Source organism: Lacibacterium aquatile, assembly GCF_042683105.1.
In the GTDB taxonomy this organism is placed as follows: domain Bacteria; phylum Pseudomonadota; class Alphaproteobacteria; order Elsterales; family Elsteraceae; genus Lacibacterium; species Lacibacterium aquatile.
In genome coordinates this window covers 226,316-341,658 of record NZ_JBHUIP010000014.1, presented here as the reverse complement: position 1 = coordinate 341,658, position 115,343 = coordinate 226,316, and the positions used below count along the sequence as shown (strand labels likewise).

Below are 115,343 nucleotides of genomic sequence, written 5' to 3'. Positions count from 1 at the left end.
ACCATGACTGCCGGTGGCCTGATCGGGTCGACCATGCTGGTCTGGCGCGTCCTGCAGCCGGTTCAGGGCGCCTTCATCGCCCTCTCGCGCATGAAGCAGCTTGGCTCGTCGATCCAGCAGATCGACAATCTGATGAACCTGTCGCCCGAGCGTCTGCCCGGAACTGTTGCCGCCCCCATCGCCCGGGTGGACGGCCGCATCGCCATGGCCCGCGTCACCTTCCGCTATGGCCGCGAGACCGACCCGGTGTTGGCCAACATAAACTTCGATGTCATGCCCGGCGAGATGGTTGCCCTGATCGGCCGGTCGGGCGCGGGCAAATCGACACTGGTGAAGCTGCTGACGGGCCTCTATCAGACCCCTGTCGGGTCGGTCCGCATCGATGACCGCGACCTGCGCCAGTATGATCCGCTCGAGCTGCGCCACGTGATCGGCTATGTGCCGCAGCGCCCGCAGGTCTTCAACGGTTCGATCGCCGACAACATCCGCTTTGCGGTGCCGCTGGTCACCGACGAAGAAATCTGGGAAGCGCTGGACGCCGTGGGTGCCGCCGACGAAGTACGCGCTTTGTCCGATGGTCTCGAAACCGTCATCGATACGCGTAATATGAATGCGTTGCCCACCAGCCTCGTGGTTCGATTGTCCATCGCGCGCGCCTTTGCCAAGAAGAGCCGGATCCTGCTGCTGGACGATCCCGTCAGCACGCTCGACGACGCTTCGGAACAAATTTTCATGAACACACTGGAAAAACTGCGCGGCAAAGCCACCATCATCCTGGTGACTCACAGGCCAAGCCATATCCGCAAATGCGACAAGGTCCTGATCCTCGAAGCAGGCCTTGCCAAATATTACGGTCCTTTGAGCGGCATCAATAATGCCGTCATCCTGGAGTCGATCTGATGACTACCGCCAGCCTCGAGCAACCCACCCCCCCGGCTCCCTCGCCCGTCATCGCGGTTCAGCGCAAGCGCCGGTCGCTGGCAGCGGGAGCCGGGGACGATGACCGGATCGCAACCGGCCTCGTGCATGCGGGTGTCCTGCTGTCGCTCGTGACCGTGGTCGGCTTCTTTGCCTGGGCCTCCGTCGCGCCGGTCAACGAAGTCGCCACCACCACCGGCGAAGTCGTCCCGGCGGGCCAGGTCCAGACGGTTCAGCATCTTGAGGGCGGCATCATCGCCGAACTCTTCGTCCGGGAAGGCGAGTTGGTGGATGCCGGTCAGCCGATCGTGCGTTTCGACAGCGCCTCGGCCGAAGCCGAACGCGCCCGCCTGATGGCGCGCCTGACCGCCCTGCGTGTCCAGGTGGAGCGCCAGCGCGCCTTTGCCGAAGGCGACGCCCCGCGCTGGGCCGTCTTCGCCGAGGTCGAACCCGCGATTATCTTCGACCAGCAGCGGCTTTATAATGCGCAGATGGATGCCAAGCGCACCCAGATTGCGGTTATCGAGCAGCAGATCGCGTCGAAAACGGCCGAAATCGCCAGCATGCGGCAGACGCGCGAGACGCTGCTGACCCAGATCTCGCTGCTGAACGAGGAAAAATCGATCCGCGAGGATCTGTTCCGCCGCGAACTCAATTCGCGCCTGACCCTTCTGTCGGCGCGCCTGCAGCTGAATTCGGCCGAGACCGAGGTGAAACGCCTCAATACCGGCATGGAAAGCGCGGGCCAGGAGATCCAGGAACTCAAGAACCGGATCGTCGATACCGAAGCTCAACTGCGCAAGGAAGCGCTTGATCGCCTCAATCAGGCGTCATCGGAAATCGTCGAAGTGCAGAAGACTCTTGCGGGCCTCGATGACCGGGTGCAGCGCCTGACCGTGCTGTCTCCCGTGCGGGGGCTTGTTCAGCAGATTCCAGTTAAAACCCCCGGCGGTGTCATCGCCCCAGCCGGTATGGTTGCACAGGTTGTGCCGGTGGATGACGAGCTTATTGTGGAGGCGAAGGTATCAGCCCGCGATATCGGCTTCGTTCAGGCTGGGCAAGTCGCTCGCGTCAAGATCGGCGCTTATGACTTCACACGCTTTGGTATTGTGGAAGGTCATGTTTTGTCTATCTCGGCAACTACGTTCTTAGACGAACAAAAGAACCCTTACTATAAGGCGAAGATCAAAGTCCTTCATCCTTATGTCGGCGATGACCCCACGAAAAGACCACTCCTTCCGGGCATGACTGCTCAAGCAGACATCGCTACCGGGCAGAAAACCGTGCTCCAGTATATTTTGAAACCCATCTATGCAACGATAGATTCGGCGTTTCGGGAGCGGTAATAATTTGTTAGGATGTTTATCTTGGCAGTCCAGGTAGAACAAAACGTTCCTCTTGGTTAATAAAACGGCAGGTGTACGATGGCGGAAAACGATCCTTTCAAGACTCCCGGCGAGCAGAATCCGGAACAGGAGTCCGAAGAGGAAGGTCAGGCAACGGTTCAGCAGATGTTGGACAGCTCGTCCAACATGGACGAGGACCCGGACCCGACCAAACGTCTTGACGCCCGCGAGCGCGCGGCCCCCGAGGGGACGACGAACCGCCAGGCCAATATGGATGCCTTCGGCAATAACCATAGCGGCCTTGATGCAACCTTCGAAGGCGCCCCTCTGCCGGATGGCACCCCCCAGGTCTATACGGTCGAGCCCCTAGCGGAAACGCCCCCGATCGACACTGCTCCTGAGATTGGTGAGGTTCCGCCGCTGACCGTGCCGGAACCTGAAGCCGTTTCGCCACCCGCTGCCGAGCCTTTTGAACAGAATTTCCAGGAACCCAGCCTGCCGACTCCGGGTCCTGATCCCGTCTTCACGCTGCCCGACCTGCCCGCGCAGCCCGACGCACCTGCCCTCGTCGCCCAGGCTCTCGAAGAGCCGGAACTCGTCACGGTCAACGATGATGACCCCGACATCATCGACGAACCGGAACAGCCGCAGACCAAGGCCGATGCTCCGATTGCCACGGCGACAGCCGCCGAAGGTTACGAAGATGACGGCATTCCGCTCGATGTCACCGCGCAGATCAATGATCGCGATGGCGGCACCGAAACTCTGACCATCACGGTTGTCGGCCTGCCCGAAGGTGCCTCGCTCTCGGCTGGCACCAAGAATCCTGACGGTACCTGGACTCTGTCCCCCGCCGATCTCGATGGGCTGAAAGTCTTCCCGCCCGCGAATTCGGATGCCGACTTCACCCTCGACTTCCAGGTCACTTCGCGCGATCCCAACGGCACGACGGCCACCACCGTTGTCTCCGTGCCGGTCACGGTCGATGCGGTTGCCGATGCTCCAAACCTGACGGCTCAGGCTGCCCATGGTTCGGAAGACAGTGCCATTGCGCTCGATATCGCCAGCACCCTGAAGGACATCGACGGTTCGGAAACCCTGAGCCTGACCGTCACGATTCCCGACGGTTTCAACCTGTCGGCCGGTGTGCATAACCCGGACGGCACCTGGAGTCTGACTCCGGCCCAGCTCGTCGGTCTGACGGTCACGCCGCCCGCCGACTGGAGCGGCACGGTCGACATCAAGATCACCGCGACTGCGACCGAACATCCGACGGACAAGGAAATCCGCCTCGACAATAACGTCGCGACAACCACGACCACGGTCACGCTGACGGTCGATCCGCAGTCCGACACCCCGACCCTGACCGTCAAGGATTCGCAGGGTTACGAAGATCTCGACCAGGGCAGCATTCCGCTCAATATCGGCGTGGCCGGTGGTGAGGCTGATGAAACCGCCTGGGTTGTCATCTCGAATATTCCGGGCGGCGTCACCCTCAATCACGGCACCGTGATGCCTGATGGCAGCGTGAAGGTGTCTGCTGGCGATCTCGCCGATCTGAAGATCGTCGGTCTGCCCGCGAATTCCGATGCCGACTTCAATCTGACCGTCACGCCCTACAGCCAGGACGGCAATGCCGCTCCGCTCGCCGGCAAGGCACAGCAGGTCCATGTCACCATTGATGCGGTTGCCGACGCCCCGACTCTGTCTGCAGGCAACGTCACTGGCGACGAAGACAGCGCCATCGCGCTCGATATCAAGAGCGCGCTGACCGATACCGATGGTTCGGAAAGCCTCTCGATCACCATCACCGGCGTGCCGGATGGCGCCAGCCTGTCGGCAGGTACCAAGAACCCCGATGGTTCCTGGACCTTGACCCCGGCACAGCTCTCGGGCCTGACCGTCACCCCGCCGGAGAATTTCTCCGGCGACATCAAACTCGACATCACCGCCACCTCGACCGAAGGGGCGACTGGTTCGAACGAACTGACGCTTGCCAACAACACGGCCACCACCTCGACCTCGATCACCATCCACGTGGATCCGGTGTCGGATGCAGGCACGGTTACGGTCGGCAATGCCCAGGGTTATGAAGATCTCGACCAGGGCACCATCGCCCTCGACATCAAGGTCACCGGCGGTGAAACGGACGAGACAGCCTGGGTCGTCATTTCGGATATTCCCAATGGCGTCACGCTGAATCACGGCACCCCGGTTGCTGGCGGCATCAAGGTTTCGGCTGAAGATCTGGCTGATCTTAAGATCATCGGCCTGCCCGCGAATTCCGATACCGATTTCAACCTGACTGTCACGCCCTACAGCCAGGACGGCAATGCCGCTCCGATCGCTGGCAAGGCCGAACAGGTCCATGTAACCATCGACGCGGTTGCCGATGCCCCGACTCTGTCTGCAGGCAACTCGACCGGCGACGAAGACAGCGCCATCGCCCTCGACATCAAGAGCGCCCTGACCGACACCGATGGTTCGGAAAGCCTCTCGATCACCATCACCGGCGTGCCGGATGGCGCCAGCCTGTCGGCAGGCACCAAGAACCCCGATGGTTCCTGGACCCTGACCCCGGCGCAGCTCTCTGGCCTGACCGTCACCCCGCCGGAGAATTTCTCGGGCGACATCAAACTCGACATCACGGCCACCTCGACCGAAGGCGCGACAGGTTCGAACGAACTGACGCTTGCCAACAACACGGCCACCACCTCGACCTCCATCACCATCCATGTGGATGCAGTGTCGGACACCCCGACCCTGTCGGTCGACAATGCCCAAGGCTATGAAGATTTGGGCAGCGGTGCCATCGGCCTGAAGATCGACCTTGGCGCCGGTGATCCGGACGAAAACGCCTGGGTTGTCATCTCGGATATCCCGAATGGCGTTAGCCTGAACGTCGGCACTCTGCAGCCGGACGGCAGCGTGAAGGTGAATGCGGCCGATGTTGCAGGCCTGAAGATCGTTGGCCTGCCCGCCAACTCCGACGTCGACTTCAATCTGACCGTCACGCCCTACAGCCAGGATGGCAAGGCCACCCCGGCCGCGGGTGAAGCACAGCAGATCCATGTCACCATTGATGCCGTCGCCGACGCGCCGACCATCAAAGTCACGGGCGGCACCGGCACCGAAGACCAGCCGATCGACCTCAATATCTCGAACGCGCTGACCGATACCGACGGTTCGGAAACCCTCGGCCCGGTGGTTGTTACCGGCGTTCCCGAAGGCGCGACCTTGTCGTCGGGTACCTATAATCCGCAGGACAAGACCTGGACTGTCGCCCAGAGCGATCTGCCGGGCCTGAAGCTCAATCCGCCGAACGACTTCAATGGCACCATCGACCTGAAGTTCACGGTCACCTCGACCGAAGGCGCGACGGGTTCGCAGGAAATCACGATGGCCAATAATACGGCCAGCACCTCGACCTCGCTGACCGTCAAGATCATGCCGGATGCCGATGGCGGTAGCTTCACCGTCAACCACGGCACCGTGAATGTGAACGAAGACCTAGGTGCTGCCAGCAAGGGCGCAGGTCAGTCCGGCACCACGGGCGGTTATGCCAATGTAGCCGGCGACGAAGCAGCCTCGGGCGCCGTCGATATCTCGATGAATGTCTCGGCCGACAAGGGCAATGAAAGCGCCTTCGTCGTCGTGACCAATGTTCCAGCAGGCGTCAGCTTCAATCACACCGGCACCGCTTGGGGCGGCGGCATTAAGTTCACGGCTGCCGAAGCCGCCGATCTGAAGATCACGGGCCTGCCCGCGAATTCGGATGACGACTTCACGCTGAAGGTCGATGCCTATACCCAGGACAGCAACTCCCTGGGCACCGACTACAATAAGTTTGACAGCGGCGAGATCAAGGTCGGCGTCGATGCCGTTGCCGACGTGCCGAACCTTGGGACGAAGAACGCCAGCGTCAATGAAGATCCGACGGCCAACAGCGGCCGCTTCCAGGTCACCCTGGGCGCCTCGGTGCAGGATAATTCGGAAAGCCTGACCGTTCAGATCACCGGCGTGCCGGATGGCTTCAAGGTCTATAATTCGAACTCGGGCACCGGTCAGTGGACTCTGGTCGATGCGGAGACCGGCACCTGGGAACGCACCGTTCCGGCAGGCTCCAGCGCCGCAGCCGTGGGCTCGGTCTGGCTCGATCCGCCCCAGAACTACAACGGCAAATTCTCGATCGGCGTCAAGGCGACAGCGACCGAAGCCGGTGGCAACGACACCGATCTTTCGGACAATGTGTCGACCCGCAGCGGCACCCTGAATGTCGAAGTGAAGCCCCAGGCCGATACTGGCGCCCTGACCCTGACCTACACCGCGCCCGAACTGCGCGAAGATATGGGTAAGGCCTCCAACGGCTATGACGACGCCAATGTCACCGGCGGCATGGCCGATGGTATCGGCGCAGGCGGTCAGGCAGCAGTCGACTTCCCGATCAATGTCTCGACCAGCGTTGCGGGCGAAGTTCCCTTCGTCCTGATCTCGAACGTGCCGGATGGCGTAGTTCTGAGCCCGACGGGCGTCTGGACCACCATCAATGGCGTGCCCGGCTTCAAGTTCACCGCTGAACAGGCCGCCGACCTGCAGATCACGGGGCTGCCCGCGAACTCGGATGCTGATTTCACGCTGCAGATCCGCTCCGGCGCTGTCGATGCCAAGGACGGCATGTCGCACACCGGCCTCGGCCCGGTGCAGAATGTCACCATCAAGGTCGACGCCGTCGCCGACGTCCCGACCCTGGTGGTCAAGGATGTGTCCACCAATGAAGATAGCGGCGCCATCGATATCAGTGGCGCGATCAAGGCCGATCTGACCGACAAGGATGGTTCGGAAACCCTGTCCGTCACCATCGACGGCGTGCCGGACGGCTATCATCTGGAAATCGGCGGTCGCACCGTGACCCCGAATGCCGATGGCAGCTATACCCTGTCGCAGGGCGATCTCGCCAGCATCGGCGGCGGAACGAAGCTGACCCTCGTCGGCGACAATTCCAAGGTCAACTGGAGCGGTGACTTCGATATCTCGGTCAAGGCAACCTCGACCGAAGGTAATTCGAACGAGACCCACAAGTCCGACAATACCGCGACCCGTTCGGACAGCTTCACCGTCCATGTGGACTCGGTGGCTGACGCGCCGACCCTCACCCTGCCGACGCAGGTGGTGGGCGACGAAGACACCAAAATCCACCTCGATATCGGTGGCATGCTGAGCGACAAGGACGGTTCGGAATATCTGACCATCGATCTGGGCGGCATGCCGGCTGGCACCAAGCTCTATTACACCGACGAGAATGGTGTGGAGCATGAGGCCGTTGGCGTCACCAAGGGCGACAAGGTCTATTTCGACGACGTGCCCTTCAAGTCCGGTCATACCGACATCTCGGTCCTGCCGCCGCCCAACAGCGACGAAGAATTCACTGTCGATGTGACGCTGACCTCGAACGAAACGCCGAACAGCCCGCTCAACAACACCGCCAACGACAAGGCGTCGGTGTCGGGCAAGATCCAGGTGAAGGTCGACGCGGTTGCCGATCAGGTCGCCTTCGAGATCAAGGGCGTCAGCGAGCATGAAGCCAAGATCGATGCCGATAGCGGCAGCGTTGCGCTTAATATCGAAGCCAAACTGACCGACACGGACGGCTCGGAAACCATCACCTCGATCGTGATCGGCCGCGTGCCGGAGGGCATGCAGCTCTCCGCCGGTACCCTGACCGGCGTCGAAGTCATCGACGGCAAGGTCTATACGACCTGGACAATGACCCCGGACGAGGCAAAGACCGTCAAGCTGGAAGGGGTTCCGACCCACTTCTCGAGCCCGCATGACGGCCAGATCCCGCTGACCGTTTCGGCGGTCACGCTGGAAGACGACAATAAGGACACCGCCACCACGACGATCGACTTCATCGTCGACATCAAGCCGAGCGTGGATAACTTCAACGCCAGCGGCGGCGGTACCGGCAACGAAGACACGGATATTCCGCTGACCATCAATCCGGGCCTCGTCGACAACGACGGGTCTGAAAAAATCGTCGGTACCGTTTATCTGAACGGCGTGCCGGACGGTGCGATCCTGAAGGTCAACGGCACGGAGATCCATCCGAACAGCGATGGTTGGTACGCCATCGATGCCAAGGATGTCGGTCATATCACGGTGCGTCCGCCCCAGGACAGCAACGAAGACTTCAATCTCGATCTGAAGCTGACCGTTGCCGAAACCTACAAGGATGGCTCCGTCGTCCCGGGCCAGAGCAAGGAAGTCACGGTTCCCGGCGGCATTAAGGTCGATGTCATCGGCGTTGCTGACGAACCGACCGTGGTTGCAGCCGACTCCAGTGGCAACGAAGGCGAAGCCATCCAGCTCGACCTCGACGGCAAGCTGGGCGAAGTCGGCGCCGGTGCGGACGGATCGGAATCGATCCATTACATCATCGGCGGCATGCCGGACCTGCTTAACGAAGGCGACACCAGCCACGACTTCCTGTCGCTGGCCGATGGAGCCCCTGCAAGCGCCGTGCTGTTCAACAACGGCGACGGCACCTGGACCGTGTCCAAGGAAGCCCTGCCCTACGTGCAGTACACCACCTACAGCGTAGCCGACGGCACGACCGAGGTTGCCCATCTCACCATCACCCCGGTGGTGGTCGAGAATGATGCGAACCTTGCCCAGGGCGATGCGTCGGTCGGCGTGCTGATCGGCAATCCGGTTCCCTACGACGTCTCCGTCAAGGCAGGCACAGGCCCCGGCACCGGCGGTCCGGGCAACGAGCCCCCGACCGAAGATCCGATCGGCTACAACCTGACCGACATCAAGGCCGGCACGGAAGATCATCCGACCACCGCGTCGCTGACGCTGGTCGGCACCCCGAACGGCGACGAGCATGTCTCGGTGGTTCTGACCGTGGCTCCGGGAACCAAGATTACCGGCGTGCCGGGTGTGTCCGAGGTCTATTACCTGGGCAACAACAAGTTCGCCGTGCACCTCAACGACCCGAACAACGGCGTCGACGCGATCAACATCTACCCGCCGGCCGACTTCGCGGGCGACCTGCCGGTCCAGGCCAATACGGTCACGACCTATGGCAATGGCCAATCCTCGGTCTATAAGGGTGATACGACGGGCGTGCCCTTCACCCCCGATGCCGATGCCCCCAGTGTTGGTGGCGCCGGTGGTTCCGGGACCGAAGACACCAAGATCCATCTGGATCTGTCGGCCAGCGTTACCGATACCGACGGTTCGGAACATATTTCGGCAGTCTATCTGTCGAATATCCCCGAAGGTTCGACGGTCTATGTCAATGGCGTGGCGGTTCAGCCGGGCTCCGATGGTAAGATCGCGATCAACCCGGCCGACATCGGCAAGGTCGATCTGCTGCCGCCGGATGATTTCTCCGGCAAGCTGAGCCTGACCCTGACGGCGGTTTCGGAAGATCAGGTAACGGCAGGCGGCAAGGTCCATACCGACCATGCCTCCAGCAGCACCACGATCAACGTCAATGTGAAGGCCGAAGCCGACGTTCCGACGCTCGATGCACCGAGCGTGATCAACGGCTCCGAAGACAGCGGGCTTGCCATCGGCGGCGCGCTTGGCATCGGCGGCAAGCTCAACGACACCGACGGGTCGGAAGTGCTTTCCTATTCGATCAAGGTCGAAGCCAGCGATTGGCCGGAAGGCGCGTACTTCTCGACCGGCAGCGACGGCGGCCTGGTCACCGAAGGCGGCATCACCTATCACGTCTGGACCTTCTCGCCCGGTCAGATGGCCTCTGCCGAACTGAAGTTCACCGGCAACTACCAGGGCTTCAACGGCGACATCCCGCTGCAGGTCACGGCCAACAGCATCGAAAAGAGCAACGCCAGCGCTGCCCACAGCCCGACCCAGACGGTCGTGCTGCATGTGGAAGCCGTGGCCGATGCTTACACGGTCGAGCTGAAGGATCAGGCAGGCAACGTCGCAACTGGCACCACGGTGAACGAGGACTCTGCAGCCAGCTTCTCGGTCTCGCCGACCATCGACAGCCATCAGCAGTACAAGACCGAAGGTTTCAGCTTCGACGTCACGGGCGTTCCGGCCGGTGCCAAGGTCTTCTACATCGATGCATCGGGTAAGCAGCATGAGCTGACCGGCACCACGGCAGCCGACGGTACCCTGGTCTTCACCGGCCTCAAGGCCGATCAGACCAATCTGCAGGTGCTGCCGCCCGCGAACAGCGACGACGATTTCCAGGTGACGGTCACGACCCACGCGACCGAAGCCAACGGCGACAAGGCGAGCACCGTCAATCACTTCGATGTGACCGTGAACGCCGTTGCCGATGCTCCGGTGATGAGCGCCAGCACGGTGGCCGGTGACGAGGATGGCAAGATCGCCCTCGACATCAATGCCAGCTTTGCCGACAAGGACGGCTCCGAGACGCAGCAGTTGCGCATCGGTTCGATCCCGGCCGGTTCGAAGATCTGGGTCGGCGGCATCGAGATGGCGATCGATAATGGGACGGTCACGATCCCGGCGGATCAGATCGGCAATATCCAGTTCCAGGCGCCGGAGAATTTCCACGGCCAGATCCGTCTGAGCGTGGAAGGCACTTCGACCGAAAACGCGAATGGCTCCACGGCCAGCTCCTCGACCACGCTCACCATCAATGTCGCTTCGGTGAACGACGATCCGACCGGTGCTGATAAGTCTATCAGCATGAGCGAGGATGGTTCGCGTACCTTCAATGCCTCCGACTTTGGCTTCGCCGATGTGGATACCGGCGACACGATGGCCGGTGTGCGTATCGACAGCCTGCCCGATCACGGTCAGCTGATGCTCAATGGTGCCGCAATCACCGCAGGTACCGTCGTGTCGGCTGCCGATATCGGCAAGCTGGTCTTTACGCCGGGTGCAGACGAAAATGGCGTGGGTTATGCCTCCTTCGCCTTCTCGGTCCAGGACAACCACGGCGCCTTCTCCAAATCACCGAACACCATCAGCTTCGATGTGGCGGCGGTGAATGACGCTCCGGTGATTGCTGCCGGTGCACCGGGTGAAGGGACGCTGGAAGTCAGCGGTGCCAGCGCGACCTATCAGGTTGCTGTTGCCCCGGCCGTGTCGGTCAGCGATATCGACAGCCCCTATCTCTCCAACGCCAACATCACCATCGGTAATGGCTTTACCGAAGGCGACAAGCTGGAGATCGGTGGCTACACGATCGGTGCTGATGGTTCGATCGGCGATACCGGCATCAAGATCGTGGGCGGCGGCTTCGACCCCGTCACCCACAGCCTGAAGCTGGAAGGCGATGCGAGCCCCGACGTCTATGAAGACGTGCTGTCCTCGATCCATCTGACCCCGGCGGGTGCGGGCAACCGCGCCATCAACTTCGAGGTCAGCGACGGCGAGCTCTCCGGTTCGGCTACCACCAATGTCGCGATCTCGTCGGATGTCTTCGGCACCGACACCGGCGACGGTGTCACGATGGTCGGCGGCTTCTACGATGCGCTGAGCGGTAACGACACGGTTGTCGGCACCGGTGGTAACGACATCATCCTGGGCGGCGACGGTAACGATCTGCTGATGGGCGGTGCCGGGAACGACACGCTGGTTGGCGGCAACGGCGACGATACGCTTATCGGTGGGCCGGGCAACGACCACGCCATCGGCGGTGCCGGGAACGATGTCTTCATCTACGCCAAGGGTGACGGCAACGACACCTTCGACGGTGGTGTCGGCGACAATATGCTGTTCCTCCAGGATGTCGGCGCGCCCGGCGACTGGACGGTCTATGTGGACGGTCAGGCCGTCGATATGACAGGTGCGGACAGCTTGAGCTTCCAGGAAGCGGTCTCCGGCGCGGTCGTCTTCAGCGACGGTTCGGAAATGCAGTTCCACGACATCCAGAAGATCGAGTGGACTTGATAGCACTGGCTAGAAAAGCCCCCGTCCTTGCCCTCCTTCTGGGGGGCTTGGCGGGGGTTTTTTCTTTGGCGACAGCGAGTTGGGCTCAGGCGCCTTCTCAAGCGACGGGGAAAAAGGCGAGCCAGAAGGAAAGCTTGGAAATCCTCTCCTTCCGGCCCCCTCTCCGGGCGCCGAATGTGACAGGCCCCGAGCAGCCTGTGGGCATGCAACCCAAGGAATGGCCCTGGACGTCAATCGGGAAGATCAATATCGACAGTGTGGGCCATTGCACGGGCGCCCTGATCGAATCAGATCTCATCCTGACAGCGCGACATTGCCTTGATAATCCGCGCACCAAACGTCTGGTCACCCCCCGGCAGGTGTTTTTCCTGGCGGGTTACGCGCGGGGCGAATTTGCCGAGCGAATTGCCATCGATCATTTCGAATTATCGACCCTGCCCGACCCAACAGCCGACTACGCCCACAATGATGATTGGGCATTGCTGAGATTAAGCCGGAAAAGCAAACTTACGCCGATCCCTCTGGCGCTTTTGGATATGGAAACCATTCAGCGTTATGCGGTCGAAGGCGTTCGTTTTTTCCGGATCGGCTATCCCCGGGAACGCCCCCACATGATGCGGGTACAGCCGGGTTGCCAGATCGCTGGAACGACCAGCGACTGGCGGGCTGTCATGTTCGATTGCAATGTCATGACCGGAGAGTCAGGTGGTCCGGTCCTGATGGAATGCGGTGGCCATTGGCGGCTTGTCGCCATGACAACCCAGTATCTCTCTCTGAATCGTCAGGCAATGTCTTTTGGCATTATTCCTAATGTCGCTGAACTTGGTGTCGCTAGCCAGGCGGCCGTCTGCCCCACGGAATAATACCTCCGTCATCCAGGGGCGTTATCCGTTCTCTCCAGCAGATTTCGGAGGATGGAAAGATCCTCGGGTCAAGCCCGAGGATGACGATATCATGGTCGATCAGGATTAAGGCCGATCAGGCCGCCACCTCGTCCGGGATCACGGCGGTGCATTCGATCTCGACACGGGCTTCGGCTTCGATGAGGGCGGAAACCTCGACAGCTGTCATGACGGGGAAATGTTTCCCCATCACGGCGCGATAGACGGCGCCAAGCTCCTTCAGACCCGCCAGATATTCGGTGCGGTCGACCACATACCAGGTCATGCGGGCGATATGTTCGGGGCGGCCGCCAGCTTCAGCCAGCACGGCCACGATGTTGCGCAGGGCCTGTTCGGCCTGCCCCGCGAAGTCCTTGACCTGGAAGCTCTCGTTCGCGTCCCAGCCGATCTGGCCGCCGATGAAAACCAGCGTGCCGCGGGCGGCGATGCCGTTGGAATAGCCGCGCGGCTTTTTCCAGGTCGGGGGCTGAAGGAACTGCATCGATTCTCTACCTCGTAACGGAAATCTAAGACGCCACGCTCTCGGCGGGTGCCCATTGCTGGATGTGCTGTTTAAGATCGTCCGGCCAGGGCCGGGATTTCATTGTGGTGAGATCGACCAGAACCAGACTTGCTTCCGCACTCACGCTCGGAAGTTGGCCCTTGATCGCCGCCAGCACGGCGATATCAACCGACCGATCCGACAGTCGTTTCACCGACAGGCCGAATTCCACCTCGTCGCCCAGCCGCAAGGGGCTGTGGAACTTGAGGTTTATCTTGGCCGTCGGGACGCCCAGCCCCGCCTCCAAATGCATGCGCTTATAGGGCCAGCCCATATGGCCGAACCAATCCTCCTGCACCTCGTGAATCAGGGTCACGAGTTGGGGATAGAAGGCGATGCCCGCCGCATCGCAATGGGCGAAGCGAATGGTCTTGTGACTGTGAAAGATCGGAACGCTCATGGCTCAGACCCCTAGATACCGTGTCCAGACCTCCCGGTCCTGCGACAGTAACGCCGAAGATCCGGTCCAGGCGACACGCCCACGTTCCAAAATTGTATGACCATCGGCCAGCGGCAGCAGTTTCTCGACATATTTATCGATCACCAGGATCGACTGACCCGCAGACTTCAAGGTGGCAAGGCAGCGCCAGATCTCCTCACGGATCAGGGGCGCCAAGCCTTCGGTTGCCTCGTCCAAGATCAGCAGGTGCGGATTGGTCATCAGGGCGCGGCCGATGGCCAGCATCTGCTGCTCGCCGCCCGACAGCTGGTTTCCCATGTTGGAGAGGCGCTGGCCCAGGCGCGGCAGGAAGGCGATGACCTTGTCGAAAGTCCAGGGATCTTGGCTACCTGCCCGGTTCCCGGCGAAGGCGGTCAGGTTCTCGCGCACCGACAGGTTCGGGAAAATCTGACGACCTTCCGGCACGACGGCGAGGCCCTGGCGCGCGATGGCTTCGGGTGTGAGGCCCGCGATCTCCTTGCCCGCAAAGCGGATCGAACCGCCGCGCACAGGCAGCAGGCCGGTCAGACATTTGATCGTCGTGGTCTTGCCCATGCCGTTCCGTCCCAGCAAGGCAGCGACATTCCCCTGGGCCAGCGCCAGATCGATACCGAACAGGACTTCGGCCGAGCCGTAACCAGCGTGGAGATCGGATATTTCCAGCAAGGCGCTCATATCGCCTCCTCGCCCAGATAGGCGCGCTTCACATCATCGTCGTTGCGGATCGCATCGGGCAAACCGCTGGCGATCACCTTACCCGCCACCAGCACCGATATCCGGTCCGACAGGCGGAAGACCGCCGCCATGTCATGTTCGACCAGCAGGAGGCTGTAGCGCCCTTTTAGGGCCTGCAACTGTTCGGTCAGCCGCTCGGATTCCGAGGGGCCGAGGCCTGCCATCGGCTCGTCCAGCAGCAGCAGGCGGGGTGCCGTGGCCAGCGCCATCGCGATCTCCACCAGCCGCTGTTCGCCATGGGACAGATCGCCGGTGATGCGGTCACCCAGGGCAGCCATATCGAGGCTCGCCAGGATCGCGGCGGCTTCGTCGGTCAGCGCCTTTTCAGATTGTACCGGCTGCCAGAAACGGAAGCTGGAGCCAGAGCGTGCCTGGACCGCCAGCGCAACGGCATCCCGCACCCGCCAGGTCTTATAGAGGTTCGTGATCTGGAAAGAGCGCACGATGCCGCGACCGACCCGCCGATGAATCGGCAGGCCCGTGATCGCTTGCCCATCGAAATGGATCGCCCCGGCGCTGGGCTTCAGCGACCCAGCGATCTGGGAGAGCAGCGTGGTCTTGCCTGCGCCATTGGGGCCGATCAGCCCGTGGATCTCGCCTGCCGCCACCTCAAGCCAGCAATCGTCGGTCGCGGTGATGCCGCCGAAGCGCTTGACGAGGCCTTCGACCTTCAGGATCGCGCTCATGCCTGCACCCTCTTCAGCATGCCGAGCGCACCGGAGATGCCCTGCCTTGCCACCAACACTACGGTCAGCAGAACGGCGGCAAGGCCGACCTGCCAATAGAGGGTGAATTCAGCGAACGCTTCCTCGATCCCCAGCACGGCGAGCGCGCCCCAGAAGCCGCCCCAGCGCGCGCCGACGCCGCCCAAGATCACCATGATCAGCAGATGGCCTGACTGGTGCCAGGACAGGAGGCTGGGCGAGACGAAGCCATTCAGGTTCGCCAGCAGCATCCCTGCGAGCCCGGCCAAAGCGCCGCCGATGGCAAAACACGCCAGCTGATAGCGGAAGACCGGCACGCCGATGGCGCCAGTGCGGCCTTCGTTATCGCGGATTGCCTGGATGACCCGGCCGAACCGCGCATGCTCGACCCGGAACAGGAACCAGAAGGCCAGCGCCACCAACACCGCAACGGTGAAATAGAGGCTAAGCGGATCTTTCAAGTTCAAGGGACCAAGGCTGCCCCGCAGCGGCAGCGTCAAACCATCGTCCCCGCCATAGGCACGCAGGGAAACCGCGAGGTAATAGACCATCTGGGCAAAGGCCAGGGTGATCATGATGAAATAGACGCCGCGCGTGCGCAGGCTGATCGCCCCGACAATCGCGGCGGCAATCCCGGCGACCGCAACCGCGACTAGCAGCATGACGATCAGGTTGGTCTGGCCCGAAGCGACCAGGATCCCGGCGGCATAGGCCCCGATCCCGAAGAACGCCGCCTGTCCGAAGCAGACCATGCCGCCATAGCCGACGACAAAATTCAGACTGGCCGCCGCCAGGGCGAAGATCAGCACCCGGGTCAGGAAGTTCAGATAAAAGTCGCCGCCCAGCGCCAGGGCGCCAAAGGGCAGCACGGCCAGCAGGAGCAGGGGTAGATAGCGTGTCATCCCCCTACCCTCGCGCCGGGAAAAGGCCACGTGGCTTCACGACCAGGATCGCCGCCATCAGCACATAGATCAGGATCGAAGCGATGGCCGGGCCAACCGAGCTGGCAATCTCGCGGCTAGCGATCTGGCGCAGCAGCAGCGGCAGCAGCGCACGCCCGGCGGTATCGATGACCCCCACCAGCAGCGCGCCCACCAGGGCGCCCCGGATGGAGCCGATGCCGCCGATGACAATCACGACGAAGGCCAGGATCAGGATGCTCTCGCCCATGCCGACCTGCACGGCGAGCAGCGGACCGAGCAGACCGCCCGCCAGCGCGCAGAGAGCGGCGCCGATGCCGAAGACGGCGGTAAACAGCGTGCCGATCTTGACGCCCATCACCCGCGCCATATCGGGATTGCTGGCCCCGGCGCGCACATGGGCGCCCAGCCTTGTATGGACCACCAGCACATAGAGCAACACGGCGACGGCAACGCCCGCACCGATGATCAGCAGGCGATAAGCCGGATAATTGAAGCCTGGGAAAATCTCGACCGGCCCGTTGAGCGACTCAGGCAGGGAGATGGACAACGGGGTGCGGCCCCAGAGCATCGAGACGATCTCGTTCGCCAGCAGCACCAGCGCGAAGGTCGCCAGCACCTGGGAGAGATGATCCCGTCGATAGAGTTTTCGTAAGAGCACGACCTCCAGCGCCATACCGACGGCGGCTGTAACCGGGATCGCCAGGGCAAGACCGCCCCAGAAACTGCCGGTCCAGGTAACAAAGGTCGCGGTGAAATAGGCCCCGACCATATAGAGCGAGCCATGGGCGAGGTTGATCATGTCCATGATGCCGAACACGAGCGTCAGCCCGGCGGCCAGCAGGAACAGCATCAACCCGAACTGCACCCCGTTCAGCACCTGGGCGAGAATCAGCGTCGAAGGCAAGGTCTGGATCTTTCACAAACCGAAGGGAAAGCGCCCCGCCCGTAGCCGGGCGGGGCAGGCAGATCAGCCAGCGGAGGCCATCTTGCAGTTCACCGCATAGGCGTCCTTATGGTCCTTGAAGATCGGACCGACCAGCTTGTTGGTCAGCTTGCCGTCGGCACCCTTCACCACTTCACGCAGGTAGTAGTCCTGGATCGGGTAATGGTTGGTGTTGAAGGCCATCTTGCCACGCACCGAGTCGAACTTGGCGGCTTCCAGAGCCTTCTGAACGGCGGCCTTATCCTTCAGATCCGGCACACTCTGGATGGCCGAGCCGATCAGCAGGGCAGCATCATACCCCTGGCTGGCATAGAGGCTGGGCTTGCGGTTGTAGGCCTTCTGGAATTCCTCGACGAACTTCTTGTTCTGCGCATTGTCGAGTTCGAGGGCCCAATGGGTCGAGTTCATGATGCCGGTTTCGGTACCCGACAGGCCGCGCAGCACGTCCTCGTCCGCCGAGAAGCCCGGAACGAAGAGCGGCAGGGTCTTCAGCAAACCGGCCGAGCCATACTGCTTGATGAAGCTGATGCCCATGCCGCCCGGCAGGAACATGAAGACGGCGTCGGCGCCCGAAGCCTGGATCTGGGCGATTTCGGCGGCATAATCGAGCTGACCGAGCTGGGTATAGATCTCGTCGACAACCTGGCCCTTGTAGAAGCGCTTGAAGCCGTTGAGCGAATCCTTGCCCGCCGGATAGTTCGGGGCGAGCAACGCGACCTTCTTCACGCCCTTGGACTGGACGTGCTGGCCCATCGCCTCATGCAGATTGTCGTTCTGCCAGGCGGCATTGAAGAAATAGGGATTGCACTGGGCGCCGGCATATTCCGACGGACCGGCGTTGGTCGAGACATAGAAGGTCTTGCTGTCGAACACCGCTTGACCAACGGCCAGCATGAGGTTCGAGAAGACGATACCGGTCAGGAAGTCGACATTGTCGCGCTTCACCAGCTTTTCGACCGCCTGCTGGGTCACGTCGGGCTTCTGCTGATCGTCCGCGGTCATGAGGTCGATGGTCTTGCCGCCCAGCTTGCCACCGTTCAGCTTCACCGCCAGCTCGAAACCGTCCTTAATGTCGACGCCCAGGCCAGCGCCCGGACCCGACAGGGTGGTGACGAGGCCGATCTTCACATTCTGAGCCATTGCCGGAGCAGCCAATACCGCGAGGGCGACACCAGCCGTCAAAGTCGCTTTCATACTCATGGTTCCCTAGTCTCCCGTTGAAGCGATCCCGACCGATCTTCTAGACGCCGGTCTGGTCCCGCAGTTTGAAGCGTTGCAGTTTTCCTGTCTCTGTTTTTGGCAGCACATCGCGAAATTCGATGGCGCGGGGATATTTATAGGGGGCAATCGTCGCCTTCACATGCTCCTGAAGCGTCTTGACGAGGGCCTCGCTCGCAGCTTCCCCGGACTTCAGGACCACGAAGGCTTTCACGATCTGGCCGCGCTCGCCATCTGCGACGCCGATCACGGCGCATTCGCTGACCGCAGGATGGCCCAGCAGCACATTCTCCACCTCGATGCCTGCGATATTGTAGCCAGCCGAGACGATCATGTCGTCGGTGCGGGACTGAAAGAAGAAATAACCGTCGCTATCCTTCAGGTAGGCATCGCCGGTCAGGTTCCAGCCGTTCTTCACATAATTGCGCTGGCGATCGTCGGCGAGATACCGACAGCCGGTCGGACCACGTACGGCCAGGCGCCCCACCTCGCCCACCGGGACCTCGTTGAACTCCTGGTCGACGATCTTGGCCTCATAACCGGGGATCGGCTTGCCGGTGGCACCGGGACGAGCCTCGCCCGGCTTATGGCTGATGAAGATATGCAGCATTTCTGTCGCGCCGATGCCGTCGATCATCTCGATCCCGCTGGCTTTTTTCCAGGCGGCACGAATAGCGGCAGGTAAGGCTTCACCGGCAGAAACGCAGGCGCGTAGGCTGGAGATATCGATACCGTCGGCCGCCTGCGCCATCAGACGATAGAAGGTCGGGGCGGTGAAAGTCACCGTCGCCTTATAATCGCGGATCGCCTCCAGCAGGCTTTGGGGCGTATAGCGCTCGATCAGCACGCTTGCCGCCCCATAGCGCCAGGGAAACAGCACGAGACCGCCAAGCCCGAAGGTGAAGGCCAGCGGCGGGGTACCGATGAAGATATCGTCGGCGCGGGTTTCCAGCATCGAGCGCGGAAAACCGTCGCAGATCACCATCACATCGCGATGGAAATGCATGGTGCCCTTGGGAACACCCGTGGTGCCGGAGGTAAAGGCGATCAGCGCCAGATCCTCGGCATAGGTTTCCACCGGCGGGAGCGGCTGCTTGCCCGCGGCCTTGGCTTCCACCTCCGCGAAATTCAGCGTCTTCACGGTCGAGGTCGTAGGGGCAAGCGCCTCCATCAGTTCGGGATGGGCAAGCGCGTGGGTGACCTTGGCCTTGGCAATGACGGGGGCAAGATCGGCGGCCCGCAACAACGGCATGGTCGCGACCGCAATGGCACCGGCCTTGAGGATCCCCAGCCAGCAGGCGGCCATCAGCTTGCAGTTCGGCCCATGCAGCAGCACGCGGTTGCCCGGCACCACCCCCATATCCTCCACCAGCACGGCGGCGATGCGGGAGGAGAGATCATCCATCTGCCCGAAGGTCGTACGTCCGGCCTTGTCGATGACGGCGATGCGATCCTTGAAGGCCGGATTGCCGATCAGCTCGACGGCGGCATTCAGTTTCTCGGGATATTGGAATTCCGGGCGGTCGAGCAGGAAGACCGGCTGCTGGTCGGCAGGGGGCAGATTGTCTTTTGCGAAAGTATCGATATGTGCCGTTGCCATCCCACCCCAACCCCTAACCTAAGAGATCGCGGGCGATGATGAGCTTTTGCACTTCGCTCGCCCCTTCGTAGATCCGCAAGGACCTGATTTCCCGATAAAGCGATTCCGTAATCGCCCCATGCACCACACCCCGGCCACCCAGGATCTGCACAGCATCATCGATGACCCGCTGCGCCCCTTCGGTCGCGGTCAGCTTGGCCATCGCCGCCTCGCGCGTCGTCCGCTTCTTCTGCACATCCCGTGCCCAGGCACAGCGGTAGGTGAGCAGCGCCGCGCCATCGATAGTGGTCGCCATATCCGCGAGCTTGGCCTGGGTCAGTTGGAAATCCGCCAGCGTCTGACCGAACATTTTTCTTCCCTTGGCAAAGCTCAAAGCTTCATCCAGCGCCCGGCGTGCAAAGCCCAGGGCCGCCGCCGCGACACTTGCGCGAAAGATGTCGAGCGTGCGCATGGCGAGCTTGAAACCCTCGCCCGGTTTGCCCAGCAGATGATCGGCCGGGATGCGGCAATTCTCGAAAACCAGGCGCGCCAGCGGGTGCGGCGCCACCACATCGATCCGCTCCGCGATCTTGAGACCTCGGGCGTCGGCAGGCACCAGAAACGCGGAGATGCCACGGGTCCCCGGCGCCTCACCAGTGCGGGCGAAGACGGTATAGAAATCGGCGATACCGCCGTTGGAAATCCAGGTCTTCTCGCCGTCCAGGATATAGCTGTCGCCCTCGCGACGGGCGGCGCAACTCATCGCGGCGACGTCCGATCCGGCTTCGGGTTCGGACAGCGCAAAAGCGGCGATTGCCTCCCCAGCCGCAACCTTGGGCAGCCAAGCTTTTTTGAGAGCTTCCGAGCCTTCCAGACTGATCGCGCCGCTGCCCAATCCCTGCATGGCGAAGGCAAAGTCAGCCAGCCCATGACGATAAGCCAGCGTCTCGCGCAACACGCACAATGCCCGGCTTTCAATCTCGCCCGAGGCATCCGGGGTGGCATATTTCAGCAGGCCCGCAGCGCCCAGATCCTTCACCAGCTGGCGGCAGATATCGTCGACATTGCCATGGCCATGGGGAAGACCGGCAGTGATCGCCGTCGCCAACCCATCCGCTTCCGTCGCCAGGGCTGCGTGGCGCGGCTCGCAGAAGGGCAGATGCAGATGGGCGAAGCGATCCATGGTCAATTGCCCTCGAAGACCGGCTTCTGTTTGGCCACAAACGCATGGTAGGCGCGATGGAAATCCTGCGTCTTCATGCAGATCGCCTGGGCCTGGGCTTCGGCTTCGATGGCTTCATCGACGCCCATCGCCCATTCCTGGTGCAGCATCTTCTTGGTCATCGCATGGGCAAAGGTCGGACCGGCGGCGAGGTCTGCTGCCACGCTCGATGCCTTCTCCAGCGCGCCGCCAGCAGCGGTAAGGCTGTTATAGAAACCCCAGTCGAAGCCTTCCTTGGCCGCCATGGAACGCCCGGTATAGAGCAACTCCGACGCCCGCCCCTGGCCGATGATACGCGGCAGGATCGCGCAGGCGCCCATATCCGCCCCGGCCAGACCGACGCGGGTGAAGAGGAAAGCCGTCTTGGATTCTTCGCTGGCGTAACGCAGGTCAGACGCCATGGCGATGATCGCCCCCGCCCCGGCGCAGATACCTTCCACCGCCGCCACGATGGGCTGCGGGCAGGCGCGCATGGCCTTGACCAGATCGCCGGTCATGCGGGTGAACTCGATCAGCCCCGGCATATCGAGCTTGGTCAGCGGACCGATAATCTCATGTACATCGCCGCCCGAGCAGAAATTCCCACCCGCGCCCGAAACGACGATCACCTTGACCGTCTTGTCATAGACGAGCGCCCGGAAGAGATCGCGCAGCTCGGCGTAGCTTTCGAAGGTCAGCGGGTTCTTTTTTTCCGGGCGATTAAGGGTGATGAAGCCTAGCTTCCCCTCCACCTTCCACAGGAAATGCTGCGCCTGATAGCTGGTCAGGTCTGTCATCAGATCTCTCCTCCCGCCACGGGAACTGCCTGGCCCGTAACCGATCCCGCCCCCTCGCCCGCCAGCCACAAAACGGCGTTGGCAACATCTTCGGGCTGGATCAGACGACCTTGGGGATTATGGAAACCGGCCTTCGCCGCTTCTACATCGCGCCCGGTCTTGGCGACAATGGTATCGACTGCACGGGCGATCAGATCGGTATCGGTATAGCCGGGGCAGACGGCATTGACTGTGACACCGCTTTTGGCGACTTCCAGCGCCAGCGCCTTGGTCAACCCAACCACGGCATGTTTGGCCGCGACATAGGGCGTGACATAGGCATAGCCCTTGAGGCCCGCCGTCGAGGCAACAGTGATGATCCGGCCCCATTTGCGCTCGATCATGCCCGGCAGCACCAGACGACAACCTTCAACGGCAGCCATCAGGTTGATGTCGAACATGCGGCGCCACATGTCCGCATCGGTCTTCAGGAAGGGCGCGCTGTCGGCGGCGCCTGCGTTATTCACCAGGATATCGACAGCGCCGACCTCGCCCATCACCTCGGCATAGTCCGCCGTATTGGTGATGTCGCAGGCATAGGCCGACGCACCGATTTCCAGGGCCACTTCCTGCAACGTCGCCTGGGTGCGCCCTATGATCGAGACCTCGGCGCCTTGTTCGGCCAAAGTCCGGGCAATAGCGGCACCGATGCCGCGCCCGGCGCCGGTCACGACCGCCCGGCGGCCCTTCAGGGGAAGATCGAGCGAGCGCTTCATACCGCCCCCACCTGGGCAGCACGGGCGAGACTGGTCTCAAGCTGCCGTTTGCCGGAGATATATTGTTTTGGCCACCATTGGTCCCGAATACCCAGCTTAGCCGCCTCATGCAGCGTCCAGGCGGGATCGGCCAGATGCGGACGGGCCAAGGCGCAGAGATCGGCACGCCCCGCCATCAGGATGGAATTCACCTGATCGCCCTCCGTGATCGCGCCCACCGCCAGGGTGGCGATTCCCACTTCGTTGCGCACGCGGTCGGCAAAGGGCGTCTGATACAGGCGACCGTAGACCGGCTTCTGGTGGGCCACCACCTGACCCGAGGACACATCGATCAGATCGGCGCCTGCTTCCTTGAACAGACGCGCCAGCGCCACCGCATCATCGCCGGTATTGCCACCCGGCGCCCAATCATGGGCAGACAGACGCACGGACATCGGCTTCTCTTTCGGCCAAACCGCGCGCATCGCCTTGAAAACCTCCAGCGGATAACGGACGCGGCTCTCCAGGCTCCCGCCATATTCATCGGTGCGGGTGTTGGTCAGCGGCGACAGGAAAGCCGACAGCAGATAGCCGTGGGCGCAATGGAGCTCCAATAGGTCGAAGCCTGCTGCGGCGCCACGTTTGGCCGCCGCGACAAAATCCGCCGTCACCGCATCCATATCGGCGCGGGTCATCTCGCGCGGGGTCTGGTTGCCATCGGTATAGGGGAGCGCGGAGGGCGCGATCAGCGGCCAGTTGCCCTCGGCGAGCGGCTTGTCCATGCCCTCCCACAGGGGGCGCGTCGAGCCCTTGGGTCCTGCATGGCCCAATTGCAGGGCGATCTTGGCCGGGCTGTTGCCATGCACAAAATCGACGATCCGCGCCCAGGCTGCCTGCTGTTCGTCATTCCAGAGCCCGCAGCAACCCGGCGTGATGCGCGCCTCGGGCGAAACGCAGGTCATTTCGGTGAACAGCAGCCCCGCTCCACCCAGGGCGCGGGAGCCGAAATGCACCAGATGGAAATCGCCCGGCAGACCATTTTCCGCCGAATAGACCGCCATCGGTGACACGACAATGCGGTTCGAGACCGTCATGTCCCGCAGGGTGAAGGGTGTCATCATGGGGCTGCAGCCCGGCTGCCCGGCGAACCATTCCTCGGACTTCGCGACATAGGCCTCGTCGCGCAGGCGCAGGTTTTCGTGGCTGATCCGCTGGGATCGGGTCAGCAGGGAATAGGCGAACTGCTCGGGCGGCAGATCGGTATAGCGCGCGACATTCTCGAACCATTCGGTCGAGTTGCGGGCAGCGTTCTGGATCTTCAGAACCTCGATCGACCGCTCGGCCTCATAGGCTTTCAGGATGGCGGGGATATCGCTGGAGGTGGCGAAACGGTTTGCCAGATCGATGGCGTCTTCGAGCGCGAGCTTGGTACCCGACCCGATGGAGAAATGCGCTGTATGGGCAGCGTCGCCCATCAGCACCACCGGCGCCTGACCATTGTGATGCACCCAGGTCTTGCAGACGACGCGGTTGAACTTGATCCAGGCCGACCCGCGCAGATGCCGCGCGTTGGTCATCAGCTTTTTGCCGCCCAGGTGATCCTTGAAGAGGGTCTCGCAGAAACCGAGTGTCTGTTCGCCGTCCATCTGGTCTAGGCCCTGGGCCTGCCAGACCTCCTCCGGCGTTTCGATGATGAAGGTCGAGGTCGTATCGTCGAACTTATAGGCGTGGGCCTGGAACCAGCCCGCCTCGGTCTTCTCGAAGGCAAAGGTGAAGGCGTCGTAGATATGCTCCACGCCCAGCCAGATATAGCGGCACTTGCGGGTATCGATATCGGGCTGGAAGACATCGGCATAGCGGTTGCGGATGACCGAATTCACCCCGTCCGAGGCGATGATCAGATCGGCATCGGGATAGTCGAGGTCGCTTTTCACCTCGGTCTCGAACACCAGCTCGACACCCAGATCCTGGCAACGGTGCTGGAGGATATTCAGCAGCCGCTTGCGCCCGATGCCGCAGAAACCATGGCCGCCGGAGACAATCGCCTGCCCCTTGATGCGCACTTCCACATCATCCCAGCGCGCAAAGGCATCCAGGATCTGCTGCGCCGTTTCCGGGTCGGCTTTTTTGAGATTATCCATCGTCTGATCGGAGAAGACGACACCCCAGCCGAACGTATCGAACGGCCGGTTGCGCTCGACCACCGTGATCTGGTGCGCCGGGTTCTGCTTCTTCATCAGGAGGGCGAAATAGAGCCCCGCGGGGCCACCCCCGATACAGACGATCCGCATACCAAGCCTCTCCCCAGGCAGCCCATCTCTGCTAAACATTGACGAGCGGTTCGTTTCGGACTTCAATATTTCATACCTAAATCTTTTCGGGACGCAAGAGGCGATGGAAGGTTCCGTAACCGGACGAGGTGAAAGCAAGGATCGGCTGCGGCTCTGGCTGCGGCTGCTGGCTACCACACGCCTAATCGAAGGGGAGATCCGCTCGCGTCTGCGCAGCGATTTCGACCAGACTTTACCGCGGTTCGACGTGATGGCGCAGCTGAATGCCGCGCCCAACGGCCTCTCCATGTCCGATCTGTCGACACGCCTGATGGTGTCTAACGGCAATGTCACCGGCATCGTCGACCGGCTGGTCCAGGAAGATCTCGTCAGCCGGACCGCCGCGCCGGGGGATCGCCGCAGCCTTGTGGTTCGCCTGACCGAGGCGGGACAGAAAAGCTTCGACGCCATGGCGGTCGTACACGAAGACTGGATTTCGGAACTGACTCAGGGGCTGGATGCCGCCACCGTGCGCGAATTGGGCCAGATGCTGGCGACGCTGAAACACTCGATCGAGGATCGGTAGGGAATTTTACTCCCCTACCAGCGCCGCAAGCTGCTGCGCTACCGCAGTTCCATTGTCGGGTAGGCGACCGAAAAAGGCTGCATCGGCTGCCTCCACCACCGGAACCGTCTCCCGCACCCGGACTGCACCCAGGTCGGTCAGCAACAGCCGTTTGGCCCGGCCCTTGGTCGCTTCGCGCAGGATGAGCCCCTTGGCCTCCAGCCCCCGCACCACCTGGGACACGGTATTGGCATCGAGGCCGACGATGCGGGACAGCTCAATCTGGCTTAGTCCAGGTCCGGCCGTCAGCGACCAGCCGATGGTCGCCAGCAGCACAAACTGCGGGTGAGTCAGATCATGGGCGGCCAGGGCGTCCTCGATCTTTCGCCGCCAGACCATGCTGGCGCGCCAGAGCTGAAGACCTGGACTTTCCTCCGGCCCCTTATGCTCGCTGATCTCAAGCCAATCGCTGTCCATGGCTCTTTCTTATCACGCTCCCGGCAGGAATACCCGCAGACGATGGCCATCGGGATCGGCGGCCAGGAAGGTGCGGCCAAAATCCATATCGGTCGGTTGCTGCAGGATTGTGACCCCCTTCCCGCTCCAGTCGCGGGCCACCCCATCGACATCCCCTTCGATGAAAGCGATTTCCGAGGCTCCGGCAGGCGGCACATCCCCCAGTTCGGTCTTAAGCCACAAACCCAGCATCTGTTCGCCATCAAGCGGCATCATGGCAAAGGTTCGGGATTCCTCCACAGGCTCACGTCCCAGCAGATCGCGATAGAAGGCGACGCTTCTGGCGACATCGGAAACGAACAGAATGATAAAGGCGACACGCGGCTGGATCATGGTTGGCTCCAAGGTTAAAATCACAATACGTATTTAATATACGTATTGTGATTTTAGGGCAAGAGCGATTTCTGCAAAGGCTTGAAAGCCGAAGAACGCCCCTCTATCAGAGAACGGTAACCTTCGGACGACAGCAGTCATGAAACCGCGCGACATTATAGAATATATCGCCCTCGCCTTGATCTGGGGCTTCTCCTTCCTGGTGCTGCTGCGGGTGGTGGAGGCTTTTGGATGGGTCGGTGCCGTGACGTTCCGCTGCTTCATCGCGGGCGGAACGCTGCTTGTCGTGGCGACGGTCCTGCGGCGGAGGCTGGATTTCAAGGCGGGCTGGCGGCCCTTTCTGATCGTCGGCGCCACCACGGTTGCGGGGCAACTGATCGGGCTTTCCTATGCGACGCCGCTGATCGGCACCGCCATGGCCGCTATCTTCGTGGCGGCGATCCCGCTCTTCTCGATGGTCATCGGGCAGCTTTGGGGGCTGGAGACGATCACGGCGCAGAAGCTGGCGGGTCTGGTGCTGGGAACGGTCGGCATTCTGCTGCTGGTCGGTTTTCCGGCGGTGCCGGTGACAACCTCCTTCGTGCTGGGCTGCATCGGCTCCCTGGTCAGCGGACTGTTCGCCGCCTTCGGCAGCAACTACGCCAGCCGGTCCCTGCGCGGGGTGGGTTCCTGGGAGGTCACCATCGGCTCCTTCCTGTTCGGCGGGCTGCTGACCTTGCCGCTGCTGTTCTTCGTGCCGGTGCCGACGGTGCCACGCGCCCTCGATTATCTCTATCTGGTCGTCGCGGGCGCCGGGATGAGCGCGCTGACCTATGTGATCTATTTCCGGCTGGTCGGCGCCATCGGCGCCACCCGCACCATCAGCGTCGAATTCGCGGTGACAGTGGTAGCCGTGCTCGTCGGCGCCTTCTGGCTGGGCGAGGAATTATCGCTGATCCAGATCCTGGGCGCCGCCACGATCATCGGCGGATGTATGCTGGTGCTGGGACTGATGCCCCTACGTAGCCGCGCCGCCTGACAGCAGCTTCCGCATGAAATAGCGCGGGTGAATCGGCGCCTGGCCTTCCAGGGTACCGAAAATCTCAAAACCGCACTTCAGATAGAAGTCCCGGCCCTGGAAGGCGAAGGTATCCAGCCAGATATGGTCGCAGTTGCGGCGGCGGGCTTCGTCTTCGGCCATTGCCATGAGGCGCCGCCCGGTACCCTGCCCCCGCATCGCCTTCGGCACAATCAGCAGCGAAATGAAAAAGCTGCCACAGCGAGAATGCCCCCACAGGCCACCACTGATAGCGCCGGTCTCATCGGGAATGAAGATGGCGAAGGGCTCAGTTTCTGGCCGCCCCGACACTTCGATATTGTGACGAACGAGCACATCGCGCAGGGCTGCGACATCCGCGTCCGAAGGAGCATCGGTAACAACAAAGCCTGCTTGATCCACGCTTATGCCACCAACCTGAAATTATCCACATCGACCAGCCCGAAGTCCGTGATCTTCAGGTGCGGAATGACTGGCAACGGCAGGAAGGCTAGCGACAGGAACGGCTCGTCCAAGGGGCAACCCATGGCACGCACGGCGGCTTTGAGGCCAACCAGCCCCTGCTGGACGCCCTCGAAACTGTCAAAGCTCATAAGGCCCGCCAGCGGCAGCGGCAGTTCGGCCACCACCTTGCCATCGACCACGGCGACAAAGCCGCCCTGCAGTTCGATCAGGCGATTGACCGCCACCGCCATATCGCTGTCCGACGCGCCGACGACGCAGACATTGTGGCTGTCATGGCCGATGCTGGAGGCGAGCGCCCCACGCTTGAAGCCGAAGCCCTTCACGAAGCCACGCCCGACATTGCGGTTCTTGCCATGGCGAGCCAGCACCGCGATCTTCAGCACGTCGTTCTCGAGATCGATGTGGCGCAGCCCGTCCTTATAGGGCAGTTCCATCATCAGGAAATCGGTCACCACCTGATGGGGGATGAGGCCGATGACCGGGCCGGTCGGACCGGCGGCCGGGGTCTTGAACAGATCGGCCGTCACGGGATCGAGCTTGATGGAGCCGGTGCCGATCATCGGCAAGGGCGCGCGCCCGGCGAAACTCGCATCCGTCACCAGACGACCATCCTTCAGGACATGGCGGACAGTGCATTCGTTCAGGTCTTCGATCAGCACCAGATCGGCCCGCTTGCCCGGCGCCACCAGACCGCGATCCCGCATCCCGAAGCCTTCGGCGGCCGACAGGGTGGCGGCGCGATAGACGTCGAACGCCGGGGCGCCGGAGGCGATGGCGGTGCGGATGATATGGTCGAGGTGTCCCTCGGCCATGATCTCACGCGGGTTGCGATCATCGGTGCAGAAGGCGAGGCGTGAGGAGGTACGCGGGCCGATCACCTCGGCCAGACGCTTCACATCCTTGGTCACCGACCCGTCGCGGATCAGGACCTGCATGCCTTTACGCAGCTTCTCCCAGGCTTCCGGCACACTGGTCGTTTCGTGGCAATTGCGGATTCCACAGGAGAGATAGGCGTTCAGTTCCTTGCCCGTGACCATCGGGGCATGGCCATCGATGTGTTTGCCTTCAAAGGCCGTGAGCTTGGCCAGCACGTCCGGATCGTGATGGAAAATGCCGGGGTAATTCATGAATTCCGCAAGGCCGATGACCTTGGGGTGATTGGCCCGGGCAGCCAGAGCTTCAGCCCCCAGCGACGCGCCGGAGGTTTCGATGCCGGTAGCAGGCACGCAGCTGGAGAGCTGGACCCGCAGATCCATCGCCGTGCCCATGGCGGCTTTCAAGAAATAATCGAGGCCTTCGGTACCCAGGACATTGCAGATCTCATGGGGATCGCAGACCGCCGTGGTGGTGCCGCGCGGCAGCACGCCCCGGTCGAATTCGTAGGGGGAGACCAGGGTCGATTCCACATGCACGTGGGTATCGATAAAGCCCGGCGCGACGATAAGGTCGCTGCCGTCCATCTCCTCCACACCGCGATACTCGTCATAGGTGCCGACGATGGTTTCGCCGCAGATGGCGACATCACCCTTCTCCAGGCTGCCGGTCGCCACATCCAGAATGCGCGCACCCTTGATGACGAGATCGGCGTCGGACCGGCCAAGCCCCTGGTCGATGCGACGCTTCAAGCGTTCGGTGGCAATGCCCATGATACGTCTTCCTTATCCCAATGCCGAAGCCCCGGCGTCCCTTCGGCGGCTTGCAGAAGCTGTGCCGCCACGGCAAGAGCTATCACACCCGGCTGCTTGCCGGTAATCCCTGGCAACCCGATGGGACAGACGATCCGGGAAAGATCTTCGTCACTAAAGCCCATCCCCCGCAGTCTGCTCTGAAACCGTGCCCGTTTCGTGGCCGATCCGATCAGACCGATGAAGGGCAGGTCGGGACGCTTCAAGGCGGCGGCGGTCAGGGCAAGATCGAGCGGATGGTCATGGGTCATGATCAGAACAAAGGCGCCGGGCGCCAGCGCGGCGATGCCCGCCTCCAGCTTCTCCGTCACATGTTTGGCGACATGATCGGGAACGGAGGCCGGAAACTCTTCGGCGCGCGGGTCATACCAGTCGATGCGGCACGGCACATCGCCAAGCTTGCCCACCAGCGCCCGCGCCACATGACCCGCCCCGAATAGGCCTAAGCGCAGGGTCGCCGGACGCTGAACCTCATAGAGCAGGCTCACCTGTCCGCCGCAGCACTGGCCAAGCGTCGGCCCCAGCGGATATTTGCGTGTCACCGGCTGCACCGCATTGCCGTCCAGCAACTGGCGGGCCGTCTCGATGGCCGTGAACTCCAACTGTCCCCCGCCGATGGTCGCGAAACTGGCCTCACGCGTCACCACCATCTTGGCCCCACCCTCACGCGGGGTCGATCCCTGCACCTCGGTCACGGTGACCAGGACGAAGGGTTCCGCCTTCGCTTCCAGCATGCTGAGATGGCGGTAGAGCCCGTTCATTGGGCGGCGACCTTGGGTGCGGACATCGGCAGCTCAGCCCGCACAGCCTCCATCGCCATCAGCACCCTTTCGGGCGTTGCGGGCGCATCGAAGCGCGGCAGCAGGCCATTGGGCGCAACACTCGCAACGGCATCGCGCAGAGCCTGATAAACTGCGATCCCCAACATGAAGGGCGGCTCCCCCACTGCTTTCGAGCGATAGATCGTGTCTTCGCGGTTCGGGCGGTTCTGTACCAGTTTCACATTGAAGACAGGCGGCATGTCGCCCGCGGTCGGGATCTTATAGGTCGAGGGGGCATGGGTGCGCAGCTGACCCTTGCCGTCATAGACCAGTTCCTCGGATGTCAGCCAGCCAGCCCCCTGGATAAAGGCCCCTTCGACCTGGCCTAGATCGATGGTCGGGTTGAGGCTGTCGCCCACGTCATGCAGCAGATCGGCGCGGGTCATCTTATATTCGCCGGTCAGCGTGTCGACCAGCACCTCGGCCACCGCCGCGCCATAGGCGTAATAGTAGAAGGGCCGACCGCTGAACGTCGCCCGGTCGAACCAGATTTTTGGCGTGCGATAGTAACCGGCGGCAGACAGAGAGACGCGGTTGAAATGCGCTTTCTTGGCAAGCTCTCCAAAGCTCAAGGATTTATCGCCGCCGAAGACGCGCCCGTCTTTGAAGGTGATGGCCTCCACCGCCACGCCAAACTCCGCTGCCGCCACCCCGGCCAGCCGCCCTCGCAACTCGATCGCTGCGGCTTGAGCGGCCTTGCCATTGAGGTCGGCACCGCTGGAGGCCGCCGTCGCGGAGGTATTAGGCACCTTGTCGGTCGTGGTCGCGGTGATGCGCACCTGTTCCAGCGGTACGCCGAACTCGGTTGCAACCACCTGGGCGACCTTGATGAACAGCCCCTGCCCCATCTCGGTCCCGCCATGGTTCAGTTGGATCGAACCGTCGGTATAGATGTGGATCAGCGCGCCCGCCTGATTGAGGAAGGTGGTGGTGAAGGAGATGCCGAACTTCACCGGGGTCAGCGCGAGCCCTTTTTTCAGCACCGGCGATGAGGCGTTGAAGGCCGCGATTTCCGCCCGACGCCTGCCATAATCCGCCCAGTCGGCCAGCTCTGCGATAATCTCCGGCGCGATATTATCCTCAACCGTCTGGCCATAGGGGGTCGTGTCACGCGGCGACGAGCCATAGAGGTTGGCTTCGCGCACGGCCAGCGGATCGAGCTTCAGATGGCGGGCGATCTCGTCCAGCACCAACTCGATGGCGAACATGCCCTGGGGGCCGCCGAAGCCGCGGAAGGCGGTGTTGGAGACCGTATGAGTCTTCAGGCGGTACGACACCACCTCCACATCTTCCAGGAAATAGCAGTTGTCGGCATGGAACATCGCCCGGTCGTTGATCGCGCCCGACAGATCCGGGGAAAAGCCGCAGCGCGAGGCCAGCATGAGCTTCAGGCCCTGGATCGTCCCGGCAGCATCGAAACCGACGTCATAATCGATCAGGAAGTCATGGCGCTTGCCGGTCATCACCATGTCGTCGTCACGGTCGAGGCGCACCTTCACCGCGCGCTTCAGCGTCGTCGCGGCAAGGGCGGCGGCGGCGGCAAACAGCGATGCCTGGGTTTCCTTGCCCCCGAAGCCGCCGCCCATGCGCCGGACTTCCACCGTCACCAGGGCATCGGGAATAGCCAGCGCCCGGGCAACCAAATGCTGCACTTCGGAAGGATGCTGGGTCGAACAATGGACAAGCACCGCGCCATCTTCGCCCGGAACGGCCAGCGACACCTGACCTTCGAGATAGAAGTGATCCTGCCCGCCCAGGGCAACCCGACCTGACAGGCGCTGCGGCGCCTTTGTCAGCGCCGCTGGAGCGTCGCCGCGTTTCATGGTTTCGGTCGGCAGCAGATGAGAGTCAGCCGCTAGTGCCTGTTCGATGGTGATGAGCGCGGGCAATTCTTCTGCCTCCACCACCGCCTGTTTGGCAGCGGCGCGCGCCGTCTTCATATCAGCGGCGACCACCAGGAACAGTGCTTGTCCGGCATATTCGACGAGGCTGTCGGCAAAGATGATATCGCCCTTCAGCACCGGCCCCACGTCGTTGACGCCGGGGATATCCGCCGCTGCGAAGACGCCGACGACGCCGGGATAGGTGCGCACCGCCGCCAGATCGATGCGTGTGATCCGGGCATGGGCCCATTTGCTCTGAGCCAGATATCCGACCAGCGTGCCATGGGGCTCGGGGATATCATCCGTATAGATCGCCTGCCCCGTCACATGTTTGACGGCGCTGTCATGCAGGCGTGAGGTGCCGACGCTCATGTCATGCCACTCCCTTACGCGGATCGAGCCGGGTTCCCGCTTCACAGTTCTGCGCCAGATAGAAGCGCCACAGGCAATTTCGCGCCACGGTCAGGCGATAGTCGGCACTGGCCCGCATGTCCGTCATCGGCTGATAATCCTCGCCCAGGGCCGCCATCGCGGCCTGGATGCCCGGCGCTCCGAAAGGTTTCCCGACGAGTGCGGCCTCGGCTTTGGGCGCCCGGGCAGGCGTCCCCGCCATACCGCCATGGACGATCCGTGCTTGGCTGATCGTCTCGCCACTTACCGTCAGGCAATAGGCCGGGCAGACCGCCGAGATATCCTGATCGAACCGCTTGGAAATCTTGTAGGTCGCAAAAATCTGCCCCTCGCCGAGGCGTGGCACCGTCACCGCCTCCAAGATTTCATCCGGCCCCAGCGCTGTCTTGCGATAGGCGATGTAGAAATCTTCGAGCGGCATCGACCGTTTACCGCCCGGCCCGGCCAGATGCAGCGTGGCACCCAGGGCAATGAGGGCGGGCATGCTATCCCCGATGGGCGAGCCATTGGCGATATTGCCGCCCAGGGTTCCGGCGGCCCGCACCTGGGTCGATCCGATGCGGCGTACCAGTTCACCCAGATCCGGATGGATCTTGGCCAGCACCGGCAGCGCGTCTTGGAAGGTCACCGCAGCACCGATGGTGACACTGGTTTCGCTTTCCTCGATCCGCAGCAACTCCGGTACGCGGCCCAGGTAAATCACGGGGTCGAGGCGCCGATGCTGCTTCGTGACCCACAGGCCGACATCGGTTCCCCCAGCAAGCAGGGTTGCCTGCGGGAAACGGCGGCGCAGCACCAGTGCTTCGGTCAACGACACGGGACTCAGAAAGCTGCCATCCGCGCCCTTGATCTCAAGATCGCCCGCGTTTGCGGCCCAAGCGCCCAACTGTTCAGCGGCAGTCTGCTCATAATGCTTCTGATGATCGGGAATCGGCAGCGGAGCAGCCTTGGCAGCGGCATCCAGGATCGGGCGATAGCCGGTACAGCGGCAGAGATTGCCCGCCAATTGATCGCTGACAGCCTCCGGCGTGGCCTCGTGGCCTTCGCGATGGAAACTATAGAGCGCCATGACAAAACCCGGCGTACAGAAGCCACATTGCGCGCCGCCGCCTTCCGCCATCGCCTGCTGCACAGGGTGCAGGGCGCCGCTTACGGGATCCGCCAGATCTTCGACCGTAATCAGTTGTTTGCCGTCGAGAGAGCCGAGGAACTGGATGCAGGCATTGACCGGCTTATAGCGCACCCCGCCCCGGCCATCGGCTTCACCAACGACGACCGAACAGGCGCCGCAGTCACCTTCGGCACAGCCTTCCTTGGTGCCGCGCCGCCGCTCCTCTTCGCGCAAAAACTCAAGGACCGTGCGGTTCGGGTCATCTACCCGAACCTCGCGAACCTCACTGCCCAGAAGAAAGCGGATCGTCTCGCCCATTAGCTCGAACCCATCTTATAACTTTGACCGATTGGTCAAAGTGTGAGCCTCGTCACAAGGGTTGGCAAGCAAGAACTGTGTCAGTGCTGACGCTGGGGGGTCAACGGGCCTTCTGTCTTGGGCGAGGGCTCGCGGTCTTTGGGGTCTTCGTCCGGGACAAACGGGATATTCAGATCATCACCCCCCAGGGGAGTATCTGGCTTCCGGTCGGGTGTCGGGATGGATTTGGGGGAAATCTGGGTCATCGGTTGCCTCCTGAGATCTACCTCTGGAGACAACCGATGACCGACCGATCTGTTTCGAGGTGAGTCGAAAAAACGGCACTACTCCCGCAGCGTATCCGCCACCAGGGCATTTGCATGGCCATGCCCCATGCCGTGCTCTTCTTTCAGCCAAGCGACAAGTTCCATATGTTTCTTGCCGCTTTGCGCGCGAATCAGGGCCTTCCACTCCGCAATTGGGCGGCCGTATTTGGCCTCAATAGACGGAAAATAAGAGGCGGGGCCTTTGACTGTTTCTTTTGTCATCCCCATCAAACCAGCATCAGCACCGGATAACGGCGCCATTCCGGTTCGGCATGCCGCGCGCAGTTCTGCAGGATGAAATGCAGGACGGCCTGCTGATCGCCGAGCTTGTCCGGATTGGCGGCTTTCCAAGCGTCGAACTTCGCCTTTAGCGCTGGTTCGCTCGCCAGCATATCGGCAGCGGTATCCTCGAAGACATAGTCGGAGATGGCTTCTTTCTTCTCCAGGATCGAATTGAAAAAGCCCCAGCGGAAGAAACTGTCGTGGGCCTGGGGCTCCAGGGTTTCGACGGCATAGCGGGCATTGTCCTGGTCCAGCGACAGGATCCAGTCGCCTTTATTCAGGGTGAAGCTGCCGGTATGGGTTTCAAGCGCCACCGCGTCATGGAACATATGGCCTTCATAGGCCTGCGGCCGGGTGGTGAGGTCGCCGATGCGATAATAGCGCGCCTCCACCTGCCGGGGCGCTTCGACCCGTGTCATCACGAGGCCGTTCCATTGCAGACGCTCGACAATTTCGCGCCACTGCTGCGGAATCACATAGGCCTTGGGCGCCTGGACGATTGTCTCGGGTAGGAAATTGGTGAAGTAGGGAATGTCCTTTTCCCAGGGCTTCGTGCGGTCATAGGAAAGCCGGGTGTATGTACCCAGCACGCTGGCATGGTACCGCGCCTCATAACCCTTGAAGCGGAAAGAGGACGGGTTGGCTTCATCCATCCGCCAGGTGACCGGCCAATCCGTCTGCTTGCGCTGGGTGTCCTTGGCGGCGCGGCGCAGGCGCTGGATTTCGCCCGCGTGTTTCACCGTGAAATCGCGGGTCACATCCAGCAGCGCCCGGATCGACTCATACCGATCCTTATAGGGCTTCAGCATGTGGGTTTCGGGCATGAAGCCGATGATGTTATGCAGAGCCGTGAAGCCGGTAGAGAAGCGCGGCACTTCCAGGAAATCGGCGATACCATCGTCCGGCGTCTGCTTGACCGGGTTTACATAGGGTGTCGTCGGCCAGCCACGCGCCTCCATCCCCGCATAGACCTCCGGCAGCATCTTTGCCCGCAGGAAAGAACCGAGGCCCGCGCCCAGCTTGTCCGCCTGGGTATGGATCAGGGTCATCGTGTAGCTGTAGTCGGCGCCGTTCGACGTGTGGGTATCCACCATCACATCCGGGTCCCAGTCGGTGATCAGCTGATTGAAAAAACGCGCGTTCAGCGTGTCGCACTTAATGAAGTCGCGGTTGAGGTCGAGGTGACGGCTGTTGCCGCGAAAACCAAACTCCTCCGGCCCGACCTGATTGGGGCGGGAAGTGGTGGCGCGGTTCATCGCGCCGTCGACATTATAGACCGGCACGAACAGCAGCACCGTCTTGCCGAGCGACGCCAGCATCTCCGGCTTCATGCAGAGATCCCGCACAATGGCCATGCAGGCGTCGATGCCTTCCGGCTCGCCCGGATGGATGCCGTTGTTGTTGAAGAAGATGGGGCGGCCTGCCTGCTTGATCGCCTCGCGCTCGAAGACCCCATCCGCGCTCACGACGCCGACATGCAGCGGGAAGCCGGCGTCCGACACCGCGATCTGGCGGAACTGCAGCACCTTGGGATAGCGCTTCGCCAGCTCTTCATAGAAGGCGATGCAATCGGCCAGCAGCGTGGTCTGATTCTGATTTCCGCGTTCGTAAGGGGTGCGCAGTTCTTGGGTCATGATCTCTTCCGTCAGGGGCGGTCAACGAGCAACACGAGGCAGAGACCCTATCGCCAGGGCTCAGGTGTGACAATGGACCGAACTCGTAATACATACAGTTATCGGGAGACGACTCCGCCCCCTATCGTTTGATCACGCACATTCGATGAAATTTGAACGGGGTACCCGTGATGAAGACAGAACGCTCCGTTCAAACTTCCTCCAGCTCCAGTTTTACGGAGCTGGCGCTCACCATGGCCGTCACGGCAATGGTCTTTGGCGTAGGCGCTGGTTTTACGACCTGGGTAATGGTCGCGATCAAGATAGCGTAGGTTCCTCTCTGTGGCGTGATGAACGGATGGCCCCGGTGACGACCGGGGCCATTTCTTTTGCCGGAACCCTGTGCAACGCAACCCTGGCGCTAAGACGATCCGTCCCGCTGGACTAGCTTGAACTAGGCAGCTTACCTTGAGCAGAGAAGTTCGAGGAAACCTGCGGACATACAGTAAGCCACGCGAAGGGAAATCATGACTCTGCCTAACGTCTTCTTTGGGCTCGTTGCGCTTTCCACCCTGGTCGCTGGTGCCGCTTTCGCTGAACCCTCGTCGTTCCAGCAGTCGTGTGACCGCATCCAGCTCGATGCCAACGACACCAGCGTCTGGATCACCGCCCAATGCCGCACCATGCGGGGTGACTTCAAACGGACCTCTTATGAACTGCGGGGCATCGCCAACATCGACGGCCAGTTGCGCCAGGAGCGTAAGCGGGAAACCTCCTTCCAGCGCAGTTGCCGGGACATCTCGCTCAAATGGACCGAGAAGAACGTGCAGATCTTGGCGCTCTGCAAGACCATGTCGGGGGCCGAGCGGCGTACCTCCTTCACCCTGAATGACATCCAGAATAATGACGGTAAACTGATGGTCGCCCGCTGACCCAAAAACCCTTCGGTCGGGACCGAAGCATTCTCCGCCGCTTTTCCCCACGCCTCCTGGCACACTCCGGTCAGCCAAGGAGAAGCCCATGCCATTCGACCCCGTCCTGATCGCCGTCATCGCCGCCGTTTTTCTGCTGGCAGGTTATGTGAAGGGCGTGATCGGCCTTGGGCTGCCCACGATCTCCGTCGGGCTTCTGAGTCTTGTCATGGCCCCGGCACAGGCGGCGGCCCTGCTGATCGTCCCCTCCACCATCACGAATATTCAGCAGATGCGTCCGGCGGCGACCCTCTGGCCGCTGACAAAGCGTCTCTGGCCGATGTTGGCCGGGATCGTGGCTGGAACCTGGGCAGGCAGCGGGCTGATCGCGGGATCCACCGCACCCTGGGCGGCGGCGGCTTTAGGAGCTGCGCTGATCCTTTATGCCGGGCTGGGTCTGGCAAAAATCCAGTTCAAGGTGGCGCCGCGGCACGAAGGCTGGCTCGCCCCTCTGATCGGGGCCGTCACCGGGGTGATCACGGCGGCGACCGGGGTCTTTGTCATTCCCGCCGTCCCCTACCTCCAGGCCATCGGGATGGAAAAGGACGAACTGGTCCAGGCGCTGGGCCTGTCGTTCTTTGTCTCGACCCTGGCCCTGGGCGCGACGCTGGGCGGCAATTTTGCGGCGGAGCTTGCCTGGGGATCACTGCTGACGCTGATCCCCGCCCTGGTCGGGCAATATGCAGGGCAAGCGACGCGCGCCCGGATCGACGCCGCCGTCTTCAAACGCTGGTTTCTGTTGGGGTTACTCGCCCTGGGTGTCGTGCTGGCCAGCCGTTTCTGACGGGATCAGATAACGGATCTCCAGGATCTCCAGCTTCTGGGCGCCGCCGGGAGAGCGCAGCACCACCTCGTCGCCGACTTTCCGTTTCCAGAAAGCGCGGGCGATGGGGCAGATCCAACTGACTTTCCCCGCTTCGGCATCGGTCTCGTCGACCCCGACCAGGGTTACCGTGGCCTCTTTGTCCTCGGCATCCACATAGGTGACGGTCGCGCCGAACAGCACGAAATCGAGATGCTGCTGGCGGGCCGGATCCACCGCCTCGGCAATGGCCAGACGCTTGGTCAGGAAGCGGACGCGGCGGTCGATCTCGCGCAGGCGCTTCTTGCCGTAGATATAGTCGCCATTCTCCGAACGGTCACCATTGCCCGCCGCCCAGGAGACGACCTCCACGATCTTCGGCCGCTCCACCCGCAACAGGTGCTTCAACTCGTCCTGCAGGCGTTTGAAGCCCTGCGGCGTGATGTAGTTCTTGGTGCCGGTCGGCAGGGCGAAGGCAGGATCCTCGTCCGCCTCGTCATCCTGCATATCCGGTTCGTCGTAGTTCTCGCTCAACAGGGCTATCCCGATCTATCCGCCTGCGGCTATCCCCCCTTCCCCGCCCCGCACCGACCAGGAAGTCAGTCGTCGTTCGATCAAGGCTGCCGCCAAATACATGGCAACCCCCATGAAGGCGATGATCATCAACCCGGCGAAGACCAGCGGCACCCGGAAGGAGGAGGAGGCCGAAAGCATCAGATAGCCGATCCCCTGGTTGCTCGCCACCGTTTCCGAGATCACCGACCCGACGAACGCCAGCGTGATCGATACTTTAAGGGACGCAAAGAAATAGGGCATGGAGCGCGGCAAGCCGACCTTCATCAGGATATCCCGGCGGGTCGCGCCAAGCGACCGCAGCACGTCCTGAAGCTCGGGCTCAAGCGTTGCGATCCCGGTCGCCACATTGACGACGATGGGAAAGAAGGAGATCAGGAAGGCCGTGATGATCGCCGGCACCGTGCCGATGCCGAACCACATCACCAGCACCGGCACCAGCGCCACCTTGGGCAATGAATTGAAGCCGATCATGATCGGGTTGATCGCCCGGTAGAGCGTTGGCGACGCCCCCACCGCCACTCCAAGCGCAAGGCCGAAGACGACGGCAATCAGAAACCCCACCACTGTCGTATAGAGCGTATGGGAGGCGTTCAGCCAGATGCCGTCCCAATATTGCCAGGTCGCGACCGCAATAGCGCTGGGTGCAGGCAGGATGAATTCGGGGATCGCCAGCCCCCGGCAGAGGATCTCCCAGACGACGAACAGTCCAATCGCGGTCACCCAGGGCAGCGCCCAGCCTTTGCGCAGCTTCATCCTCATGTCAGGCGTCCTTCGCGGGCATCGCCGATCTTGGAGCGCAGTTCATGCACCAGATCGTTGAATTCGGGCGTATAGCGGTCATCCAGGCGACGGGGACGCGGCAAGGGATTCTGGCGGCTCCAGGCGATGCGGCCGGGGCGGCTGGTGATGACATGCACCGTATCGGCCAGCATGGTGGCTTCCTGCAGATCGTGGGTCACAAGGATGCAGGTGAATTTCTGCTCCAACCACAGGGCCTGCAGCGTCTCCCACAGTTCCTCGCGGGTGAAGGTATCCAGTGCCCCGAACGGCTCGTCCAGCAGCAGCAGCTCGGGTTCATGGATCAGTGCCCGGCAGATGGAGACACGCTGCTGCATGCCGCCTGACAGCTGCCAGGGGAAATGATCCTCGAACCCCTTCAGCCCGACCTTGGCAAAGAGGGCGCGGGCCCGCTCCACATAGGCAGGCTTATCCTTGCGGAAGCTCCTGCGATAAGGCTGCACCACTTCGAGCGGGAGCAGCACATTGTCGATGGCCGTCCGCCAGGGTAGAAGCGTCGCGTTCTGGAAGGCCATGCCGACGATCTTCAGCGGCCCGGTGACTTCCTTGCCCGCAACCGTGATCCCCCCGGTCGAGGGGCGACGCAGGCCGGAGACAAGCTTGAGCAAGGTGGACTTGCCGCAGCCCGACGGACCGACCACGGCGACAAAATCGCCGCGGTTGATCCGCATGGTTACATCGGTCAAGGCCAGGACGCCGGTGCCATCGTCGCCATAGGTCAGGCTGGCCTGATCGATGGCGACGAACCCGTGGCCCGGCAAAACATGGGCCGCCGGACTGCTCGTCACGGCAGCATCCGTTCAGCCGCAGGCGGCAGGAAGGAGGCGTCGAACACCTTGTCCGGCGCCGGCGGGGTCGCGAGGCCAGCCGACAGAGCCACCTGATCGATGGAACGCGCAAGGCGCCCGGCATCCACACCGCCGATGCCATTCTTCTTGGCATCCGGCGTGACGATGTTGGTCTTGATCGCAATGTCGAGACGTTCGGCTTCAAGCGCCTCGTCGATCAGCGGATCCTTCTTTTTGGTCGCGGCGATACCGGCCTTCGGATCGGCGATCATATCCTTGATCCCCTTCACCGTCGCTTTGATGAAGCCGGTGACGAGCTTGGGCTGCTCGGCCGCGAACTTCGGCGAGACGATGATGCCATTGCCATAGAAATCCATCCCGAAGTCGGAATAGCGCATGACGACAATATCTTCGGGTTTCGCACCCTTGGCCTTCAGGTCGAGGAAGGAGGAGAAGTAATGGCCGGAGATGAAATCGACCTGTTTCTGCACCAGCATCACCTCGCGCAAGGCCGGATCCATATTCTTGCGCGGCACGCCTGCCGGATCGATGCCAACCTGCTTGGCAAAGGCCGGGAAAAGCTTATAGGAGGCATCGAACACCGGAGCGCCCAGGGTCTTACCCGCCAGATCCTTGGGGGAGGTGATGCCGCTGCCCTTCAAGGCATAGACACCGAAGGGTGCGAAGTCATAGACGGACATGACCGCCTTGATCTCTTTGCCTGCATTGGCGGCATTATATTCGATCAGGGCGTTGATATCGGCAAAGCCCAGCTCGTAAGCGCCGCTGGCGACCCGGTTCACCGCACCTGCCGAGCCCTGGCCACTATCGATGGTGATGTCGATGCCTTCGGCCTTGTAATAGCCCTTGTCGGCGGCGATCAGAAAGAAGGACGTCGGCCCCTGGAATTTCCAGTCGAGCGTCAGCTTCACGGCTGTCTGCGCGAAAGCGCCACCCGCGATCAACGACAGCGCCACACCCGCCAGCAATCCCTTTATCGACATCGACCCGTCCCCCGTTTGATGAAACTTCAGTGACGGGTTAGAGCAAGGGGCGGGCCAAGAGACCGAAGAGATAGTCGTCATCCCGGGGCTTGATCCCGGGATCTCCTCCGGGAGCTTGTCCATTGCTATCAAAGATAAAGCAGAAACGCCTTTGGAGGAGATCCCGGGATCAAGTCCCGGGATGACGAGCCTAATTTGGCAAGGCGGCTTTTTAAGCCATCGCCCAAATCTTAGGCACCCTTATACGGATGCTTCTCCCGCCAATGCTTGGCGATGGCATCGCGCCGGCAGACCCAGACCCGGTCATGCTGGGCGATATGCTCCAGGAACCGGCGCAGACCCATGATGCGACCCGGCCTTCCGATCAGGCGGCAATGCAGGCCGATGGACATCATCTTCGGCGCCTCGTCCCCTTCCAGATAGAGGGCATCGAAGGCATCGCGCAGATAGGTGAAGAACTGCTCGCCGGTATTGAAGCCCTGGTTCGTCGCAAAACGCATGTCGTTGGCGTCGAGCGTATAGGGAATGATCAGATGCGGCTTGCCCGACACTTTCTCCCAATAGGGCAGATCATCGGCGTAATTGTCGGAGCTATAGAGCAGGAAATCCGCGCCCTCCTCGGCATTCACCCGCAGGGTATTGGGCGAGGCGCGGCCCGTGTACCAGCCCACCGGCTTGGCGCCCGTAAGCTTCTCGATAGCGGCCGTGGCAAGGCGGAAATGCTCGCGCTCTACCGCTTCCGGGATATGCTGATAGTCGATCCAGCGATAGCCGTGGCTTGCGACCTCATGCCCCAGGTCGACAAAGATCTTGCCCAGATCGGGATAACGTTCCAGCGCCGAGGCGACGGCATAGACGGTCAGCGGGTGCTTGAACTCCTCGAACAGCCTCAAGATCCGCCAAAGACCGGCGCGGCTGCCGTACTCGTAGATCGATTCCATATTCATGTTGCGCGCGCCGGGGATCATCGGGGCGCCGATGATTTCAGACAGGAAAGCCTCGGACGTCGGATCGCCATGCAGGACGTTGTTCTCGCCGCCCTCCTCGTAGTTCAGCACGAATTGCACGGCGACCTTGGCGCGGCCCGGCCAATCGGCAAAAGGAACATCGCGGCCATAGCCGATCATGTCGCGGGGATAGGCGCCGGGAGTGCTCATCGTGCTTGGCCTCTGATTTGCTGGGTCTCGAAGATAACAGCGCAATTGTATACAATCTTGCAAGTGCGCTTTGATCCTGACTAGCAAAACCCTGACCAATCGGTCAGACTAAAGAAAACACGTCAAACAAGGGTCGGACGGGAATGGAAGCCTATATTGCCGATTGGCTGAACATGCTGGTGCGCTGGGTGCATTTGATCACCGGCATCGCCTGGATCGGCTCGTCCTTCTATTTCGTCTGGCTGGATAATCACCTGGAGCCGCGGGAAGAAAACGACGACCCGCGCCTGCATGGGCAGCTTTGGAGCGTCCATGGCGGCGGCTTCTATAACAGCCGCAAGTTCCTGAAAGGCCCCGGCTTCATCCCCGGCACTCTGCATTGGTTCAAGTACGAAGCTTATTTCACCTGGCTGTCGGGCTTCTCGCTGCTCGCCATCGTCTATTACTGGGGCGCCTCGACCTTTCTGATCGATCCCGCGATTGCGGATCTTACACCCTGGCAGGGCATCGCCATTTCGGTAGGTAGCCTTGCTTTGGGCTATATCGCCTATGATCTGCTGTGCCGGACGAAGCTGGTCGAGAGCGGAATGGATTTCCTGGCCATCGGCGTGCCGCTGCTGATCCTGGTCGCCCTGGGCTATTCGCTGGTTTTCTCGGGCCGCGCGGCCTATCTGCATACCGGCGCCCTGATTGGCACCATCATGGTCGCCAACGTCTTCTTCGTGATCATCCCTGGCCAGAAGAAGATGGTCGCCGCGATTGCGCGGGGCGAGGAACCCGACCCCCTACCCGGCATCCGGGGCAAGCAGCGCTCGATGCACAATAACTATCTGACGCTGCCAGTGCTGTTCATCATGATCAGCAACCATTTCCCCATGACCTATGGCCATCCGCATTCCTGGGCGATTCTGGGGGCGATCATCGTCGCGGGCATGCTGATCCGCCACTTTTTCAACCTGCGCCATAAGGGCAAGATCGTGTGGCAGCTGCCGGTGGGGGGCGCGCTGATCTTCGCTGCGATCTTCGCCTATCTGATCCCGCGCGAGAATGCGGGCCTGCCGCCCCTGCCCCAGGTCGCCGCCGAACGGGCTACTTTTGAAACAATCCATGGCATCATGACTCAGCGCTGCACCGCCTGCCATGCAGCCAAGCCGACACAGGCAGGTATCGCAGGGGCACCGGCAGGTGTCCGCCTGGAGAGCGCGGCCGATATCAAGCGCTGGGCAGGCCGTATCAACGAGATGTCGGTAATCCGCCGCACCATGCCCCAGGGCAATATCACCGGCATGACAGACGAAGAACGCGCTTTGGTGAAGGCTTGGTTCGAGAGCGGTGCAAAAGCCGACTAGACCTAGAAGCAGTCGATCCGGACCAGTTGGCCGTCCTTGTGTGTGAAATATTCGGTGCAGCCGGGCGCCCCGACCATCGAGGGGCGCTTACCATATTCCGAAGCTGTCAGAAACTCCCCGGCCGACGTCCGGCCATCGCCGTTCCAATCCATCTCCCGCCAGGAATAGCCCTGCAGCACATTCAGTGCGATCACCAGACAGGAGATCGCCAGGGTGGATGCCAGGGAAAAGATCAGGATACGGTTGCGCATAACTTCTTATAGCCGCGCATCCAGACGGAAATATGGCTTAACACAAACAAAAAGCCCCGCTGTTGCCAGCGGGGCTTTCCGTGATTTCTTCGCGGCTTATTAGCGCGAGTAGAATTCGACGACCAGGTTCGGTTCCATCTGGACCGGGTACGGCACGTCGGCCAGCTTCGGAGCGCGCACGAAGCGGCCCTTCAGCGCCTTGGCATCGAACTCGATGTATTCCGGAACGTCGCGCTCACCCGAGGCAACCGATTCCAGAACGATAGCCAGCTGCTTGGAACGCGAGCGGACTTCGATCTCGTCGCCATCACGAACCTGATAGGACGGGATGTTCAGGCGCTTGCCGTTGACCAGCACGTGGCCATGGCTGACGAACTGACGGGCAGCGAACGGGGTCGGAGCCAGCTTGGTGCGATAGATAACGGCGTCGAGGCGGCGTTCCAGCAGACCGATGAGGTTCTCGCCGGTGTCGCCCTTGCGGCGCGATGCTTCGACATAGAGCTTGCGGAAAGCGCGCTCGCCGATGTTGCCGTAGTAGCCCTTGAGCTTCTGCTTGGCCTGCAGCTGAACGCCGTAGTCCGACAGCTTCTTGCGACGCTGGCCGTGCTGGCCGGGGCCGCCTTCGCGCTTGTTGACCGGCGACTTGGCACGGCCCCAGAGGTTCACGCCAAGGCGGCGATTAATTTTATACTTTGATTCTGCGCGTTTGGTCATTTGACTCTACCTTAGTTAAACGCCTTCGCGTTCCACTGCCCCCATGGCAGCCGGATAGACGGGGACTGACGTCCCGTCTCGCGGAAGAGCGCGCACTATATCGAGTGATCCTTACGAGTCAATCGAATGTGTTGGATTATCGCGGTTTCCGCTTAGCCAGCCGCTTGGTGACCAGTTCGGTCAGCATGCCGTGCATCGTCCGCACTTCTTGATCAGTCGCCTGGGTACGATAGAGCAATGCATGAATATTGCGGATCATCGCCGGGCGCATCTGAGCAACCCGCAGGAAGCCTGCTTCGTCCAGTTCCGCCACCAAACGGTCGACAAAACTCATCAGATGCTGCCGGTTCGCGATGTCGCTTTCGTTGGAGCGCAGTTCGGTCGCCGGAACCTCGACGCCATGCCGCATCCACTCGTAACCGATCAGCAGAACGGCCTGGGCTAGATTGAGGGAAGCAAACTCGGGATTGACCGGCACGGTAATCACCGCATCGACGACGGCGAGGTCATCATTGACCAGCCCCATCCGCTCCGGCCCGAACAGCACCCCGACCTGCCGACCGGCGGCGACATGGGCGCGCATCTCGATCCCTGCCTGTTCTGGCGTGATGATCCGACGCACCAGATCGCGCGGGCGGGCGCTGGTGGCATAGACGACCTGGAGGTCCGCCGTCGCCTCGGTCAAGGACCGGCAGACCTTGGCGGCCTTCAACACTTTGTCAGCCCCCGAAGCAAGCGCACTGGCCCGATCCGACGGCCATTCCGGCTTCGGATTGACGAGGCGCATACGGTCCAGGCCGAAATTCAGCATGGCGCGGGCGGCACTGCCGATATTATCGGCCAGCTGGGTTTCGACCAGGATGAACGCGGGCGAAGCCGCGGGGAAGTTTTCTTCTGTCGTCATGGCGGTCCCGTCTCTATCACGGCCTTACCCTTACGTCATCCCACCATGCGCCCTCATGCCCCCCATGCGCCTCGGGCAGGGCTCAGGCCGTCCTACTGTGGGAATCCGCAGGAGAAAATCCTTGCCCGAACGGTCAAGGTTAATTGGACCGAAGTTGAACCCTCTCTCTGGGACAAAAGCCCATGTCGATGGTCGCACTTGAAGATAAGATGAATACGGAACGCACCTTTTGGATTCTAGGTGTCGGCATTGTTGCAGCCCTTATCGTCGCGACCCAGACTGCAGCTGAAATCTTCATCGGTCCTGTCAAAGCCTATTGGAGCTATGTGGGGATCGGCATGGGGTTGAGCTTTGCGGCACTGGGCTGGTTTGGGGCGAAGTGGCGGAAGGTGCGACAGCGCCAGACGCGCCAGGACACCCAGGGTGAGTTTGTCCGGAAGGTCCTGGACGAGAAATCCTATACCCTGCTCTACCAGCCGATCTGCGATATCAATACCGGCGCGATCCTGGCCTGCGAGGCGCTGGTCCGCCTGCGCCAGGACGATGGCTCCCTGTCGTCCCCCTATCCGTTGCTGTCCGCTGCCGCCGTTTCCGAGATGGGCCCCACGGTCGGCTGCGCGATCCTCGATCAGCTCGCCGTGGACTGGCGCCATCACCGCCTGCAACTGCCGGTGACGCTGAATCTGTCGGTACGCGAACTTCGCAATTCGCGCCTGACGGCCCGTCTGATCGCCCATCGCGGTCTGCCACTGAATATCGAAGTGACGGAGAATGCGTTCCTGGATGACGCCGGTGTCGTGGAGCGGCTGCGTATGCTGCGGGCGCTGGGCTACAAGATCTATCTCGACGATTTCGGCACCGGTTTTTCCTCGATGACCCATCTGGCAGAGATGCCCATCGATGCCGTGAAGCTGGACCGCACGCTAGTACACCGCCTGCCGGAATCGTCCAAACATCGGAGCATCAGCCGCGCCATCGTCCATATGGCTCAAGGGCTGGGACTGCGCACTGTGGCCGAGGGTGTCGAGACCATGGCTGAGCTTGCCGAACTGAAAGCCATCGGTTGCGACACGGTCCAGGGTTATCTCTATGCCCACCCGATGGAAGCACGCGAGTTGGCGCATCGGGTCGAGCTAGGCCTGCCCCTCCTGGCAGCCTGATTCCCCCTTGCAGAAATGCGAATGCCCGGCCCGCGTGCCGGGCATTTTTCTTTTGCGGCGAAGCCGCTAGGCTGCCCCGGTCTTCTAACCGGAAGGATCCACCTGTGCCCGCCTACCAGACCCTGCCGCGCCTGCCCTTTGCCACCGCCCCCTCGCCCATTGAAGCTCTGCCGCGCCTCAGCGCCGCCCTGGGTGGTCCGCAGATCTTCGTAAAGCGTGACGACACCGTCGGCCCGGCGGGCGGCGGTAACAAGGCCCGCAAGCTCGAATTCCTGCTGGCCGACGCCAAAGCCAAGGGCGCCGATGTGATCTTGACCTGCGGCGCCCTGCAATCGAACCACGCGCGCCTGACAGCCGCCTGTGCCGCCAAGGTCGGAATCGACTGCGTTCTGGTCCTGCAGGATGCTGTCGACTGGCGGGAGCCGAACTACCGCGCCTCTGGCAATATGCTGCTCGATCCGCTGCTCGGCGCCAAAGTGATCGTGATCGATAACAGCGAGGATCTCCTGGCCCGCCTCGCCCTTGAGGCCGACAAACTGGCCACCGCAGGTCGCAAGCCCTATGCGATTCCGGTCGGCGGATCCAATGCCCTGGGCAGCCTGGGCTACGTCGAATGCGCGCGGGAGATCGCGGAGAGCGGCGAAACCTTCGATCGCATCGTGCTCGCCACCGGTTCGGGCGGGACGCAGGCAGGATTGCTGTTGGGCGCCGCGACCTTTGGCATCGCCGCCCCGATCCTGGGGATCAGCGTATCAAAATCGACCGAGAAGCAGGTAACCCTCGTCAGCGGCCTAATCGAGGCAGCGCGAGTCGCCCAACCCGATCTGGGCGAGGTTCCGGTCGGCAAAATCCTGGTCGACGACCGCCATTATCTGCCCGGCTATGGCATTCCTAACGAAGCCGTGCGCGAGGCTTTGAGCCTCTGTGCACGGCTGGAAGGGCTACTGCTGGACCCCGTCTATACCGGCAAGGGCATGGTCGGCCTGATCGCAGGCATCCGTGAGGGCAGCATCGGCAAGGACGAGCGCGTGCTGTTTCTGCATACCGGCGGCAGTGCGGGGCTTTACGCCTATTCGGAGTGGCTCAGTAAACCCCCGTCATCCCGGATTTGAATTCGGGGTTTCCAATCTTTTTTTGGGTCGTCACCCCGGGACTTGACCCCGGGGTCTCCTCCGGGCGCATTTCCACGCTGTCTCAGTAAACATTGGACAAGCCCTCGGAGGAGATCCCTTGGTCAAGCCACGGGATGACGAGTTCTCTTGGGAAACCTAGACCTTCCGCGCCAGCACCATCAGCGAACCGCCGAAGGGAAGGCCGCATCCCGTTTTCAGGATTGCGGTCTCCGCTCGGGTGGCCGCCCGAAAACTTGCCTCGACTAGGGGCGGTAGGCGCGCAACATCGCTGCCTGCATCCTTGGGCGATAACAGCCGCTTAGCAGCCATCAGGGGGAAAAGCGCGCTGTTCCAGTAACTGGCCCGCTGAACGCGGAAGCCATGAGCCGCCAGCAGCTTGCGCACGCCGCCCTCATAATAGCGGCGGGCGTTATGGACCCGGTGATCATGGGCGCTGAGCATCCATTGATAGGCGGGCAGGTTCATCAGCAGGGCACCGCCTGGTTTCAACACACGGGCGAATTCATCCAGCGCCGTTCCCTCTTCCACCGCCACATGGCACAGCACATCGCTGGAGGTGACGATATCGAAGCTTGCGGGCGCAAAGGGCATACCGTTGACGCTGCCGCAATAGATCTCGGCCCCTGATTTCTGACGGGCGATCACAGCCGCGCCGGGATCATACTCCAGCCCGACGCAGGAAATATCGGGGCGCGTGTCCGCCAACCGTTTCAGCCACCCCCCGGTGCCGCATCCGGCATCCAGGAGCTTCAGGGGACCATCGGGCAGGAACGCCTGCTGATTGTCGCGCAGAGCCTGGAACCACCAGAACTCATCTTCCCAGGCCGCCATTTTGGCGTATTCGTTGGCTTCCACGCAGCTCCCTTTCACTCCGGGGAGGCTCTTAGGCGGCCCCTACCCGTCAGAGACTGATTTTGTCTCGCATAAGCTTGTAGCACAGCACGTCGAGCAACGCATTGAACGAGGCGTCGATGACGTTCGGCGAGACACCCACCGTGGTCCAGCGCTCGCCCTTGCCGTTCTGGCTTTCGATCATGACGCGGGTGACGGCCTTGGTGCCGTCCTGGGGGGTCAGGATGCGGACCTTATAGTCGGTCAGATGAATGTCTTTGAGCGACGGATAGAAGGGCACTAGAGCCTTGCGCAGACCTTCGTCCAGCGCATTCACAGGGCCATTGCCGTCAGCCACGGTCATCTGCTGTTCACCCTTCACGGTCAGACGCACGGTGGCTTCGGACAGGGTGATCAGCTTGCCGAGCGCGTTCCAGCGCCGCTCATCGATGACGCGGAAGGAATTGATCGTGAAATAATCCGGCACCTCGCCCAGCAGGCGGCGGGCCAGCAGCTCGAAGCTTGCCTCCGCACCATCATAGGCAAAGCCGTCGAACTCGCGCTCTTTGACCAGATTCACCAGCTCGCCGATGCGCTTGTCATCGGCCGGAATGACGATCCCCACGTCCCGGCAGCGCGAGAGGATGTTGGAACGTCCGGCCTGATCGGACACCAGGATCTTGCGCTGATTGCCGACCTTTTCCGGCTCGATATGCTCGTAGGTCTTGGGGTCTTTTTCGATCGCCGAGACATGCAACCCGCCCTTATGGGCGAAGGCATTCTCGCCCACATAGGCCGCATAGCGGTTGGGGGCACGATTGATCCGCTCGTCCAGCAGGCGGGAGATGGAGACGAGGTGCGTCAGCCCCTCCTCCGACACGCCGGTCTCGAAGCCCATCTTCAGCATCAGGGACGGCAGCAGCGCGACAAGATTTGCGTTCCCGCAGCGCTCGCCCAGACCATTCAAGGTCCCCTGTACGAGACGAACGCCAGAGCGCACAGCCGCAAGGCTGTTGGCCACCGCATTCTCGGTATCATTATGGGTATGGATGCCCAGACGCTCGCCGGGGATCACTTTGGCCACCGCCGCCACGATCCGCTCCACCTCGTCCGGCAAGGTCCCGCCATTGGTATCGCAGAGAGTCAGCCAACGCGCACCGGCTTCATAGGCGGCCTTCACACAATCGAGCGCATAGGTTGGATTTGCCTTGTAGCCATCGAAGAAATGCTCGGCATCCAGCTGCGCCTCGCGGCCCTTGGCTTTGAGATGCGCGATGCTATCGGCAATCATTTCGATATTGTCGGCGCGCGGAATGCCCAGCGCCACATCGACCTGAAAGTCCCAGGTCTTGCCGACGATGCAGACCGCAGGGGCCTCGCAATTGATCAGGGCGGACAGGCCGGGGTCGTTTTCCGGGCTGCGGCCGGGGCGCCGGGTCATGCCGAAGGCAGTCCAGGTCGCGCGTTTCAGTTTGGGCGGGTCGGCGAAGACGGCATCGTCGGTCGGATTGGCGCCGGGCCAGCCGCCCTCGACATAATCAATGCCGAGACGATCCAGGGCCTCGCTAATCGCAATCTTGTCGGCCGCCGAGAAATCCACGCCCTGGGTCTGCGCTCCGTCGCGCAAGGTGGTGTCGTAGAGATATACCCGGTCGGCCATGATCGCCTTCTACTTCCTTCCGATAAGACTTTTTCTTGTTGGAAGGATCCTTATAGCCCGCCCGTTGAGCAAGAGGGCATGAGCTTCCCTCGTGGCTGCCTTGAGGGAAGCTTCATCTGTGAGGCCGCCCATTCCACGAACCGGCATCATTCGGACAAAAGCCGTCATCCCGGCCGAAGAGCCGGGATCCCTTTTCGGTCCCAAGAGATCCCGCATCAAGTGCGGGATGACGATTCTTCTTAAAATCGCGAAAACTAATCTGGCATCAGGCCTTGCGCCAGGTCGTGCCGCTCGGGCCGTCTTCCAGCACGATGCCTTCGTCCGTCAGTTGCTTCCGGATCTCGTCGGCGCGGGCGAAGTTCTTGTCCTTGCGGGCCTGGATCCGGTCGGCGATCAGCCCTTCGATCCGCTCGGCATCACTATCGCTCTGACCACGGCGCAGCCAGGCTTCCGGCTCCTGCTGCAGCAGCCCCAGCAGATTGCCTGCCGACAGGATCTGCCCCTTCAGCATCGACTGTTCGAACCCATCGTCCGCCTTGTTGAGCTCGGTCACCATGGCGTGAAGAACGCTCAAGGCCAAGGGGGTGTTCAGGTCGTCAGAGAGCGCCGCGATAAAAGCTTCGGGCGGCGGAACCTCCAGTTCCTCGATCTCCTCGACCCGGCGCAGCGCCAGATAGAAGCGGTCGAGAATCGTGACGGCTTCCTGCAGCCCCTCCTCGGTCCAATCGAGCGGCTGACGGTAATGCGCCGTCATCAGCACAAGACGGATCGCCTCGCCCGGTGCGCGCTCCAGCAGGTCGCGGACGGTGAAGAAGTTGCCGACGGACTTCGACATCTTCTCGCCTTCGACCTGCAGCATGCCGTTGTGCAGCCAGTAGCGGGCAAGCGGCTCGCCCTTATGGGTGCATTTGCTCTGGGCCAGCTCGTTCTCATGGTGCGGGAAGATCAGATCATTGCCACCGCCATGGATATCGATGGTCGGACCCAGATGCTTCTGGATCATGGCCGAGCATTCGATATGCCAGCCCGGACGGCCATAGCCCCAGGGGCTGTCCCAGCCCGGCATATCCGGAGTCGACGGCTTCCAGAGCACGAAGTCGGCGGGATCCTTTTTATAGGGCGCGACATCGATACGGGCACCCGCGATCAGATCGTCGCGGCTGTGACCCGACAGTTTGCCGTAGTCGTCCATCGCAGCGACATGGAACAGCACATGGCCTTCGGCCTCATAGGCATAACCACCGGCAATCAAGGCCGCCGCCATGGCGATGATCTCGCCAATATGGTCGGTCACGCGCGGCATGATGTCGGGCGGCAGAACACCAAGCGCGCCGATATCATCGAGATACTGCTTCTCGGTTTCCGCCGTCAGTTCGCGGATCGAAACCCCAAGTTCCTTGGCGCGACGATTGATCTTGTCGTCCACGTCCGTGATGTTGCGGACATAGGTGACCTTGTCGAACTGGGTGCGCAGGAAGCGCGCCAGCACGTCGAACACCACGGCGGGACGTGCATTGCCGATATGGGCGCGGTCATACACCGTCGGTCCACAGACATAGAGGCTCACCTGCCCCGGTACCAGCGGGACGAATTCTTCTTTTTTGCGGGCGAGCGTATTGTGGAACTGCAACGGCACAGGTACGGCTTTCTTGACAGAGGACCTGAAAACGGTCTGGGGTTAGCCCCGAAATTATAGTCGGGTCGGCATTTTGACCAGACAATGCGCCGCGTCAAGCAAAGGGCTTCGTTATGTCCGCCTTTATCCTCGATCCACGCCTCGATGCCGACACGACCCTCCTCGGCCGCATGGGTATCTGCCGGGTGCTGCTGATGAATGACGCCCGTTATCCCTGGCTGATCCTGGTGCCGGAGCGCAATGGGCTGGCCGACCTGATCGACCTGACGCCCGAGGATGAAGCCGCAGTCTGGAAGAGCGTGCGGGCGGTGTCCGAAGCACTGAAATCCATCACCTCTCCCGTGAAGCTGAATGTCGGCGCGCTGGGCAATGTCGTCCGGCAACTTCATATCCATATCCTGGCCCGCTATGAAAGCGACGAAGCCTGGCCTGGACCTGTCTGGGGCAAGGGTACAGCCCGCCCCTATGAAGAAGCCGCCCGCGATGCCCTGATCGCCGCCTTGCGAAAAGCCCTGCCGGAGTTGATCCGATGAGCGACCATAAGATCACCGACGTTGCCGCCTTGGAGGCAATCTACGGGCTGCCGCGCGCGGCCTCGCTGACCAAGGAAGTGGATCGGCTGCTGCCGGTCTACCGCCGTTTCGTCGAAGCCGCGCCTTTCTGCGCGCTGGCCACTTCCGGCCCCGAAGGGTTGGATGTCTCGCCGCGCGGGGATGCCACTGGCTTCATCACGGTCGAAGATGACAAGACGCTCTATCTGCCCGACCGTGCAGGCAATAACCGCGTCGACAGCCTGCGCAACGTCATTCGCGATCCGCGTATCGCCCTGCTGTTTCTCATTCCCGGCATTGGCGAGACTTTCCGGATCAATGGCACAGCCGAAGTGCTGGTCGACCCGGCCTTGCTGGAGCGGTTTGCCGTCGAGGGTAAAAAGCCGCGCTCGGTGCTGAAGATCACCATCGAGACCGTCTTTTTCCAATGTTCGCGCGCCATCGTGCGCTCCGACCTGTGGAATCCGGAGAAGCATGTGGCCCGTGGCGACCTGCCCTCCGCCGGGCAGATCTTACAGGCTGTTTCCAAGGAAGCCTTTGATGGCGCCGCCTATGACGAAGCTTTGCCTAAGCGTGTTGCGGAAACCCTGTACTAAAGCATACAGGTAGCAATATCCTCTTAACGGTCGGCGCCTATACTTCGGCACCAGCCCAAACGGCAACAAGGCGGCAAGAATGGCCGAGGTCAAAAATTGGATGGAGCTTAACCGCGCCATCGTTAAATTGATTCGCGATCAATATGGGATCGACGAAGCGAAACTGACCCGTACTGCTGTCCTGGAATCCGATCTCGGCCTCAATTTGGAGCAGGTCGAGCAGATCCTCGAAATGATCACCGAGACCTTCGAAGTGAAGTTCCCCGACGGCACTCTCGACGAGGTGCTGCGTCTGGAGGAGCTTTGCCTGCTATCCAGCTGGATGCGCGGCCTCTATAAGCAGCCGCCTTTTGTGTCGGAAGGTTTCGCCGCCTCCTGCCGCTCGATCAATCCGGGCGCGACGGCGGCTTGATTCTTTAAGAATAAAACTCGTCATCCCAGGGCTTGACCCTGGGATCTAGCGTGGCCACACCGCGTCGAGATAGCGGCGGAAGGAGATCCCCGGATCAAGTCCGGGGATGACGTAACCTTTAAGGCAGGACTCAAGCAGCGAAGCGTTAGGCCAACGCAAAGAGGCTAACCTCAAGCCGCGAAGCGGTAGGCCAACACCAAGAGCCTAAACCGAGAAATACTTCGCCTGCGGATGCAGTAGCACAATCGCGCTGGTCGACTGCTCGGGGTGGAGCTGATCGCCTTCGGATAGAGCCAGGCCAATCTGGTCGGCGCCCAGCAGCTTCAATAGCTGCTTCTGGTCGGCGAGATTCGGGCAAGCAGGATAGCCGAAGGAGTAACGGCTGCCGCGATAGCCCTGCTTCAGCATCTGCTCCATCTCACGCGCGTCCTCAGCCGCAAAGCCAAGCTCGGCGCGGATACGCTTATGGACATATTCCGCCATCGCCTCGGCCAACTCGACGCCGATACCGTGGAGATAGAGATAATCCTGGTAGCGGTTTTCAGCGAACCAGTCGCGCGCCACTTCCGAAACGCGCTGCCCCATGGTGACGACCTGAAGGCCGATCACATCACGCTCGCCGTCCGTCACATCTCGGAAGAAGTCAGCGATGCAGAGGCCACCATCCTGCGCCTGACGCGGCAGGGTGAAACGGGCGCATTCGGTCACCCCATCTTCTTCGAAGAGGATCACGTCATTGCCGGTCGCGGCACACTTCCAATAGCCATAGACGGCCTGCGGCAGCAGGATGTCGTCTTTCTCACAAAGGTCCAGCATGCGCTTCAGGATCGGCTTCACCTCGGCCTGGGCCCAGGCTTTGTATTCGTCCAGCGACTTACCCATCTTCCGGAAGCCCCACTGGAATTGGTAGAGCATCGTCTCGTTCAGATAGGGTACCAGGGTCTTCACCGGCACACGGGCCAGCACGCGCGGCCCCCAGAAGGGCGGCACCGGCACGGTGACATCGCGCGATAGCTCGGCACGACGGGTACGAATTTCCTCGGCATCCACCGGACGCCGCTCGGCATTCGCCGCCTGCCCCAGCACGCGCTTTGTATTGGTCGGGCGTCCCGCACGTTTGGTGTTGGCTTCTTCGACATGGGCGTCAAAGGAATTGCCAACCACCTTGTCCATCAGCGATAGCCCATCGAAGGCATCGCGGGCATAGGCGACCCGGCTGCCGCCATAAGCAACGATGCAGTCTTCCTCGACGAACTTGCGGGTCAGCGCCGCGCCGCCCAGCAGCACGGGAATATCGACACCCTCGCGCTTCAGCTCTTCCAGGTTTTCGCGCATGATCACGGTCGATTTGACCAGCAGGCCCGACATGCCGATGGCGTCGGCCTTATGTTCCTTGGCGGCGGCCAGGATATTGGCAATCGGCTGCTTGATACCGAGGTTGACGACCCGATAGCCATTGTTGGTCAGGATGATATCGACAAGATTCTTGCCGATGTCATGGACATCGCCCTTCACCGTGGCGAGCACGATGGTGCCCTTCTCCTGCCCCTCGACCTTCTCCATGAAAGGTTCGAGATAAGCAACTGCGGCTTTCATCGTTTCGGCGGACTGCAGAACAAACGGCAGCTGCATCTTGCCTGCACCAAACAGCTCGCCCACGACCTTCATTCCGCCCAGCAGAAACTCGTTGATGATCGTCAGAGGCGGATGATCCTTCATCGCCTCTTCCAGATCTGCTTCCAGCCCCTGGCGGTCGCCATCGACGATACGTTCCTTCAGGCGCTCGTCCACCGCTTCCGGACGCACCTTGGCGACCTTGGCCTTTGCTGTGCGGCCTTCGAACAGCGCGATAAAGGCATGCAGCGGATCATAACCGTCTGCACGACGATCGAAGATCAGGTCTTCGGCGGTCTTCACTTCCTCGGCAGGAATCTGATGCAGCGGCATGATCTTGGAGACATGCACAATGGCGCCGGTGAGTCCGCGCTTCATCGCATGGTCGAGATAGACCGAATTCAGCACATGGCGGGCAGCGGCATTCAGACCGAAAGAGATATTGGAAAGACCCAGGATGATCTGGCATTCCGGCATTTCCTTCGAAATGCGTTCGATGGCTTCCAGCGTCCAGAGACCAAGTTTGCGGTCATCCTCGTTGCCGGTGCAGATCGTGAAGGTCAGCGGATCGAACATCAGATCCGACGGGTCGAGCCCATGGGTATTCACGGCATAATCATAGAGCCGCTTGGCGATACGCAGCTTGCTGTCGGTATCCTTGGCCATGCCCTCTTCGTCGATGGTGAGCGCGACGACGGCAGCGCCGAACTTCTTGGCCAGCTTAAGGCGCTTGTCAGCGGGTTCCTCGCCATCCTCGAAGTTGATCGAGTTGAGGATTGCCTTACCGCCGTAGAGCTTCAGAGAGGCTTCGAGCACCGGATATTCGGTCGAATCCATCACCAGCGGGGCATTGATGCTGCCGCGCATCCGGGTGATGACTTCGCTCATATCCGAAATTTCGTTACGGCCGACGAAGGCGGTGCAAACGTCGAGCGTATGGCTGCCCTCGCGCACCTGCTCACGCCCCATATCGACGCAGGCATCCCAGTCGCCGGCATCCTGCAGCTCGCGGAACTTCTTCGAGCCGTTGGCATTGCAGCGCTCACCGATGGAAAGATAGGCATTCTCCTGGCGCAGCGGCACCTGGCTGTAGAGCGAGGCGACAGAGGGGATCCAGACCGGCGAGCGCTTGATCGGCGCCGGGCGGATCTTGCCTTCGGGTGCCAGTTCACGCAGCAGCTCGTCCAGCGCACGGATATGGGCGGGCGTCGTGCCGCAGCAACCGCCGATGATGTTAAGGCCGTCCTCATTGATGAAACGCTTGATCCAAGCCTGAAGCTCGCCGGGGGTCAGCGGATAATGGGTCTTGCCATCCACCAGTTCGGGCAGGCCAGCGTTCGGCTGCACGGAGATCAGACCCGGCCAGTTTTCGCCGATCCACTTCACATGTTCAGCCATTTCCTGCGGCCCGGTCGCGCAATTGAGGCCCAGGCCATCGACATCCATCGCCTTCATGATGGTGGCAGCCGCTGCAATATCGGTACCGACCAGCATGGTGCCGGTCGTTTCCACCGTCACCTGGACGAAGATCGGCAGATTTACCCCTGCCTCAGACCGCGCAAGCTTTGCGCCGTTGATAGCGGCTTTGATCTGCAGCACGTCCTGGGTCGTTTCAATCAGGAAGCCGTCGATACCGCCTGCGACCAGACCACGGCACTGGATCGCAAAGCTCTCCTCCAGGGCATCATATCCGATATGGCCAAGGCTCGGCAGGCGGGTGCCGGGACCGAAGGCGCCGATCACGAAACGCTGACGACCGTCGGCAGCAAAACTGTCGATGGCATCGCGCGCATGCTGGGCGGCCAACTGATTGATTTCGAATGCCCGATCCTGCAGGCCGAACTCGCTCAAGGTGATGGGCGATCCACCAAAGCTGTTGGTCTGGACCAGATCCGAACCTGCCGCCAGATAGTTCGAATGGATCTCGCGCACAATGTCCGGACGGCTGATGTTGAGCACGTCCGTGCAGTTTTCCTGCCCGAGGTAGTCGCGTTCAATGTCGAGGTCCATGCCCTGGACAAGGCTGCCGGTGCCGCCGTCACACAGCAGAACGTTGGACTTCAAGGCATCGAGCAGTTTGGACATTCGGAAATACTCTTAAGCGGCAGCGTGAGCGGGGGCAGGACGGATACCAAGGCGGCGGCAGATCGCCAAGGTCAGTTCGGCACGATTGAGCGTGTAAAAGTGGAAATCATCGATCCCATATGCCCGCAGCTTCTGCACCTGCTCGACCGCGACCGACGCCGCGACGAGCTTGCGGGTTTCCGGATCGCTGTCGAGACCTTCGAAAGTCTCAGCCAGCCAACCCGGCACGGAGGTGCCGCAGGCACCGGAGAATTTCACGACCTGCGCGAAATTGGTAACCGGCAGAATGCCCGGCACGATCGGAACCTCGATCCCCGCCTTGCGCGCCCGCTCAATGAACCGGGCAAACACGTCGGTATCGAAGAAATACTGGCTTATGGCGCGGGTCGCCCCGGCATCGATCTTGCGCTTGAGATAATCGAGATCGGCATCCAGCGAGGTCGCTTCGGGATGCCCTTCTGGGTAACAGCCGACCGAAATCTCGAAATCGCCTATGTCTCTGAGGCCCCGCACCAGGTCGGTCGAAGAGGCATAGCCGCCGGGATGGGGCTGATATTTCTCAGCGCCGGCAGGCGGATCACCCCGCAACGCAACGATGTGGCGAATACCCGCGTCCCAATAATCCTGCGCCACCTCTGCAATCTCGGCCTTATTCGCACCGACGCAGGTCAGGTGAGCGGCCGGAGCCAGAGCGGTTTCCTGGCGGATGCGGCGCACGGTCGAATGAGTCCGCTCGCGCGTCGTACCGCCTGCACCATAGGTTACGGACACAAAGCTCGGATTCAGCGGCGCCAGCTTCTGAACCGTGGTCCAGAGCGTTGCCTCCATCTCCTCGGTCTTCGGAGGGAAGAATTCGAAGGAGATCTTGGGGACCGGGTTCGATGCGGGAGTAGGGGTTGTCATGGAACGGTCCTTACCTTAAGCCGCATCGCGGCGCGTTGCTGCGGGTGCGGGACGAGCCGCCGCCCAGATGGTCACAGTCAGTCGCCCCCCGGTCAGATGAACGGCTTCACCGGGGATCAGTCCGGCTGAGCGGCACCATTCGGCAACTTCGGCCTCCGAGAAGCCGAGGCGGCGGTGAGCGTGCTGCTCTCGCAGTTCCTCAAGATCATGGGGCGCGAAATCAACGACCAGCAGGCGTCCACCAGGGCGCAGGGTGCGGGTCGCCTCAATGATCGCCAAGGCCGGATTGTCCAGGTAATGCAGCACCTGATGGAGGGTGACCGCATCAAAACTCTCAGTCGCCAGCGGCAATTGATAGAGATCAGCCTGCCGGACCGAGCAGTTCTTCAGGCCTGCGCGCTCCAGATTGGCTCGTGCCACCGCCAACATCTCCCGGGACAGATCAATGCCGACCCCCCGTTCCACATGGGGACCGATCACTTCCAGAAGGCGACCGGTACCAGTGCCGATATCGAGATAGTCTCGGATGCTGTCGATACCGACTTTTTGCAGAATCGCCTGCTCAACGATTGAATCATCCACATGGAGGGACCGGATGCGTCCCCAATCGCTGGCGGCGCTATCGAAATAGCGTGCGGCCGACTCGGCTCGGGAGGTTCGGATAGCGCCCAGACGAGTGCGGTCCAGCCCCAGCACTGGGTCATCCACTGTCAGTTGTTCGACCAGCCAGCGCGCCGTCTCCGCCCCCTCGCCTTGCTGAGCGAGACGAAAGAAAGCCCAGGTCCCCTCGCGGAAGCGCTCGAGCAATCCCGCATCGCAAAGAAGTTTAAGGTGGCGCGACACGCGTGGCTGACTCTGCCCCAGGATCTGGGTCAAATCACTGACAGTCAGTTCTGATTCAGCGCATAGCGCCAGCAACCTCAACCTCGTGGGCTCAGCCGCCGCTCGCAATCTTTCCAATACGTGATCCATCCGGGCCTCCATAAACATATATAAAGATATCTTTATGCTTAATGTCGAGCGAGAAATTGCATAAAATTATGCTGCACTTCAGCAACAGTGTTGCCCTCTGCACGTATTGCATGGCGCACCGACTCGCATTTCCCTAAGTCGTATGGTACGAGCTTTAATCGGGTGGTTGGTTACAAGCTGGCGATGTCGCGATAGGCCGCTTCTGACTACTGCTGGGGAAAAGAATTCAGGATGTGTTCGATGTCGCTGTCTAGGTCGTTGAAGTCACTGAGCCGGAGCCTCCTGGTGGGGTCGGCCGTTCTCCTGGGGGCCTGCGCCAGCGATCCGGCATCCAATGATCCCATCGAAGGGGTCAACCGGGGTGTGTTTGCCGTCAACAAAGCGGTCGATACCGTTGTTGTTCGCCCCGTCGCCTGGACTTATCGGGAGGTTATGCCTGACCCGTTCAAGGATCGCCTGCGCGATTTCCTGAACAACCTGAAGACCCCCGTCGTGCTGGCCAATGACCTGATGCAGGGCAATATGGACCGCGCTGGCGTCACGTTCGAGCGCTTCTGGATCAATTCGATCCTGGGCCTTGGTGGTCTTATCGATATTGCATCGTCGATCGGTATTCCGCGCCATTCTGAAGATTTTGGCCAGACGCTTGCAAGCTGGGGCGTCGGTGAAGGCCCCTATCTGGTCTTGCCGCTGCTGGGCCCGTCCAATCCGCGCGATGCAGTCGGCCTTGTTGTCGATTACGCCCTGGATCCGCTGACTTGGATTCTGCCTGCCGGCAACAATCAGGAGTTGGGTTATGCTCGACTGGGTACTGACATCATCGATACCCGTAGCCGCCTGATCAAAGTTACCGACGACCTCGAAAAGAACTCTGTCGACTATTATGCGACGATGCGCAGCCTTTATCGCCAGCGTCGTGCCGCCGAGATTTCGAACGGCAAGGCGCCCATGCCGACCGGTATGGAACGCGGCCCTGCATATCCCGGTCAGAAGACTGACGAATAGATCTTTTTAAAGAGCGCACAATGAATCTTATCTCGCGACGCCAAGCCTTGAGCTTGGCCCTAGGGATTTCCGTCGCGGCAACTTTGCCGACGGCTGCATTTGCTGCAGACATTAGCAGCGAATCCAAGGCCTTTGTCGAACACCTTGGACGTGAATGCATCGGCACGATCACTAATCAGGGTATTCCCGAGGCTGAAAGACGGGCGAAGTTCCGTGAATTACTGCTGGCTGGCTTCGATGTCCCAGCCATTGGACGCTTCGTTCTGGGCCGTTATTGGCGCTTGGCAACAGATGCTCAGAAGCAGGAATTTCTGAAGCTCTTCGAAAGCATGATCCTCAAGACCTATGCTGACCGTTTCCGTGATTATGGTGGCGAGCAGTTCAACGTCGTCGGCTCGCGTTCGGAGGGCGATGACCATGCCATGGTTCAAAGCCGCATCATCCGCCCTGCCGGCGGTGAGCCGATCAATATCGAGTGGCGCGTTCTGAAGCCCAAGGGCACGCTAAAAATTGTCGATGTGATCGTCGAAGGCGTCAGCATGTCCTCGACCCAGCAGGAAGACTATGCGTCGGCCATCCAGCGTGGCGGCGGCGACCTGGAACCCTTCCTGGTGGAATTGCGTCAGCGCTACGGCGGCTGAACCCATCTCTACTTAAGATTGACGCAAGCGGCGCCGTCAGCCATAACGGCGCCGCCGTCTTAAGATGGGCCTGTAGTTCAGTGGTTAGAACGCGCCGCTCATAACGGTGTTGTCGTCGGTTCGAATCCGGCCGGGCCCACCACTCCCTTGACCGCCGCCGCCCTATCGTCCGCCTGCGACGTCCAGAACTGCACCGCTGGTGTAGGACGCAGCGTCGCTGAGAAGCCAGATGATGGCTTCGGCGATTTCGTTGGCTTCTCCCGGACGCCCCATCGGGGTACCGGCCCCTACCCTATGCGCCCGATCCGGCTGACCCCCGCTGGCGTGAATGTCCGTGACGGTCACGCCAGGACGGATCGAGTTCACGCGCACGCCTTCCTGCCCTAGTTCCTTTGAAAGGCCTATAGCAAGGGTGTCCACAGCAGCCTTCGAGCCCGCATAGTCGACATATTCGAACGGCGATCCCAATCGCGCCGCCACAGACGACACAAGCACGATGGAGCCGCCCTTGCCGCCTCGGCTGACTGCCATCCGCCTTGCGGCCTCCCGCGCGCAGAGATAGGCACCGACGCTGTTTACCTCGAACATCCGGCGTAGGCGTTCGGCAGACATATCCATCAGGGTCGCCGGTGATGCAACTATCCCAGCGTTAACAACCACACCATCCAATTGTCCCAGGGCTTGTTGACAGCCATCAAAGACCGCCAGGACGTCCCGCTCCTGAGCGACATCTCCTTGCAGGGAGACCGCATTGGCACCGCGGGATTTCACCAATGCCACGACCTCCCCGGCCGCCGCCTGGTTACCGACGTAGTTCACGCCAACCGACCAGCCACGTTCCGCCGCCAACAGAGCAGTGGCCCGTCCAATACCGCGACTAGCACCCGTGATCAGAATCGTCTTCGACATCATCGCTCCCACATAAAAAACGGGCGCCACCTGGGCGCCCGTTTCATGATCGGATTAAACCGCTCCATCAGTTATAGAAACGGCTGGCACCAAGAACAATCAGATACGCGGACTGCAGGATTTCCTTGGAGATCTGCAACAGCTTGCTGTCGACCTCGGGCACCACCACGATCTCGTCCCCAGCACGGATATCGTCAGCGTTCAGCAATACCTCGCCGTTCAGACGCCGGATCATCACAGCCCCCTCATCCGCACGATCCGTATAGCCACCAGCCATCTTCACATAGTCCGAGAGACGCAATCCCTGCTGGAAAACGACTGTCTGGGGTATCAGGACTTCGCCCGTGACCAGGATCGTCTGGGCACGTTCAGGAATAACGATGACATCCCCATCTTCCATTCGAACATCCAGGAGAGCTTTGTCAGTCGGTCGTACAACGATACGACCATCGGGCTCAACCCGACGTGCGCGGCTGATGAATTCACCAACAAGCTTTGCTTCGCTCGCACGGATCTGCGCCACCCCGTCCGTAGAAGAAGAGGCAGTGAAGAGCTGGCGCTCCAGACGATCCAGGGAGTCGTTAATCGAACGGCGTTGCTGTTCTGCGGCGCTGCGACGACGAATGTAAAGCGCACTTAGATCTGCGATGTTGGGATCGACCGACACGTAATTCAGAACCTGGCTCAAAGTTGCGGAACGATCCGCGACCAGGATGGAGGGTCCCAGGCGGCTGCCCTCAACACGGACGGTTACCTGAGTCGGCGCCGTATCGGCCGTGAAAGCGACCTTGTCCTGGTCTCTCAATTCGAAAGCGGCGAACTCATTTAGGGTCATATAGCGTGAGAAGGGTTGCATATTGCGGCTGCCGGAGACGGCGACATGGGTCACCTGGGGCAGTGGGCGCGCATAGTCGAGCAGATCGAGCCCGCGGAACATTTCCGGCGGCTGCTCGAACAGGAAGTTATTGCGTACAGCGCCTTCAGCCTGCACCAACGGACGCTGACGACCTACGACAATCCGGTCGCCCTCCTCGAAATTGAAGGTCGGCAATTGCCCGTTCAGAAGGAAATCGTAAAGATCCGCCGTGGCTATAACCTTCTTGCCCCGGAAGACCGTGATATCACGGAAACTGCCTCGCGTGATGTCGATACCTCCTGCGCGCAGGAGGTAGTCCAGGACGCTGTCATTCCCGCCACCGTTATAGCGGCCCGGCTGCCGAACAAAGCCCGCGACGAAGACTCCCATACGATATTGCCCCTGGACAACACCATAGATCTTCACCTTGCCCGTATAGGCTGTCTGTACCTGACGGTCGAGGAAGCCTTGCAGTTGCCCCGCCCGCAGCCCCGCAGCCTTCACCGGGCCGATGTTGGGTAGAAACATGTTACCCGATTGATCCACCACCGAGGTGAACTGCTGCTCGGATTCCCCACCCCATAACACCAGAGAAACCGTATCTCCTGGGCCGATCAAATAGTTCGGATTGGAGTTGATCCCCTCAGACGCCATACGGCCCAGGAAAAGATTGGCCCCAAACGGGATCGGTTCTCCACGCAGGAACTCTGAGCCGTTTCGCAAAGCAGAGGGCGCTGACGGAGTGAAGCTCTCGCTCTCCTGCTGGGGCTGAAAACCAGACGCGGGCCGGCGTTGCTGAGGAGCGAATTGCTGGACAGGCGGTGCAGTGCCCAGCGGCGGAGGTGCACTAAGTACCTGATCTCGCTGCCCGGCCACAGGTTCCGAGCTGTTCGGCGGAACGACCACCTGCCGGTTCTGGACACCGAGGGTTTCGAGCCACTGCTGAGCAGAGGCAGGCACCGAAACGGTGACAGCCGTCAGAAGGGCAAGTAAGGGCAGAGCTTTGGCGTTCATCGTCCGAACCATCAGATAAAGTGATCCCTAATACCGACGACCACCAGGGATCCAATGGCATAGATCATCAGAGAAGCAACAAGAACCGTGACTATGATCAGCAGGCGGCGCGGATAGAGCGCCTCTTCGGCCACCTGCGCGCGCACGATCGAAACCAGATAGGAATGCTGACGCATGGCTTCAGCACGGGCGCTTTCGGCAGCCTCGAGTGCAAATCCATACCGCTTTTCGGCGAAACTGCGGGAAATCTCCAGTCGCTCGAACTCTCCAACGATCTGCGCCAGCTTGTCCTGCTCTCCCCCCACGCGCGTCGATTCCCGATCGATCTGATCGCGAAGAGCTGCAGCCTGGGTGCGCAGGGCAAACATGCGGGGATTATCGGGACGCAGGAAAGCTGCATTGGCCCGCATATCTGCTTCGACCTTGGCCAGATCAGCACGCATACGGCCGACAATATCCATAACCGCTTTACTGGATTCGGTCGTATCGAGCGTGCGCTGCTCCTCGCGATATCGCGTCAGAGCGAGGCGTGCTTCGGTAAGCTGCTTTTCCGCCAGCGCAATCTCCGCCCCCGCCAAGGCGCGATAATCAGCCGTGACGCGCTGGGAGAACTTATTCACCAGCCCCTCACTCAAGCTCACAAGCGTATCGGCGATCTGCTTGGCGGTCTCAGGATGGAACGCCTGAACCTTGAGCGTAATGATGCCGGAAATATTGTCGACACTGACTTCAAGACGGCGGCGATAATATTCCAACATCTGTTCTTGCGATGCATTCTTGCGCAAACGTACCCAGAAGTCCGCCGAGGGGTCCTGATAGATTTTGCGCAGGTCATGTTTCGCGTCGACCGCTTTCATGGCATCGAGCGAGCTGAGGTAATCGACCACACCGATTGTATCGCTGATGACAGCCTGGATGCTCACTTTAGCAGGTGAGGATTCCCCACCACCGCCCCCGAGGGTCCTGACTGCAAATCGGGTTTCGGAGACATAAATGTCCGATGCGACAAGGGTATAATAGAACGCACATAGAATCGTCGGCAGGAACACCAACAGAAAGGCAAACCAGACCTTTGGCTTGAGAAGAAACGACGTTTCCTTCTTGCCTGCCACAGCTGCCCCATCGCTATTCGTTAAAGCCATCTCTCTATCAATCCAGTGCAGGCATATCAGTTCACAGCCAACGGACGACTGCGCATCAGGGCCGGGATAAGCGCCCAGCCTGCGTCCTGCTGACAGACAACGTAAGTTACATCAGCAGTCGTCGTCCGGCCCGATATTTCACGGCAGGCACGACCACTGGCCGCAAAATACTCTCGCTCCAGGCGCAGCAGTGTCGGTGCGGGCTGGGCCGGGTCATTGACCTGCGCGACGGCCCCCGGCGATGCTTTGGCGGCGAAACCCGTCAATTGCTCGGCAAAATCCCGACCCGGTAATGCCGAAGGGGCAACGGCCATCAGGACAGGCGGCAAGGGAGGTTGCGGAGCAGCCACATTTTGTGCCGCGACCGGCGCGCTGGCAGCAGGTGGCAGAACCACGGCGGGCAGGCTTGTACTAGGCGGCGGCGGCAGCATCGTTACGCCGTCCACCGGCAAGGCCACGACATTCCCCGTTGAAGCCGGTACAGGGGCAGCGGCCTGCACCGCTGGAGCAGGCGCAACAGGCAGAGGCACGGGGGCCGGAGCCGGGACCGGCAGCGGTGGAATCTCAACAACCTGCACCGGCGGGCTGACAGGCGCTGGTGGCGGCACATCGGTAACGGTGGCGGCGAGCGATTGCCCCACGGTTCCAGCCTGCATGGGAACGGGGGCGACGGCGGCAACCGGAGGCGGCGGCATGGATGCCGTCTCGACCGCTGTTGCCTGCGCAGGAGCAGAAGGGGGAAGAGTTGCAACAGCCACTGGAGCTGCAGGTGCCGGCGCTTGTGAAGTAGCCGCAGCCGGAGCTTGCACAGGCGCAGCTGCCACAGGGGGGCGTGCGCGCTCAGTGCCAGGAGATAAGGTTGCGGCGGTCGTGGTCGCGGGGGCGACACCGCCGGAAACACGGACAGCCCCATCAGCGGTCGGCGCCATCGGTGCCGTCCCGATCTGAGGAGCATGATTGCTGTTCTTGCCTTCGGACACAGGCCGATCGGCACACGCCGTCAAGGCCAGTCCGATGACAAGCGTCGCCATCAGTCTTGTGCGCGTCACGTTTATCTTTCCCTGTCCGAGCTAAATGTCCTGCCGGTTGGTTTTCCTAGCCTCTAATCCCGCCCCCGGCAAGCAAGAAACGCCCCTCGGAGACTTAAGGATAAGCTCTAGCGACCATACACCCGCCAGCGCTTATAGATCTGTGCCGGCATTCCTTCGACGAGCCGAAGAATATCGTGATTGTCTTCCAGCATCCAACTGATCTCCAGGAAAACTGTACCGCGGGCCCGGGCCCGCTCCTGGGCGTCCACTAATAGCGCCGATATTGCCATCGCACCGATGCGCGTGCCTCTGAAGGCGCGCCGAACGCCGATCATCGGCAACCGCCCCCCCTGTCCGCCAGCCTTCAGGCGACGCAGCATACGCAACCAACCGAACGGAAAAAGCTTGCCTTTCAACCCGGCGACAGCATCGTGGACGTCGGGGATCTGGGCAACAACTGCAATCGGTTCGCCATCCCAGCAAGCCACCCGAACCCAGTTTCCGCCGACAACAGGACCGACCACCAAGGGCTTCATCAAGGCACCGATGAACCGGGCTTCCTCCACACCGACGGGCGTCGCATGCCAATTATCTGCCCAGGCATCGTTATAGATCGCGTTGACGATCTTCATCCCGGTCTCATATCCCCAGCTTTCCATGGAATGAAGGCTGAGGCGCGCGCTTTCGGACCAGCGTTCGGCCAGTTTGCTATAACGCGGTCCGAGTTGATCGCTGGCCAGCGGATGACGGTGGGCGAGGATATCTTTTACCCTCGAAAATCCTGCAGCCTCGATGTGGCGGCCATACCAGGGCTGGGCATGATTGGTCTTCGTCTGGGGCGGGGTATCGAACCCTTCCACCAGTAATCCGACTTCATTATTGATCGAAAAGCTGAAAGGCCCCTCGATGCGGGTCAAACCACGCTCGCGGCCCCAGGCAGCCACACGCTCCAGCAGGGCCGCGAACAGTGCTGGATCATCGATGCCTTCGATAAAGCCGAAGAAGACAGTCCGGGTGCCATATTTAGCCTGATGCGCCAGATCATGGATCGCGACCACACGGCCAACGGCCCGGTTCCCGTCGAAGGCGACAAAGGGCTGCACCGCATTCTGGCGAATGAAGGGGTTGTTCGCCGGGGAGAAAAGCTGACGCATCTCATAGTCGAGAGGCGCCCGCCAGTTACGGTCACCTCCTTGCGACACGCTGGCGGCATCGATAAAGGCACGAAAATCCTGGCTCGTCCTGACCGACCGAATATCGTAATTCGTCAATTGTCGTCGCCGAGCACCATGCCTAAGCGAGCGGCCAGTTCCTTTACTGTGTTACCCGCGGCCTGGACGGCGGCCCAGCTTTCGGTAAGGGCCTCCAGTGTCTGGTCGATCTGCGCGTCAGTATGGGCACACGACAGGAAGAAACGGAGGCGCGCCGATTTCTCGGGCACGGCAGGGTAGAGGATCGGCTGAACGTTTATCCCACGCTCATAGAGCTCGGCAGCAAGTCGGGCAGCTTTGATGGAACTGCCGGTGATGATCGGCACGATGGCCGCACCGACAGACGGACCGACATCGAACCCGCGCGCGGCGGCACCATCCCGGAAACGCGCGCTCTGCTTATTGAGCTGCGACACCCGCCAGGGCTCGGCCTTCATCATTTCGAGCGAACCGAGCGCCGCCCCAGCTACTGGCGGCGACATCCCGACCGAATAGACAAAACCGGGAGCGGAAAACTTCAGATATTCGATCAGCGCGGCCGATCCGCAGATATAGCCACCGCAGCCGGACAGGGTCTTGGACAGCGTTCCCATCCAGATATCGATATCGCCCGGCGCAATACCCTGAGCCTCAAAGATGCCATGACCCGTCTCACCGAGAACACCCAAGGAATGGGCCTCGTCCACCATCAGCCAGGCGCCCCAGCGGTTCTTGACCTCGACAAAGCGGGCCAGATCCGGCAGATCGCCGTCCATGCTGTAATGCCCTTCGAGCAGGATCACCGCCTTTTCGTGGGCGCGACGTTCGGCCTTCAGAATCTTCTCCAGCGCTTCCCAGTCATTATGCGGGAAGGCGATACGGCGGCTGCCCGAAAGCTGCGCCCCCTGCACCGCGCTGTTGTGGATCAGCGCATCATGCAGCACCAGATCTTTTGGCCCAAACATATGGCCGATGACCGACACATTGGTGGCATGGCCGGAGACCATCACAACGCAATCTTCAGCCTCATAGATCCCCGCAATTGCCGTTTCCAGCTCGCGGTGGATCGTCTTTTCACCCGACACGACGCGGCTGGCCGAAGCCGAAGTACCATATTGATCGACCGCCGCCTTGGTGCGCTCGGCCACATGCGGATGTCCGGCAAGGTCGAGGTAGTTATAGGACGAGAAATTGATGTATTCGCGGTTGCCGATCAGTGCCGTGGCACCCGAAGCGCCCTGGTGCACCCGGAAGAAGGGGTTGGGGATACCAAGCGTATCCGCCATCACCTTCTGCTGCTTCATCTGGCGATAGCCGGGCAGTTCCTCGAAACGCGGCATCGGCACCATGACATCCGCATCGGCCAGCCGTCCGCCACTGGCGCCTCCATCGCGCCCCTGACGGCGAGACGAAAGGTCCTTCAACAGTTTATCTTTGGCGGCCGACAGGCCGAACAGGCGATTTGAGCTCATCAGGCTAACAGGCGCTTTACCGAATCCGATTTCGCTTCCAGCGCACTGGAGAGCGCCGACATGTCGAGGTTACTCGAACCCTCTTCGTAACGCGAGAGTTGCAGCAGATCCCCATCCCCGGCAGGCGCCTCATCCCCGGTCAGCGACCCCACCAGTTTATCGGCCATACCCGACAAGGTGGTACCGTCGGAGAGCGAGAGCACCGGCAGTTCGACGCCGAAGCGGGCTTCAACCGCCATGCGCAGCTCAACCGCCATCAGACTGTCCATGCCAAGGTCGGCGATGGGCTTGTGATGATCGAGCTTATCGGCCGGAAGCCGCATGATCTGCGCCACTTCCTCGCCCAGCAGGCCCGCGACCAGATCGCGGGCCGCGGCCCGGCTGAGGCCCTTGATCGCCGCGCGGATATCGATGGGACCAGCCTCGGCACCTTCACGCGCAGCGGCCTTGCCCCCAAGCCCCGCATAGGTCGGGCGGCTGAAAAGCGGCAGCATCTGGCGCGCCTGACGGGCATCGAGTTCGACAACAGCGCGCTCCGCCGTGCCTTCGACCAGCAGGCGTTCGAGAGCATCGAGAGCCTCGGAGGAACCGAGCGCACGATGGCCCAAGCGCTTGCCCAGACTGTCCTGAACCTCGCGATGGCGGGCAAGATAACCGACATCATCGATTGCGCCCCAGGCCACGGCCAGACCGGCTTTGCCTTCGGAGCGACGACGGCGGATCAGCGCCTCAAGGTAAAGGTTCGCAGCCACATAGTTCGACTGGCCAGGATTCCCGATATAGGTCGTCGCCGAGGAATAGACGACGAAGAGATCAAGCGGCAGATCATGGGTCGTCTTGTCCAGATGGTCGGCACCGGCAATCTTCGGCGCCATGACCCGGCGGAAACGCTCGGCATCCTGACCGGACATCAGGCCGTCATCCAGCACCATCGCCGTATGTAGAACGCCCTTGAGCGTCCCCCTGGCCTTGATGCGGCCGATCATCGCCGTGGTCGCGGCGGCATCGGTCAGATCAACAGATTCGACGATGACTTCGGCCCCCAGGGCCTGCAGTTCGGCGACTGCCGCTTTCGCAGCATCCGAGGCCGCACCGGAACGACCACTCAGCACCAGTTTACGGGCGCCGCGCTCCACCAGTCGACGGGCCGTGGCAAGGCCGAAGCCGCCAAGACCACCGGCAACCAGATAGATGCCATCGGACGATAGGGCCAGCTTGGCGGCGGGCTTCGCCGACGGAACCGCGACGCCGTGATAGGTCAAGACGATCTTGCCGATATGGCCCGACTGCTGCATCAGGCGGAAGGCGGCCACGGCTTCATCATGGACAAAAGCACGATACGGCAGCGGCTTGAAAGCCCCGTCTTCGAACAGCGTCACCATCTCGCGGAACAGCTTGCGGGAGAAGGCAGGCTTCACCGACAGCAGCTGATCGGCATCGATGCCATAGAAGGTGATGTTGTTGCGGAAGGGACGCAGACCCAGGCGCGAGTTCTGATAGAAATCGCGCTTGCCAAGTTCCAGGAACCGACCGAAGGGCTTCACAACACCCAGCGAGCGCTCCATCGCCTCACCTGCCAGCGAGTTGAGGACAACGTCCACCCCTTCGCCATCGGTCAGGGCCAGAACATCGTCGGCAAAGGCAAGGCTGCGTGAGTCGAGGATATAATCCGCGCCCAGCATCTTCAGGAAGTCGCGCTTCTCGTGGCTACCAGCCGTCGCGAAGACGATCGCGCCAACAGACTTGGCGTATTGGATCGCCGCGATACCGACACCGCCGGCGGCGCCATGGATCAGCACTCGCTCGCCTTCAGCCAACTGCCCCAGATGGCCCAGGGCGTAATAGGCTGTGAAGAAGGCCGACGGAATGGTCGCCGCCGCTTCAAAACTCAGCTCGCCCGGTATCGGCGCACAGGCCACGGTGGAGGTTGTCAGATGGCTGGCAAAGCAGCCCGACGCAAAGGCCATAACGCGGTCGCCGATGGCGAAGTCGCCGACGCCCTCGCCCACGGCCGAAACGATACCGGCGCATTCCATGCCCAGGGTCGGACCGGCGAAACCGGCCAGCAGAGCCTCTTCCGGCAGCACGCCCATCGCCCACATGACATCGCGGAAGTTAAGACCAGCCGCCTTCACTTCAATCTCGATCTCACCCTTGCCCGGCGCCTTACGCACAACGGGACGATAGCTGAGACGATCCAGCGAACCGTTTTGGTCGATATCGAGCTTCAGCGCGACCTTAGTGCTCGCATCAGCTTCGAGAGCGATCGCCGGTTTTGCCTTATGCAGACGCAGGACGGAGCGGCCAGCCTCGGACAGCAGGATTTCCGTCTCGCCGTCCGGATGCACGATCTCTTCTGCCAGACGGGCGAAATCGGCTTCGCCCGGCGCGAGGTCAACCATGCGGATATCAAGGTGCGGATATTCATTGACCGCCACGCGGCCAAGCCCCCAGAGCGGCGCCTGCGCGGCACGCACGACCTGCCCTTGAGCGCCCATGGTGACGAACCAGAGGCGCGGCCCTTTGTCGTCCATCGCCTGGATCAACGGCAATGCGGTCAGGCAGCGCAACTCCTGCACAGCCATCGGATCGGCTTCATCGGCCATCAGTCCGGCCAGATGCACCATCTCGGCAATCTTGGTGCCTTCGGCAGCCAGGGCATCAAGCAACGCCTGCCCTTCTGCCACATTCGACAGCGGCACGATCAGACGGTCAGCAGCCACCCGGCGGAAAGCCGGGCCAACTTCGACAATCATCGCAGCACGGCCGCGCGCCTTTAGCGCCTCGCCTAGAGCGACTGCGGTTTCCATGCCTTGGGCATCGGTCAGCAGAACGGCCAACCCGTCGGTCTGACCGGCATCTTCGGTCTTCGCGATGGGCAGGAGTTCCGGGTTGGCGGCAGTCAACAGCACGCCGCCGCCATCCATCGCGATAGCCTGCAGATTGCCATAACCGGCGGCATCCAACGTCGTCGTCCATTCGGCAGCCGTTAGGGCCAGACCGACCGGCAAGGAGACGTCAGCGGTCTGTTGCCACCAATGGGCGTCGAGACCGCGAACCAGATCCAGGAACCGGCTGGGCTCGGGTTCGGCCAGCAACAGCGTGCCGTTCTCCGCCAGCAGCTGACGCAGAATGACGGGCGCATCGCCCGCGCCACGCTCCGCCAGAACAGCAGCGCCCAGGATCAGATCGAACCGCTCGCCCGCCAGACTCTGATCAAGCAGAGCCTTAGCCGGATCCAGCAGCACACAACGGGGCGCATAGGCACCGCTCAAGGCAGCTTCGGCTCGGTCAACGGCATCCTGATTGGCATCCGAAACCGTCAGTTCGACGGAGCGGCTGCCAATGGCTGCCAGAAGGCGGCGGGTCAGTGCGCCATCACCGGCACCGATTTCCAGAACCCGCAGCGGACGACCTTCGGGCCACTGCGCCAGGATATGAGCGAAGGTCGTTGCCACGCCATCGATCAGCGGACGGCGCGTCGCGCCACCGGCGGCCAGATGCGCCGTCAGGGCAGCAGATGCCTTGGGCGCGCCTTGCTCGGAATCGGCCAGAACGGCGGTCAGATGGTTCGCAGCCCGGCCAGCCAGCAGGATCTCGGGCAAGGCATCGGGATAATCGCCGATCAGCATGCGCCAGAGATCGTCGGACGGCGGCAGGCTGCTTTCATCGGCCAACTGCCAGCCTGGTGCGTTTTCGCTCGCCAGACCTTCGTCCTGAGCAATACGCAGCAGACGGTGCAGCAGCGGCAGCGACTTTGCGGAAACGACACCGGAATTCACCAGACCCATCGGCAGCAGAGCGCCTTCCGGGGCAAGCTTCACCAGCGTCTCATACGCTATCGCGGCGCTATAGGCATCAAGCAGCAGCTGAACGGCATTCGGCTCGTCATCATTCCCGATCAACCCTGCGTTGCTCAAAACGGTACGCAGGTCAGCCAGATCCAGCTTTGCAGCCTGGGTCAATAGCCCCCCGGTCGCCTTCGGAACAGCACGATACTGGAAGAACTTCTCGTTCAGGCTGGTTGTGCGGGCCAGATGGGCACGGCGGAAGCGAACCTCGACCGCACGGGCCAGCAGATTGCCGGATGCATCCAGCAGCTCGAAATCAGCCGCAGCCGACTTGCCGCTGAGATGGGTCAGCGTCAGGCGGCAATAGCGTGTCTCGCCCGTCCCGAACACCTGCAGACGACCGATGCGAGCGGGGAGATACGTCCGACCACCACCCGTCGCAGTTCCCTTGGCCAGCAAGGCGAACAGCGCCTGGAACGCACCGTCGAGCACCGACGGATGCAGCAGCCAACGGCTGTCTTCGCCCCCGGCTGACGCCGGAACCGGGGCAATGGTCGCCAAAGCCTCGGTCGACGAGGTCAGCGTGACGCCTTCGACAAGACGGAAAGCCGGACCATAGGGCAGCCCGAGCTGATCGGCGAGTTCATAGAGTTCCTTGCCGGAAACCTTGGCTCCTTTTGCGCTCGGCACTTCGGCGGCAGGAGCCTGAGCGGCAAGACGGCCCACATGGGCGACACCGTGCAGCGTGATCCCTTCGCGGGACAGACGCGGCCGGGAATAGATCTCGACCTTCTGGGCCTCGGCATGCCAGCGCACTTCAAGGCTGCGCGCGCGGCCTTCATCCAGGGTCAGCGGGCGCATGATCTCGAGATCGCGCAGATCGATTCCCACGCCATCGCCAAAAGCGGTCTTCGCGGTCGCCAACGCCAGCTCGACATAACCCGCTGCCGGGAAGACGACACCGGTATCGACCCGATGATCGTCCAGCCAGGGCTGCAGATCGGTGTCGAGCGTATTGATGTAGACCGGCTCGGAGCCCTTCTGCCAACCGAGCAGCGGATGGACCTCGGAAGCCTCGAGCAGATCGGTGCCTTCGATTGTCCGCTCGAACCAATGGCGCTGACGCTGCCAGGGATACAGCGGCAGGGCGCAGCGCTGATAGGCACCGGCGTAGAGCCCGTCGATATCGAGGGGAGCACCGGCGACGTGGGCGCCGGTCAGCACCGTATCGAAAGGCGCAGCATCCTGGTTGCGGCGATGGAGCGTGATCAGCACGGTGCCCGGCTGGCCCGCTTCGCGCAGGCAGTCGCGCACATAGGACTGCAGTACCGGGGTAGGCCCAATCTCGACGAACACCAGATGACCGCCGCCGATCAGGGCGTCGCTCGCCTGACTGAAAAGCACCGGCTGGCGGATATTCTTCCACCAGTAGTCGGCATCCAACTGCTCGCCCTCAATCAGACCGCCCGTGACAGTCGAAGAGAACGGCAGACGGGTCGCCGAAGGCTTCAGTGACTTGAGATCACCCAGCAGCCCGGCTTTGGTCGGCTCCATGGCAGCGCTATGGAAGGCGTAATCGATGTCCAGCAGGCGGAAGACCCAACGGTTCTGGGCCGCCCATTCCCCAAGCGCCTCCAATGCCTCGGTATCGCCCGAGATAGTGACAGCACGCGGGCTATTGACCGCAGCGATCTCCAGTTTACCCTTGAAAGGCTCGATCGCGGCCTGCGCTTCGGCGAGCGGCAGGCTAAGCGCGGCCATGCGGCCCTGCCCCTGGGTTTCCTGCTGGCGGCGCGACCGGTGATAAATCACCTGAACAGCCTGTTCCAGGGTGAGTGCACCGGCGATGTGAGCGGCCGCGACCTCGCCGACCGAATGACCGCTGGTCGCCTGGGGAACCACACCGCGCGCAGCCAAGGCCGCGCAGATACCGAGCTGAACCGCAAACAACAGCGGCTGAGCAATATCGGTCCGAACCAGATCGGCTTCGAGCGTATCGGAGAAAAGCTTCTCCACGACCGACCAGCCGGTCAGCGGTGAAAGCAGCGCGTCTACCTCTTCGATCTTGGCGCGGAAATCCTCGTCGCCCTTGAAGCTATCGCGCCCCATGCCCGCCCATTGCGAGCCATTGCCGGAGAAGACGAATGCCAGCTTGGGCGCCGGGCCGACAGTCTTGCCGGACACGGCAGCGCCGGACGGCAGCCCGTCAACGAAGGCATCGAGCTGCGCCAGCATCGCACCGGCGCTGGTGCCATTGGCGACCAGACGATGGTCGAAATGATCGCGATTGATCGCAGCCGAATAGACAAGGTCACGCACCGCGCCGTCATCATCACCAAGGTCGATCAGACGGTCGCGATACTGCACGGCGGCGGCCTGCAAAGCCTCCGGCGAACGGGCGGACAGCAGCAGCGGCGGCAGACGATTGGCCTGAGCCTGTTCGCTGGCGGCGACGGCGGGACCACGGGAAATCACCACATGGGCGTTGGTGCCGCCAAAGCCGAAGGAATTGACGCCGATGAGACTGTCTTCATCGATGTCGACCGGACGCAGGTCGGTGACGACCCCCAATTTCCAACCGTCAAAGTCAATGGCGGGGTTCGGCTCGTTGAAATGCAGCGATGCCGGAATAGCCTGATGCTCCAGCACCAGCATCGATTTGATCAGACCGGCCATGCCGGAGGCGGGCTCGAGATGGCCGATGTTCGTCTTGACCGACCCGATGGGCAGCACATCGTCGCGCTTGCTCGACAGAGCTTCAGCGATCGCCCCGGTTTCAATCGGATCACCAGCGGACGTACCGGTGCCGTGAGCTTCGAAATAGGCCAGCTTGTTGGGATCGATACCGTTATCGCCATAGACCTGCTTTAGCAGGGCCGCCTGCGCATCGCGCGACGGCAGCGACATGCCGGTGGTACGGCCATCGGAATTGACGCCAGTCGCATGGATGACAGCGCGGATCGTATCGCCGTCGCGGACCGCATCCTCAAGTAGCTTCAACATGACGACACCGCCACCCTCGGCGCGCACATACCCGTCGCCCGAAGCGTCGAAGGCATGGCAGCGGCCGCGCGGGCTCAGCATCTTGGCCCGGCTGAAACCGATGAAAGGGAACGGGGTCAGAAGAATATTCACGCCGCCGCAGATGGCCATCGACACCCGGCCATGGCGCAGTGCCTCGCAGGCTTCATGCAACGCAACGAGCGAGGACGAGCAGGCGGTATCCACCGCAAAGCTCGGCCCATGCAGATCGAAGATATAAGAGATACGATTAGCAACCGTCGAAAGCTGGTTGCCGATCATGAAATATTGATCGCTGTTGGCAGGATCGCCCAGGCGAAGGTTGGAATATTCCAGGCCGGACACGCCGACATAGACGCCGGCATCCTTACCCGCCAGACGGGCAAGCGTCATGCCGCTGTCGTCAACAGCTTCCTGCACCAGCTCGAGCAGCAGACGTTGCTGGGGATCCATCTGCAGCGCTTCGCGCGGCGACACACCGAAGAAACCGGCATCGAACCGATCGACTTCAGACAATACACCCGCAGCAAAAGTATAGCTTTTGCCGACTTCAGACTGCCTGGGATGATAGAAAAGCCCTTTGGCCCAGCGATCATCGCCGATCTCGGTCACGGCATCACGACCATGACTCAGCAGGTCCCAGAACGCCTCCAGGTTATCGGCACCCGGAAAGCGGCACGAGGCGCCAATGACAGCAATCGGGCGAAGCGTTTTATCCATACCGACCCTGTAAACAACCCATCTCTATAGGACATCTGTTCCGTTCTCACGTCGCCCTGCAGGACGCTCCGGCGGAAACTTCATATCCTAAGCCTGACACAGGAACATCGACCCAAAGATTAACTCTTTGCAATGTTCACCTCAACGAACGAACAACCATACTTTGGCGTTCTACCCGTTGCGAGACACCGCTTATAGGGGATCAATCCGCTATCGTCAACGTAACGACAATTCACGATTGAGTCGTCTGACAGCGGATATTGATCTTTCTTCCCGCGAATGACTCGCGCGAAGAAAACTCGCTTCACTTTCTTAAAGCCAGAACTATACCGGCCGACACCATTACCGCTGAAGCAAAGACGGCAAGGCCCAGGGGCTCGCCCAAGACACCCCATCCCGCGATGGCACTGAAGGGAGGAATAGCCGCAGTAAACAAGGCCGTCCGCGCCGACCCGAGATAGTGCAGAGCTTGCCCATACAACCAGACCGCCAGCCCCGCATTAAGCCCGCCCTGCACCGTCATTTGCAAAAGAACGGTTTCGAGTCCGGGAATGGGATGCCGCCACAAGGCAACGGGGGCGCATATCAATAGTCCGACCACGACCGTCGACAGGGCTAGATCCACCGGCGTCATCTGCCAACGCTTCGCCAGCACGGCGCAGACCGCCCAGACCGCCCCGGTCAGAATGAAGAGACCGATGCCGGTAATCCCGCCTTCGATGCGTCCCAGCATCAGGCCACCGATTCCGGCCAGCAGAAAAGTGACCCCGACTATGCGGCTCCGAGGCCAGGGTTCGCGGGTTAACAGCAAGGTTACCGCAATGAGGCTTGCGGGCAGCACCGCGCCCCCCAATCCGGCAGCCCCTATCGAAAATCCGGCATAGAGCAGAAAGGCATAAATCGGCCCACCCAGCAGCCCGACTGCAAGCATGTGCCTGGGGCGGGCTTTTACTTCCCTGCCACGCCTCCCCAGAAACCAGAGGACCAGCACGACCGGCAGCGCCCCTAAGAACCGGAGGGCAGACAAGGTGATCGGCTCGACCGCCGCCGAAGGAGCCAATCGCGCCACAGCAAAAGTCAGCGCCGAAATGACCGGCACCCCAAGGCCAAAAAGCAGCCCAATCCTGAAAGTGCTGGTGTTTGCCATCGACATATCCTTGCTTTTGGCAAGCATATGCCCTTCTGCCCTAGCCGTCCAGCGAACGTTCCGCCAGGAATTCACGGGTCCGGCGCACGGCTTCAGCCAGCCCAACCCGCTCGATCACCACACCGGGCGGGAAGGCGCCTTTGAATTGACTGGGTAGGGGTTCGAGCAGCACGAAGACACCATGGTCGGTAGCGCGCCTCACCAGACGGCCAAAAGCCTGCTTCAGCTTCAAGCGAACCAGACGCTGATCCCAGCCCCAGCCGCCAAAGGCGTTTCGTCTCGCCTTATGCAGGATGGTCGGACGCGGCCAGGGCAGACGATCGAAGACGATCAGACGCAGCGAGCGCCCCGGCACGTCCACGCCGTCGCGCACAGCATCGGTGCCCAACAGACAGGCGTCCTCTTCGCCCCGGAACACATCGATCAGCGACGAAGTCTCCATGGCATCCACATGCTGGGCATAGAGCGGCAGACCGCGATCCTCAAGATCGGCGGAGATACGCCCATGCACACCTTTCAGGCGGCTGATGGCCGTGAAAAGCCCCAAAGCCCCACCGCCCGACGCTAGGAACAGCGCGCGATAGGCAGCCGACACCTGGGCGATATCCTCGCGCCGTACATCATCGACGACAAAGACTCTGGTCTGCGCGGCATAATCATAAGGGCTTGCCACCTGGGCGCGGACAGCTTCGAGCGACAGATAGGGTAGACCGAGCCGCCGCTCCGCCGCCTTCCAATCCGCCTCGCCATCGCCGGACCTATCCGTCAAGGTCGCCGACGTAACCACCAGCCCATGGGCAGAAGACGCAACCGCCTTGGCAAACGGCTTGGACGGGTCGAGCCAATGGCGATGCATGCCGACATCGACATCCTGTCCGCCTTCCCGGTCCAGGCCGAACCAGTCGACAAAATCCTTGTCTTCCTCGCCGTTCAGCGCCGAGAGCATGGATATCCAGCCGGTCAGAGGAATGACGAGACGGCGCTCCAGCGAGCGCACGGCCCCTTCAATACGGCGGCGGACATCGCGATCCAGGTCTTCGGCCTCTTCCCCTAGACGGTCGGCAAGGCGTTTGATCAGCCGGTCAGCCGGGGTCTTGAGCGCTTCCAACGCAGCCTTGGCGTCGAGGGCCGCCTGCTGCATCTCCGGGATCGTCGGCCGCACATCGGCTTCCAGACTATAGAGGGCATCGCCCTGCCCCGTCTGCCGAGCCAGCACCTGCTGTCGCACCAAGGCCAGGAAAGCTTCCACCGGCCCCGCCGAACGTCCTTCCGCCAGCCGCTCGGGCCAGCCTTCGCCGGGCAGGTCCTTGGCAAACTTCAGCAGGGCATCGAGATCAGCTGCCATCCGCTCGTCGGTGATCAATTCTTCGATGCGGCGGCGTAGACCACGGGCGCGCGAGCGCATGCCGCCCTCGGCACCCAGCAGCCACCGCCGGACCTCCTGCCCTTCCCCACCGGAAAGCTGGGCGGAAAAGGCGCTATCGGCGGCATCGAAGACATGATGCCCTTCGTCGAACACCAGGCGTGCCGGAACGGCACCGTCATCGCCGCCATTGAGCGCGCCCTGGATCATCACCAGCGCGTGGTTCGCCACCACGATTTCGGCCCGCTTGGCCTTGCGGATGGAACGCTCGACAAAGCAGCGATCAAAGTGGTGGCAGGCGGAATAGATGCATTCGCCACGTCGGTCCGCGAGCCCCAAGGTCCGCGCCCGCCCCAGCAGATCCGGCAGCCAGCCCGGAAAATCGCCGCCCGTCAGATCGCCATCTCGGGTCGCCGCTACCCAGCGCGCCATCAGACCTGCCGCAACAGCGCCGCCCGGCTGGGGTGCATTACCGGCAACTCCGGCCAGTTCCTCATAATTCAGCAGACAGAGATAGTTCTCTCGACCCTTACGGACCACCGCCCGTGCGGCCTTCTGGGCCGGGTCCGGATAGACACGATCCAACTCGCTGTCGATCTGGGCCTGGAGATTCCGGGTATAGGTCGAGATCCAGACAGCGCCGCCGTTCTTCTGGGCCCAGACCGTCGCGGGAGCGAGATACCCCAGCGTCTTGCCAACCCCGGTCCCAGCCTCCGCCAGCACCACGCGCGGCTCGCCCGGCACATCGCGCGGCTGAAAGGCCAACGCCACGGCAGAGGCGTAATCCGCCTGACTAGGTCGCGCTTCCGCCCGTTCGCCAACGATGGCCGCCAGTTGGCGACGCGCCTCCTCTGGTTGGACCGGATGATGACTCGGCGGCTCTTCCGGGCCACCTTCAGGAATTTCCGGCAAGGCGCGCCAGACTGCGAAACCCCGTGTCCCCGGTTCCACATCCCCCAGCGCCACCTGGACATAGGAAGCCCAGGGCCAGCCGTTCATGCGGCCAGCAATGGCAGCAGCCTCGCGATCCCGGCCCGCGCGCAGTTCGGCCAGCAGCACCGTCGCCGCATCTTTCAGCGCCAGGGCCTCGTCGATCAGATTGCTGGGTGTCGGCAGGTCGAGCACATCCAGCAGCCCGCGCACGGTCGGCAGGCAAAACTCGGCTGGACGCACAAAGGCAAAAAGTTCGAGCAGATCGAAGGCTGGCAGGCTTTCCAGACCCAGGCGCCGCGCCACCGACTTGGCATGGACCACCATCGGCGGCACGCGCTCCTGCAGCAGCCGCGCCCGCGCGTCATTCATCGCCAGATCATCGAAACTGCCGTCCGGGTCTACCCAGGCCGCCCGCTTGAGGCCGACGGTCAACAGCGGCACATCGGGCAAGGGCAGCATTGATGTCAGCCCCCCGCTCATTTCCGTTCGTTATCCGTTCCAGCCATGGGAGCGAGCTATCGCACGCTCGCAGGCTCAAGGGCAATGACGAACTGCCCTTTCGTGGCCTATTGTCGCGCATGCCTGCGATCCAAGTCACCAACCGCATCTTCATCGACGAGTCCGAGCTGGACGAGAGTTTCATCGCCAGCTCCGGCCCCGGCGGCCAGAACGTCAATAAAGTCGCCACCGCCTGCCAGCTAAGGTTCGATGTCGCGCACTCACCCGCCTTTAACGATCATGTACGTAGCCGCCTTATGGCCTTAAGTGGCAGCCGCCTCACCCTGGACGGCGTCATCGTCATCACTGCCCGCCAGTTTCGCACCCAGGAGCGCAACCGCGCCGATGCCCGCGAGCGGCTGTTCGCCCTAATCCGTGAAGCGGCAATTGTTCCCATTGCCCGCCGCGCCACCAAGCCGACGCTCGCCTCGAAGAAGCGGCGGCTGGACGAGAAAAGTAATCGCGCTTCGATCAAGAAAGGGCGCGGAAAGCCGTCCTTCGACTGAACCGATTGTCTGCCCGCCGCGTATAAGAAGCATGAGCGATCAAGCCCCCACCCTCCTCTGGTTCCGCCAGGATCTCCGTCTAGCCGATAATCCAGCTCTCAGCACCGCCGTCGAGCGTGGAGCACCGATTTTGCCGCTCTTCATCCTGGATGAGGAAAGCCCCGGCATCCGCCCCCTAGGGGGCGCCGCGCGCTGGTGGCTGCACAAAAGCCTGGAGGCCTTAGGCGCCGATCTTCAGAAGCTGGGCCTTGATCTGATCCTGAAGCGCGGACCGGCCGCTTCAATTATCGCGCAACTGGTGGAAGAGCATGGCATCGGCGCCATCTATTGGAACCGACTCTATGATCCCGCCAGCCGCAAACGGGATGAAGCGATCAAAAGCGCCCTCAAGGACAGCGGCCGGATTGTCGAGAGCTTCAATAGCCTGCTGCTGTTCGAGCCCTGGCAGGTCAAGACCAAGCAGGGCGGCGCCTTCCAGGTCTTCACGCCTTTCTGGCGGGCGGCGCGGGAACAGGTGCGGATCACCCGCCCCCTGCTTGCCCCGGAAGGCAGACTGCCAGGCTTCCCCAAGGCACAGAGCGAAACCCTGTCCGATTGGGGTCTGCTGCCGACAAAACCCGATTGGGTGGGCGGTCTGCGCGACGCCTGGACACCGGGCGAAGAAGCGGCGCGGGAACGAGCCAACGACTTCCTGGATGATCGTCTGGATATCTATGCCCAGCAGCGCGACCGGCCGGACCTCGATATCTCCTCCCATCTCTCACCCTATCTGAGGTTCGGGGAGATTTCGCCGCGCCAGCTCTGGGCTGCGACCGATCATCGGACCCATGGCGAAATCACCTCGGGCGGGGCGGAAACCTTCCTCCGGGAATTGGGGTGGCGCGAGTTCTGCCATCACCTGCTGTTTCACCAGGACGACCTCGCCTCCACGCCCCTGCGGGAGGAGTTCACGCAATTCCCCTGGCGCGAGTCACCCAAGGATCTGGAAGCCTGGCAGAAAGGCCTCACGGGCTATCCCATCGTCGATGCGGGCATGCGCCAACTTTGGGCGACCGGCTGGATGCATAATCGGGTGCGGATGGTGGTCGGCTCGCTGCTGGTCAAGCAACTGCTATTGCCCTGGAAAGCGGGGGAGGAATGGTTCTGGGATACGCTCGTTGACGCCTGTCCCGCCAGCAACCCCGCCAGTTGGCAATGGGTCGCAGGCTGCGGGGCCGACGCCGCCCCCTACTTCCGGGTCTTCAACCCCGTCCTGCAAAGCCAGAAATTCGATCCCAAGGGCTCTTATATCCGCCGCTGGGTGCCGGAACTGGCAGGTTTTGATGACGATACGATCCATGAACCCTGGAAGGTCTCCGCGGTCCGGCGCACGAAGAATTATCCGGCGCCCATCGTCGAGCTGGCAGGCGGCCGGGCCCGCGCCCTCGACGCCTACGCCCGGATCAAAGGCGCTTCAGACAAAACCTCGTCACCCCGGACTTGATCCGGGGTCTCGGGTAGACAGGCCGCGTCGAGACAATCGAACGGAATTCGGCCACAGGAGATCCCGGATCAAGTCCGGGATGACGAGCTCTTTTACGACCTGAAGTAAACCTCTCGAGCATCCGGCGCGAAGATCGGCGCTAGCCCGGCAGCCACCTCCGCAATGATCCGCGCCCCATCTTCTGCGGATACGGGTAACCGAGTCTGCCCTAGGCTGGAAGCCACCCCATCGGCAAGGCCCGCCGCATCAGACACGCTCTGCAGCCGCTTCTGGTCCGCGAGAGCGGAAACCATATCCTCGAAATTGCCGGTGTAAGGCCCCACGAAGGTCGGCACGCCAAAACGCGTCGGCTCCAGCGGGTTCTGACCGCCAAAGGGGATGAGGCTGCCGCCAACGAAAGCTGCGGACGCCAATCGATACCAAAGACCCAGTTCGCCAATCGTATCGGCGATATAGAGGCCGCCCGGCGGCAGCGGGTCGCGACGCGAGCGTAACGCGATCCCGCCCAGGGCATCCGACCATTCGGCGCCGCGAGCAGGATGTTTCGGCACCAGGATCGTCAGCAGATCAGGATGCCGGGCTGCAAGCTGGCGATGCGCCTCGGCAATTTGCGTTTCTTCACCAGGATGCAGGGACGCTGCGACCAGCACCGGCCGGTCGCCGACCTGCCCCTGCAGCTCCGCCAGAACAGCCTCATCCACGGGCAAGGGAGCCGAGGCATATTTCAGGTTTCCCCGCATCTCGATACCCACCAGCCCCAAGGCTTTGAACCGGGCGACATCCGCCTCGCTCTGGGCCAGGATCGGCTGGAAGCAGTCGAAAAGCATGCGGGCCAGCCAGGACATCCGCCGCCAACGGGCCCCGCTGCGCGGCGACAGGCGGGCATTGACCAGGGCGGCTGGAATACGGCGCGCCCGCAGCTCCAGCACCAGCCCCGGCCAGATTTCCTCTTCGACAAAGATTGCAGCGTCGGGCGTCCAGTGATTGAAGAAGCGATTCACGGCGCCCGGGATATCAACCGGCACAAACCGATGCAGCACATCCGGCGGCAGCCGTTCGGCCATGATCTTGGCGGATGACAGCGTGCCGGTCGTCAGCAGAAAGCGCCACTCCGGATAGGTTTCCTGCAACTTCTTCAGCAGCGGTAGAATCGACAGGCTTTCGCCGACACTGGCGGCATGGATCCAGGCCAGTTTGCCGGTCGGCGTCTTGCTGGCATCAAAGCCCAACCGCTCCTTCCAGCGCTGCGGGTGCTCCTTACCCTTCCGCTTCCTCAAGAGCAGCAAAAGCAGAACGGCCGGCGTAAGCAGCCGGCCGATCAGGCGCCAGAGGGCGCGGACAAGATGTCGCCTGAAGAACAACTCAGCCCTTCAGCGTCTCTTTATAGGTCTCATAGGTCGAGCGAATGCCCTCTTCCAACGAGATCTTGGCCTTCCAGCCCAGCTTGGACAGGCGGGAAACGTCGAGCAGCTTGCGCGGCGTGCCGTCGGGCTTGGAGGTGTCGAACACCAGCTCGCCCTGGAAACCCACGACCTTCTTCACGATCTCGGCCAGTTCCTTGATCGAGACGTCCTCGCCCACGCCCACATTGACGATCTCGCTATCGTCATAGGTGTTCATGAGATAGATCGCCGCCTCGGCCAGATCGTCGGCATGCAGGAATTCGCGCTTCGGGCTGCCGGTACCCCAGACCGTCACGTTCGCCGCGCCAGCTTCCTTGGCTTCGTGAAACTTGCGGATCAGGGCGGGCAGCACGTGGCTGTTCTGCAGATCGTAATTATCGCCCGGACCATAGAGGTTGGTCGGCATCAGAGAGATGCCGCTCATCCCATATTGGCGACGGTAGGAATTGACCATTTCGATGCCCGCGATCTTGGCGATCGCATAGGGCTGATTGGTCGGCTCCAAAGGGCCGGTCAGGAGGTGTTCTTCCTTCATCGGCTGGGGCGCATGCTTGGGATAGATACAGGAGGAACCGAGGAATTCCAGCTTCTTGACGCCTGCCTTATAGGCACCGTCGATGACATTGTTCTGAATGATCAGATTGTCGTAGAGGAAACTGGCCGGATAGGTGTTGTTCGCCATGATGCCGCCGACCTTGGCGGCCGCGACGAACACATACTCCGGCTTTTCCCTGGCATACCAGGAATCGACCGCCGCCCGGTCCGAAAGGTCGAGGTCCTTTCGGAAGGGCGCCAGGACGTTTTTATAGCCCTGCTTCTTCAGCGCACGGACAATCGCGCTGCCGACGAGGCCGCGAGCACCGGCAACGAAGATGCGGGCGTCCTTGTCCATGCCTGCATTAGCCATGACGAGCAGCCCCGCCATTGGCCTTGAAGCCTGCATCGATCAGGGTCTTCTCGCGGGCGGCGAGATCCACGTCCTGCTCGACCATCATGGTGACGAGCTGGTCGAAGCTGGTCTTGGGCTTCCAATTGAGCTTGGTCTTGCACTTGGTCGGATCGCCCAGAAGGTAATCCACTTCGGTCGGGCGGAAGTAACGCGGATCGATCTCCACGTATTTCTGCCAATCGAGGCCGGCCTTGCCGAACGCCAGCTCGACAAATTCCTTCACCGAATAGGCCTCGCCGGTGGCGACGACATAATCGTCGGGCTTTTCCTGCTGCAGCATCAGCCACATGGCCTCGACGTAATCGCCAGCAAAGCCCCAGTCGCGCTTGCTGTCCATATTGCCGAGATACAGCTTGGTCTGCAGGCCATGTTTGATGCGGCCGACGGCACGGGTGATCTTGCGGGTCACGAAGGTTTCGCCGCGGCGTGGGCTTTCGTGATTGAACAGGATGCCGTTGCAGATGAAGAGGTTATAAGCCTCGCGATAATTCACTGCATACCAATGGGCTGCGACCTTGGCCGCCGCATAGGGCGAACGCGGGTAGAAAGCGGTGTCTTCGGACTGCGGGGGCTTGGCCGCACCGAACATTTCCGACGAACCGGCCTGATAGAAGCGGACCTGCTTGCCCGAACGGTCGGCATAGTCACGCATGGCTTCCAGCAGACGGAGCGTGCCCGAACCGACGACGTCAGCGGTATATTCCGGTGCCTCGAAAGACACCTTCACATGGCTCTGGGCGCCGAGATTGTAGATTTCGTCCGGCTGCACAGTCTCGATGACCCGGCGCAGCACGGTGCCGTCGGCCAGATCGCCGTAATGCAACACCATCTTGGCCCCGCCATTATGCGGATCCGAATAGAGATGATCGATGCGATCGGTATTGAAGAGGCTAGCCCGACGAATGATGCCGTGAACTTCATATCCTTTCGAGATCAACAACTCGGTAAGATAGGAGCCGTCCTGGCCGGTAATGCCGGTGATGAGCGCGCGCTTCATGTTTTGATCAAGCATCCAATAGTTAGAGGGATGAATTTGGGCCGGAGTATATCGCCCGGCGCGATCAAGGCTAGGCTTAAACGCGGCGAAAACACGGCAAGCGCGGTTAATTTTCTGCAATCGAAGGTCGGGCATGCGTCCGACGCACTATCGGATCACAGGATGGGTATCTATAGTTTGGCCCCAAGATGACCAGGCTCGACCTCTATCTTATCCGGCAGGTGACGCTCGCAACCATCGCGATTGCGTTGACGCTGACCAGCGCGATCTGGCTGACGCAATCCTTGCGTTTCATAGACTTAACCTTAAATCGCGGTATGCCCGTCGGCACGTTTTTGCAGATCTCGGCCCTGGTCGTGCCGAATTTTCTGACCGTGATTCTGCCCATCGCCCTCTTCGCCGCGATCCTTTTTGCGCTTGCGAAGATGCAGGGTGACAGTGAGCTGCCGGTCATGCGTGCCATAGGTTTGTCACCGGCCCGCATTGCACGCCCGGTCCTCATCATGATGCTGATCTTTACCGGCATCGGCTATGGGCTCACTCTCTGGGGTCTGCCGACCAGCTATCGCGCCTTCAAGGATCTGCAGGCCGAGATCCGCAATTCCTACGCCGCCCTCCTTATCCAGGAAGGCGTCTTCACGCAGATCGACAAGGGCGTCACGCTCTTCGTGCGCAACCAGGGTGAAGGCGGCAATCTGTCCGGTATCCTCGTCCATGATGAGCGGATCGCCGACCGGCCTTCCACATATCTGGCCGACAAGGGGACGCTGGTTGCGACTCCAACCGGCCCGCGGCTGACCATGGTCGGCGGCAGCCGTCAGGAGCTTAGCCGCAAAGACGGCCGGGTCTCTCTGCTCTATTTCGACAGCTATGCCGTCGACATCGGTCGGGTCGCAGGCGCCCCTGCCTTGCGTGAGCGGGAATCGACCGAACTTTATGTCGACGAGCTTTTTGACGATCAGACCGTGCGGGATCCGCGCAAGCAAGCGGCTTATCGCACAGAAGCCCATCAGCGGCTGGCCGGGCCCCTCTTCACCCCCATGTATGTCCTGATCGCTTTGGCTGCGATGCTGGCGGGCGAACACTCCAGGCGCGGCTTTTCCAAGCGAGTCTTGCTGGCAACCGTGATCGCTGCGTCGATCCAGGGACTGGGCTTTGGCCTCGCCAACCTCGCGGGGCGCAATGTAGCTGCCGTGCCGCTGCTCTATCTGCTGCCGGTCGTTACGACGATCATTGCCTTCTATATCCTGTCGACAGGTCGCTTCCCGCGATTGCCGACCCGGCGTTCCTCGGTCGCTCCAGCATGACCATCGGCTATACCCTTTCGCGCTATATCGGGCGCAGCTTCATCGTCTGGCTCGGGCTATTCTTCGGGATTCTGGCGGCGATCATTCTGTCCGCCGATCTGGTCGAACTGCTGCGCCGCGCCGCCGCCAGACCGGAAACCAGCTTCACGTCGGTCCTGCATCTGGCTCTGCTGAAACTGCCCAACACCGCCCAGTTGCTGCTGCCGTTTGCCGTGCTTTTTGCCGCCCTGATGTCCTTCTGGCGTCTCTCACGCACCTCCGAACTGGTGGTGGCCCGGGCGGTCGGCGTTTCGGTCTGGCAATTCCTGCGTCCCGCCATCCTGCTGGCGCTGCTGGTCGGTGTGCTGAAGGTCGGGCTGGTCAATGAATTCTCCTCCGTGACCTTCGCCCGCTATGAGCAACTGGAGCCGGTTCTCCTACGCGGGCAGGTCAATCAAGCTGCACTTGCTGGTGGTAACGGCCTGTGGCTTCGCCAGGGCGACGACGACGGCAGCGCGATTATCCATGCAGGCTCCATCGATGCCCTGACCGGCACCATGACGGACGTCATGGTCCTGCAGTTCAAGCCGGACGGGTCTTTCCGCACCCGGCTCGATGCCTCCCGTGCCCTGCTGTCCCCGGGTCGCTGGGTGCTTGAGGATGCGCGGTCGGCAGTCGAGGGGCGCCCACCCCAGGATGTCGGCGTGGTCGAACTGCCGACCGACTTTACCCTGGCCCGCATCCAGGACAGTTTTGCCCGACCGGAAACCATGTCCTTCTGGGCGCTGCCTGCGTTCATTGAGGGCCTGGAGAAGGCCGGTTTTTCGGCACTGCGCCATCGGCTTTACCTGCAAAGCCAGTTCGCCGTGCCGGTTCTGATGGCGTCGATGGTCCTTATCGCCGCCGCCTTCGCCCTGCGCCCCCAACGTCGCGGTGGGATCGGTCAATTGATCGCCGCCGGTGTCGGCGCGGGTTTTCTCGTCTACTTCCTCAGCGACCTGGTACAGGCCCTCGGTCTGAGCGCGACCATTCCGGTCACGCTTGCCGCCTGGGCTCCGGCCAGCGTCTCCACGCTGTTGGGGGTAACCCTTTTGCTTTACCTCGAGGACGGCTGATATCTTGCTCGCACTCGCCCTAGCCCAAATCAATCCGACCGTCGGCGATATCGCCGGTAATCTTGCGCTGATCCGCAAGGCCCGCGCGGAAGCCGCCACCCAGAAGGCGGACCTTGTGGTCCTGCCCGAGCTGTGCCTGTCCGGCTATCCGCCCGAGGATCTGGTGCTGAAGCCTGCTTTCCTGGCCGCCTGTCGCAAGGCGATCGAGGATCTGGCCCAGGATACGCTCGACGGCGGCCCGGCCCTGCTGGTCGGCACACCGATGGAAGTCGACGGCGCCCGCCGGAATGTCGTCGTCCTGCTGGATGCGGGCGAGATCCAGGCTGTGCGTCTGAAGCATGACCTGCCGAACTATGGTGTCTTCGACGAAAAGCGCGTCTTTTCGCCAGGCCCCCTGCCGGGTCCGATCAGCTTCCGGGGTTATCGCCTGGGCGTGTTGATCTGTGAGGATCTCTGGAAACCCGATGTCGCAGAGGCCCTGGCTGAGACGGGTGCCGAGATCCTCATCGTCCCCAACGGCAGCCCGTTCGAGGACGACAAGGGCGACGAGCGCCTCTCGATTGCCGTGTCGCGCATCTTCGAAACCGGACTGCCGCTGGTCTATGTCAATCAGCTCGGCGGCCAGGATGAGCTGGTGTTCGATGGCGCGAGCTTCGCCCTAGACAATAACCGCAAGCTGGTCTGCCGCCTGCCGTCCTGGGCCCCCGCCGTTGCCACGATCAGTTTCGAGCGGTCGAGCGAGGACAAGCTGGTCTGCACCACGCCCGGCCCTATCGCTCCCGAACAGTCGGATGACGAGCAGCTGTATCAGGCCATGGTCTTTGGTCTTGGCGATTATGTGCGCAAAAACCGCTTCCCCGGCGTGATCCTCGGACTGTCCGGTGGTATCGACAGTGCCATTGCTGCTGCCATCGCCGTCGATGCCCTCGGTGCCGACATGGTGCGCGCGGTCATGATGCCCTCGCCCTATACCAGCCAGGAAAGTCTGGAAGACGCGGCGGCCTGCGCCAAGTTCCTGGGTATTCGCCTGGACGAGATCTCCATCGAACCCGCGATGGCGGCCTTCGACGGCATGCTCGCCCCCCTGTTCGAGGGGCGTGCCGCCGATATCACGGAAGAAAACATCCAGTCGCGCGCCCGTGGCCTGACCCTGATGGCGCTTTCCAACAAGCTGGGCCATATGGTGCTCTCCACCGGCAATAAGTCCGAGATGAGCTGCGGCTATGCCACCCTCTATGGCGACATGTGCGGCGGTTATGCGGTGCTGAAGGATCTCTATAAGACCAAGGTCTTCGACCTGTCGCGCTGGCGAAACGAAAATCGCGCGGAAGGCTTCAAAGGCCCCAAAGGCCCGGTCATGCCGGAACGCGTGATTACCAAGCCGCCCTCCGCCGAACTGCGCCCAGACCAGAAAGACGAAGACAGCCTGCCTCCCTACGACCGGCTGGATGCCATCCTGAAAGGCCTGGTCGAGCGGGAGAAGTCGGTCGCCGAGCTGGTCGCCGCTGGCGAAGATGAGGCGACTGTGCGTCGGGTTCGCCAGATGCTCGATCGCGCCGAATATAAGCGTCGTCAAGCACCACCGGGCGTGAAGCTTACCCGCCGGGCTTTTGGCAAGGAACGCCGCTATCCCATCACCAACGGCTATCCCGGCTAAAAGAAACCGCCCTTATGCAAGCTGTCTTCAATGTTGCGCTTCCGGTCTTCGGGCTGATCCTGGCTGGTTTCTTCGCAGCGCGACTCAAGCTTCTGGGCGGTAATTCCACTCAAGCGCTCAATCAGTTCGTCTATTGGTTCGCGCTGCCCTCGCTGCTGTTCCTGGTGATGTTCCGGGCGCCTTTGGAGCGGGTGGTCGATCCGGCCTTCCTCGTGCCCTTCTGCCTTCCGCTTGGAGTGATCCTGCTGCTGGTCTGGATCTGGGGCAGGCTGGCCTGGGGGCTGCGGCTTGCCGATCTGTCCGTCCAGTCGCTATCGGCGATCTACGCCAACGTCGGTTACATGGGTATCCCGCTGGTCCTTATGGCCTTTGGCGAAGAGGCGATGCCCTATGCCATCGCCGGGACCATCCTGACAGGTTCGATCATGTTCGGTCTCGGCATCATGGGGATCGAGATCGACCTGCGATCCAGTGATGGTTTCTTCAAGGCCATCTTCGGCGTGCTGAAAGTCGTCTGCCGCAATCCGCTGATGCTGGCGCCAGCCCTTGGGGCGGCCCTCGCCTATGGCGATGTCACTCTGCCGATCCCGTTGAAGAACTTCCTGGAACTGCTCGGCGCCGCCTCCAGCCCCTGCGCGCTGTTTGCGCTCGGCATGTTTCTGGCCGCTCAGCCGCTGGGCAACGAACTGCCCGAGGTCACCTGGCTTACGGCCTTGAAGCTGATCGTGGCACCGGTCGCAACCTTCATCACGATCCTGTTCCTGTCAGACTTCAACAGCCTGCCCGCCCAGGTGGCGCTGCTGCTGAACGCGCTTCCAACCGGGGCCGGAGCCTTCGTGCTGGCACAGCAATATGATAGGCTGGTTGCCCAGACGAGTGCGACGATCCTGGTTTCAACGATCCTGTCGGTGCCGACGGTAAGTCTGCTGATCGCGCTCTTTGCCCACTGATGGGCAGTCAGCGGTAATCGATCACGGAGCTATAATCCGAATAGACCATGATCATATCAACCGCCTCGCCATCGCGTGACAGCGGCAGATAGAGATTGGCATGTTCCAGGGCGGCTGCGAAGCGGCGCACCGGGATGGGGTATTCCATATGCAGGGGCGCCCGGCGGGCAACCACCGTATCATAGAGGCGCAGAACGGTCGCCAAAGGCGCGCCGTAAAAATGCGTTTCGACTGCATGGCCGGTAGGATTGAAACCGCGGGCTTCAACCTCACGTGTCCCAACCAGACGATAGCGATACCGCGGGCTGCCCGTCAGCACATCCACCAGCAGAACGGACGGCAGATCGACCGGCAGTTCCTCGGGGTGCATATCCTTGCGGCTGGGCATCAACCGTCCGACCGCTTCCGCACGCTGGCGCCAATGACGCAGGAGCAAAGCCGCCGGACTTCCATCGGTTGGCAGGGCGGTCTCGATTGCTACCGGCGGGAAAGGTCCGTCCACGTCTGACTTAACGCTCTGATTTTAACAAAATGTAGACAATCATTGTCACGCACCCTTTAACCCGTCAAGAAAAACCGAGAAAAGCAGCATGCCCCGTAACCCAATGATATTACTTAATATCGTTAGTTAATATAGATTCAATACTAATAAAATTAGTTGTAATACATATGTTTTTGACAATCGAAGATAACGATAAGCATGGTCAAACCGCGCTGGGGGGATTTACAGTTGCCCCACTACCCGTTGGTTTTTTAACCTCGCCCTCATGACAGAAGCAGCGAACACCATTCAGAAACCGCATCGCTCCAATCTGATCCCATCCGCCCTCGCACCAGAGGAACGTATGGGGTTTGTCCGCTCCATCTTCGAAGTCGTCTCGATCCGGCGGGAAGAACGCCTAAAGCGGGAGCGTGTCGAACGAACGCTTGAAGCTGCCGAACGCTTTCGTATCGAAGAGAAAAACAAAACCAAGGCCGCCCAGCCCGACACCCCCGCCCCAACCGGCCCGCAGCGCCTGAAGGGTGTCGCCGGACGGTTCGACGGAGCTCCCCAGCAGGCGGCAGGCAGATCGGGTCCGCGCCCGAAATTACCCCGACGCTCGTCGCCCATGCTGATCGTCCGCATCATGTCTGACTTCTATGAAACGTCGGAATGGTGCACCGGCGGTGTGGTCGTGCAGAAATACAACGGCGACCTGGAAGTCGGCATGTCCTTCAATGCGGCTTTCCGCTTCGACAAATCGGATCGCTGGTTCGATTGCCGCCTGTCAGTGGTTCGCCGGAACAAGCAGGACAAGTTTCTCGCGCTGTCCTTCGCCTCGCTCGAACGCGGCGCCTTCGCGTATCTGGAGCATGTGGTCGGCGCCCTGCCCGGCTGAGCCCGATAGTACGTCACCCAAAAGCCGGACGAAGCCCTGCTTCTTTCCGGCTTTTTTTCCGCCTTTCCGCCGGTTATGCCTTGGCGAATCTGTCGCACCGCGACAAAAAACTGCGACAATATTACCCAGAATTCGCCACATTTAGTGATGGCGCCCTGAGTCCGCCCCAGCTATCGTTTTTTTTGCCCGATTCTCTCTTAAAACGAGAATTAGAAGGCGAATAACGACTTGCGGCCGTTCGGCTGATAAAGGTCGAACGCAACAGGGGAACGGAAATGTCCAGCACAACGATGCAGTCGGGTGCTCCCGACAAGAAAGCAGAGCGTCGCGTCATTGTCGCGTCGTCTCTGGGTACGGTCTTCGAGTGGTACGATTTTTATCTGTACGGCTCGCTAGCCCCCTTCATCGCAGCCCAGTTCTTTTCCGGCGTCAATGAAACAGCAGCCTTCGTCTTCGCGCTGCTGGCTTTCGCCGCCGGTTTCGCGGTGCGCCCCTTCGGCGCCATCGTCTTCGGTCGCCTCGGCGATCTGGTCGGCCGCAAATATACCTTCCTCGTCACCATCCTGATCATGGGTGTGTCGACCTTTGGCGTCGGCCTGCTGCCGAACTACGCCTCGATCGGCATTCTGGCCCCGATCATCCTCATCATCCTGCGCCTGCTGCAAGGTCTGGCGCTCGGCGGTGAATATGGCGGCGCAGCAACCTACGTCGCCGAACATGCCCCCCATGGCAAACGCGGCCTTCACACGGCCTGGATTCAGACCACGGCAACGATGGGCCTGTTCCTGTCGCTGGTCGTCATTCTGTTCATCCGCAAGACGCTCGGCGAAGACGCCTTCAAGGCGTGGGGTTGGCGCATTCCGTTCCTGGTCTCGATCGTGCTGCTCGGCATCTCGGTCTGGATCCGTCTGAAGCTGGAAGAAAGCCCGACCTTCAAGCGCATGAAGGCCGAAGGAAAGCACTCCAAGGCTCCGCTGACCGAGGCATTCGGCCAGTGGCGCAACATGAAGGTCGTTCTCCTCGCCCTCTTCGGCGCGGTGATGGGTCAGGCCGTTGTCTGGTACACCGGTCAGTTCTACGCCCTGTTCTTCATGACCCAGACGCTCAAGGTCGATGGCGAAACTGCCAACTACCTGATCGCGGGCTCGCTGCTGATCGGCACGCCGTTCTTCCTGCTGTTCGGCTGGCTGTCGGATAAGATTGGCCGTAAGTGGATCATCATGGCGGGCATGGCCCTGGCCATCGTGACCTACTTCCCGATTTTCCAAGGCCTGACCAAGTTCGCCAACCCGGATCTGGCCGCCGCACAGCAAAACACCAAGACGGTCATTCTTGCCGACCCGGCCACCTGTAACTTCCAGTTCAACCCGGTTGGTACAGCGACCTTCACCACCGACTGCGACCGTGCCCGTGGTGCCCTGTCGCGCGCTTCGGTCGAATATACCAACGAAGCGGCTCCGGCTGGCACCCCGACGGTCGTCAAGATCGGCGCGACCACCATCCAGGGCTTCGACGCAGCTCAGATCTCCGCCGCTATCAAGGCCGCCGGCTATCCGGCCGCAGCCGACAAGGCAAAGATCAACTATGGCGCCACGCTGGCACTGCTCACGATCCTCGTGATCTATGTCACCATGGTCTATGGCCCGATCGCGGCCTTGCTGGTCGAATTGTTCCCGACCCGCATCCGCTATACCTCGATGTCGCTGCCTTACCATATCGGTAACGGCTGGTTCGGTGGCTTCCTGCCGCCGGTCTCCTTCGCCCTTGTGGCGATGACAGGCGATATCTACTACGGCCTCTGGTATCCGATCGTGATCGCCTCGATCTGCTTCGTGATTGGCGCGCTCTTCCTGCCGGAAACCAAGAACAACCGTATCGACGACTAACAGCTATCGGTAGCCTTCGGGCACTGGAGCGATAAACTCGGGGCGACGGGTCTGATGATCCGCCGCCCCGACCTTTATTCACGTCGTCGATCGTTGAGGAACGCCAAAGACAGATGGCGAGTATTGGACTGAGAACCGCCGCCGTGCGGCCGGGGGAACAGCGTCGGGTTATTCTGGCTGCGTCCCTGGGGACCGTGTTCGAGTGGTATGACTTCTATCTCTATGGGTCGCTGGCGATCTTTTTCGGCGCCCTGTTTTTCCCGCCGGGGAACGAGACAGCCGCTTTCCTGGCCAGCCTCGCGACCTTTGGGGCGGGTTTTGCCGTGCGTCCGTTCGGCGCGCTGGTTTTTGGTCGCCTGGGCGATATCGTCGGGCGCAAACACGCGTTTCTGCTGACCATCCTGGTGATGGGGGTTTCCACCGCCGCCGTCGGGTTGCTGCCCACCTACGACCAGATCGGTCTCTGGGCCCCCGCTCTTCTGATGCTGCTCCGCCTCGCTCAGGGGCTAGCCTTGGGTGGAGAGTATGGCGGGGCCGCCACCTATGTCGCCGAACATGCGCCCGCCGGGCGCCGGGGGCTGCATACGAGCTGGATTCAGACCACGGCAACGCTTGGTTTCTTCCTGTCGCTTGCCGTCATCTATGTCTGCCGTCAGGTGATTGGAGACGAGGATTTCAAAGTCTGGGGATGGCGCATTCCCTTCCTGGCCTCAGTGGCACTGCTGGCGATTTCAACCTACATCCGACTACAGTTGAAAGAGTCTCCCCTTTTTACCGAGCTCCAAGCTCAGGGTCGCACCTCGCGCAATCCCCTGACAGAGAGTTTCGCCCGTTGGAAAAATCTGAAGGGTGTTCTGATTGCGTTGCTCGGTGCAACCGCAGGCCAGGGCGTTGTCTGGTATACGGGCCAGTTTTATGCGCTGTTTTTCATGCAGAACACGCTGAAGATGGATTATGAGGCAGCCTATCCGCTGATCGCCTTTACGTTGCTGATGTCGACGCCGCTGTTCCTCTTTTTCGGTTGGCTCTCTGACAAGGTTGGGCGCAAGCCGATCATGATCGCGGGCTGTCTGCTCTGCGCGGCAACCTGCATTCCGATCTTCCAGTCGCTGACCCATGCCGCCAATCCGGCCTTGGCGCGAGCGCTCGCCATTTCGCCCGTCACGCTCATCGGAGGCGGCACCTGCACGACCTTTTATATGACCGCCCCGGAAACGCCCTGCGATATGGCGCGGGACTACCTGAGCCGGGCCGGGATCGGCTATCGCGTCGAACCGGGGGACGCGCTGGAGATCCGGATTGGCTCCAGATCACTGGCAGGCTTCAACGAAGAAGAACTCGAACATGCCCTGGCGGAGGCCGGTTATCCCGCCGTGGCCGACCCCAAACAGATCGACCGCCCGGCCGTAGTCGCCCTGCTGTCGCTGCTGATGCTCTATGTCGCCATGGTCTATGGGCCGATTGCCGCGTTTCTGGTCGAGCTGTTCCCCACCCGCATCCGCTATACCTCGATGTCCCTGCCCTATCACCTGGGTAATGGCTGGTTTGGCGGCTTTTTGCCCTTCATCGCCTTTGCCCTGGTCGTGCAGACGGGCGATCTCTATTACGGACTCTGGTATCCGATCGTGGTCGCGGTCTTCACGGTCGCGGTCAGTCTGATCGCCATTCGGGAGACAAAGGATCGGGACTTGGCCCGGTAGCGCTTGGCGTTCGGCCCCATGCACGCTATACCCTCCCGCAATCATGATTTAAGCGGGATTTGAGGGCGATGGCTGCATATCAATACGTCTATGTGATGAAGGGCCTATCGAAGATCTATCCGGGCGGCAAAAAGACGCTGGATAACATCTGGCTCTCCTTCCTGCCCGGCGCAAAGATCGGCGTCATCGGCCCGAACGGTGCCGGTAAGTCGACCCTGATGAAGATCATGGCCGGCCTCGACAAGGAATATGGTGGCGAAGCCTGGGCTGCCGAGGGCGCCAAGGTCGGCTATCTGTCGCAGGAACCCGAGCTCGACCCCAAGAAAACCGTGTTCGAAAACGTCATGGAAGGCGTCGCCGAGATCAAGGCGATCATGACCCGTTTCGAAGAAGTCAGCGCGCGCTTTGGCGAGGAGCTGACCGACGATCAGATGAATGACCTGATCGCCGAACAGGGCGAACTGCAGGAAAAGATCGACGCCGTCGACGGCTGGGATCTCGACCGTACCGTCGAAATCGCCATGGACGCCCTGCGCTGCCCGCCGGGCGATGCCGATGTGACCAAGCTGTCGGGTGGTGAGCGCCGCCGCGTTGCGCTCTGCCGTCTGCTGCTGGAAAAGCCTGACCTGCTGCTGCTCGACGAACCGACCAACCATCTCGATGCCGAAAGCGTCGCCTGGCTGGAACGCTTCCTGGCCGAATATAAGGGCACCGTCGTTGCCGTGACCCATGATCGCTACTTCCTGGATGAAGTCGCCGAATGGATCCTGGAAGTCGACCGCGGCACCGGTTACCCGTTCGAGGGGAACTACTCGGGCTGGCTGGAAGACAAGCAGAAGCGCCTTGCCCAGGAAGGCAAGCAGGAAGACGCCCGCCAGAAGACCCTGGAGCGCGAGCTGGATTGGGTGCGCCAGTCGCCCAAAGCCCGCCAATCCAAGTCCAAGGCGCGTATTTCCGCCTATGAGTCGCTGCTGGCCGAAAGCCTTGAGAAGGCACCGGAAACCGCGCAGATCGTCATTCCGCCCGGCCCGCGTCTGGGTGGCGTCGTGATCGAGGCGGAACATCTGCGCAAGGGCTTCGGCGACAAGCTGCTGATGGACGATGTGTCCTTCCGCTTGCCGCCGGGCGGCATCGTGGGTGTCATCGGTCCGAACGGTGCCGGTAAGACCACCCTCTTCCGCATGATCACCGGCTCGGAAAAGCCCGAAGAAGGCACCTTCAAGGTCGGCGAGACCGTGACGCTAGGTTATGTCGATCAGAGCCGCGATGCCCTCGACGCCAACAAGACCGTCTGGGAAGAAATCTCGGGCGGGGCCGATGAAATCGATCTGGGCCGCCGCAAGATGCCGAGCCGCGCCTATTGCGCGCTCTTCAACTTCCGTGGTCCCGACCAGCAGAAGAAGGTCGGCATGCTGTCGGGCGGTGAGCGCAACCGCGTTCACATGGCCAAGATGCTGAAGACCGGCGCGAACGTCCTGCTGCTCGACGAACCGACCAACGATCTGGACGTCGATACCCTGCGCGCCCTGGAAGAAGCCCTGTTGGACTTCCCCGGCTGCGCCGTGGTCATCAGCCATGATCGCTGGTTCCTGGACCGCATCGCCACCCACATCATGGCGTTCGAAGGCGACAGCCAGGTCGTCTTCTTCGAAGGCAACTATGGGGACTATGAGGCCGACAAGAAGCGCCGTCTGGGCGCCGACGCCGACCAGCCCCATCGCATCAAATACAAGCCGCTGGTCCGCAGCTAATTTCCAAGGAATAGAGAGACATGGGTTTCAACTGCGGCATCGTCGGCCTGCCGAACGTCGGCAAGTCCACACTTTTCAACGCCCTGACCGCCACCGTCGCGGCGCAGGCAGCGAATTATCCCTTCTGCACGATCGAGCCGAATACAGGCATCGTCGGCGTTCCCGACAAGCGCTTGGACAAGATTGCCGCCATCGGCAAGTCGGCCAAGATCATCCCGACTCAACTTGAGTTCGTCGATATCGCCGGTCTCGTCCGGGGCGCCTCCAAGGGTGAAGGTCTGGGCAACCAGTTCCTGGCCAACATCCGCGAAGTGGACGCCATCGTCCATGTGCTGCGCTGCTTTGAAGACGGCGACATCACCCACGTCGAAGGCAGCGTCGATCCTGTACGCGATGCCGAGACGGTCGAAACCGAACTGATGCTCGCCGACCTCGAGAGCCTGGAAAAGCGCGAGAACACGCTCTCCAAGCGCCTGCGTTCGGGCGACAAGGAAGCGACCGCGACTCTGGCCGTCATCAATCCGATCCTGGCAGCGCTGCGCGATGGCAAGCCCGCCCGCACGGTCAAGTTCGAGGGCGACGACCTCAAGATCGCCAAGATGCTGCAGCTTCTAACCGCCAAGCCGGTTCTCTATGTCTGCAACGTCGCCGAAGGTGAAGCAGCCACCGGCAATGCCTTCTCCGAGAAGGTCTTCGCAATGGCCGAGAAGGAAGGCGCCCGCGCCGTCATCATCTCCGCCGCGATCGAAGCCGAAGTGGCGCAGCTGAGCACGGATGAGGAAAAGAACGAGTTCCTGGAGACCCTGGGCCTTGAGGAAACCGGCCTCTCGCGCGTCATCCGCGTCGGTTACGGCCTGCTGGGTCTGCTGACCTTCTTCACGGTCGGCCCCAAAGAAGCCCGCGCCTGGACGGTTCGTGCTGGTGCCAAGGCTCCGGAAGCCGCCGGCGTGATCCACACAGACTTTGAACATGGTTTCATCCGTGCTGAAACCATTGCCTATGACGACTTCATCGCCTGCAATGGCGAAGCGGGTGCAAAGGAAGCAGGCAAGATGCGCCTGGAAGGCAAGGAATACCTCGTCAACGACGGCGATATCTTCCACTTCCGCTTCAACGTCTAGCCTTTCCTATCGGCTTTACGGGAGCTCAGTCCTCGATTGGGGACTGAGCTTTTTTTATGTGCGCGGCCGAGAATGTTGATAATAATTTATTACAATATAGATCATTACCCAATGTAATGACCTAAAACTATATTTATGTTTTTAATAAAACACCCGAATACTCGCGATTCTATTCGGATGTTATTAAATTTGATTGTGAGAAGAGCAAATGAAGACCAATTGGCTAATGGCGTTGCCCGCCATCACGATGGCAGCTTTCACGCAAGGCGCCAGCGCCCAGACCGTCACCATCGCCAGCGATCTCTGGTGCCCCTATATCTGCAGCGACAAAGCGAACCCAGGCGCGATCATCGAAGCCGCAGCCAAGGCCGTGGCGCTGAAGGGATACAAACTCGAGTTCAAGGAAATCCCCTATACCCGCGCCATTCAGATGGCCGAATATGGCGAACTCGATATCGTTGCGACCGTCGCCGAGGGCAACAATGGCAAACTACTGCAGAACGAGGTTCCCTTCGGCACCTCCGTCTATGGCATCGCCCAACGCAAAGGGGCGGGTCTGAAGCTTGATAGCGTCGCCGACCTCCAGGGCAAGAAACTGAGCGTCATTCCCGGCTATACCTATGGTACCGAGATCGACGCGATGATCACCGCCAATCCCAAGGCGTTTGACATCAATACCGGCGACGATCCGCTAAAGCAGATCTTCCTGAAGCTGGAGGCTAACCGCACCGATCTCGTGATCGACGATATCGTGGCCCTGAACCACCGCATCAAGAATGAGGGCTTTGCCGATAAGCTGGAGGTCAAGCCCGCCTCCAAGCAGATGCTGCCGCCTTTCAAACTCTTCTACGCCTTCGCCCCCACCAAGCCGACAACACCGGACTATATGAAGGCGCTTGATGATGGTCTGCGCAGCCTGAAGCAGAGCGGCGAGCTCACAAAGATCGCCGAGAAATACGCGATCATCCTCGAATAGGATCGCCCCTCACCAGGGCGTGGTGACGCAATTTGCCACGCCCCGTCTTCCTTCTGGCAGGGTCGCCCACCTCTCGACTATCTTCTGACCACATTTCCCCGCCAAGCTTTGGCAGATATTGGGGAAGCTGGCTTTGGATAAGGAAAAGATACCGATGGCCCTGCGCGCCGCACTCATTCTCTCTTCGCTGCTGCTGGCCGCCTGCGGCAGCTCGCAATATCTGATCAGCACGCAGAACGGCACGATGATCACGGCCTACAGCAAGCCCGAACTGGACAAGAAAACCGGCATGATGGAATATAAGGATGCCGATGGCCGCCGCGTCAGCATCAATAAGGATCAGGTCGTGCAGATCGTCGAACGCTGATCGGTTCGAAGATTGATCCGACCCAAAAAGCGAGGCACCTGCCTCGCTTTTGCTTTTTAGCGCTACCTTGAGTTATAAATTGCTCAAGGCGCGCCTACGCCTCCCCCCTCCAATCGGGGAAGCATTGTCATGCAGGGCATTTCGACATCGGACCGACTGTTCCGAGCGCTTGCATAAGGAGGGGTTGCGAGATTTCCGCTCGCGATAGGAGGTTCCTTTCATGACGCTCTCCGCGCCCCTGTATCAACTGAAGCGCAAGGCCAAGCTATTGGCCAAGGCAGAGGCTTTACCTCTGCACGCTGCCCTCGATCGCATCGCCGTCCAGGAAGGCTTCCCGGCCTGGAGTCTACTGGCCCTTCGGGCGACCAAAGCGGCAACCGATATGCCATCCGCTCGTCTCTTCTCCCGCCTCTCCCCCGGCGATATGCTGCTGATCGGGGCACGACCGAGCCAGGGCAAGACTCTGATGAGTCTGAAGCTGGCCGTGGAGGCGATGAAGGCGGGACATCGATGCCACTTTTTCACGCTGGAATATACCAAGGCTGATGTGCTGGAGCGGTTCCGCGCTATTGGTGCGGGCCTGCGACCTTTCGAGGAGCTGTTCGATTTCGACGGGTCCGACGGGATCAGTGCCGACCATATCATCGGCAAGCTGGCAAACGCCGCTCCAGGAACGCTGGTGGTTGTCGATTATCTGCAACTGCTCGACCAGCGGCGCGACACCCCACCCCTCTCAGCCCAGGTCGGCGCCCTGGCCGCTTTCGCCAAGACCAGTGGCGTGATCTTCGCGTTCATCTCCCAGATCGACCGCTCCTATGATTCGGCCGCCAAGCCCTGCCCCGATCTTTCAGATATCCGACTGCCCAATCCGGTCGATCTTTCACTGTTCAGCAAAGCCTGGTTTCTGAACAAGGGCCAGGTTCGCTTCCAGGCCAACCTTTCCGCCTGATCTATCCATTAGAGCGCAGATGAAACCCGGCTACATGTCGCATTTCATCTGCGACATACAGTTTTCGACAATCATCGATAATGAAGCGGATATGACATAATTCCGTCTCAATCGATTAATCAGACAAAAAAATTGCCGGGCACAAGGCCCGGCAAGTTAAACAGGGAGGCTTCACGTCTGGGAGATGAGGGTTCAATCTAGAAACCCTCGGCCGGGAGGGAGCCCGACCAGATTGTTGCGATGCAACAACCAACATCTAAGAAATAGGTATTCTAGCCCCGTGTTTCCAGGGTCATTTTTCTGGTTCTGGGTTGCATCTGCCGCATGCCTGGGCAGCATTTGCTCAAGAAAGGAGCTGTTGCTCAGCTACGTCAAACACGCTTTTCGCGAGTTTTCGTAACGCTTTCGGTCACTTATGAGCAACCTTCGATATAGCGAATGGCTGGCAGCTTACCGATACTGATGCCGGAAACAATCCCACGGTCGGTTTCAAAAACAAGTCCAACGCCCTGGTCGTTCAGCTTGAAAAGATAACTGCCGTTTGTATAGGCATGGGGCTTGACCGTCAGAGCATCCCCATAAGCGTCCCGGACCTGCTGTTCCGTATGCCCGACCCGGATACCGGCCCCTGTGGCATAAGTCGCATCCCAGAAGTACACACGGGCTAGAACACGACCTTCAACAATGGCTCCCAGATCGAGCTTACCGATCCCGGTCTCGGTGCAATAGTCACCGACCTCACCTTGATCCGGCTCACCATATCGCACGTCCAGCCCCAGAGCATCGAGCTCCGCCATGCTCATGCCGATCCGCAGCGGCCCGAAGCCAGTCTCCTCGATCACCCTCTCCTGCGAAATCGCCTGAGAGATAGGGAGCAGAACACTGGCAATCAGCAGGAACGGGGTAAGCTTCATAGAGGATGCCTATTAAAAAGGGCCGCGACGATGCGCGGCCCTTTCAAACGCTTGTTCGATCCACACCCTAGAAGGCGTGGCTCGCCACCTTGCGCAGCAGGAAGTCGCGCAGAACCGAGATGCGCTTAGAATTGCGCAGTTCCTCGGGATAGACGAAGTATGCTGGAACCGACGGCACTTCCAGATCCGGCAGCAGACGCACCAGGCTGGGGTCTTCGTGGATCATATAGTCCGGCAGCGCTGCGATCCCCAGGCCCGCCTGCACGGCGCGCCCGATGGCGTAGAAGTTGTTCACCTTCAGGACCGAGCGGCTGTTGAAGTCGTTGCCACCAGCACGCAGGACCCAGTTCACCTCGGGGAACGGCGGATGCATCGTGTCGCCATAGGAGATCAGGCGATGATTCGCGAGTTCCGCCACATCCTTGGGCGTACCGTGCTTCTTGAGGTAACCCGGCGAGGCATAGAGATGGAAATGGAAAGTCGTCAGGTGGCGCTGGATCAGGTCACCCTGGCGCGGCACCGTCATGCGGATCGCCACATCGGCCTCGCGCATCGACAAATCAAGCTCGTCATCGTCCAGCACCAGCGTCAGCGTGATGTCGGGATGCAGTTCCAGGAACTCGTTGAGACGCGGGGCAAGCCAGGTCGACCCGAAAGTCACCGTAGTCGTGACCTTCAGGGGGCCTTTCGGGCGGTCCTTGCTTTCGTTCAGCATCGCCTCGGCCATCGCGAGCTTGGCGAAGATTTCCTTGGTGGTGCGATAGAGCAGCTCACCCTGTTCGGTGAGGATCAGGCCACGGGCGTGACGGTGGAACAGCGGCACAGAAAGACTGTCTTCCAGACCGCTGATCTGCCGGCTGACCGCCGACTGCGACAGGTTCAGGGACTCACCCGCATGGGTGAAGCTTCCTGCCTCGGCAACCGCCAGAAACACCCGCAGTTTGTCCCAATCCATCACTTTTACCTCCCGATAGCCGGTTCGCCCGGCATCTTGACCCTGGTTACGCTTGAATTATTCCGCCGCAGCCGCGACGACAGGCAGGCCCGCAAGATATTTTTCAACTTCCAGCGCACTCATGCAGCCCATACCCGCTGCCGTGACTGCCTGCCGGAAGATCTTGTCCTTGACGTCCCCTGCCGCGAAGATGCCCGGCACGTTGGTTGCGGTCGAATCCGGCTTGGTCACGACATAGCCTTCGCTATCCAGCTCGACCTTGCCCTTGAAGACTTCGGTCGCCGGCTGGTGGCCAATGGCGACAAAGGCCCCGTCGACCGGTAGCAGACGCTCGGCGCCACCAGTCGTGGATTCCAGACGCAGCGCCGTCACCGCGCGCGGCTGACCTTCGGCGATGATCTCTGCCACCCGATGGTTCCAGATCACCTCGATTTTCGGATTAGCGAACAGACGATCCTGCAGGATCTTTTCCGACCGCAGGGTGTCGCGGCGATGGACCAGATACACCTTGTCCGCATGGTGGGTCAGATACAGCGCCTCTTCGACCGCCGTATTGCCACCGCCGATCACCGCCACCGTCTTCTGCTTGAAGAAGAAACCGTCGCAGGTCGCGCAGGCCGACACGCCCGCGCCGCGCAGACCTTCTTCTTCCGGCAGCCCCAGCCATTTTGCCTGGGCGCCCGTGCAGATGATGATCGCATCGGCGGTATAGATCGTGCCGCTATCTCCGGTCGCCACGAACGGGCGCTTGGACACATCCAGATCCACGATCAGGTCATACCCGACTTCAGTCCCCACATGCTCCGCCTGCTTCTGCATCTGTTCCATCAGCCAGGGGCCCTGGATGACATCGGCAAAGCCGGGGTAGTTTTCGACGTCGGTCGTAATGGTCAATTGCCCGCCCGGCGTCATGCCGGTCAGCAGCAAAGGCTTCAGGTTCGCACGCGCTGCATAAATGGCAGCCGTATAGCCCGCGGGGCCTGCACCAATAATCAAAACGCGGGTATGGCGCTGCTGAGCCATGCAAAAACTCCTCTTGACGGTGTCAGACTACTTGTTCGTGGGGCGGCGTACAAGCCCTAACCCCTTGGAAATGCTACTTTGCCGCTGCCAGACGCCCGTAGCGCCGAAACCAGGGCCAACTTGGATGCCATTCGCCATGAAGATATGGCGTATGACCAGCACCATACCACTGCCGACGAGGCTGCCGATCAGGATGTCGCCTAACCAATGGGCAGTGACGACGACACGGCTCAAGGCCACCAGAAAGCCGATCGGCAGGATCACCCAGCGCCAGCGCGGCCACAGGCAGGTCAGCGCGGTTGCCACCGCCAATGCCATCGCGGTATGGCCCGACGGCATGGAGACCCAATCCGGTACATGGCGGAAAAACGCGAAGCCATAGACCTCGTCCCGGAAAAAAAGCTTCGGCCGCGCGCGCCCGAACAGGAACTTCAGCAGGGAATTGACCAGCCCCGCCGCCGCGATCCCCGCCAGAAAAAACCCCGGCGCCCAGGCCCGTACCCGCCAGCGCGCCGCGACCTCATGATCTCTGGAGCGGAACCCGAACCAGAGACAGATCACAAGCAGCAGGATCGATCCGACGAACCAGCCGAGCCCATCGCCCAGTTGCGTGATCACCCCGAAGGTCTTCAACACCGGCTTGGGCTGCCCCCGCATCGAACGGGCGATTTCCTGGTCCCAGAAGAAAAATGAGGTGACGGCAAGTGGCACGAACAAGGTCGCCGCCAGACGCCAGCGCCCCCAGTGGCTCGACATCTCCTGCGTGATCCATGCCCGCAGACGGGCCGCTCGCCCATCGCCGAAATAGATCCAATGCAGCAGCCAGATCGAACCACCGACCACATATCCGGCAAACAGTACGTCCGAGAGGAAATGTCCGCCCTGCAGGATGCGGTTGGCACCAAAGATCGCGCCCACCGCCAGCCCGGCGACCACCGCCCGGCGGCGCCATGCCAGCGGAGCCAGCAGCGCCGGGGCGAGATATGCAAAGCCGCCCGCCGCGTCGCCAGACACGAAGGAACAGTTCCGCTGGCATTGATCGGACGGGATCGCGACCGGCGTGAAGGTCTTGGTGCCGCCGAACTCTACGATCTGGTTCGGGCGAGCCCGCCCCCAATTATCCTTGAAGGTGGCGTTCGCCAGCACCACCGGCCCGATGATCACCGATAACACGAGGAAAGCGGCGGCTTTGGTCGACAGCTTCTTCAGGAACCAGCCAGCCATCGCCCCGATGACGATCAGCCCTACGATCCAGTTGACCGCATCATGAAGCGGCTCGAACGGCGCGGTCTTGCCCAGGGCGAACCCCTGACCCGGCGTATAGCCAAGCCCTGCGAACCACAGGTCGATGCCCGGAAAGAAATAAAACAGCAGGAAGGTCGCAACGACCAGAGCGGCAAACCAAGACAGCTTCACGATAGTTTCCGGCGGATGAGAGTGAGCGTCACAGGACGGCCCTTGGAATAGTTGAAGCCGCTGATACTGCCGATGACTTGCGTTTCAACCTCGGCCGCCTTCAGGGCCGCATCCATCTTCGCCTGCTCGCGGTCGGCCACCAGGACAACAGCGCCAGGCATACGCTTCAACAGGGCAGCCCCTTCGGTGGCGTTCCCCAGCAGAATGTCGGTGCGGGTCTGGAAGACGAGGCTTGGCTCGGCATAACCGACCGCGCCCAGAGCCGTGGCATTGGGAGCAACCGTCGCCAGCGTCTGCGCCGCGCCGCGCGACAGCCAGAAAGCATCAAGGCGCGGCAGCACAGTCGAATAGATGAGCGTGAAGGCAACACCACCCGTAGCAATCGCCGCCATCAAGGCTTGGCGTGCTTCGCCTTTCAAAGCCGCCCACACGACCCAGCCCCCTGCCCCCACCAGGATCAGCGCAGGCGCCAAGGCCAAGGGATCGAGACGTTTGTCTAGCCAGATAGACAGGCAGACTGCGGCACCTGCCAGGGCCAACGCGACTAACGCCCACAGCAGAATACCGAGCCGCCCCCACCAGCGCCGTAGCGCCCGCTCCGCCTCCTCGCCCACGACAAGGCTCGTCACCAGCATCGCCAGCGCCGGGAAGGCGGGCAGCACATAGTGCGGCAGCTTGGTCGGGATGATCTCGAAAACAACCCAGGTCGGGATCGCCCAGGCCAGGGCGAAACGCACTAGCGGCTCCGCCCGGTCCTTCCATCCCTGCACCAAGGCAGGGATAAGGACCAACGACCCCGGAAAGAACAGCACCATGGCCAGCGCGAGATAGTAGCCGGGCGGCTGCCCATGCCCTTCCTGCCCGCCGATCAACTTAGGCAGCAGATCGCCCTTGATCGCATCCTCGAAGAAGCTTCCGCTGCCTGCAGGGGCATCTGCGCTCGACCCCGCGATGATCGCCATCGTCCAGGGGGCAACGATCAGGATGAGGACCGGCAGACCGCTTAGCGGCTTCAGCGCCTTCATCCAAGCGCTGCCCTCCCCTTTGCGATCCGCCCACCACAGAGCAAGCAGAGTCAGACCCGCCACCATCGGGACCACCGGGCCTTTGACCAGAATGCCGGCCCCGAGGGCAACCCAGAACAGCCACATCGTCCAGCTTGGAGCAGGATATTCGCGATGTCGGTAAAGCCGCAGCAGCGCCATGGCGGCCGCAACGGTGCAGGCAAGCTGCATGGCATCAGTCTTGGCCAGATGCGCCTCCACACCGACCAGAAGGCTGCCCCCCAGGAGGCTCGCAGCCAGGAAGGCAGGACGGTCGCCGGTCTCTTTCCGCAACCCCCAAAACAGGAGCAGCACGGAGGCGATCCCCGCCAGGACCGACGGGATACGATAGGCCCAGATGGCGGCGGGCTGACCCGTCACCTTTTCGACCGCGGACGCAACGCTCGCCTGCGCCCAATAGATCCCGATAGGCTTCTTGTTGCGCGGCTCGTCCTGCAGGCGGATATGCACCCAGTCGCCAGTCTCGACCATCTGGCGGCTGGCCTGGGCGAACCGCGCCTCGTCCCGGTCAAAGGGCGGCAGGCTGGTCATCCCAGCGGTAAAGAGCACCAGGCAGAGGGCGATAAGGCCCGCCCAGGGGCCGAACCAGCCAAGCGGCCCGAAGTCGCGCTCCCCCTCATCCCGACGCGGGGCGGGCCTGCGGGGAGCCGGTTGGCGGGGAGTGTCGCGCAAGAGAGGTTCCTTCATGGACGCCGTGATACTTCAGCCGGGACTTCAGGCAAATGGGGATTCTGTTCGCCAATCAAAAGGCCCACGACCGCCTCTGCCGCCCGTTGGGTCTCGTCAAGCACCGGCGCAGTCCAATGGGGCAGTTCGCCATCGAAGTATCGGGCATGGCGGCCAGTGATCAGCGCTTCCTGGAAAAAGCGGAATTTCCCCGGATTACCCTCAAGTCGCAGAATATGAACAGGCTTGCCCGTGCTCGCGGCCTCCGACAGCATGCTGACGCTGTCTTCGGTTACAAGGATATGATCAGCGATGGCCAGGATACCGGGATAAGGATTGTCTCCATCGCCGGAATAGAAATCGTGCGGCACATCAGTCAGCGCGTGCCTAAGAATCGCAGTCGCCGCCTCTCCCGTCCGACGGGATGTGGAGACAGCCAGACTGCCGCCGGTCTTTTGGGCCAGGGCCGCCAGTTCCTGCCCCAATTTCGCCGCATTCAGACGAACACGACCATTGCTACCCCCCACCAGCACGGCAATCAGCGGGCGCGGCAGATCGGCAGTCCGGAAGGCCGCCGTTGCCTGATCGGCGGCAATACGCTCCGGCGTCACCTTATGCAGGGCACCAATGGTGGTCAGCACATTGCGTCCACGCAGGCGGTCATGCTGCGGGCAGATCACCAGATCGAATTTTTCCGGATCCATGCGCGGATCCAGCAGCGCAACCACTCGGGTATTCGGTCCGCGCAAAGCCGCCGCCGGAGCAACCGCGCTGCGCCCAGCCGCTATGACGAGGTTTGGTGGCGGTCCGTCCAACGATACAGTCAGCGCCTTTCGGGGGTTCCACCACAGACGCGCAGGCAGATATCGCCAGGGAAACCGACCTACGGCTTCGATGATCCGGGAGGCACCGCCCAACCGTTCGGCAAGCCCGACCGCCTGCGCAATCGTTCCTGCCTTGGGATCGGCGATGATCCAGATGTCCGGTTTCAACATTATCGAACCGTGTTTTTTGTCATGACGTTTCGCTTTAGGCGCGCTATATGGAACATAATTGCTGAAATTGGAGGTTTCCCGTCCATGCGTCGCGTCAAGCTAGACCGGATCGACCGCAAAATCCTGCGCGATCTTCAAGCCGACGGTCGAATGACAAATGTCGATCTTGCGGAACGGGTGGGGATATCGGCCCCGCCGTGCCTGCGCCGCGTCAGGGCGCTCGAGAAGGCTGGGTTTATTCGCGGTTACCATGCCGATGTCAATCCCGACACGCTGGGATATGGCGTCACGGTCTTTGCTCAGGTCGGCCTCGCCAGCCAGTCCGATTCCGATCTTCGGGCGTTCGAGGAACAAGTGGCAGAATGGCCGGAAGTTCGCGAATGCAACCTGCTGACCGGTGATATCGACTATCTGCTTAAGGTCGTTTCGCGCGATTGGGAAGATTATCAGAAGTTCCTGACCGGCCGCCTGACCGCCGCCAAAAACGTCTCCCATGTGCGCTCAGCCTTGGTCATGCGGACGACCAAGGACCTTCCCGGCGTTCCCATCCCGATGGAAGACATCGACGAAGACGACGAGGACTGATCTTGCAGCCGGACCCGTTGCCGATATATCTGATGGTTAGGTGATGCGAGCCGACGGAACGCATCCGATCCAACAGATCAGGGAGTAGCGGGACCGTTATGCGCGACCCGTATGAGGTATTGGGCATTTCGCGCCTGGCGACGGCCGAAGAGATCAAATCGGCTTACCGCAAGCTGGCGAAACGCTATCACCCGGATCTCAACCCCGGCGACAAGTCGATCGAGTCGAAATTCAAGGAAGTAAGTACGGCTTACGACATCCTTTCGGATGCCGATAAAAAAAGCCGCTTCGACAGGGGCGAGATCGACGGTGCCGGAAATGAGAAGCCGTTCGGCCGCCGGCCTGGCTCCAGCGGTCGCGCAGGAGCAGGAAGCAGCAGCGGCGGAGGTTTCGGGGGCTTCGGCTTCGATCCCGACGATATTTTCGAGATGTTCACCCAGCGCTCGCGCAATCGTGCAGGTGCCGGCTCTACTGGCGCTGGCTCCAGCAGCTCCGGCAGTGGTGGCGGTGCCAATGCCCGTCGCGGTTCTGACATCAGTTATACATTGACTGTCGATTTCGTGTCCGCAGCGGGCGGCGCCACCCGCCGTGTGACCACAGCCCATGGCAAAGCGCTGGACGTCAACATCCCTCCCGGCACAACGGATGGCACCAAGCTGCGCCTGCGCGGCCAGGGACAACCGGGTGGTGATGGGCAGCCATCGGGTGATGCCTTCATCGAAATTCATGTCGAGCCCCACCCGCATTTCGAGCGGCGCGGCAACGACGTGCATCTGGAACTGCCGATCACTTTGCCCGAGGCGTTGCTGGGCGCTTCTGTCACCGTCCCGACCATCGACGGCAGAGTGGCGGTCAAGATCCCCAAGGGCGCCAATACGGGGACAACGCTTCGCCTGAAAGGCAAAGGTATAGCCACACGCGGTCATGGCCGCGGCGATCAGTACGTCCGAATCGCCGTCATGCTGCCGGAAACGGTGGACACCGAGCTGGCAAACTTTATAGAGCGCTGGGCGAATAAGAACCCCTACGAAGTCCGCTCCAAGCTGAACAACGTCTGACATTCAAACGCCTTAAAAATAGTTTATATTGACTTAATTTCCCTCAGACGTAGAGCTTATGAGGATTGCTTTGCCTCTTAGGGAATATAAGAATGTTACTTCGCTCGTCGACGTTGGTCTGCCTTGTTACCTTATTCTTAAGCAGCGGCGCCGTTGCTCAACATAGCCTTAAAGCCACCTACGGTGCTCCCGAGCCCTTGTCGCGTGATGAAAACCCCATCAAATTAAATATTCAAGGCTGGGGCACCGCTTGGGCGCGTAATCCGTCGGTCATCAACGGTTCTCTGGAGAATGGCGTTAAGTCGCAGATCAATTACAGCCAGATTGATCAGTCGGGTTATTTTGGCGAAATCATGATTGCCCAGACCCATTCATCCATCACCTGGATCGACGACACTTTACGCAAACAAGTCGAACGTCATGCTTATCTCAGCAAGCGTGAGCCTGAGTTTGGCGAGTATGCCACGGTCAGCAATGGTCCTGCCGAGTATAAATACATAATGGTCACGGTGAAGGAACAGAACACCCCGATCTCCTGTGCCTTCTACAGCAGCCGCTGGCGTTCGTTCAATTCGCAAGGCTTCCTGTGCTCCAAGCCCAGCACCTCAGCCTTAACAACTGCCAGCACACAGGCATTCCTGAAGTCTATTAACTTCAAAGATGAACTGATCTCTGCCAGCGAAGCCGTTCTCCCATAGATCGCGGCTGACCACGGGCATCAGAATTCGTTAGAGTGGCGGGCATGGAAAAGGCTCGCCATCTTCTTGTGGTCGACGACGACCGCGATATCCAAGAACTTCTACATGATTTCCTGGTCCGTCATGGCTTTCGCGTCAGCCGCGCCGCCGATGGCCGGGAGATGCGGCGCGTCCTGGCTCAATGGCCTATCGACGGCGTCATCCTCGATCTCATGTTGCCCGGCGAGGATGGCATGAGCCTGTGCCGATATCTGCGGGCACAGTCCAGCCAACTTCCCATCATCATGCTGACTGCGGTCGCCGACGAAGCCGACCGCGTGATCGGCCTGGAACTGGGTGCCGATGACTATCTCGTAAAACCCTTCAGCCCTCGCGAACTGCTGGCCCGCATCCGTGCGATCTTCCGGCGCAGTGGTGGCGGCGGGGGGAATCCCGAAGCGTCTCGCAATGAGATCTGGACCTTTGCGGGCTGGCGCCTCGATCTGGGACAACGGGAGCTGCGGGCTCCCGACGGTGTCCTGGTTCATCTATCGACCGGCGAATATCAGATCCTCAAGCAATTGCTGGAACGCCCCCAGCGCGTTATCCCGCGCGAAGAGATGCTGGATCACTATAAAGGGGACAGTTCCGTCCCCTTTGATCGCTCCATCGATATTCAGATCAGCCGCCTGCGCCGGAAACTCGACGTAACCGGCCGGGAAAGCAATCTCATCAAGACCGTGCGCGGGGTCGGTTATCAATTCACCGCCGCCGTCGTCCGGGAAGAGTGATGGACAGCGAAGTGCCGCTGATGGCCCGCTTTCGCGGCCGGGCTGTTCTGATACTGCTGGCCATTCTGGCCCTCGCTCTGATCTTTTCGTATTTCATGCAGAGTTTCGCCCTAAGCCGTCAGTATGACACGCTGGAGGCGCCGAAACTTGGCGCGGGCATGGCACGCGTCTGGCGCGCGACCGACATCGCCCTGGCCGAGCGGCGCGACCCGGCGGGGGACCTCATCACCCTGCATTTCAGCGGCATGAAGTTCGAACGGGCCAGCACGCCGGGGGAAGAGCGAAACGGCGCACAGCTGATCTTGCCAGTCGTCAGGGATCCAGGCTCGCAGGCGCCCGAGATCGTCTATCTCTGGCTGGAGCGCCCTCTGCTGGAAGATCGCGCGCTCGACCTGACCCTCGCCGGGGCCAGCCTTGAAAGTGCGCTCTCCCAACTGTCTCTCGATCTGCATGAGATGGGCGTTCCTGCCATAGTATCGCTGCCCGTCCGCGATGGCAGCTGGCTGGTCTTCCGCTCGCAGGTTTTCTGGTCACAGCGTACAACGCCGGTCATGGTCGGATTGGTCTATGGCGCAGCTCTGGCCATTCTGGTGGGTGCTGCAATCCTTGCGGCTCTTTGGCTATCGCGCCCTTTGGAGCAGCTGGCGACGGCGGCTGCCGCCAGCCGCAACGATCCCAGTCCCCCTGCCCTGCCCGATGTCGGCGGACGGGAAATTGCCATGCTGGGCGAAGTGATCGAGGAAGGCCGGACAACGCTGCGGACCCTCCTGGAAGACCGCACCCGAATGCTCGCTGCGATCAGCCATGATCTCCGCACGCCCGCAACCCGGCTAAAGCTGCGCGCCGAATTCATCGAAGATGATGCCTTGCGGGAGAAGATCCTGAAGGATCTCGACGAGATGTCCGAGATGATCGCCTCGGCCCTCGCCTTCCTGCGAGACGATGCCTTGCGGGAAGCCGAGCAGCTTGTCTCCTTCTCTTCGATCCTGCAGTCCCTCTGCGATGATTTCGCCGACTCGGGCTCCGCCGTGAGCCTGGTCGAAGCCCCTCCCCTGCGTTTCGAGACTGTGGGGACCGTTTTCGGCGCCCATCGCGAGGCGCGCGTCTTTGGCGAGGGGCGCTCCTTGCGAATGCGCGGGCGTCCCTCTTCCCTGCGACGGGCCTTCGCCAACCTCATCGACAATGCCGTCAAATACGGCGGCCGGGCCGAGGTCACGGTGCATGCAACGACCGAAGAGGTCTTCGTCGAGATCCTGGATGACGGCCCCGGCATTCCAGAGGAGGAAATCGGCAACGTGCTGAAGCCCTTCTATCGCCTGGAAAGCTCGCGCAATCGTGACACCGGCGGCTCAGGCCTCGGGCTTGCCATCGTCAAATCCATCGTCGATCTGCATGGCGGCGAGCTGGAGTTGCTGAACAGAGTGCGGGGCGGCCTGCGGGTGCGCGTTTCACTGCCGCGTCGCCTCTAGAAGCAACAGACTCTAGATCCTGACACCTTTGAGGATTATGTAGGCGGGAAAGGAGAGCTTCCATGACCCGTCTCAGCGTCAATCTCAACAAGGTCTGCCTGCTGCGCAACAGCCGTGGCTCGGGCCTGCCCGACCCCCTGGCAGCCGCCCGCACCTGCATTGCCGCGGGCGCCCAAGGTCTGACGCTGCACCCACGCTCCGACGCCCGCCATGCCACGCTGGATGACGTCATCGCCTTCGCCCGCCTGCCGGAAGTCGAAGACGGGCGCATTGAGTTGAATGTGGAAGGCGACCTGCGTCCCGAACTGATCCGCCTGGTGCGCGAGGTCGGCGCTCAGCAGTTCACCGCTGTTCCGGTCATGCCGGGCGAAGTGACGTCGACCCGCGGTTGGCGCGCCTATGACGATCACGCTGCCTTGAAGGATGCCTGCGACGCTTTGAAAGGTAGCCGCGCCAGGGTCAGCGTCTTCTGCGATGCAGATCGTCGGTCGGTGGAATTTACGGCCCGCGCCGGAGCAGCTGCCGTTGAATTCTATACCGGAGACTATGCCAAGGCCTATGGAACGCCGGAAATGGAGCGCCTGCTGGATGAATTGGATCAGGCGGCGCGTTATGCACGCACCCTCGGGCTGGCAGTCCATGGCGGCCACGACCTCGACACGGTCAACCTCCCGGCCCTGATCCGGCGTCTGAAACCGGAGGAAGTGTCGATTGGCCATGCCATTCTGTCCGATGCCCTGGACGTAGGTCTGGGCGAGACCGTGAAACGCTATCTTGGCGCTATAAAAGACGGTTTGGCCTGAGATTTTCGTCACTTAGAGGGCAGACTTGAAAAAACGTCCGTTGTTCTGCCTTATTTCACCTGTATAACAAGCGTAGGACATTAGGATTAAATAGCCGAACCATGATCGCGACACGTCTGCTTCTCAGCTCTCTTATGGCCGCCACCTTGCTGGCGACGCCTGTACTTGCCCAGTCGAAAGACGAGGTCGAGGAAGCCCAGAAGATCCTTATGCTCATGGGCAAATTCTCGAACCGGCCGACCGGCGAGATGACCGATAATACCCGCAAGGGCATTACCGATTTTCAGCGCGAAGCCAAGCTGCCGCAGACCGGCAAGCTGGACGGCCAGACGCTGAACGCCCTGCGCGAAGTCCGCGATACCAAATACTCCAAGGGCCTGTCCCTTCCCACGGCTCAGCAGCAACAGCAGGCACGTACTCAGGCAGCCTTGCCCCCGCCCAAGCCTGTTGCCGTGCCTCAGGCCAAGGTGGACTCGGAAGAATTCGGCGGCTCTGCCCAGACCCTGACCGGCTATGGTCAGCGGTCGAGCGGCTCCAGCGGCGGCCCAACGCTCACGGCACCGCAGATGAGCGCCGGTAGCCAGCAACAGCAGACTCAAAACTACACTTCGCCGCAGAACCGCGCGCTGAATAACCCGAATCTGCCGCCGCCCATCTCGCGCCCCAACGGCGTCAATCCCCCGGCCGTTCCCCGTGAACAGGTGACTGCCGAGCATATGTATTCAGCCCCCAGCGCCAACTTCCCTGCCGCCAAGGCCGAGGAAGAGGGCATCAGCCGCTTCTGGCCGTGGCTTGCCGCCGGTCTGATGGTGGCGATTGCAGGCTGGATCGTGTGGCGCGGGTTTGTGTCCTCGGGTGCCAGTGCGAACAACCCTTATTTTGTCGGGAGCGCTGCCGCCAATCTCGGCACCAAGCGTCGCGAACCGACGTTCTAAAGAGCTATTTCGGGTCGCGCCAGAATATCCAGGCGGTGAGCAGCATCGCCGCCTGGACCAGCGCCACGATCACAACGACACCCGGCCAATCGAACTGGGCTAAGGCCATGGCTGGCACCACGGCCCCCAGGCTTCCCCCCAGATAGTAGCTTGCGACATAGAGCCCGACGGCCGCCGTCTTGGCCTCGGGTGCATTGCCCGCGACATAGCCGGTCGCGGCGCTTTGGGTGATGAAGATCCCGGCACATCCCACGGCCAGTCCCGCGATAATCACGGGCAGGGGTGAAAAGAGCGTGAGCACCAGCCCCGTACAGGCGATGCCAACCGCCGTGGCCAGCGCCCCGCGCCGCCCGAACAGGCGGATCAGCCGCCCCGTCCAGGGACTAGCCGCGACACCCGTGAGATAGACAATGAAAACCGCCCCGAGTTGCCCGGTCGACAGGCTATAGGGCGCGGCCGCCAGATGGAAATTCGCGTAGGTGAAGAGGGCCACCAGGGAAAACAGCACCCCGAAGCCCAATGCAAAGGTCGCAACCAACGGCGGACGGCGCAGATGCCGCCCCATGGCCCCGACGACACTGCCCAGCGAGTCGGCCGGGCGGAAACTCCGCGCTGGGGGAAGATAGGCCCAAAGAGCCAGCCCGCACGCCAGATTGAGGATTGCGAGACTGCCCAGCCCCCAGCGCCAGCCATATCCCTCCGCCACCAGGGCGGCGACAAAGCGGCCCAGAAAACCGCCCATGATGGTTCCGGCGATATAGAGACCGCTGGCACGCGAGATCTCGCCCGGCTCGTACTCCTCCCCCACATAGGCGACCGTGACGGCAAAGATCGCAGGCAGCAGTAATCCCTGAAGGAAACGCCAGAGCAGAAGCTCGGCGAGGCTACCCGACAAGGCCGTCATCAGGGTCGGAAGCACAAGAGCAAGGCAGGCACCGACGATCAACCGCTTGCGCCCGAATCGGTCTGCCAGCGCGCCCGTGATCGGGGCCATTAAGGCAACGGCGGCGGTACCGACGGTGACGGTCATCGCAACCTCCGCCGGTCCGGCCTGGAAGGCAGCGGCCAGATCGGGCAGCAGCGCCTGGGTCGGGTAGAGATCCAGGAAGGCAGCGGCACCCGCGAGGGCAACCGCCAGCGTCCGTTTATCAATGGGTGCCGCCATGGTCCTCCTCAAGCCTGCCCACGCAGTCACCGGATTTCGTCATCCCGTGGCTTGACCACGGGATCTCCTCCGGGTGCGTGTCCACACTATCTTGGCCGAATTGGATAATCTCCCGGAGGAGATCCCGGTGTCGAGCACCGGGATCACGGCTTTTTACGGCTCTAAGCTTGGGTCCAGGGCAACCCTTCGACCTTCCAGCCCGCCAGCGATCCTCGGTGCTTGCCGGGATCGAGCGGCCCTTCGAAGCCGCCA

Annotated in this window: 95 protein-coding genes and 1 tRNA gene (2 of these 96 running past the window's edge); 39 read left to right on the top strand and 57 right to left on the bottom strand. The window is 61.4% G+C overall.

The window, feature by feature from the left end; all coding sequences use genetic code 11:
• From ACFSM5_RS18660 to ACFSM5_RS18645, 4 genes are all read left to right on the top strand, one after another.
• On the top strand, positions 1-900 hold the 3' end of the coding sequence (locus tag ACFSM5_RS18660) for a peptidase domain-containing ABC transporter (protein ID WP_379878084.1). The gene continues 1,305 nt to the left of window position 1, outside the view; 900 of the gene's 2,205 nt are visible here — the last part of the coding sequence; the start codon falls outside the window, past its left edge; it ends in the stop codon at positions 898-900.
• Entirely contained in the window at positions 900-2,264 is a 1,365-nt protein-coding gene (locus tag ACFSM5_RS18655; protein WP_379878083.1) for an HlyD family type I secretion periplasmic adaptor subunit, read from the top strand. Before ACFSM5_RS18660 ends, ACFSM5_RS18655 begins: the two co-directional genes overlap by 1 nt.
• A 78-nt stretch (positions 2,265-2,342) precedes the next feature.
• Positions 2,343-12,170: a hypothetical protein gene (locus ACFSM5_RS18650; RefSeq protein ID WP_379878082.1), complete on the top strand. Its 9,828-nt coding sequence runs from the start codon at positions 2,343-2,345 to the stop codon at positions 12,168-12,170.
• Between the two features lie 203 nt (positions 12,171-12,373).
• Positions 12,374-13,033, top strand: a complete 660-nt coding sequence (locus ACFSM5_RS18645) for a trypsin-like serine peptidase (RefSeq protein WP_379878080.1) — start codon at positions 12,374-12,376, stop codon at positions 13,031-13,033.
• A gap of 115 nt (positions 13,034-13,148) precedes the next feature.
• Here the strand turns inward: ACFSM5_RS18645 and ACFSM5_RS18640 are convergent, their stop codons facing one another.
• The 12 genes from ACFSM5_RS18640 to ACFSM5_RS18585 form a co-directional block, all read right to left on the bottom strand.
• The gene (locus ACFSM5_RS18640) at positions 13,149-13,553 is read right to left on the bottom strand and encodes a RidA family protein (RefSeq protein ID WP_379878078.1); all 405 of its coding nucleotides are present in this window, start codon (positions 13,551-13,553) and stop codon (positions 13,149-13,151) included.
• Between the two features lie 25 nt (positions 13,554-13,578).
• Positions 13,579-14,013 (bottom strand): acyl-CoA thioesterase, encoded by a 435-nt coding sequence (locus tag ACFSM5_RS18635; RefSeq protein ID WP_379878077.1) that lies wholly within the window; start codon positions 14,011-14,013, stop codon positions 13,579-13,581.
• Between the two features lie 3 nt (positions 14,014-14,016).
• Positions 14,017-14,727 (bottom strand): ABC transporter ATP-binding protein, encoded by a 711-nt coding sequence (locus ACFSM5_RS18630; protein ID WP_379878075.1) that lies wholly within the window; start codon positions 14,725-14,727, stop codon positions 14,017-14,019.
• A complete protein-coding gene (locus ACFSM5_RS18625; RefSeq protein WP_379878073.1) occupies positions 14,724-15,473 on the bottom strand; it encodes an ABC transporter ATP-binding protein in 750 nt (249 codons plus the stop codon). Before ACFSM5_RS18625 ends, ACFSM5_RS18630 begins: the two co-directional genes overlap by 4 nt.
• On the bottom strand, positions 15,470-16,393 hold the full coding sequence (locus tag ACFSM5_RS18620) for a branched-chain amino acid ABC transporter permease (protein ID WP_379878072.1): 924 nt from the start codon (positions 16,391-16,393) through the stop codon (positions 15,470-15,472). Before ACFSM5_RS18620 ends, ACFSM5_RS18625 begins: the two co-directional genes overlap by 4 nt.
• Positions 16,394-16,397: 4 nt before the next feature.
• A complete protein-coding gene (locus ACFSM5_RS18615) occupies positions 16,398-17,318 on the bottom strand; it encodes a branched-chain amino acid ABC transporter permease (RefSeq protein WP_379878070.1) in 921 nt (306 codons plus the stop codon).
• Between the two features lie 63 nt (positions 17,319-17,381).
• Positions 17,382-18,557, bottom strand: coding sequence for an ABC transporter substrate-binding protein (locus ACFSM5_RS18610; RefSeq protein ID WP_379878069.1), 1,176 nt, complete (start codon positions 18,555-18,557; stop codon positions 17,382-17,384).
• Between the two features lie 40 nt (positions 18,558-18,597).
• Positions 18,598-20,175 carry an AMP-binding protein gene (locus ACFSM5_RS18605; protein WP_379878068.1) on the bottom strand — a complete coding sequence of 526 codons (1,578 nt, stop codon included), beginning with the start codon at positions 20,173-20,175 and terminating at the stop codon, positions 18,598-18,600.
• A gap of 13 nt (positions 20,176-20,188) precedes the next feature.
• Positions 20,189-21,337 carry an acyl-CoA dehydrogenase family protein gene (locus ACFSM5_RS18600; RefSeq protein ID WP_379878067.1) on the bottom strand — a complete coding sequence of 383 codons (1,149 nt, stop codon included), beginning with the start codon at positions 21,335-21,337 and terminating at the stop codon, positions 20,189-20,191.
• 2 nt (positions 21,338-21,339) lie between these two features.
• Positions 21,340-22,152, bottom strand: a complete 813-nt coding sequence (locus ACFSM5_RS18595; RefSeq protein ID WP_379878066.1) for an enoyl-CoA hydratase family protein — start codon at positions 22,150-22,152, stop codon at positions 21,340-21,342.
• Positions 22,152-22,907: an SDR family NAD(P)-dependent oxidoreductase gene (locus ACFSM5_RS18590; RefSeq protein WP_379878065.1), complete on the bottom strand. Its 756-nt coding sequence runs from the start codon at positions 22,905-22,907 to the stop codon at positions 22,152-22,154. The genes ACFSM5_RS18595 and ACFSM5_RS18590 overlap by 1 nt, the downstream gene beginning before the upstream one ends.
• Complete coding sequence (locus tag ACFSM5_RS18585) at positions 22,904-25,177, bottom strand: bifunctional salicylyl-CoA 5-hydroxylase/oxidoreductase (RefSeq protein ID WP_379878064.1); 2,274 nt, start codon at positions 25,175-25,177, stop codon at positions 22,904-22,906. Before ACFSM5_RS18585 ends, ACFSM5_RS18590 begins: the two co-directional genes overlap by 4 nt.
• Positions 25,178-25,280: 103 nt before the next feature.
• On the opposite strand from ACFSM5_RS18585, the gene ACFSM5_RS18580 reads away from it, so the two are divergent.
• Entirely contained in the window at positions 25,281-25,742 is a 462-nt protein-coding gene (locus ACFSM5_RS18580) for a MarR family winged helix-turn-helix transcriptional regulator (RefSeq protein WP_379878063.1), read from the top strand.
• Between the two features lie 6 nt (positions 25,743-25,748).
• Here ACFSM5_RS18580 and ACFSM5_RS18575 read toward each other — a convergent pair whose 3' ends face one another.
• Complete coding sequence (locus tag ACFSM5_RS18575) at positions 25,749-26,198, bottom strand: MarR family winged helix-turn-helix transcriptional regulator (RefSeq protein WP_379878062.1); 450 nt, start codon at positions 26,196-26,198, stop codon at positions 25,749-25,751.
• Positions 26,199-26,210: 12 nt separating this feature from the next.
• Positions 26,211-26,570, bottom strand: a complete 360-nt coding sequence (locus tag ACFSM5_RS18570; RefSeq protein ID WP_379878061.1) for a VOC family protein — start codon at positions 26,568-26,570, stop codon at positions 26,211-26,213.
• Positions 26,571-26,709: 139 nt separating this feature from the next.
• On the opposite strand from ACFSM5_RS18570, the gene ACFSM5_RS18565 reads away from it, so the two are divergent.
• On the top strand, positions 26,710-27,588 hold the full coding sequence (locus tag ACFSM5_RS18565; RefSeq protein WP_379878060.1) for a DMT family transporter: 879 nt from the start codon (positions 26,710-26,712) through the stop codon (positions 27,586-27,588).
• Here ACFSM5_RS18565 and ACFSM5_RS18560 read toward each other — a convergent pair.
• The 8 genes from ACFSM5_RS18560 to ACFSM5_RS18525 all read right to left on the bottom strand — a co-directional run bounded on the left by ACFSM5_RS18560 (position 27,568) and on the right by ACFSM5_RS18525 (position 36,521).
• Positions 27,568-28,008 (bottom strand): GNAT family N-acetyltransferase, encoded by a 441-nt coding sequence (locus ACFSM5_RS18560; protein ID WP_379878058.1) that lies wholly within the window; start codon positions 28,006-28,008, stop codon positions 27,568-27,570. The two genes, ACFSM5_RS18565 and ACFSM5_RS18560, sit on opposite strands and share 21 nt — an antisense overlap.
• Positions 28,009-28,010: 2 nt before the next feature.
• Positions 28,011-29,717: an adenine deaminase gene (gene ade / locus ACFSM5_RS18555; RefSeq protein ID WP_379878056.1), complete on the bottom strand. Its 1,707-nt coding sequence runs from the start codon at positions 29,715-29,717 to the stop codon at positions 28,011-28,013.
• Entirely contained in the window at positions 29,693-30,517 is an 825-nt protein-coding gene (xdhC, locus tag ACFSM5_RS18550) for a xanthine dehydrogenase accessory protein XdhC (RefSeq protein ID WP_379878055.1), read from the bottom strand. The genes ade and xdhC overlap by 25 nt, the downstream gene beginning before the upstream one ends.
• The gene (gene xdhB, locus ACFSM5_RS18545; protein WP_379878053.1) at positions 30,514-32,832 is read right to left on the bottom strand and encodes a xanthine dehydrogenase molybdopterin binding subunit; all 2,319 of its coding nucleotides are present in this window, start codon (positions 32,830-32,832) and stop codon (positions 30,514-30,516) included. Before xdhB ends, xdhC begins: the two co-directional genes overlap by 4 nt.
• A 1-nt stretch (position 32,833) precedes the next feature.
• On the bottom strand, positions 32,834-34,300 hold the full coding sequence (xdhA, locus tag ACFSM5_RS18540; RefSeq protein WP_379878052.1) for a xanthine dehydrogenase small subunit: 1,467 nt from the start codon (positions 34,298-34,300) through the stop codon (positions 32,834-32,836).
• A gap of 80 nt (positions 34,301-34,380) precedes the next feature.
• A complete protein-coding gene (locus ACFSM5_RS18535) occupies positions 34,381-34,545 on the bottom strand; it encodes a hypothetical protein (RefSeq protein WP_379878050.1) in 165 nt (54 codons plus the stop codon).
• Between the two features lie 78 nt (positions 34,546-34,623).
• Positions 34,624-34,827: a DUF4287 domain-containing protein gene (locus ACFSM5_RS18530; protein ID WP_379878048.1), complete on the bottom strand. Its 204-nt coding sequence runs from the start codon at positions 34,825-34,827 to the stop codon at positions 34,624-34,626.
• A 5-nt stretch (positions 34,828-34,832) separates the two neighbouring features.
• Entirely contained in the window at positions 34,833-36,521 is a 1,689-nt protein-coding gene (locus ACFSM5_RS18525) for a M14 family zinc carboxypeptidase (protein ID WP_379878046.1), read from the bottom strand.
• A 170-nt stretch (positions 36,522-36,691) separates the two neighbouring features.
• Here ACFSM5_RS18525 and ACFSM5_RS18520 point away from each other — a divergent pair, with 170 nt between their 5' ends.
• From ACFSM5_RS18520 to ACFSM5_RS18510, 3 genes are all read left to right on the top strand, one after another.
• On the top strand, positions 36,692-36,832 hold the full coding sequence (locus ACFSM5_RS18520; protein ID WP_379878044.1) for a hypothetical protein: 141 nt from the start codon (positions 36,692-36,694) through the stop codon (positions 36,830-36,832).
• 195 nt (positions 36,833-37,027) lie between these two features.
• Complete coding sequence (locus ACFSM5_RS18515; protein WP_379878042.1) at positions 37,028-37,432, top strand: mannose-binding lectin; 405 nt, start codon at positions 37,028-37,030, stop codon at positions 37,430-37,432.
• An 88-nt stretch (positions 37,433-37,520) separates the two neighbouring features.
• Positions 37,521-38,255 carry a sulfite exporter TauE/SafE family protein gene (locus tag ACFSM5_RS18510; protein ID WP_379878041.1) on the top strand — a complete coding sequence of 245 codons (735 nt, stop codon included), beginning with the start codon at positions 37,521-37,523 and terminating at the stop codon, positions 38,253-38,255.
• On the opposite strand, the gene greB is transcribed toward ACFSM5_RS18510, so the two are convergent.
• The 5 genes from greB to puuE all read right to left on the bottom strand — a co-directional run bounded on the left by greB (position 38,217) and on the right by puuE (position 42,596).
• The gene (gene greB / locus ACFSM5_RS18505) at positions 38,217-38,780 is read right to left on the bottom strand and encodes a transcription elongation factor GreB (protein WP_379878250.1); all 564 of its coding nucleotides are present in this window, start codon (positions 38,778-38,780) and stop codon (positions 38,217-38,219) included. The genes ACFSM5_RS18510 and greB overlap by 39 nt on opposite strands.
• Before the next feature lie 42 nt (positions 38,781-38,822).
• Positions 38,823-39,608: an ABC transporter permease gene (locus ACFSM5_RS18500; RefSeq protein ID WP_379878040.1), complete on the bottom strand. Its 786-nt coding sequence runs from the start codon at positions 39,606-39,608 to the stop codon at positions 38,823-38,825.
• Positions 39,605-40,435 (bottom strand): ABC transporter ATP-binding protein, encoded by an 831-nt coding sequence (locus tag ACFSM5_RS18495; protein ID WP_379878039.1) that lies wholly within the window; start codon positions 40,433-40,435, stop codon positions 39,605-39,607. The genes ACFSM5_RS18500 and ACFSM5_RS18495 overlap by 4 nt, the downstream gene beginning before the upstream one ends.
• On the bottom strand, positions 40,432-41,439 hold the full coding sequence (locus ACFSM5_RS18490) for an ABC transporter substrate-binding protein (protein ID WP_379878038.1): 1,008 nt from the start codon (positions 41,437-41,439) through the stop codon (positions 40,432-40,434). The genes ACFSM5_RS18495 and ACFSM5_RS18490 overlap by 4 nt, the downstream gene beginning before the upstream one ends.
• A 230-nt stretch (positions 41,440-41,669) precedes the next feature.
• On the bottom strand, positions 41,670-42,596 hold the full coding sequence (gene puuE, locus ACFSM5_RS18485) for an allantoinase PuuE (protein ID WP_379878037.1): 927 nt from the start codon (positions 42,594-42,596) through the stop codon (positions 41,670-41,672).
• Positions 42,597-42,739: 143 nt separating this feature from the next.
• On the opposite strand from puuE, the gene ACFSM5_RS18480 reads away from it, so the two are divergent.
• Positions 42,740-43,945 (top strand): urate hydroxylase PuuD, encoded by a 1,206-nt coding sequence (locus tag ACFSM5_RS18480; protein ID WP_379878036.1) that lies wholly within the window; start codon positions 42,740-42,742, stop codon positions 43,943-43,945.
• Positions 43,946-43,947: 2 nt separating this feature from the next.
• Here the strand turns inward: ACFSM5_RS18480 and ACFSM5_RS18475 are convergent, their stop codons facing one another.
• The 3 genes from ACFSM5_RS18475 to ACFSM5_RS18465 all read right to left on the bottom strand — a co-directional run bounded on the left by ACFSM5_RS18475 (position 43,948) and on the right by ACFSM5_RS18465 (position 45,814).
• Complete coding sequence (locus tag ACFSM5_RS18475; RefSeq protein WP_379878035.1) at positions 43,948-44,196, bottom strand: hypothetical protein; 249 nt, start codon at positions 44,194-44,196, stop codon at positions 43,948-43,950.
• A 99-nt stretch (positions 44,197-44,295) separates the two neighbouring features.
• On the bottom strand, positions 44,296-44,910 hold the full coding sequence (gene rpsD, locus ACFSM5_RS18470; protein WP_379878034.1) for a 30S ribosomal protein S4: 615 nt from the start codon (positions 44,908-44,910) through the stop codon (positions 44,296-44,298).
• A gap of 136 nt (positions 44,911-45,046) precedes the next feature.
• Complete coding sequence (locus ACFSM5_RS18465) at positions 45,047-45,814, bottom strand: RNA methyltransferase (RefSeq protein ID WP_379878033.1); 768 nt, start codon at positions 45,812-45,814, stop codon at positions 45,047-45,049.
• A gap of 182 nt (positions 45,815-45,996) precedes the next feature.
• Here ACFSM5_RS18465 and ACFSM5_RS18460 point away from each other — a divergent pair, with 182 nt between their 5' ends.
• Both ACFSM5_RS18460 and ACFSM5_RS18455 read left to right on the top strand, forming a co-directional pair.
• Positions 45,997-46,974 carry an EAL domain-containing protein gene (locus tag ACFSM5_RS18460; protein WP_379878031.1) on the top strand — a complete coding sequence of 326 codons (978 nt, stop codon included), beginning with the start codon at positions 45,997-45,999 and terminating at the stop codon, positions 46,972-46,974.
• 104 nt (positions 46,975-47,078) lie between these two features.
• A complete protein-coding gene (locus ACFSM5_RS18455) occupies positions 47,079-48,086 on the top strand; it encodes a D-cysteine desulfhydrase family protein (protein ID WP_379878029.1) in 1,008 nt (335 codons plus the stop codon).
• 156 nt (positions 48,087-48,242) lie between these two features.
• On the opposite strand, the gene ACFSM5_RS18450 is transcribed toward ACFSM5_RS18455, so the two are convergent.
• The 3 genes from ACFSM5_RS18450 to cysS all read right to left on the bottom strand — a co-directional run bounded on the left by ACFSM5_RS18450 (position 48,243) and on the right by cysS (position 52,234).
• Positions 48,243-48,962 (bottom strand): class I SAM-dependent methyltransferase, encoded by a 720-nt coding sequence (locus tag ACFSM5_RS18450; RefSeq protein ID WP_379878028.1) that lies wholly within the window; start codon positions 48,960-48,962, stop codon positions 48,243-48,245.
• 46 nt (positions 48,963-49,008) lie between these two features.
• Positions 49,009-50,598: a citramalate synthase gene (cimA, locus tag ACFSM5_RS18445; RefSeq protein WP_379878027.1), complete on the bottom strand. Its 1,590-nt coding sequence runs from the start codon at positions 50,596-50,598 to the stop codon at positions 49,009-49,011.
• A gap of 265 nt (positions 50,599-50,863) precedes the next feature.
• Positions 50,864-52,234, bottom strand: coding sequence for a cysteine--tRNA ligase (gene cysS, locus ACFSM5_RS18440; RefSeq protein WP_379878026.1), 1,371 nt, complete (start codon positions 52,232-52,234; stop codon positions 50,864-50,866).
• 113 nt (positions 52,235-52,347) lie between these two features.
• Here cysS and ACFSM5_RS18435 point away from each other — a divergent pair, with 113 nt between their 5' ends.
• The 3 genes from ACFSM5_RS18435 to ACFSM5_RS18425 all read left to right on the top strand — a co-directional run bounded on the left by ACFSM5_RS18435 (position 52,348) and on the right by ACFSM5_RS18425 (position 53,793).
• Complete coding sequence (locus ACFSM5_RS18435; RefSeq protein ID WP_379878025.1) at positions 52,348-52,767, top strand: HIT domain-containing protein; 420 nt, start codon at positions 52,348-52,350, stop codon at positions 52,765-52,767.
• Positions 52,764-53,381 carry a pyridoxamine 5'-phosphate oxidase family protein gene (locus ACFSM5_RS18430; RefSeq protein ID WP_379878024.1) on the top strand — a complete coding sequence of 206 codons (618 nt, stop codon included), beginning with the start codon at positions 52,764-52,766 and terminating at the stop codon, positions 53,379-53,381. The genes ACFSM5_RS18435 and ACFSM5_RS18430 overlap by 4 nt, the downstream gene beginning before the upstream one ends.
• Before the next feature lie 79 nt (positions 53,382-53,460).
• Positions 53,461-53,793, top strand: a complete 333-nt coding sequence (locus ACFSM5_RS18425) for an acyl carrier protein (RefSeq protein WP_379878023.1) — start codon at positions 53,461-53,463, stop codon at positions 53,791-53,793.
• Between the two features lie 204 nt (positions 53,794-53,997).
• Here ACFSM5_RS18425 and metH read toward each other — a convergent pair whose 3' ends face one another.
• Genes metH through ACFSM5_RS18410 form a run of 3 tightly spaced genes read right to left on the bottom strand, consistent with a single transcriptional unit; the run spans position 53,998 to position 59,367 of the window.
• Positions 53,998-57,492: a methionine synthase gene (gene metH / locus ACFSM5_RS18420; protein ID WP_379878022.1), complete on the bottom strand. Its 3,495-nt coding sequence runs from the start codon at positions 57,490-57,492 to the stop codon at positions 53,998-54,000.
• Between the two features lie 12 nt (positions 57,493-57,504).
• Entirely contained in the window at positions 57,505-58,395 is an 891-nt protein-coding gene (gene metF / locus ACFSM5_RS18415) for a methylenetetrahydrofolate reductase [NAD(P)H] (RefSeq protein WP_379878021.1), read from the bottom strand.
• Positions 58,396-58,410: 15 nt separating this feature from the next.
• The gene (locus ACFSM5_RS18410) at positions 58,411-59,367 is read right to left on the bottom strand and encodes an ArsR/SmtB family transcription factor (protein ID WP_379878020.1); all 957 of its coding nucleotides are present in this window, start codon (positions 59,365-59,367) and stop codon (positions 58,411-58,413) included.
• Between the two features lie 285 nt (positions 59,368-59,652).
• Between ACFSM5_RS18410 and ACFSM5_RS18405 the strand changes: the two genes are divergently transcribed.
• From ACFSM5_RS18405 to ACFSM5_RS18395, 3 genes are all read left to right on the top strand, one after another.
• Positions 59,653-60,372, top strand: a complete 720-nt coding sequence (locus ACFSM5_RS18405; RefSeq protein ID WP_379878019.1) for an MlaA family lipoprotein — start codon at positions 59,653-59,655, stop codon at positions 60,370-60,372.
• 20 nt (positions 60,373-60,392) lie between these two features.
• Positions 60,393-61,013 (top strand): ABC transporter substrate-binding protein, encoded by a 621-nt coding sequence (locus ACFSM5_RS18400; protein ID WP_379878018.1) that lies wholly within the window; start codon positions 60,393-60,395, stop codon positions 61,011-61,013.
• Between the two features lie 66 nt (positions 61,014-61,079).
• Positions 61,080-61,155, top strand: a tRNA-Ile gene (locus ACFSM5_RS18395).
• A gap of 20 nt (positions 61,156-61,175) precedes the next feature.
• Here ACFSM5_RS18395 and ACFSM5_RS18390 read toward each other — a convergent pair.
• The 9 genes from ACFSM5_RS18390 to ACFSM5_RS18350 all read right to left on the bottom strand — a co-directional run bounded on the left by ACFSM5_RS18390 (position 61,176) and on the right by ACFSM5_RS18350 (position 80,082).
• On the bottom strand, positions 61,176-61,922 hold the full coding sequence (locus ACFSM5_RS18390) for an SDR family oxidoreductase (protein WP_379878017.1): 747 nt from the start codon (positions 61,920-61,922) through the stop codon (positions 61,176-61,178).
• Positions 61,923-61,989: 67 nt separating this feature from the next.
• Positions 61,990-63,792: a polysaccharide biosynthesis/export family protein gene (locus ACFSM5_RS18385; protein WP_379878016.1), complete on the bottom strand. Its 1,803-nt coding sequence runs from the start codon at positions 63,790-63,792 to the stop codon at positions 61,990-61,992.
• 11 nt (positions 63,793-63,803) lie between these two features.
• Positions 63,804-64,904 (bottom strand): KpsE/RkpR family capsule polysaccharide export protein, encoded by a 1,101-nt coding sequence (locus ACFSM5_RS18380; RefSeq protein ID WP_379878015.1) that lies wholly within the window; start codon positions 64,902-64,904, stop codon positions 63,804-63,806.
• A 56-nt stretch (positions 64,905-64,960) separates the two neighbouring features.
• On the bottom strand, positions 64,961-65,983 hold the full coding sequence (locus ACFSM5_RS18375) for a hypothetical protein (RefSeq protein WP_379878014.1): 1,023 nt from the start codon (positions 65,981-65,983) through the stop codon (positions 64,961-64,963).
• Positions 65,984-66,090: 107 nt separating this feature from the next.
• A complete protein-coding gene (locus ACFSM5_RS18370; RefSeq protein WP_379878013.1) occupies positions 66,091-67,236 on the bottom strand; it encodes a hypothetical protein in 1,146 nt (381 codons plus the stop codon).
• Positions 67,233-68,627 (bottom strand): aminotransferase class I/II-fold pyridoxal phosphate-dependent enzyme, encoded by a 1,395-nt coding sequence (locus ACFSM5_RS18365; protein ID WP_379878012.1) that lies wholly within the window; start codon positions 68,625-68,627, stop codon positions 67,233-67,235. The genes ACFSM5_RS18370 and ACFSM5_RS18365 overlap by 4 nt, the downstream gene beginning before the upstream one ends.
• Complete coding sequence (locus ACFSM5_RS18360; RefSeq protein ID WP_379878011.1) at positions 68,627-76,159, bottom strand: SDR family NAD(P)-dependent oxidoreductase; 7,533 nt, start codon at positions 76,157-76,159, stop codon at positions 68,627-68,629. The genes ACFSM5_RS18365 and ACFSM5_RS18360 overlap by 1 nt, the downstream gene beginning before the upstream one ends.
• 304 nt (positions 76,160-76,463) lie before the next feature.
• Entirely contained in the window at positions 76,464-77,306 is an 843-nt protein-coding gene (locus tag ACFSM5_RS18355) for a DMT family transporter (RefSeq protein WP_379878010.1), read from the bottom strand.
• Positions 77,307-77,346: 40 nt separating this feature from the next.
• Positions 77,347-80,082 carry an ATP-dependent DNA helicase gene (locus tag ACFSM5_RS18350; RefSeq protein WP_379878009.1) on the bottom strand — a complete coding sequence of 912 codons (2,736 nt, stop codon included), beginning with the start codon at positions 80,080-80,082 and terminating at the stop codon, positions 77,347-77,349.
• Here ACFSM5_RS18350 and arfB point away from each other — a divergent pair.
• The gene (arfB, locus tag ACFSM5_RS18345; protein ID WP_417498532.1) at positions 80,064-80,606 is read left to right on the top strand and encodes an alternative ribosome rescue aminoacyl-tRNA hydrolase ArfB; all 543 of its coding nucleotides are present in this window, start codon (positions 80,064-80,066) and stop codon (positions 80,604-80,606) included. The genes ACFSM5_RS18350 and arfB overlap by 19 nt on opposite strands.
• Before the next feature lie 31 nt (positions 80,607-80,637).
• A complete protein-coding gene (locus ACFSM5_RS18340; protein ID WP_379878008.1) occupies positions 80,638-82,089 on the top strand; it encodes a cryptochrome/photolyase family protein in 1,452 nt (483 codons plus the stop codon).
• 92 nt (positions 82,090-82,181) lie between these two features.
• Here the strand turns inward: ACFSM5_RS18340 and ACFSM5_RS18335 are convergent, their stop codons facing one another.
• From ACFSM5_RS18335 to gmd, 3 genes are all read right to left on the bottom strand, one after another.
• Positions 82,182-83,366, bottom strand: coding sequence for a 3-deoxy-D-manno-octulosonic acid transferase (locus ACFSM5_RS18335; RefSeq protein ID WP_379878007.1), 1,185 nt, complete (start codon positions 83,364-83,366; stop codon positions 82,182-82,184).
• Positions 83,367-83,451: 85 nt separating this feature from the next.
• Positions 83,452-84,417, bottom strand: coding sequence for a GDP-L-fucose synthase (gene fcl, locus ACFSM5_RS18330; RefSeq protein ID WP_379878006.1), 966 nt, complete (start codon positions 84,415-84,417; stop codon positions 83,452-83,454).
• Positions 84,392-85,438, bottom strand: a complete 1,047-nt coding sequence (gene gmd, locus ACFSM5_RS18325) for a GDP-mannose 4,6-dehydratase (RefSeq protein ID WP_379878005.1) — start codon at positions 85,436-85,438, stop codon at positions 84,392-84,394. The genes fcl and gmd overlap by 26 nt, the downstream gene beginning before the upstream one ends.
• Positions 85,439-85,626: 188 nt before the next feature.
• Between gmd and lptF the strand changes: the two genes are divergently transcribed.
• From lptF to ACFSM5_RS18305, 4 genes are read left to right on the top strand one after another with little or no spacing between them, the layout of a single operon-like run.
• Complete coding sequence (gene lptF / locus ACFSM5_RS18320; protein ID WP_379878004.1) at positions 85,627-86,745, top strand: LPS export ABC transporter permease LptF; 1,119 nt, start codon at positions 85,627-85,629, stop codon at positions 86,743-86,745.
• A complete protein-coding gene (lptG, locus tag ACFSM5_RS18315; RefSeq protein ID WP_379878003.1) occupies positions 86,742-87,839 on the top strand; it encodes an LPS export ABC transporter permease LptG in 1,098 nt (365 codons plus the stop codon). The genes lptF and lptG overlap by 4 nt, the downstream gene beginning before the upstream one ends.
• Before the next feature lie 4 nt (positions 87,840-87,843).
• Positions 87,844-89,496 carry an NAD+ synthase gene (locus ACFSM5_RS18310; protein WP_379878002.1) on the top strand — a complete coding sequence of 551 codons (1,653 nt, stop codon included), beginning with the start codon at positions 87,844-87,846 and terminating at the stop codon, positions 89,494-89,496.
• A 14-nt stretch (positions 89,497-89,510) separates the two neighbouring features.
• A complete protein-coding gene (locus ACFSM5_RS18305; protein WP_379878001.1) occupies positions 89,511-90,446 on the top strand; it encodes an AEC family transporter in 936 nt (311 codons plus the stop codon).
• Between the two features lie 7 nt (positions 90,447-90,453).
• Here the strand turns inward: ACFSM5_RS18305 and ACFSM5_RS18300 are convergent, their stop codons facing one another.
• Complete coding sequence (locus ACFSM5_RS18300) at positions 90,454-90,882, bottom strand: PAS domain-containing protein (protein WP_379878000.1); 429 nt, start codon at positions 90,880-90,882, stop codon at positions 90,454-90,456.
• Positions 90,883-91,291: 409 nt separating this feature from the next.
• Between ACFSM5_RS18300 and ACFSM5_RS18295 the strand changes: the two genes are divergently transcribed.
• The 8 genes from ACFSM5_RS18295 to ACFSM5_RS18260 all read left to right on the top strand — a co-directional run bounded on the left by ACFSM5_RS18295 (position 91,292) and on the right by ACFSM5_RS18260 (position 100,575).
• On the top strand, positions 91,292-91,825 hold the full coding sequence (locus ACFSM5_RS18295) for a hypothetical protein (protein WP_379877999.1): 534 nt from the start codon (positions 91,292-91,294) through the stop codon (positions 91,823-91,825).
• Positions 91,826-92,100: 275 nt separating this feature from the next.
• Entirely contained in the window at positions 92,101-93,711 is a 1,611-nt protein-coding gene (locus tag ACFSM5_RS18290) for an MFS transporter (RefSeq protein WP_379877998.1), read from the top strand.
• 113 nt (positions 93,712-93,824) lie between these two features.
• Positions 93,825-95,411 carry an MFS transporter gene (locus ACFSM5_RS18285; RefSeq protein WP_379877997.1) on the top strand — a complete coding sequence of 529 codons (1,587 nt, stop codon included), beginning with the start codon at positions 93,825-93,827 and terminating at the stop codon, positions 95,409-95,411.
• A gap of 68 nt (positions 95,412-95,479) precedes the next feature.
• Entirely contained in the window at positions 95,480-97,162 is a 1,683-nt protein-coding gene (gene ettA, locus ACFSM5_RS18280; protein ID WP_379877996.1) for an energy-dependent translational throttle protein EttA, read from the top strand.
• A gap of 20 nt (positions 97,163-97,182) precedes the next feature.
• Positions 97,183-98,283 (top strand): redox-regulated ATPase YchF, encoded by a 1,101-nt coding sequence (ychF, locus tag ACFSM5_RS18275; protein WP_379877995.1) that lies wholly within the window; start codon positions 97,183-97,185, stop codon positions 98,281-98,283.
• 208 nt (positions 98,284-98,491) lie between these two features.
• A complete protein-coding gene (locus ACFSM5_RS18270; protein ID WP_379877994.1) occupies positions 98,492-99,259 on the top strand; it encodes a substrate-binding periplasmic protein in 768 nt (255 codons plus the stop codon).
• 154 nt (positions 99,260-99,413) lie between these two features.
• Positions 99,414-99,626 carry a YgdI/YgdR family lipoprotein gene (locus ACFSM5_RS18265; RefSeq protein ID WP_379877993.1) on the top strand — a complete coding sequence of 71 codons (213 nt, stop codon included), beginning with the start codon at positions 99,414-99,416 and terminating at the stop codon, positions 99,624-99,626.
• Positions 99,627-99,846: 220 nt separating this feature from the next.
• Complete coding sequence (locus tag ACFSM5_RS18260) at positions 99,847-100,575, top strand: DNA helicase (protein ID WP_379877992.1); 729 nt, start codon at positions 99,847-99,849, stop codon at positions 100,573-100,575.
• Between the two features lie 413 nt (positions 100,576-100,988).
• On the opposite strand, the gene ACFSM5_RS18255 is transcribed toward ACFSM5_RS18260, so the two are convergent.
• The 6 genes from ACFSM5_RS18255 to ACFSM5_RS18230 all read right to left on the bottom strand — a co-directional run bounded on the left by ACFSM5_RS18255 (position 100,989) and on the right by ACFSM5_RS18230 (position 107,608).
• Positions 100,989-101,489, bottom strand: coding sequence for a hypothetical protein (locus tag ACFSM5_RS18255; RefSeq protein WP_379877991.1), 501 nt, complete (start codon positions 101,487-101,489; stop codon positions 100,989-100,991).
• Positions 101,490-101,556: 67 nt separating this feature from the next.
• On the bottom strand, positions 101,557-102,444 hold the full coding sequence (locus tag ACFSM5_RS18250) for a LysR family transcriptional regulator (RefSeq protein WP_379877990.1): 888 nt from the start codon (positions 102,442-102,444) through the stop codon (positions 101,557-101,559).
• Between the two features lie 57 nt (positions 102,445-102,501).
• Positions 102,502-103,467 (bottom strand): thioredoxin-disulfide reductase, encoded by a 966-nt coding sequence (trxB, locus tag ACFSM5_RS18245; protein ID WP_379877989.1) that lies wholly within the window; start codon positions 103,465-103,467, stop codon positions 102,502-102,504.
• Between the two features lie 27 nt (positions 103,468-103,494).
• Complete coding sequence (locus ACFSM5_RS18240) at positions 103,495-104,883, bottom strand: phosphatase PAP2 family protein (RefSeq protein ID WP_379877988.1); 1,389 nt, start codon at positions 104,881-104,883, stop codon at positions 103,495-103,497.
• Entirely contained in the window at positions 104,880-106,619 is a 1,740-nt protein-coding gene (locus ACFSM5_RS18235; RefSeq protein WP_379877987.1) for an ArnT family glycosyltransferase, read from the bottom strand. The genes ACFSM5_RS18240 and ACFSM5_RS18235 overlap by 4 nt, the downstream gene beginning before the upstream one ends.
• An 11-nt stretch (positions 106,620-106,630) precedes the next feature.
• On the bottom strand, positions 106,631-107,608 hold the full coding sequence (locus ACFSM5_RS18230) for a mitochondrial fission ELM1 family protein (protein WP_379877986.1): 978 nt from the start codon (positions 107,606-107,608) through the stop codon (positions 106,631-106,633).
• 84 nt (positions 107,609-107,692) lie between these two features.
• Between ACFSM5_RS18230 and ACFSM5_RS18225 the strand changes: the two genes are divergently transcribed.
• From ACFSM5_RS18225 to ACFSM5_RS18195, 7 genes are all read left to right on the top strand, one after another.
• On the top strand, positions 107,693-108,193 hold the full coding sequence (locus ACFSM5_RS18225; RefSeq protein ID WP_379877985.1) for an Lrp/AsnC family transcriptional regulator: 501 nt from the start codon (positions 107,693-107,695) through the stop codon (positions 108,191-108,193).
• Between the two features lie 98 nt (positions 108,194-108,291).
• Positions 108,292-109,251 carry a DnaJ C-terminal domain-containing protein gene (locus ACFSM5_RS18220; RefSeq protein WP_379877984.1) on the top strand — a complete coding sequence of 320 codons (960 nt, stop codon included), beginning with the start codon at positions 108,292-108,294 and terminating at the stop codon, positions 109,249-109,251.
• A 92-nt stretch (positions 109,252-109,343) separates the two neighbouring features.
• Complete coding sequence (locus tag ACFSM5_RS18215) at positions 109,344-109,949, top strand: hypothetical protein (protein ID WP_379877983.1); 606 nt, start codon at positions 109,344-109,346, stop codon at positions 109,947-109,949.
• 44 nt (positions 109,950-109,993) lie between these two features.
• Complete coding sequence (locus ACFSM5_RS18210; RefSeq protein ID WP_379877982.1) at positions 109,994-110,719, top strand: response regulator; 726 nt, start codon at positions 109,994-109,996, stop codon at positions 110,717-110,719.
• Positions 110,719-112,188, top strand: coding sequence for an ATP-binding protein (locus ACFSM5_RS18205; RefSeq protein WP_379877981.1), 1,470 nt, complete (start codon positions 110,719-110,721; stop codon positions 112,186-112,188). Before ACFSM5_RS18210 ends, ACFSM5_RS18205 begins: the two co-directional genes overlap by 1 nt.
• A gap of 62 nt (positions 112,189-112,250) precedes the next feature.
• On the top strand, positions 112,251-112,991 hold the full coding sequence (locus ACFSM5_RS18200) for a pyridoxine 5'-phosphate synthase (RefSeq protein WP_379877980.1): 741 nt from the start codon (positions 112,251-112,253) through the stop codon (positions 112,989-112,991).
• 101 nt (positions 112,992-113,092) lie between these two features.
• A complete protein-coding gene (locus ACFSM5_RS18195; RefSeq protein ID WP_379877979.1) occupies positions 113,093-113,926 on the top strand; it encodes a peptidoglycan-binding domain-containing protein in 834 nt (277 codons plus the stop codon).
• Positions 113,927-113,930: 4 nt separating this feature from the next.
• Here the strand turns inward: ACFSM5_RS18195 and ACFSM5_RS18190 are convergent, their stop codons facing one another.
• Together ACFSM5_RS18190 and ACFSM5_RS18185 are read right to left on the bottom strand one after the other, a co-directional pair.
• Positions 113,931-115,091: an MFS transporter gene (locus ACFSM5_RS18190; protein ID WP_379877978.1), complete on the bottom strand. Its 1,161-nt coding sequence runs from the start codon at positions 115,089-115,091 to the stop codon at positions 113,931-113,933.
• Positions 115,092-115,252: 161 nt separating this feature from the next.
• Positions 115,253-115,343: the 3' end of a rhodanese-like domain-containing protein gene (locus ACFSM5_RS18185; RefSeq protein WP_379877977.1), read on the bottom strand. It continues 359 nt past the right edge of the window; 91 of the gene's 450 nt are visible here — the last part of the coding sequence; the start codon falls outside the window, past its right edge — the gene reads right to left on this strand; the stop codon is at positions 115,253-115,255.

What these genes read in the sequence shown, in the direction of transcription:
- ACFSM5_RS18655 (WP_379878083.1), top strand. Translation starts at nt 900, where the DNA reads ATGACTACCGCCAGCCTCGAGCAACCCACCCCCCCGGCTCCCTCGCCC.
- ACFSM5_RS18650 (WP_379878082.1), top strand. Translation starts at nt 2,343, where the DNA reads ATGGCGGAAAACGATCCTTTCAAGACTCCCGGCGAGCAGAATCCGGAA.
- ACFSM5_RS18645 (WP_379878080.1), top strand. Translation starts at nt 12,374, where the DNA reads ATGCAACCCAAGGAATGGCCCTGGACGTCAATCGGGAAGATCAATATC.
- ACFSM5_RS18640 (WP_379878078.1), bottom strand. Translation starts at nt 13,553, where the DNA reads ATGCAGTTCCTTCAGCCCCCGACCTGGAAAAAGCCGCGCGGCTATTCC.
- ACFSM5_RS18635 (WP_379878077.1), bottom strand. Translation starts at nt 14,013, where the DNA reads ATGAGCGTTCCGATCTTTCACAGTCACAAGACCATTCGCTTCGCCCAT.
- ACFSM5_RS18630 (WP_379878075.1), bottom strand. Translation starts at nt 14,727, where the DNA reads ATGAGCGCCTTGCTGGAAATATCCGATCTCCACGCTGGTTACGGCTCG.
- ACFSM5_RS18625 (WP_379878073.1), bottom strand. Translation starts at nt 15,473, where the DNA reads ATGAGCGCGATCCTGAAGGTCGAAGGCCTCGTCAAGCGCTTCGGCGGC.
- ACFSM5_RS18620 (WP_379878072.1), bottom strand. Translation starts at nt 16,393, where the DNA reads ATGACACGCTATCTACCCCTGCTCCTGCTGGCCGTGCTGCCCTTTGGC.
- ACFSM5_RS18610 (WP_379878069.1), bottom strand. Translation starts at nt 18,557, where the DNA reads ATGAGTATGAAAGCGACTTTGACGGCTGGTGTCGCCCTCGCGGTATTG.
- ACFSM5_RS18605 (WP_379878068.1), bottom strand. Translation starts at nt 20,175, where the DNA reads ATGGCAACGGCACATATCGATACTTTCGCAAAAGACAATCTGCCCCCT.
- ACFSM5_RS18600 (WP_379878067.1), bottom strand. Translation starts at nt 21,337, where the DNA reads ATGGATCGCTTCGCCCATCTGCATCTGCCCTTCTGCGAGCCGCGCCAC.
- ACFSM5_RS18595 (WP_379878066.1), bottom strand. Translation starts at nt 22,152, where the DNA reads ATGACAGACCTGACCAGCTATCAGGCGCAGCATTTCCTGTGGAAGGTG.
- ACFSM5_RS18590 (WP_379878065.1), bottom strand. Translation starts at nt 22,907, where the DNA reads ATGAAGCGCTCGCTCGATCTTCCCCTGAAGGGCCGCCGGGCGGTCGTG.
- ACFSM5_RS18585 (WP_379878064.1), bottom strand. Translation starts at nt 25,177, where the DNA reads ATGCGGATCGTCTGTATCGGGGGTGGCCCCGCGGGGCTCTATTTCGCC.
- ACFSM5_RS18580 (WP_379878063.1), top strand. Translation starts at nt 25,281, where the DNA reads ATGGAAGGTTCCGTAACCGGACGAGGTGAAAGCAAGGATCGGCTGCGG.
- ACFSM5_RS18575 (WP_379878062.1), bottom strand. Translation starts at nt 26,198, where the DNA reads ATGGACAGCGATTGGCTTGAGATCAGCGAGCATAAGGGGCCGGAGGAA.
- ACFSM5_RS18570 (WP_379878061.1), bottom strand. Translation starts at nt 26,570, where the DNA reads ATGATCCAGCCGCGTGTCGCCTTTATCATTCTGTTCGTTTCCGATGTC.
- ACFSM5_RS18565 (WP_379878060.1), top strand. Translation starts at nt 26,710, where the DNA reads ATGAAACCGCGCGACATTATAGAATATATCGCCCTCGCCTTGATCTGG.
- ade (WP_379878056.1), bottom strand. Translation starts at nt 29,717, where the DNA reads ATGGGCATTGCCACCGAACGCTTGAAGCGTCGCATCGACCAGGGGCTT.
- xdhC (WP_379878055.1), bottom strand. Translation starts at nt 30,517, where the DNA reads ATGAACGGGCTCTACCGCCATCTCAGCATGCTGGAAGCGAAGGCGGAA.
- xdhB (WP_379878053.1), bottom strand. Translation starts at nt 32,832, where the DNA reads ATGAGCGTCGGCACCTCACGCCTGCATGACAGCGCCGTCAAACATGTG.
- xdhA (WP_379878052.1), bottom strand. Translation starts at nt 34,300, where the DNA reads ATGGGCGAGACGATCCGCTTTCTTCTGGGCAGTGAGGTTCGCGAGGTT.
- ACFSM5_RS18535 (WP_379878050.1), bottom strand. Translation starts at nt 34,545, where the DNA reads ATGACCCAGATTTCCCCCAAATCCATCCCGACACCCGACCGGAAGCCA.
- ACFSM5_RS18530 (WP_379878048.1), bottom strand. Translation starts at nt 34,827, where the DNA reads ATGACAAAAGAAACAGTCAAAGGCCCCGCCTCTTATTTTCCGTCTATT.
- ACFSM5_RS18525 (WP_379878046.1), bottom strand. Translation starts at nt 36,521, where the DNA reads ATGACCCAAGAACTGCGCACCCCTTACGAACGCGGAAATCAGAATCAG.
- ACFSM5_RS18520 (WP_379878044.1), top strand. Translation starts at nt 36,692, where the DNA reads ATGAAGACAGAACGCTCCGTTCAAACTTCCTCCAGCTCCAGTTTTACG.
- ACFSM5_RS18515 (WP_379878042.1), top strand. Translation starts at nt 37,028, where the DNA reads ATGACTCTGCCTAACGTCTTCTTTGGGCTCGTTGCGCTTTCCACCCTG.
- ACFSM5_RS18510 (WP_379878041.1), top strand. Translation starts at nt 37,521, where the DNA reads ATGCCATTCGACCCCGTCCTGATCGCCGTCATCGCCGCCGTTTTTCTG.
- greB (WP_379878250.1), bottom strand. Translation starts at nt 38,780, where the DNA reads ATGCAGGATGACGAGGCGGACGAGGATCCTGCCTTCGCCCTGCCGACC.
- ACFSM5_RS18500 (WP_379878040.1), bottom strand. Translation starts at nt 39,608, where the DNA reads ATGAGGATGAAGCTGCGCAAAGGCTGGGCGCTGCCCTGGGTGACCGCG.
- ACFSM5_RS18490 (WP_379878038.1), bottom strand. Translation starts at nt 41,439, where the DNA reads ATGTCGATAAAGGGATTGCTGGCGGGTGTGGCGCTGTCGTTGATCGCG.
- puuE (WP_379878037.1), bottom strand. Translation starts at nt 42,596, where the DNA reads ATGAGCACTCCCGGCGCCTATCCCCGCGACATGATCGGCTATGGCCGC.
- ACFSM5_RS18480 (WP_379878036.1), top strand. Translation starts at nt 42,740, where the DNA reads ATGGAAGCCTATATTGCCGATTGGCTGAACATGCTGGTGCGCTGGGTG.
- ACFSM5_RS18475 (WP_379878035.1), bottom strand. Translation starts at nt 44,196, where the DNA reads ATGCGCAACCGTATCCTGATCTTTTCCCTGGCATCCACCCTGGCGATC.
- rpsD (WP_379878034.1), bottom strand. Translation starts at nt 44,910, where the DNA reads ATGACCAAACGCGCAGAATCAAAGTATAAAATTAATCGCCGCCTTGGC.
- ACFSM5_RS18465 (WP_379878033.1), bottom strand. Translation starts at nt 45,814, where the DNA reads ATGACGACAGAAGAAAACTTCCCCGCGGCTTCGCCCGCGTTCATCCTG.
- ACFSM5_RS18460 (WP_379878031.1), top strand. Translation starts at nt 45,997, where the DNA reads ATGTCGATGGTCGCACTTGAAGATAAGATGAATACGGAACGCACCTTT.
- cimA (WP_379878027.1), bottom strand. Translation starts at nt 50,598, where the DNA reads ATGGCCGACCGGGTATATCTCTACGACACCACCTTGCGCGACGGAGCG.
- ACFSM5_RS18435 (WP_379878025.1), top strand. Translation starts at nt 52,348, where the DNA reads ATGTCCGCCTTTATCCTCGATCCACGCCTCGATGCCGACACGACCCTC.
- ACFSM5_RS18430 (WP_379878024.1), top strand. Translation starts at nt 52,764, where the DNA reads ATGAGCGACCATAAGATCACCGACGTTGCCGCCTTGGAGGCAATCTAC.
- ACFSM5_RS18425 (WP_379878023.1), top strand. Translation starts at nt 53,461, where the DNA reads ATGGCCGAGGTCAAAAATTGGATGGAGCTTAACCGCGCCATCGTTAAA.
- metH (WP_379878022.1), bottom strand. Translation starts at nt 57,492, where the DNA reads ATGTCCAAACTGCTCGATGCCTTGAAGTCCAACGTTCTGCTGTGTGAC.
- metF (WP_379878021.1), bottom strand. Translation starts at nt 58,395, where the DNA reads ATGACAACCCCTACTCCCGCATCGAACCCGGTCCCCAAGATCTCCTTC.
- ACFSM5_RS18410 (WP_379878020.1), bottom strand. Translation starts at nt 59,367, where the DNA reads ATGGATCACGTATTGGAAAGATTGCGAGCGGCGGCTGAGCCCACGAGG.
- ACFSM5_RS18400 (WP_379878018.1), top strand. Translation starts at nt 60,393, where the DNA reads ATGAATCTTATCTCGCGACGCCAAGCCTTGAGCTTGGCCCTAGGGATT.
- ACFSM5_RS18390 (WP_379878017.1), bottom strand. Translation starts at nt 61,922, where the DNA reads ATGTCGAAGACGATTCTGATCACGGGTGCTAGTCGCGGTATTGGACGG.
- ACFSM5_RS18385 (WP_379878016.1), bottom strand. Translation starts at nt 63,792, where the DNA reads ATGAACGCCAAAGCTCTGCCCTTACTTGCCCTTCTGACGGCTGTCACC.
- ACFSM5_RS18365 (WP_379878012.1), bottom strand. Translation starts at nt 68,627, where the DNA reads ATGAGCTCAAATCGCCTGTTCGGCCTGTCGGCCGCCAAAGATAAACTG.
- ACFSM5_RS18360 (WP_379878011.1), bottom strand. Translation starts at nt 76,159, where the DNA reads ATGGATAAAACGCTTCGCCCGATTGCTGTCATTGGCGCCTCGTGCCGC.
- ACFSM5_RS18355 (WP_379878010.1), bottom strand. Translation starts at nt 77,306, where the DNA reads ATGGCAAACACCAGCACTTTCAGGATTGGGCTGCTTTTTGGCCTTGGG.
- arfB (WP_417498532.1), top strand. Translation starts at nt 80,064, where the DNA reads ATGTCAGCCCCCCGCTCATTTCCGTTCGTTATCCGTTCCAGCCATGGG.
- ACFSM5_RS18350 (WP_379878009.1), bottom strand. Translation starts at nt 80,082, where the DNA reads ATGAGCGGGGGGCTGACATCAATGCTGCCCTTGCCCGATGTGCCGCTG.
- ACFSM5_RS18340 (WP_379878008.1), top strand. Translation starts at nt 80,638, where the DNA reads ATGAGCGATCAAGCCCCCACCCTCCTCTGGTTCCGCCAGGATCTCCGT.
- fcl (WP_379878006.1), bottom strand. Translation starts at nt 84,417, where the DNA reads ATGGCGGGGCTGCTCGTCATGGCTAATGCAGGCATGGACAAGGACGCC.
- gmd (WP_379878005.1), bottom strand. Translation starts at nt 85,438, where the DNA reads ATGAAGCGCGCGCTCATCACCGGCATTACCGGCCAGGACGGCTCCTAT.
- lptF (WP_379878004.1), top strand. Translation starts at nt 85,627, where the DNA reads ATGACCAGGCTCGACCTCTATCTTATCCGGCAGGTGACGCTCGCAACC.
- lptG (WP_379878003.1), top strand. Translation starts at nt 86,742, where the DNA reads ATGACCATCGGCTATACCCTTTCGCGCTATATCGGGCGCAGCTTCATC.
- ACFSM5_RS18305 (WP_379878001.1), top strand. Translation starts at nt 89,511, where the DNA reads ATGCAAGCTGTCTTCAATGTTGCGCTTCCGGTCTTCGGGCTGATCCTG.
- ACFSM5_RS18295 (WP_379877999.1), top strand. Translation starts at nt 91,292, where the DNA reads ATGGGGTTTGTCCGCTCCATCTTCGAAGTCGTCTCGATCCGGCGGGAA.
- ACFSM5_RS18290 (WP_379877998.1), top strand. Translation starts at nt 92,101, where the DNA reads ATGTCCAGCACAACGATGCAGTCGGGTGCTCCCGACAAGAAAGCAGAG.
- ACFSM5_RS18285 (WP_379877997.1), top strand. Translation starts at nt 93,825, where the DNA reads ATGGCGAGTATTGGACTGAGAACCGCCGCCGTGCGGCCGGGGGAACAG.
- ettA (WP_379877996.1), top strand. Translation starts at nt 95,480, where the DNA reads ATGGCTGCATATCAATACGTCTATGTGATGAAGGGCCTATCGAAGATC.
- ychF (WP_379877995.1), top strand. Translation starts at nt 97,183, where the DNA reads ATGGGTTTCAACTGCGGCATCGTCGGCCTGCCGAACGTCGGCAAGTCC.
- ACFSM5_RS18270 (WP_379877994.1), top strand. Translation starts at nt 98,492, where the DNA reads ATGAAGACCAATTGGCTAATGGCGTTGCCCGCCATCACGATGGCAGCT.
- ACFSM5_RS18265 (WP_379877993.1), top strand. Translation starts at nt 99,414, where the DNA reads ATGGCCCTGCGCGCCGCACTCATTCTCTCTTCGCTGCTGCTGGCCGCC.
- ACFSM5_RS18260 (WP_379877992.1), top strand. Translation starts at nt 99,847, where the DNA reads ATGACGCTCTCCGCGCCCCTGTATCAACTGAAGCGCAAGGCCAAGCTA.
- ACFSM5_RS18255 (WP_379877991.1), bottom strand. Translation starts at nt 101,489, where the DNA reads ATGAAGCTTACCCCGTTCCTGCTGATTGCCAGTGTTCTGCTCCCTATC.
- ACFSM5_RS18250 (WP_379877990.1), bottom strand. Translation starts at nt 102,444, where the DNA reads ATGGATTGGGACAAACTGCGGGTGTTTCTGGCGGTTGCCGAGGCAGGA.
- trxB (WP_379877989.1), bottom strand. Translation starts at nt 103,467, where the DNA reads ATGGCTCAGCAGCGCCATACCCGCGTTTTGATTATTGGTGCAGGCCCC.
- ACFSM5_RS18230 (WP_379877986.1), bottom strand. Translation starts at nt 107,608, where the DNA reads ATGTTGAAACCGGACATCTGGATCATCGCCGATCCCAAGGCAGGAACG.
- ACFSM5_RS18225 (WP_379877985.1), top strand. Translation starts at nt 107,693, where the DNA reads ATGCGTCGCGTCAAGCTAGACCGGATCGACCGCAAAATCCTGCGCGAT.
- ACFSM5_RS18220 (WP_379877984.1), top strand. Translation starts at nt 108,292, where the DNA reads ATGCGCGACCCGTATGAGGTATTGGGCATTTCGCGCCTGGCGACGGCC.
- ACFSM5_RS18215 (WP_379877983.1), top strand. Translation starts at nt 109,344, where the DNA reads ATGTTACTTCGCTCGTCGACGTTGGTCTGCCTTGTTACCTTATTCTTA.
- ACFSM5_RS18210 (WP_379877982.1), top strand. Translation starts at nt 109,994, where the DNA reads ATGGAAAAGGCTCGCCATCTTCTTGTGGTCGACGACGACCGCGATATC.
- ACFSM5_RS18205 (WP_379877981.1), top strand. Translation starts at nt 110,719, where the DNA reads ATGGACAGCGAAGTGCCGCTGATGGCCCGCTTTCGCGGCCGGGCTGTT.
- ACFSM5_RS18200 (WP_379877980.1), top strand. Translation starts at nt 112,251, where the DNA reads ATGACCCGTCTCAGCGTCAATCTCAACAAGGTCTGCCTGCTGCGCAAC.
- ACFSM5_RS18195 (WP_379877979.1), top strand. Translation starts at nt 113,093, where the DNA reads ATGATCGCGACACGTCTGCTTCTCAGCTCTCTTATGGCCGCCACCTTG.
- ACFSM5_RS18190 (WP_379877978.1), bottom strand. Translation starts at nt 115,091, where the DNA reads ATGGCGGCACCCATTGATAAACGGACGCTGGCGGTTGCCCTCGCGGGT.